Raw genomic sequence first — 109,380 nt, 5'->3', positions numbered from 1 at the left:
GCTGCGCGCCGCGATCGAGCAAGGCGTGACGCTGTTCGACACGGCGGCCCTGTACGGCTTCGGGAAGAACGAGGAACTGGTGGGCCGCGTGCTGAAGCCGCACCGCAGCCGGATCACCCTTTGCAGCAAGGGCGGGCTGGCCGGCGTGCCGGACGAGAACGGCGTGCTCAAGCGCGTGATCGACGGCCGCCCCGGAACGATCCGCCGCAACTGCGAGGACAGCCTGCGGCGCCTGCAGACCGACGTGATCGATCTGTACTACCTGCACCGGTGGGACAAGAAGGTCCCGGTCGAGGACAGCGTGGGCGCGATGAGCCGCCTGGTGGAAGAAGGCAAGGTCCGCACCATCGGCCTGTCGGAGGTGTCGGCCGCGACCTTGCGGCGCGCCCATGCCGTGCATCCGGTCACGGCGGTGCAGAACGAGTACTCGCTGTGGACGCGCAATCCCGAGATCGCGATGCGCGCTGCCTGCCGCGAACTGGGCGTCGCGCTGGTGGCGTTCAGTCCCGTCGCGCGCGGCTTCCTGTGCGATGCGGTGCCCGACGTGAGTACCCTGGAGGCGAAGGACATCCGCCGGACCATGCCGCGCTTCGATGCGGAGCACCACGCGCGCAACCTGAAGCTGCTGCCCGCGTACCGGGAACTCGCGCGCGAGGCGGGCTGCACGCCCGCGCAGCTCGCGCTCGCCTGGCTGCTGCACCGCGGCGAGGACGTCATCCCCATTCCGGGCACCACGAACGTGGAGCACCTGAAGGAAGACCTGGCCGCGGCCGACGTCCGGCTGGAGGTCGACCTCATCCGCCGGCTGGAGGCACTGGTCAACGAGAAGACCGTGAGCGGCAACCGCTACGGCGAACAGGCGAACCGCGAGGTGGATACCGAAACGTTCTAGTCGATCCATCACGGATCGGTGATGCAGGTCCGAACCTAAGGAAACCCCCATCCCGGTTGGCATGCCACCCCACCTAGAGTGGGCCGCTGGAGACAACGCGGCCCCGCCGCTGGGAGCAGTGCATGAACCGGTACCTCACCAAATGGATCCTGGCCGGCGCAGCGCTGGCCGCCTTGGCCGCGGCGCCCGTGCGCGCGCAGCAGATGCAGCCCTGGGAAAAGGAGCTGTACGAGGCCGCGAAGAAGGAAAAGCCCGTCACCGTCTACACGGCGCACTACAACACCGATGAAGCCGCGGCCCTGTGCGCCGGCTTCGAGAAGAAATACGCGGGCCTCAAGTGCAACTTCGTGCGCACGACGGCGCAGGTGGCGTTCCAGCGCTTGCAGCAGGACATCCAGGCCAACGCGCCGGTCGCCTCGGTCTTCAGCAGCACGGACGTGAGCCACTACCCCGAGCTGAAGAAGAAGAGCCTGCTGCTCGATTACAAGCCGCACAACGCGGCAAACATGGTCGATTCGCTCAAGTCGTACAACGACAAGGACGGCCAGTACTGGGTCACGGCGGCGGCGCTGATGCTGCTGACCTACAACACCAGCGAAGTCGCCGCGAAGGACGCGCCGAAGAACTGGCCCGACCTGCTCGATCCGAAGTGGAAGGGCAAGGTCTCCATTGGCCACCCTGCCTACAGCGGCTACGTCGGCACGTGGGTGGTGCTGATGCAGAAGCTCTATGGCTGGGACTACTTCCAGAAACTGGAGAAGAACCAGCCGCAGATCGGCCGCTCGGTCAACGACACCGTCACGATGCTGAACTCGAAGGAGCGCGTCGTCGCCGCCGGCCCCGAGGCGACCACGCTGCTGTCCAAGGACAAGGGCAACCCGCTGGCCGTGGTCTATCCCACCGACGGCGCGCTGCTGATGGTCTCGCCCAGCGCGATCCCGAAGAACGCGCCCTCGCCCAATGCCGGCAAGCTCTACATGGAATACCTGCTGTCGAAGGAAGCCGGCGAGATCCAGGTCAAGACGCACTCGCTCTCGGTGGTGAAGGGCGTGGCGCCGGCGCCGGGCGCCAAGCCGCTGGAGCAGATCAAGGTGGTGCGGCCGACCGAGGAAGAGATCACCAAGGGCATCCCGGAGGTCAAGGAGAAATTCCGCGACACCTTCGGCGTCTGACCTTCGCCGCGGCAGTCGCATGGCCTACGCCAAGACAACGCTGGACGAGGCGGCGCTGCCGGAGGGCACCGGCCTCGGGCAGCGCTGGCGCCACTGGGACAAGACCTCGATCGTGTGGCTGGTCGCCATCGCGATCCTGGTGCTGCTGGTGGTCAACCCGCTGCTGCGCCTGCTGGTCGTCAGCTTCCAGGACGGCAACGGCGCCTTCACGCTGGCCAACTACATCGGCGCGTACGGCCGCAGCCGGCACATCGAGGCGCTGCTCAACTCGCTGATCCTCGGCGTCTCGGCCGGCACGCTGTGCCTGCTGTTCGGCGTGCCGATGGCCTGGGCGCTCTCGCGCACCGACATGCCGTGCAAGGGTCTGGTCTGGATCGCGATCCTGGGCACCTTCATCATCCCGCCCTACCTGGGCGCGGTCGGCTGGATCCTGCTGGCGGGCCCCAATGCCGGCTGGTTGAACAAGGCCGTGGTGGCGCTCACCGGCGCCGACAAGGGCCCCTTCAACATCTACTCCATGCCCGGGCTGGTGCTGGTGGTGGCCTGCTACAGCTTCCCCTACGTGTTCGTCCTGACGAAGTCGGCGCTCGACCTGGTCTCCTCCGAGATGGAGGACGCCGCCAACATCCTCGGGGCCGGCCACCTGCGCACCACCTTCCTGATCACGCTGCCGCTGGTGCTGCCCGCGATCCTGGGCGCCTTCATCCTGGTGTTCCTGGAGGCGATCGCCCTGTTCGGTTCGCCCGCGCTGCTGGCCTTGCCGGGGCGCTTCCACGTGGTCACCACGCAGCTGTGGCAGTTCTTCGAGTTCCCGCCGCGCGTGGGCCTGGCCGCGGCGTACGCGATGCCGCTGCTCGTGATCACGATCCTGCTGTTCTGGCTGCAGCGGCGCATCACGAACCGCAAGGGCTATGTGTCGCTCACCGGCAAGGGCGGCGAGCGGCGCTCGATCACGCTGGGGCCGTGGAAGTGGGCGATGCTCGCCTGGTGCGTGTTCGTCACCACGTTGTCCTTCTTCATGCCGCTGGTGGTGATCTGCCAGGCCGCCTTCGCCAAGGCCTGGGGCCGCGGCTGGTCGCTCGACAACCTCACCCTGCGCAACGTCTACGCCATCGTGTTCGAAAACGCGCTGACGCGCACGGCCACCTGGCACACCTTCCTCTACGCCGGCACCGCCTCGCTGATCGCCTTGGTGCTGGCGCTGTGCATCGCCTACATCACCAACCGCAACCTGGTGAACCGGCACGTCGGCAGCGCCCTGGGCTTCCTCACCATGGCGCCCTTCGTGGTGCCCGGCATCGTGCTGGCCATCGGCTTCTACGCCGCCTATACGCACCCGCCGCTCTTGCTGTACGGCACGGCCTGGATCCTGATCCTGGCCTTCACCACACGCTTCCTGCCGATCGCCTTCGTCAACAGCAACGCGGCGATCCGCAGCATCAACCCGGAACTCGAAGAGGCCGTGCGCACGCTGGGCGGCTCGCGGCTGACGGCCATTCGCCACGTCGTGCTGCCGGTGCTCAAGCGCAGCATGGCCGGTGCCTTCATCCTGGTGTTCATCCCCGCCACGCGCGAATTGAGCACCGCGATCTTCCTGTATTCGATCAACACCCAGGTCCTCTCGGTGCTGCTGTTCGACAAGAGCGACGAAGGCAATTTCGAGACGCTGGCCTCCATCGGCCTGGTGCTGGTGGTGATCACGGTGGCGCTCATCCTGGCGGGCTTCCGCCTCATGGGCCGCGACTTCATGCTGAGGAGGACGGTGGCGTGAGCCAGCTCGTATTGAGGAACGTGACGAAGACCTTCGGCAAGTCCAGGGTGGTGGACGGCCTGAACCTCACCCTGCGCGACGGCGAACTGGTCTCGCTGCTCGGGCCCTCCGGCTGCGGCAAGACGACCACGCTGCGCATGATCGCCGGCTTCATCAACCCGAGCGACGGCACGATCGAGCTCGATGGCAAGGTGATCTCGTCGGCGCAATCGAGCCTGCCGCCGGAGAAGCGCGGCATGTCGATGATCTTCCAGAGCTACGCGATCTGGCCGAACATGACGGTGGGCGAGAACGTCGCCTTCGGCCTGAAACTGCAGAAGGTACCCGCCGGCGAGATGCAGCGCCGCGTCGACCAGATCCTCGACGTGGTGAAGCTGCGCGCCTTGCGCGACCGCTATCCCGCGGAATTGAGCGGCGGCCAGCAGCAGCGCGTGGCGCTCGCGCGGGCCATCGTCGTCAATCCCAAGGTGCTGCTACTCGACGAGCCGCTGTCCAACCTCGACGCCAACCTGCGCGAGGAGATGCGCTTCGAGATCCGGCGCCTGCACGACGAGTTCAACATGAGCATGGTCTACGTCACGCACGACCAGGCCGAGGCCATGGTGACCTCCGACCGCATCGCCGTGATGAACCAGGGCCGCATCGAGCAGATCGACGCCCCCTTCGAGCTGTACGGCCGGCCGCGCACCCGCTTCGTCGCCGGCTTCATCGGCCGCACCAATTTCCTCAGCGGCGCGCGTCGCGACGACGCCGTCGACTTCGGCGGCTTCCACCTGCCGGCCCGTGCGCTGGCGGCCGACGGGCAGTTGCCGCAGGAGGTGCAGGTCTCGATCCGGCCGCAGGGCATCCAGCTGTCGCGCGACAAGCCGGCGGAGCGCGACGACCGCTGCTGCGTGGAAGCGAGCATCGAGCGCCGCGCCTATCTCGGCGAATCGTGGGACTATCACGTCAGCCTGGCGCCGGCGCTGGAGCCGCTGCGCGTCACGGCGCGGCCGGCCGACGTGTTCGAGGTCGGGCAGCGCATCTACGCCGAGATCGATACTTCGCAGATCACGCTCGTTTCCAACTAGTCATTCAAGCAAGGGATTTCGTTTCATGCCGCTTCCCCTCGAAGGCGTCCGCATTCTCGACCTGACCAACGTAATGGCGGGTCCCTACTGCAGCATGGTGCTGGGCGACCTGGGCGCCGAGGTGATCAAGCTGGAAAGCCTGGAGGGCGACAGCACCCGCAATTTCGAACCCAGGGTCAACGACGAGTCGTACTGCTTCGCTGTCCTGAACCGCAACAAGAAGAGCATCGCGCTCGACCTGAAGTCGCCGGCCGGCAAGGAGATCGTGATGAAGCTGGCCGCCGGCTGCGACGTCATGATGGAGAACTTCCGCCCCGGCGTCGTGAACAAGCTCGGGATCGACTACGAGGCGGTCAAGCAGGTGAACCCGGGCATCATCTACGCGTCGATGTCCGGCTTCGGCCAGACCGGCCCCTATGGCAGGAAGGGCGGCTTCGACATCATCGCCCAGGGGATGTCGGGCGTGATGATGATGACGGGCTACCCGGGCGGGCGGCCCGCCAAGGTGGGCATCGCGATGAACGACATTGCCTGCGGCGTGACCACGCTGTACGGGATCCTGGGCGCCTTCATCGGCAGGCTGCGCCACGGCGAGGGTCAGTACATCGAGACCTCGCTGCTGGAAGCAGGCATGGCCTGGAGCATCTGGGAGTTCGGTGCCTACTTCGGCGGCGGCGAACTGCCGACGGCGACCGGCACGCGCCATCGCCGCTCCGCACCCTACCAGGCCTTCCGCACCCAGGATGGCTACGTGACCATAGGCGCTTCCGGCGACAAGCTCTGGCGCGCCTTCGTCACGCAGGTGGTGGAACAGCCGCACTGGCTGGAGGACCCGCGTTTCGAGCGCAATCCGCTGCGCGTGAAGAACGCCGATGCGCTGGAGGCGCTGATCGAGGAGATCACGACCACCCGTCCGACGGCGCACTGGGTGGAGAAGCTCGACGCAGCCGGCGTGCCCGGCGGTCCGGTCTACACCTACGACCAGACGCTGGCCGACCCGCACGTGAAGCACCGCAGGATGGTCTACGACATCGAGCACCCGGTGATCGGTCCGATGAAGACGCTGGGCCTGCCGGTGAAGTCCACGGGCGATCTGACGCAGATCCGCAAGCCGGCGCCGCTGCACGGGCAGCACACGCAGGAGGTCCTGCGCGGACTCGGCTACACGGAAAGCCAGGTGAGCGGCCTGCTCGCCGAAGGCGTGGTGCGCGCCCACCAGGGAGTGCCGGCATGACGGCCGCTGCCGTGAAGACCACGATCGCCCAGAAGGACGGCGCGATCGGCTGGATCACCTTCGAGAACCAGGCCCGGCGCAATGCGATGTCGCTGGCCATGTGGCAGGGTCTCGCCGATGCCGTGACGGAATTCGCCGCCGACCCCGAGGTGCGCGTGATCGTGCTGAAGGGCGCGGGCGACAAGGCCTTCGTCTCGGGCGCGGACATCTCCGAATTCGAGGAGAAGCGTTCCAGCGCCGAGACCGTGCGCGCCTACGACGAGGTAGCGCATGCTGCCACCGAAGCGCTGAGCGAGGTGAACAAGCCCACCATCGCGATGATCCGCGGCTACTGCGTGGGCGGGGGCGTGTCGATCGCGCTGTCGTGCGACATGCGGATCGCGTCGCAGGGCTCGATCTTCGCCGTGCCCGCGGCCAGGCTGGGGCTGGGCTACGCCTTCGAGGGCGTGCGCAAGCTGGTGGACGTGGTGGGGCCCTCCTTCGCCCGCGAGATTTTCTACACGGCGCGCCAGTTCTCGGGCGAGGAGGCGGTCACGATGGGCCTGCTGAACCGGCTGGTGCCGGCGGACGGCCTGGAGTCGTACGTGCGCGACTACGCGGCGACCATCGCGGCCAATGCGCCGCTGACGGTCGGCTCGATCAAGACGCTGGTGGCGCAGGCGCTGAAAGACGAATCGGAGCGCGATGCGCAGTTGTGCCGGGACGTGGTGGCGCGCTGCTTCGCGAGCGCTGACTACGTGGAAGGACGCACGGCGTTCATGGAGAAGCGCAAGCCGAAGTTCCAGGGGCGTTGATTTCCTGGGCGGCGGGCCACCGGTAGGCTGGCGGTGAGCCGCGAAGCGCGAACCCCAGCGCTTCGCGCATCGCTGGGGTTCCGGCGCTTCGCGCGTCACCGCCAGCCTACGAAACCGCTTCGGCCTGCGGCTCGGGCGCCGGGCGGCGTCCGCCGTGCAGGATGTACAGGCCCGCGGTCACCAGCAGCGCAACGCCGGCCCACGCCAGCGCGTTCGGCACGTCGCCCCACACCAAGTAACCGAGCACCACCGCGAACAGCAGCCCCGTGTAGCGGAAGGGCGCGATCAGGCTCATCTCGCCCGCGCGCATGCTCACCGTCAGCAGGAAGTAGCCGCCACTGAGGAACACGCTGGCCGCGGCCAGCAGGCCGACGTGCTGCCAGGTCGGCGCCTGCCATGGCTGGAAGATGCCCCAGATCGCCGCCAGCAGCGTCACGGAAAGCGCGGTGCTGAACGTGATCAGGATCGAGGGGATGCGGCGGTCGATCAGGCGCGTCATGAGGTCGCGGCTCGCATGCAGCAGCGTGCCGCCGAGGCACAACAGGGCGTACGCGTTGAACGCGGCGCCCGTGGGCTGCACGACCAGCAGCACCCCCGTGAACCCGGTGGCGATCGCCAGCCAGCGGCCGGCGCCGACCCGTTCCCTGAAGGCCACCACTGCGAACAGCGTGATGAACAAGGGCGTGGCCATGTTGATCGCCGTCGCATTCGCGATCGGCAGGTGGAACAGCGAAGTCAGGTAGGTGACCGTCGCAAAGGAATCGAGCAGCGCCCGGACGACGACGCGCCGGTCGGCCAGCGAACGCAGTTGCCGCGTCGCACCCATCGCGTGGGCGACGGCCAGCAGCAGGAGGCTGGCGAACACGCCGCGCAGGAAGATCAGTTCGGAGGAGGGCAGGCTCTGGCTGACGTACTTCACGAGCGTGTCGTTGGCGACGAAGCTGGCCATGCCGCCCGCCATCGCCAGCACGCCTCGCCGGTTGGCGGCGCGCAGCGCCTGGGGGGAATCGGTGGTCATGCGGGCGCGATCTTAAGGGCGGAGCACTTCCCGCATGCGCCGCGCTTGATCTTCATCAAGGAACGCGCCATTCGGCCGGGAAAGACTAACGCGCACCTCTTCGCCATCACCATGAACCAGCGACGCCCCATTCCCGGCACCACCATCTTCGATGGCACGCAGGCCCGCAAGGGCTATGCCCTGAACCGCATGTGCTTTTCCTTCAACGAGGCCGGCAACCGCGCCGCCTTCCAGGCCGACGAGGAGGCCTACATGGGCCGCTTCGCGCTCACCGAGGAGCAGCGCAACGCCATCCGCGTGCGCGACGTGCCCGCCCTGCTGGCGTGCGGCGGCAACGTCTATTACCTGGCGAAGTTCGCCGGCATCCTGGGCCTGGACGTGCAGGACCTCGGCGCGCTGCAGACGGGCCTGAGCAAGGAAGAATTCAAGCGGCGCCTCGTGCGCCAGGGCGATCAACCGGCCGCCTTCGTCGGCTGGCAGGAGTAGCAGGCCATGGCCAGGATCATCGGTGGACTCACCACCTCGCACGTGCCCGCCATCGGCGGCGCCATCGCCAGGGGCTTGCAGCAGCAGGACTACTGGAAGCCCTTCTTCGACGGCTTCCTCCCTGTGCACCAGTGGTTGCAGGACGTGAAGCCGGACGTCGCGGTCGTCTTCTACAACGACCACGGGCTGAACTTCTTCCTCGACAAGATGCCGACCTTCGCGGTCGGCGCCGCGCCGGAGTACCGCAATGCGGACGAGGGCTGGGGCCTGCCCACGCTGCCGCCGTACCGCGGCGAAGCGGACCTGTCGTGGCACCTGATCGAGCACCTGGTCGAACGCGAGTTCGACGTCACGACCTGCCAGGAAATGCTGGTCGACCACGCCTTCACGATCCCGCTGAAGCTGTTCTGGCCCAGGGAGTGCCCGGTCACCACGGTACCGATCTGCATCAACACCGTGCAGTTCCCGCTGCCCACGGCGCGCCGCTGCTACCAGCTGGGACAGGCCGTCGGCGAGGCGATCCATGCCTGGGACAGCGACAAGCGCGTGGTCGTGATCGGCACGGGCGGGCTGTCGCACCAGCTCGATGGCGAGCGCGCCGGCTTCATCAACAAGCCCTTCGACCTCAAGTTCATGGACAGCCTGGTGCACGACCCGGAATGGGCCACCCAGTACAGCATCCACGAACTGGTGGAGAAGACCGGCACGCAGGGCGTCGAGCTGCTGATGTGGCTGGCCACGCGCGGCGCCGTGCCGGGGCATGTGCGCAAGGTGCACACCAATTACCACATCCCGATCTCCAATACGGCCGCCGGCATGATGGCGCTCGAAGCGCTCGATTAAGCAGGGTTCTGGACCGCGACTGCGATGCGTTTTTCGTAGGCTGGTGGTGACGAAGGAACCCCAGCGATGCGCGAGCGCAGCGAAGCTGGGGTTCCGGCGCTGACGCGCGTCACCTCCAGCCTACAGACCGTCTGCCGCAACCCGCAGCCGCGCCGGCCCCAGCATCGCCTCCGTCAACCCGTATTCCGCGATCCGCGCCGGCAGCGGCAGGCCGCGCGCCAGCGCCGCGCAGGCCTCGCCCATCGCCGGCGAGGTCTGGATGCCGTAGCCGCCCTGCGCTGCGACCCAGAAGAAGCCGGGCGCCGCCGGATCGAAGCCGCCGACCAGGTCGCCGTCGGCGACGAAGGAGCGCAGGCCGGCCCAGGTGCGCAGCGGGCGGCGGATCTCCAGGCTGGTCATGCCCGCGATGCGGTCGATCGCGATCGCGATGTCCAGTTCCTCGGGCTGCACGTCGTGCGGCGGCACCGGATCGGCGTTCGCGGGCGAGGCGAGCAGCACGCCCGCATCGGGCTTGAAGTACCAGCTTTCATCGGCGCTGATCACGCAGGGCCAGGCGCGCACGTCCATCCCGGCCGGCGGCGCGAAAGTGAAGGCGGAGCGGCGCTTCGGCTGCAGGCCCAGCGGCGGTACGCCCGCGCGCAACGCGACTTCGTCCACCCAGGCACCCGCCGCGTTGACCAGCACGGGCGCGCGGAACTCGCCCTGCGGCGTGCTGACCTGCCAGTCGCCGCCCACGCGCTCGATGCGTAGGGCCTCTGCGTCGCAGGCGATCGTGCCGCCGGCGCGGCGCACGGCGCGCAGGTAGCCCTGGTGGATCGCATGCACGTCCATGTCGGCGGCGTCGGGTTCCAGCACGGCACCGATCACGCCCTCGGGCCTGAGCGCCGGCACCATGTCCAGGGCTTCCGCAGTCGTTAGCTGCCGCGCGTGCGGCGTCATGGCCCGCAGCAGTTCCCAATGCGCCTCCAGCAACGCCTCCTGGCCCGGGGCGGCGAGGAGCAGGCAACCGCGCGGCGTGACCAGCGGATGCTCGCTGAAACCGGGCGGGGGGGACACCAGGAAGGCGCGGCTTGCCCGCGTCAACGCGCGAACCTGTGGCGTGCCGTAGCTCTCGATGAACATCGCGGCGGAGCGGCCGGTGGAGTGGTAGCCGGGTTGGGACTCGCGCTCCAGCAGCACGACGCGCGCGTGCGGGGCGAGCCAATGGGCGATGGAGGCGCCGGCGATGCCGGCGCCGAGGATGAGGAAGTCAGTGGACGCGACCATGGGGCATTCTAGGAATGCAAAGAGAAAGGGCCCCGTAGGGCCCTCTCTGGGTCCCCGCCTGCGCGGGGATGACGGCTTCGCCGCTTCCGCATCCCCGCCTGCGCGGGGATGACGGCTTCGCCGCCCGCTTCGCGCGGGGACGACGCGATCAGAGCGTGTCGATGAACGAGCGCAGCTTGTCGCTGCGGCTCGGGTGCTTCAGCTTGCGCAGCGCCTTGGCTTCGATCTGGCGGATCCGCTCGCGGGTGACGTCGAACTGCTTGCCGACTTCCTCCAGCGTGTGGTCCGTGCTCATTTCGATGCCGAAGCGCATGCGCAGCACCTTGGCTTCGCGCGGCGTGAGCGAGTCGAGGATGTCCTTGACCACGTCGCGCAGGCCGGCCTGCATGGCGGCTTCGATCGGCGCGGTGTTGCCGGTGTCCTCGATGAAATCGCCCAGGTGGGAATCGTCGTCGTCGCCGATCGGCGTTTCCATGGAGATCGGCTCCTTGGCGATCTTCATGATCTTGCGGATCTTGTCTTCCGGGATCTCCATCTTGGCGGCCAGGATGCTGGCATCCGGCTCGAAACCGAATTCCTGCAGGTGCTGGCGCGAGATGCGGTTCATCTTGTTGATCGTCTCGATCATGTGCACCGGGATGCGGATCGTGCGGGCCTGGTCGGCGATCGAGCGCGTGATGGCCTGGCGGATCCACCACGTGGCGTACGTCGAGAATTTGTAGCCGCGGCGGTACTCGAACTTGTCGACCGCCTTCATCAGGCCGATGTTGCCTTCCTGGATCAGGTCGAGGAACTGCAGGCCGCGGTTGGTGTACTTCTTGGCGATCGAGATCACGAGGCGCAGGTTGGCCTCGATCATCTCCTTCTTCGCTTCGCGCGACGAGGCCTCGCCCTCGTTCATGCGGCGATTGATCTCCTTGAGTTCGTGCAGCGGCACCACCACCTGGCGCTGCAGGTCGATCAGCTTCTGCTGCAGTTCCTGGATGGCCGGAATGTTGCGCTGGATGACGGTGCTCCAGGGCTTGGCGGCGGCGGCCTGCTTCTCGACCCAGCGCAGGTTCAGCAGGTTGGGCGGGAATTCCTTGACGAAGGTTTCCTGCGGCATGCCGCACTTGTCGACGATGATGCGGCGCAGCTCGCGTTCCTTCTTGCGGATGTCGTCCACCTGGCCGCGCACCATGTCGCACAGCTTCTCGATGGTCTTGGCCGTGAAGCGGATGGTCATCAGCTCCTCGGACAACGCGTGCTGGCACTTGGTGTACGCGGGCGAGCCCCAGCCGTCCTTGTCGTAGGCCTTGTGCACCTTCTCGAACAGGCCGGCGATCTTGTCGAACTTCTCGAGCGCGGCGGCCTTGAGTTCTTCCAGCTTGCGGGTGAGCGCCTTGGAGCCGCCGGAGCCGTCGTCGTCGTCGTCGGCGTCGAATTCGTCGAAGTCTTCCTCGGCGACGTAGTCGTCGGCCTCGTTCGGGTTGGAGAAGCCGTCGACGATGGTGGAGATGACGATCTTGCCTTCGCGGATCTCGGCGCCCAGGCGCAGGATCTCGGCGATCGTGGCAGGCGAGGCGGAGATCGCCTCCATCATCGCCATCAGGCCGCCTTCGATGCGCTTGGCGATCTCGATCTCGCCTTCGCGCGTGAGCAGTTCCACCGTGCCCATCTCGCGCATGTACATGCGCACCGGGTCCGTCGTGCGGCCGAACTCGCTGTCCACGGTGGACAGGGCGGCTTCGGCTTCTTCCTCCGCCTCTTCCTCGGTGGCGGCGGTGGGGCCGGTGTTCGTGAGCAGCAGCGTCTCGGCGTCGGGCGTCTGTTCGTAGACGGCTACGCCCATGTCGTTGAGCATCGAGACGACGACTTCCAGCGTCTCGGCGTCGACCAGCTTGTCGGGCAGGTGGTCGGAAATCTCGGCGTGCGTGAGGTAGCCGCGCGTCTTGCCCAGCTTGATCAGCATCTTCAAGCGCTGGCGGCGCTTGAGCATTTCCTCTTCGGTCAGGACGGTTTCGTCGAGGCCGAATTCCTTCATCAAGGCGCGTTCCTTCGCCTTGCTGATCTTCATGCGCAGGGGCTTCGCCTTCTCGGCGACGGCCGCGACTTCCTCGACGACGGGTTCGCTGTCCTCGAAATCGGCTTCGACGTCGCCCAGGTCCTCGACCTCGTCGTCGGCCGCCGCCGCCTTGGCCGGCTCGGCCGCCTTCGGCTTGCGGCCCCGCTTGGCACCCGCGGCGCCCTTGGCGGGGGATTCGGCCTCGGCTGCCGCCTTGGGCGGACGGCCCGGCTTCTTCTTCGCCGGTTCTTCCGCCGCGGGTGCGGCGGCCTTCACGGTCTTCTTCGTTTCTTCCTTGGCGGAGGCCTTTTCGGCCTTGGCGGGCGACTTGGTGGGCACGGGTTGGGCTGCTTTCGTTGCGGACTTGGATTCAGGCTTGGCGTCGCTCTTGACGACTTTCAGCTGGGCCTTGTCGGCGGATGGGGATGTGGGTTTGAGTGGCTTTCGGTCGTCGGGTTTCGCGGCGGGAGCGGGCTTCGCGGACTTTTGAACAGGCATGGGACCTCGAAACAGGCAGCAGGGACGAAAAAAAGCGCCACGAAACCCGGCGCGGGGCGGCATCAGGCCGACGTCGGCCTCTCGGGTGGGCAAGATGGGTGGGCGAACATTTGGGGTGCAGTCCTTGCGGTAGGTTGGCCTGATGCCCGCTTGGGGCGCCCTCGTTCGTGAAGGCTGGCCGGTCCGGAGGTGCTGCTGTCGCTCTTGCCGCTAGCAAACCCTAAATTATACCAATGCCGCGGAATTTCAAGACGTGCTAGGAAATCACCCGGCAGGCGTGCGGCTCATCTGCAACAGGGCCTGGCGGCGCTGGGTCAGTTCCTGCGTTCGCCGGATCACCTCGTAGAGGCGTTCCGTGCGCGACGGATCGGTCGAGGGCAGCTGCACGATCCGCTGCTGCTCCTCGTTCAGCGCATCCAGGTGGATCTCGATCAGCGCCCGCTGCAATTCGGGCTCGCCGAAGTCCTCCACGTCGATGGCCCGGCCGATCGGCTGCATGTTGTCCAGGTCGACCAGCCGGTTGGCCAGCTCGACGAACGGCTGACCTTCCAGGGCCAGCTGCAGCACCGCCCAGGGCTCCCCGCCGTGCTCGTGGAAGCGGGTGTCGAGCCACGAGAACAGGTCGCCGTGGGGCGGCTGCAGCTCGCACAGCAGGTGGTGGTCGTCGTTGCTCAGGGCATGCCAGACCGCGGAGTTCCGCAGCGCGATGCGGGCGACCTGTTCCGCGAACGCCACGGCCTTCGGCTTGATGGCCTGCCTCCGCCCGGCGCCGTAGGCACGCTTGCCGTACGGGGCTTCCCCGCCGCGGCGCTCGCGCGAGCGCGGCCTGGCGGATCCCGGCGCTGCCACGCCCCAGATCTCCAGCAACTCGTGGGAGCCGAGCTGGGCGCGATCGGCCAGTTCGCCCAGCAGCTGGCGCTTGAGGGCGCCGTCCGGCAGCTGCTTCCACAGCGGCCCGGCCTTGCTGACCATCTGGGAGCGGCCCTCCGCTGTTGCAAGGTCGCAATCCTCCGCGGAGGCTTCGACGAGGAAGGTGCTCAGGGGCACGGCCTGCCGCACGAAGCGGGCGAAGGCCTCCTGGCCGTGCTCCCGGATGTAGCTGTCCGGGTCGTGTTCGGGCGGCAGGAACAGGAACTTCACCGTGCGGACGTCGGTGGCATAGGGCAGGGCCCCGTCCAGGGCCTTGCGGGCGGCACGCCGGCCGGCGGCGTCGCCGTCGAAGCTGAAGACCACGTGGTCGGTGAAGCGGAACAGCTTCTGGACGTGGTCGGGCGTGCAGGCGGTGCCTAGCGTCGCCACTGCGTTGGGGAAGCCGAGCTGGGCCAGGGCGACGACGTCCATGTAGCCCTCGGTCACCAGCACGAAACCCTGCTCGTGGATCGCGCTGCGGGCCTCGAACAGGCCATAGAGCTCGCGCCCCTTGCTGAAGACCGGCGTTTCCGGCGAGTTCAGGTATTTGGGCTTGTCGTCTCCCAGCACCCGGCCGCCGAAGCCGATGCACTCCCCCTTGACGTTGCGGATCGGGAACATCACCCGGTCGCGGAAGCGGTCGTAGCGCTTGTCGTCTTCCTCGTTGACGATCACCAGCCCGCTTTCGGCCAGCAGCGGGTCGTCGTAGTTGGGGAACACGCCGGCCAGCGTGCGCCAGCCTTCCGGGGCGTAGCCGAGGCCGAACTGCTTCGCGATCTCGCCCGACACGCCGCGGGCCTTGAAATAGCCGATGGCGCGCGGGGACTGGCGCAGGTGCTTGCGCCAGGCGGCGCCGGCCTTTTCCAGGACGTCGGTGAGGGTCTGCTGCCGTTCGCGCTGCTGCGCGGCGCGGGCGCGGTCTTCGGGCGAGCGCTCGTCGTCCGGGACCTGCATGGCGTACTGGCCCGCCAGGTCCTTGACCGCCTCGACGAAGTTCATCGAGGCGTAGTCCATCAGGAAGCCGATGGCATTGCCGTGCTTGCCGCAGCCGAAGCAGTGATAGAACTGCTTGGACGGGCTGACGGTGAAGGAGGGCGTCTTCTCGCCGTGGAAGGGGCACAGCCCGAGGTAGTTGGCCCCGCCCTTCTTCAACTGCACGTGGCGGCCGACGATCTCCACGATGTCGGCGCGCGAGAGCAGGTCCTGGATGAAGTTCTGGGGGATGGCCATCGGGCTGCGAAGGGTACCGTAGTCGCGGCTACGGATTGGACCGGATCGAAAAAGGGACTAACCTCTGTCGCGACCGGCGCGCCGGCCCACAACAACAGGAGACACAGGTCATGTCCAGCATTTTCGACCAGGACCTGCCGCGCAACGCGGCCAACTTCGCCCCGCTGTCGCCGCTCTCGTTCCTCGAGCGCGCCGCGGACGTCTATCCGCAACGCACGGCGGTCGTGCACGGCTCGCTGCGCCGCACCTGGCTGCAGACCTACGAGCGCTGCCGGCGCCTGGCCAGTGCCCTGCAGCGTGCCGGCCTGGGCAAGGGCGACACGGTGGCCGTGATGCTGCCCAACACGCCGCCGATGGTGGAGGCCCACTTCGGCATCCCGATGGCGGGGGCGGTGCTCAATACGATGAACACGCGGCTCGACCCGGAGGCGATCGCCTTCATGCTGGAGCACGGGGAAGCGCGCGCCGTGATCGTGGACCCGGAATTCGCGCCCGTGATGCGCAAGGCCATCGCGATGCGCAAGGAGGCCCGGCCGCTGCTGGTGATCGATGTGGAGGACGCGCTCTTCACCGGCACGCCGGAACGCATAGGCAGCACCAGCTACGAGGAGTTCCTGGCCGGTGGCGACCCCGCGTTCGCCTGGGAGTTGCCGGGCGACGAATGGGATGCGATCGCGCTGAACTACACCAGCGGCACGACGGGCAATCCCAAGGGGGTGGTCTACCACCACCGGGGCGCAGCGATCAACGCGATCTCCAACATCCTCGAGTGGGACCTGCCCAAGCACCCGGTCTACATGTGGACGCTCCCCATGTTCCACTGCAATGGCTGGTGCTTCCCCTGGACGATCGCGGCGCGCGCCGGCGTCAATGTGTGCCTGCGGCGGGTCGAGGCCAAGGCGATGATCGACGCCATCCGCGAACACGGCGTCACCCACTACTGCGGCGCGCCGATCGTGCACGGCCTGCTGGTGAACGCACCGGCGGAAATGAAGCAGGGGCTGCCGCGCGGCGTGAAGGCGATGGTCGCCGGGGCCGCGCCGCCGGCCTCGCTGATCGAGGGCATGGAGACGCTGGGCTTCGATCTCACGCACGTGTACGGCCTGACGGAGGTCTACGGGCCGGCGACCGCCTGCGCCAAGCACGAGGAATGGGAGCGGCTGGAGATCGGCGAGCGCGCCCGGCTGAACGCGCGCCAGGGCGTGCGCTACCACCTGCAGCGCGCCGCGCGCGTGCTCGATCCGCAGACCCTGGCGCCGGTGCCCTGGGACGGCGAGACCATGGGCGAGATCATGTTCCGCGGCAACATCACCATGAAGGGCTACCTGAAGAACGCCAAGGCGACGCAGGAGGCTTTTGCCGGCGGCTGGTACCACACCGGCGACCTGGCGGTGCAGTACCCGGACGGCTACATCAAGATCAAGGACCGCAGCAAGGACATCATCATTTCCGGCGGCGAGAACATCTCGTCGATCGAGGTGGAGGACGTGCTGTACCGGCACCCGGCGGTGCTGGCCGCAGCCGTGGTGGCCAAGCCCGATGCGAAATGGGGCGAGACGCCGTGTGCCTTCGTCGAGGTCCGGCCGGGGGTCGAAGTCACGCCGGAGGACATCGTCGCGCACTGCAGGAAGCACCTGGCCGGCTTCAAGGTGCCGCGGGCGGTGGTGTTCGGCGAACTGCCGAAGACCTCGACGGGGAAGATCCAGAAGTTCGAACTGCGCAAGCAGGCGCGGTCGGCGGCGGCGATCGACGTCTGAATCCAGGACAGCCGAACGCAAAGGCCGCAAAGGTCTCGCAAAAGCCGCAAAAAAGCATCCAGGAGCTTTTCGATTCCTTTTGCGGCTTTTGCGTCGTCTTTGCGGCTTTAGCGTTCCGCTGTCCGCTTTGGAAGTCCTATCCTCAGGCCTTCATCGCCAGCCCCAGCTTCTCGATGATTTCCTTCTCCTTCACGTACTGCTCGCGGATGAACTTCTCGTAGTCCGCGCTGTTCATGTAGATCACCGACTGGTCGTACCTCTCGAAGGTGGCCAGCACCGCAGGGTCCTCCAGCGCCTTGCGGAAGCCGTCGTGCAGCCGGCGCGTGATGGCGGGGTCCATGCCCCTGGGCCCGCCGATGCCGAAGGGCGAATCGGCCAGCGTCTCGTAACCGAGCTCGTGCAGCGTCGGCACGTTCGGCCAGCGCCGGGTGCGCTTGGAGCCGTAGGTGGCCAGCAGCCGCATCGTGCCGGCATCGACATGCGAGGCCCAGCCGGTCGAGTCGCTGTGCGACATGATGTGCCCGCCCAGCAGCGCCTGCATGCCTTCGGCCACGCCCTTGAACGGCACGTGCTGCATCTTGATGCCGGCGCGAAACGCGAATTCCTCCACCGCCAGGTGCGGCGTGGTGCCGTTGCCCGGCGAGCCGAAGCTGAACTTGCCGGGATTGGCCTTGCACCAGTCGACCAGCTCCTGCACCGTCTTGACCGGCGAGTCCGCGCGCACCACCAGCCCGAAGGTGTAGCCGGTGAGGCAGGCGATGTACGTGAAGTCCTTGAGCGGGTCGAACTGCATCTTCTGCATGTGCGGCAGGCGCGCGATGCCGATGGTGAGCTGCGAGAGGGTGTAGCCATCGGGCCTGGCGCCGACCAGCTCGTTGGGCCCGAGCATGCCGCTCGCACCGGGCTTGTTCTCCACGATCACCTGGCCGCCGAGCGTCTTGCTCGCGCTTTCGGCCAGCGAGCGCATGACGGCGTCCGTCGAGCCGCCGGCAGGCCAGGGGCAGATGAGCCGGATCGGCCGGCTCGGGAAGGCCTGCGCCAGCGCCGGCAGGGCGACGACGGCGGGGGAGGCGAGCGCAGCCTGCAACAGGCGGCGGCGCGTGCGATCGGTTCGGTGCATGAGGGTCTCCTCGGCGGAGGCCCAATCTAGCCCAGCGGCTCCCGCTGCCCATGAGGGAAAGCCTGTAACAGCACGCCCCCGCCGGGGGTGCGCGGCGGCATACTCGCCGCCATGCATGTGCTGAGCCCCGCCGCTGCTTGGGTGGCCGCCCATCCGGGCGTATTCGTCAAGCGTGTCCTCAAGGGCTTCAAGAGCAATCAGGGCCTGCTGCTGGCGGGGGCCGTCGCCTATTACGCGCTGCTGTCGGTGGTGCCGCTGCTGATCCTGACCGTGATCACGCTGTCGCACTACGTGAACCAGGCCGAGCTGATGGCGACGCTGGCCCACTATCTCGAATGGCTGATGCCGGGCCAGTCGAAGACGGTGGTGGCGGAACTCGCCCACTTCGTGGAGCACCGCGAGGTGATGGGCTGGCTGCTGCTGGTCACCATGCTGTTCTTCAGCTCGCTCGGCTTCGCGGTGCTGGAAAAGGCGATGGCGGTGATCTTCCTGCACCGTTTCGCGATCCGGCGCCGGCGCTTCGTCGTCTCGGCGCTGCTGCCTTACGTGTACATCCTGTCGCTCGGTTTCGGCCTGCTGGTCGTCACGCTGGTGGCCGGCAGCATCCAGGCGATGGGCGAGGACCGCGTGGTCTTCCTCGGGCACGACTGGTCGTTGCACGGCCTGTCCGGTGTGCTGCTGTACCTGCTGGGCATCGTGGGCGAGGTCTTCCTGCTCACCTCGATCTACATGGTCATGCCGGTCGGCCGCCTGTGGTGGCGGCACGCGCTGGTAGGCGGCGTGACGGCCACGATCCTGTGGGAGATCACCCGGCGCGTGCTGGTGTGGTACTTCGCCACCCTGTCGCAGGTGAACGTGGTGTACGGCTCGCTCACCACGGCGATCGTGGTGCTTTTCAGCTTCGAGATCGCGGCGACGCTGCTGCTGTTCGGCGCGCAGGTGATTTCGGAATACGAGCGGATCGAGCGCAAGGAGACCGCGGCGCACGAGGCTGACGCGGTCACGCACTAGGCTAATCCCCCATCACGACGCCTTCGCGGCGCGGGTCGGCGCCACCGAACCAGCCGGTGGGCGTACGCTGGATCGCCTGCAGGCCGCTGGTCATGTCCAGCTCGCGCACCTCGTGGCCTCGCGCCTGCAGGGCCTGCACCACGGAGGGCGCGAAACGCCGCTGCTCCAGCAGCGTGGGGCCGTTGGTGGACCCGAAGTTAGGCAGGTCGATCGCCTGCTGCGCGTTCAGGCCCCAGTTCAGCATCCCGTACAGCGTCTTGGCCGTGTAGTGGATGATCAGGGCTCCACCGGGGCTGCCGGCGCTGGCCACGAGCTGGCCCGTGGCCTTGTCGAAGACGAGCGTCGGCGCCATCGAGGAGCGCGGCCGCTTGCCCGGCTGGACGCGGTTCACGATCGGCCGGCCCTGCGCGTCGGCGGGCGCGAAGCTGAAGTCGGTGAGCTCGTTGTTCAAGAGGAAGCCGCGCACCATCTGGCGCGAGCCGAACTGGTCTTCGATGGTCGTGGTCATCGCGATCGCGTTGCCGTAGGCATCGACGATGCTGATGTGCGAGGTGCCGTGCTCCACCTGCTCGGGCGCGGGCGCGTAGCGGCTGGTGCGCTGGCCGGGCGTTCCCGGTTGCGCGGTCTTCATGCTCCGGGCGCCGATCAGGCGGGCGCGCGCCGCCAGGTAAGCCGGATCCAGCAGCGTCATCCAGTCGCCGCCGGGCGGCTGCACGAAGTCGGGGTCGCCGAGGTACTGGCCGCGATCGGCGAAGGCCAGGCGCGCGGCCTCCGTGTACAGGTGCAGCCAGTCGGCCGAGGGCAGGGCGCCCACCAGTGGCAGCGAGCCGGCATTCGTGTTGTTCAGGATGCCGAGGATCTGGCCGATGGCGATCGCCCCCGAACTCGGTGGCGGAAAGCCGCAGACGCGCCAGTCCCGCGCGCTGGCGCGGTAGTCGTGGCAGATCGGGGCGCGCTTCTTCGGCTGGTAGCCGGCCAGGTCCGCGCGCGCGAGCTTGCCGGGGTTGCCGGCGTGCCGCTGCACCTTGTCGACGATCGCCTGCGCGATCTCGCCGTCGTAGAAGGCGCGCGCGCCTTCGTTGGCGACGCGCCGCAGCACCGCGGCGAGTTCGGGGTTGCGCAGCGTGCTGCCGACGGCGACCGGCTCCCCGTTGGCCTGGAAGAAGTACGCGCGCGCCGTGGGATCCTTGGCCAGGTGGGCCTCGGACTTCAGCAGCGTGTTCAGCCGCGGGCTGACGCGGAAGCCCTGGTCCGCCAGCGTGATGGCGGGCTGGAACAGCGCGGCCCAGGGCAGCCTGCCGTATTGCCGGTGCGCCATCTCCAGCACGCGCAGCGTTCCCGGCACGCCGACCGAACGGCCGCCGACGACGGCATCGTAGAAGGCCAGCGGCTTGCCGTCGGCGCCGAGGAACAGGCGTTCGTCGGCCGCGGCGGGCGCGGTCTCGCGGCCATCGAAGGCCTCCACCTCGCGGCCGTTGTAGTGCAGCAGGAAGGTGCCGCCGCCGATCCCGCTGGACTGCGGTTCCACCAGCGCCAGCACCATCTGCACCGCGATGGCGGCGTCGACGGCGGAGCCGCCGGCCTTGAGCACCTGGTAGCCGGCATCGGTGGCGAGTGGGTTGGCGGCGGCCACGGCGAACTTCGTCGTCGCCCAGCCGGGTTTGGCCGTGAGGCCGGAGGCGGCCTCCGGCTGCTGCGCAGCGTTGTAGGTGAAGCTCGAAGGGGGGCTGGCGCAGGCGGCCAACAGGCTGGCAGCAGCCAGCCAGGAAAGGAGGGGGCGGCGCATCCGCGCACTATAGGGATGCGCGCCCCGAACGCGGGTCTTACTTCGGTGCCAGCCGGATCGCCCCGTCGAGGCGGATCACCTCGCCGTTGAGCATGTCGTTCTCGAAGATGTGTTTCGCGAGCTTGGCATAGTCGTCCGGCGTGCCCAGGCGCGAGGGGAAGGGCACGCTGGCGGCCAGCGCGTCCTGCACCTCCTTGGGCATCCCGAACAGCATCGGCGTGCCGAAGATGCCGGGCGCGATCGTCATGTTGCGGATGCCGCTGCGCGCCAGGTCGCGCGCGACGGGCAGCGTCATGCCGACCACGCCGCCCTTGGAGGCGCTGTACGCCGCCTGGCCGATCTGGCCGTCGTATGCCGCCACCGAGGCGGTGGAGATCAGGCACCCGCGCTCGCCCGTGGCTTCGGGTTCGTTCTTCGCCATCGCTTCGGCCGCGAGCCGGATCATGTTGAAGCTGCCCACCAGGTTCACCATGATGGTGCGGGTGAAGACGTCGAACTTGTGGGGGCCGTTCTTGCCGACGGTGCGCTCCGCCGGCGCGATGCCGGCGCAGTTGACCAGGCCCATCAGCTTGCCGAGCGACACGGCCTTGGCGATGACGGCCTGGCCGTCGGCCTCCTGCGTGACGTCGCACTTCACGAAGGTGCCGCCGATCTCGCGCGCCACGGCCTCGCCCCTGTCGACCTGCATGTCGGCCACGACCACCTTGCCGCCGCTGGCCGCCAGCATGCGGGCCGTGCCCTCGCCCAATCCCGATGCGCCGCCGGTGACGACGAAAACCTTGCCCTGGATGTCCATGCGCTCTCCTGTTGACGTTGACGTAAACGTCAATTATCCCCCCAGGGCGGGTGCGCACACCTGACGAAAAAAAGCCCGCCGGGCGGCGGGCTGAATGGGGGCTGATGCCTCCCGCGACAAGGAGGGGGGAAACCGCGGGAGGCTTGCGGCCCCGCCGGCGCGGAGGGGGCACCGGCAGGGATCCTGGATCCCCGCCTGCGCGGGGATGTCGTGCTAGCGCCGGCTCACTTGAAACCGACGCGATCGAGCATCTGTTGCACCTTGACCTGGTGCGCGCCGACGGAGGCGAGCGGGATGGTCTCGGCCTTGAAGTCGCCGCCGCCCATCGCGGCCAGGGCTGGGTTGCTCACCTTCACACCCTTGGCGGTGGGCCATTCGTTGTTGCCGTTGGCGAAGTGGTTCTGCGCTTCGGGGCTGGCGAGGTATTCGAGGAACTTGACGGCCGCGGCCGTGTTCCTGCTGTTCTTCGCGACGGCACCGCCGGCGATGTTCAGGTGCGTGCCCCAGGACGACTGGTTCGGGAACACCACGCCGACCTTCTCCATCAGCGCCTTGTCGGCGGGGTCGGTGGAGCGCATCAGGCGAGCGATGTAGTAGGTGTTGCTCACCGCGACCTGGCACTCGCCCGCGCCGACGGCCTTGATCTGGTCGGTGTCGCCGCCCTTGGGCGCGCGGGCCATGTTCTCGACGATGCCCTTCAGCCAGGCTTCCGCCTTCTGCTCGCCCAGGTGCTCGGTGACTGCGCCGAACAGCGACAGGTTGTACGGGTGCGAACCGGAGCGCAGGCAGACCTTGCCCTTGTTCTTCGGGTCGGCCAGTTCCTCGTAGGTGTCGACGTCCTCGAGCTTGACCTTGGCCTTGTCGTACACCACGACGCGGGCGCGGGTGGAGAAGCCGAACCAGGTGGTGCCTTCGGCGCCGGCCTTCGCGCGGTACTGCGCGGGAATCGCGTCTTCCAGCACCCTGGAGCGGATCGGACGGAACAGGCCGTCGACTTCGCCCTTGTACAGGCGCGCGGCGTCGACCAGCAGGATCACGTCGGCGGGGGAGGCGGCGCCTTCGGCCTTCAGGCGGGCCAGAATACCGGCATCGTCGGCGTCGACGCGGTTGATCTTGATGCCGGTGGCCTTGGTGAAGCCGGCGTACAGCGCCTCGTCCGTCGAGTAGTGGCGGGCGGAGTAGAGGTTGAGCACCTGCTCCTGCGCGAAGGCCGGCGCGGCGGCGACGACGAGCAGCGTGGCGAGACCTGCGGCTTTGGACATCATGGAGGTTTTCCTTTCAGGGGTCGTTCTTGTGACGTTGGCGCGATGATAAGTCAAACGCGAATCATTCTCACTCATTTTGGCAAGAGATTGATCCACGTCAAATGGGCGCTGCTGGCGGTGTTCGTCGCCGGCTGCGCCGTGGCGCCCCAGCCTGCGCCGACCGTTCCGGTGACCCCGGCGCCCGCGCCGCCGCTGGTGCAGAAGGTGCCGCCGCGCATCGGGCTCGCGCTGGGCGGGGGAGCCGCGCGCGGATTCGCGCATGTCGGCGTGATCGAGGTGCTGGAAGAAGCCGGGATCAAGCCGGACCTCGTGGTCGGCACGTCGGCCGGCAGCCTGGTCGCGGCCCTGTACGCGAGCGGCCGCAGCGGGCAACAGCTGCAGGCGACGGCGCTGGCGATGGACGAGGCCGCCTTCGCGGACTGGACGCTGCCGATCTTCAGTCGCGGCGTGCTGCGCGGCGAGGCGCTGGCGCGCTACGTCAACACGCAGGTGGCCCACCGGCTGATCGAGAACATGGCGGTGCCGCTGGGCATCGTGGCGACCGACCTGAACACGGGCCAGGGCGTGCTGTTCCGCCGCGGCGACACGGGCACCGCGGTGCGCGCCTCCAGCGCGGTGCCGGCGGTGTTCCTGCCGGTGAAGATCGGCACCCAGGAGTACGTCGACGGCGGGCTCGTGTCGCCGGTGCCGGTGCGCTACGCGCGCCAGATGGGCGCCGAACTGGTGATCGCGGTGGACATCTCCAGCGCGCCGGAGGGCAACCCGTCGGGCGATCCCCTGCAGATCCTGCTGCAGACCTTCGCGATCATGGGCAAGAGCATCAACACCTGGGAGCTGCGCGATGCAGACGTCGTCGTGCGGCCGGCCTTGCGCGGCATGAGCAGCGCGGACTTCGCCGGCAAGCGGCGCGCCATCGAGGCGGGGCGGGCCGCGATGCAGGCCGCACTGCCGCAGGTGCGGGCGGCACTGGAAGCCAAGGCGCACGCGCCCTGAAGACAGCCGCCGCCATCTGCCCTGCGAGCGCCCATAAAAAAACCCCAGTCTTGCGACCGGGGTCAATGGATCCCTGAACCTGGAAAGGTGTCGAAAGGACCCGAGGAGACAACCTTGAAGAACTTGCGTTCCACCGGATGCGGACACCCGATGAAGTGAATCCTATCGGCAGAGTCCCTGCGGCGAACAGATGCCGTCAGGAACTCCAGCTTTCAAGCTCAGGCGCGCTTGGCCTTGGCGGGGGCCTTGGCGGCGTTCACGGCGGTGTTGGCGACGGCGTTGAAGTTCGCTTCGGCGACGTCGGCAGCCTGCTTGACGGCCTTCTGCACGGACTCGAGGGCGTTGTTGCCGGCGGCAACGGCGCTCTTGAACACGGCGACGGCGGTCTCGGAACCGGCGGGCGCGTTCTTGGCGGCGTTGTCGACCACGGCCAGGAACTTCTTCTGCGCGTCGGCAACCTGGCCTTCGAACGCCTTGCCGAACTCGGCGCCGGCGGAAGACGTGATGTCGTACAGGTGACGGCTGTAGGCGGCGGTCTTCTCGGCCAGGGGCTGGAAGAGGGCGGCTTGCAGGGCCAGCAGTTCCTGGGCGTCCTTGACGTTCAGGACGGATTGGGCGGTGTCGGCGGCTTCGGCCAGGGCGGCACGGGAGGCAGTGACGTTCAGCTCGATGAGCTTCTCGACGCCTTCGAAGGCCTTGGTCGTCAGGCCGAACAGGGTTTCCACGTTGGCTTTCTGGGCGGCCAGCAGTTGCTCAGCGGTCAGCATCATTGTTTCTCCGGGTCAGTGTGGGTTGAGAGGTGCTGCTCTACTTGTTGCAGTGCAGCATGGATAGAAGTATAGGGTTCTCCCGGCCCTTTGCAAGTCTTTTTTGTTGCGCTGCAGCAAAGTAGGGACGCTTCCCTAGACCAGCGGGTCCCGGCGGGTCCCCGGAAAATGGACGGGATGCAGGTTTTCTACACCGACCAGTTCGTCCTGCCCCTGCCCTCAGGGCACCGCTTTCCCATGGGCAAGTACCGGCTGCTGCGCGATCGCCTGGCCGCCGAGCTCCCGGAGATCCGGCTGGTCCCCGCCGAGCCGGCCAGCGAAGGCCAGCTGGCCCTGGTCCATGCGCCCGGGTACATCCAGGCGATCGGCGACGGCTCGGTGGATCCGAAGATCCTGCGCGAGATCGGCTTCCCGTGGAGCCTGGCGATGGCCGAACGGGCCCGCCGCTCGGTCGGCGCGACCATCGCCGCCTGCCGCGCGGCTTTGCGCGAAGGCGTGGCCGCCAACATCGCCGGCGGCACGCACCACGCGTACCCGGACCGCGGCGGCGGCTTCTGCGTCTTCAACGACGCCGCCGTCGCGGCACGACTGATGCAGGCCGAGGCCCGCCGCGGCCTGCGCGTGGCGATCGTCGATCTCGACGTGCACCAGGGCAACGGTACCGCGCACATCTTCCGCGACGATCCGACCGTCTTCACCCTCTCGCTGCACGGACAGAAGAACTTCCCCTTCCGCAAGGAGCCCGGCGACCTCGACGTGGACCTGCCGGACGGGACCGGCGACGAAGCCTACCTGCAGGCGCTGGAGCGCGCCCTCGACGAACTCGGACATCGTTTCGATCCCGGCCTGGTGATCTACCTGGCCGGCGCCGACCCGCACGAGGGCGACCGCCTCGGCCGCCTGAAACTCACCTGGGACGGACTGGAGGCGCGCGACCGCCGCGTGTTCGACTGGGCCTGGCAGCGCGGGCTGCCGCTCGCATTCGCCATGGCGGGCGGCTATGGCCACCGCATCGAGGACACGGTGCAGGTGCAGGTCAACACCTTCGCGGTGGCCCTGGGCTACGCACGCCGCTGGCAGAATCGCCCGCGATGAAAGAAGCCAAGACGCAGCCCCAGCCGGAGGACCGTGCGGCGTACCGGGCGTTCCGCACGATCGGCACCCGCTGGATGGACAACGACGCCTACGGCCACGTGAACAACGTCGTCTACTACAGCTGGTTCGATACCGTCGTCAATGCGCACCTGATCGAGCAGGGCGCGCTCGACATCCATCGCGGCGAGGTCATCGGGCTGGTGGTCGAGACGCAATGCAACTATTTCGCGCCGGTCGAATTCCCGCAGGTCGTGGAAGGCGGCCTGCGCGTGGCCCGCATCGGCAAGTCCAGCGTGCGCTACGAAGTGGGGCTGTTCCTGGCCGGCGAGCCGCTCACGGTCGCCAAGGGCCACTTCGTGCACGTGTACGTGGATCGCGCCACGCGTCGGCCGGCACCGCTGCCGCCGCGGCTGCAGGAAGTGCTGGCCGCGCTGCAACCGGTGCAGTGAAGCTCAGAGCGTGCCGAAGCGCCGCTTCGCGTCTTCCACGCAGTTCTGCCGGCCCTCCGCGGGCAGCGCCTCGCAGCGTTGCCGCGCCTGCGTGAACTGCGCCTGCGCCGCCCGATCGGCCGCTGCCGTGCGTTCGCGCACCGTGTTCTCGGAGCGCAGGGTCTGCGCCACGACTTCCTTCTGCAGCCTGGCTTCGGCCTTCGCCTCTTCGAAGCTCGTCTTCGCATCCTCCCGGCACACGCGCTTCGCCTGGCTGTCGAAATCCCTGCACTTGACCAGCGCCTGCGAGTAGCTGGCGTTCGCCCTGGCCAGCCGCAGCTTCTCGTCGTTATCGGCGGTAGGCGCCACCCGCAGCTGAAGTTCGGCCACCGCGATGTCGCGCTCCCCGCGGGCCTGCTCGTTGCACAGGTCGCGCCCGCTTCCCTGCAACCGTTTGCAGCGCGCCTGCGACTGGTCGTACTGCTCCTCGATGCGTACCTTCTGCGCCTTGACGTCCTCCTGGCTGATCGCCGGGTCGGCCAGGGGCGGCGCGGCATGCACCGCCGCCGCGCAGGTGAGCGCAGCGGCGGCAAGACAGGGGATGCGGAACGGCATGACGGCTCTCTCCTCGGATGCAACTCGTCACATGATCCCGAGGTTCAGCTTGCTGCAAGGGTAGGAGGCGCAGGCCATCTCCCGTAGGTTGCGGCCGACACTCCGGGCGGGAGAGCTGCCGGGGCACCGCCGGGCTGACGCCATAATCGCCGCTTCCATTCCAACAAGAACACTGGAGACGCACAACGTGACCGTGGCCGGCATTCCCCTGGACTTCCTCCTGTTCGCCCTGGTCCTGCTGGGCGTCGCCGTGTTCCACCATCACACCCTGCGGGTGGCGTTCCTGGGCATGGTGACCATCGCGGCCTACAAGATCCTGCTCGGGGACTTCGCCGGCACGCCGGGGGTGGCCGGTTTCGTGCAGATGCTGCACCACGAATGGGTGACGCTCGGCAACCTGCTGGGCCTGCTGCTCGGATTCGCGCTGCTGGCCGACCATTTCGAGCGCAGTCACGCGACGGACATGCTGCCCAGAGTGCTGCCCGACGACTGGAAGGGCGGCTTCTTCCTGCTCGTGATGATCGCCGTGATCTCCAGTTTCCTCGACAACATCGCTGCCGCCATGATCGGCGGGGCCATGGCGCACGTCCTCTACAAGGGCCGGGTGCACGTGGGCTACCTGGCGGCGATCGTGGCGGCGAGCAACGCCGGCGGCGCCGGCAGCGTGGTCGGCGACACCACCACCACCATGCTGTGGATCGCCGGGGTGCGGCCCGGCCAGGTGTTCGAGGCCTATGTCGGCGCCGGCGTCGCCATCCTGTTCTTCGGCATCGTCGCGGCGCGCCAGCAGCAGGCCTTCCAGCCGATCATGAAGGACAACCCGAAGAACGTGCGCCTCGATTACGGCCGCCTCGCCGTGGTGGCCTTCATGCTGCTGGCCGCGATCTCCACCAACGTCTTCCTCAACCTGCGCAACCCGGAGCTGCTCAACGAGTTCCCCCTGATCGGCATCGCGGTATGGGTGGCCTTGCTGCTGACCGTCCCTTTTCGAGCGCCCACGTGGAGCCTGCTGCCCGGCGCCCTGCGCGGCAGCATCTTCCTGCTGTCCCTCGTGATGTGCGCCGCGATGATGCCGGTCAAGGCGCTGCCAGCCGCCTCGTGGCCGACGGCGCTGGGCCTGGGCTTCGTGAGTGCCGTGTTCGACAACATCCCGCTGACCGCGCTGGCGCTGCGCCAGGGCGGCTACGACTGGGGCTTCCTGGCCTATGCGGTCGGCTTCGGCGGCTCGATGATCTGGTTCGGTTCCTCCGCCGGCGTGGCGCTGTGCAACATGTACCCCGAGGGCCGCTCGGTCGGCGCCTGGCTGCGCGGCGGCTGGCACGTCGCCGTCGGCTACGTGCTCGGTTTCGTCGCGCTGCTGGTGCTGGTCGGCTGGAACCCCGAAGGGCACGCCGGCAGCAAGCCCTCGGCGCCCTCGGTCGAATCGCCCGCTCCCGTCCAGTCCCTGCCGTCCCCCAAGCCCTGACACCATGAGCACCAGACCCCGCATCCTCGTCGCCCGCGCCGTCTTCCCGGAGACGCTGCACAAGCTCGAACAGCACTTCGAGGTCGATTCCAACCAGGCCGACACCGTCCTGGGTCCGCAGGAGCTCACCGAGCGCCTGAAGGACAAGGTCGGCGCCTTCACCACCGGCAGCGAGCGCATCGATGCCGGCGTGCTGGCCGCCTGCCCGCAGCTGAAGGTCTGCGCCAACATGGCCGTCGGCTTCAACAACTTCGACGTGCCTGCGATGACGGCGCGCAAGGTGCTGGCCACGAACACGCCCGACGTGCTGACCGAGACGACCGCCGACTTCGGCTTCGCGCTGCTGATGGCCACCGCCCGCCGGATCGCCGAAAGCGAGCATTACCTGCGCGCCGGCCAGTGGACGAAGTGGAGCTTCGACATGTTCGCCGGCTCCGAGGTGCACGGCAGCACGCTGGGCATCCTCGGCATGGGGCGCATCGGCCAGGGCATCGCCAGGCGCGGCGCCCACGGCTTCGGCATGAACGTGATCTACCACAACCGATCGCGCCTCGCGCCCGAGCTGGAAGCGGCCTGCAAGGCCCGCTACGTCGGCAAGGACGAACTCCTGGCGAGCGCGGACCACCTGGTGCTGGTGCTGCCGTATTCGGCCGCCTCGCACCACGCCATCGGCGCGGCGGAGCTCGCGCGGATGAAGCCGACGGCGACCCTCGTGAACATCGCGCGCGGCGGCATCGTCGACGACGCGGCGCTGGCCGCGGCGCTGCGCGAGAAGCGCATCGCCGCCGCCGGCCTCGACGTGTACGAGGGCGAGCCCAAGGTGCACCCCGACCTGCTCACCGTGCCCAACGTGGTCCTCACGCCGCACATCGCCAGCGCCACCGTGCCCACGCGCCGTGCGATGGCCGACCTGGCCGCCGACAACCTGATCGGCTTCCTGGTGCACGGCAAGCCGCTGACGCCGCTCAATCCCGAAGTGCTGAACTAGTGCCATTGCGCAGCGCGCTGCGGCTGGACGGGAACGGCCGATGACCGCAGCTGACGAAGGCATCGGCGGGCGCGAACTCGCCCGCCTGATCACCGGCCACGTGTTCCTGCACGCCACCATGGCGGGCATGCGCATGGCCTCGCCGCTGCTGGCGCTGCGCGAGGGCTACAGCGAAGCCGCGGTGGGCGTGCTGCTGTCGCTGTATGCGCTGACGCAGGTGTTCCTGGCCCTGCCGGCGGGCCGCTATGCCGACCGCCACGGGCTCAAGCGCCCGGTGGGGTGGAGCTGCCTGGCGGCGGCGCTCGGTGGCGGGCTGGCCTTCGCATGGCCGATCTTTCCCGTGCTCTGCGTGAGCGCGCTGCTCACGGGCGGCGCCACCGGCAGCGCGGTCATCGCGATGCAGCGTCACGTCGGCCGCGCCGCGCACACGCCGGCGCAACGCAAGCAGGCCTTCTCCTGGCTGGCCATCGGCCCCGCCTTCTCCAATTTCATGGGGCCGTTCGCGGCCGGCCTGCTGATCGACCACTCGGGCTACCGCGCGGCCTTCCTGATGATCGCGCTGCTGCCGGTGGTGACCTGGGCCTTCGTGCGGCACGCCACCGAGCTGCCGCCGCCGGAAGGGGCGCATGCGGCCCGCGGCGGCCGTGCCTGGGACCTCTGGCGCGAACCCATGTTCCGCCGGCTGATGCTGGTGAACTGGTTCCTGTCCTCGGCCTGGGACGTGCACACCTTCGTGGTGCCGGTCCTGGGGCACGAGCGCGGCCTGTCCGCTTCGGTGATCGGCACCATCCTGGGCGGCTTCGCGATGGCTGCCGCGGTGGTGCGGGTGTTCCTCCCGGTGCTGGCCGCCAGGGTGCACGAATGGGCGCTGATCGTGACGGCGATGGTCGCGGCGGCGCTGATCTACGCGGTGTATCCCTTCATGCACGCGGCCCTCGCGATGGGCATCTGCTCCGCGCTGCTGGGGCTCGCGCTGGGCATGGTGCAGCCCATGGTCATGAGCCTGCTGCACCAGGTCACGCCGGGCCACCGCCACGGCGAGGCGGTGGGCATGCGCTTCCTGGTGATCAACGCCTCCAGCGTGGCGATGCCGCTCTTGTTCGGGGCGGCCGGCAGCGTGGTCGGCGTGGCGGCGGTGTTCTGGACGGTCGCGGTGACCGTGGGCGCCGGTACCCGCGTCGCCTTCGCGCTCAGAGACGATAGAAGGACCGGATGATCTCCCAGGCCGCTTCCGGTTCGTCGGCGAACTGGAACAGGTCCAGGTCGGCCGCCGAGATCACGCCTTCTTCCACCAGCAGCTCGAAGTTGATCAGCCGCTTCCAGTAGTCGGACCCGAACAGCACGATGGGCACCTGGCGCGCCTTGCGCGTCTGCACCAGCGTGATCACTTCGAACAATTCGTCGAGCGTGCCGAAGCCGCCCGGGAACGCGACCAGCGCCTTGGCCCGCATCATGAAGTGCATCTTGCGCAGCGCGAAGTAGTGGAACTTGAAGGAGAGCGCCGGCGTGACGTAGCGGTTGGCGGCCTCCTCCATCGGCAGGGCGATCGCCAGCCCCACGCTGGTGCCGCCGGCGTCGAAGCAGCCGCGGTTGGCGGCTTCCATGATGCCGGGGCCGCCCCCGGTGCAGACGAACAGCTTGTCCCGCGGCTCCTTGGCGCCGCTGTATTCGGCGACCACCCGCCCGAAGGCGCGCGCCTTCTCGTAGTAGTGCGCGTTGCGCGCCAGCGCGCGGGCGCGCCGGGCCACGGCCTCGTCGCCGCCGGCTTCGGCCGCCGCCACCAGTTCGGCGGCCGCTTCCGGGTCGCGAAAGCGCGCGCTGCCGAAGACCACGATGGTGTTCTCGATGCCGTGGGCCTGCTGCTCCAGGTCCGGCTTGAGCAGTTCCAGCTGGATGCGGATGCCGCGCGTCTCGCGGCGCAGCAGGAATTCGGGGTCGGCGAAAGCCAGCCGGCTGGCATCCGGGTCCAGCGGCAGGCCGGCGTTGGAATGCGCCTGCAGCGTGGCCCAGGCATCGGCCAGGCGCCGGTCGTGAATGTTGCGAGTCGAAGACATAAGCGCCCATTGTGGCGTCAATCGCGCCACCGCCGGAGAGCGCGCTGCCGCGCTAGCGCTATCCTTGGGCGAAGACGAGAAGGACCGTCGGTTGGCTGACATTCTTTACCACGTGGTGCTCGATGGCCGCCGGCTGGGGCCGTACGACCGCCGCACCATCGTCGGCATGCGGGTGCGCAAGACGCTGACCAGCCGGCACCAGCTCGAGGCTTCGGACGGCGCCCGCCTCACGGTGGCCGAACTGCTCCACGGCACCTTGCCGCTGACGCCGCCCGCGCCTGCGGAACCCGCAAGCCCGGCCGGCGACCACGGCGGCTCCCCGATGGTGCTGCCCGGGCACGCGGCGGACCTGCTTGACGTGCAGGGACCGGCCTATCCGATGCCGGCGTTCCGCGGCGAGGTGGAAGTGCGGGTGCAGAAGAAGGCGCTGCGCCTGGCGGGCCGCCATCGTGATGCGCTCGCCTGGAAGCAAGACCGTGTCAAGATCCCGCTGCACGACATCATCCATGCCCGCTTGCAGGACAGCGTCGTCGAGCTCGGCGTGCGCGAGCCGTCGGGCGAGGGCGTGCAGCGCCTGCGGCTGGAATTGCGCACGCCGGAAGCGGCACGCGCGCTGGTGGAGGGCCTGCCGCACACGGTGCCGTGGCCGGGCAGCGAGCCGCTCGCCGCGCCCGGTCCACGGGCCAGGCGCAAGGCAGGGCGCGGCTTGTGGATGGCGGCGTTCGCGCTGCTGGCGCTGGCGGTGGCGGTTTGCGCGATCCAGGCGCGGGCGGCCTACAACGCGAGTGCGAGCCCGAACGGCACGAACACCACGGCGAGCGCATTCCCGAGCAGGATCATGGCGGCCACGCGCTCCGGCTCCTGCTGATAGCGCTCCGCCAGCAGGAACTGCATCACGGCCGGGGGCAGCGCGCCGAACAGGATCAGCTGCGCGCGCGCCATGCCGTCGAGGCGCAGCGCCCACGCGAGCGGCACCGCGACGGCCAGCCCGACCAGCGGCCGGGCAAAGGCGCCGAGCAGGCCCCGCGGCACGTCGCGCCGGCGCAGCTGCGTCAGCCGCACGCCGAGCGCGAACAGCATCAGCGGCACCATCGCCTCGCCCAGCAGCTTCATGCCCGTGAACAGCATGTCCGGCGGCCGTACGCCGCTCCACGCACTGGCGAAGCCGAGCGCGCTGGAGAGCATGAGCGGACTGAGCAGCAGTTCGCGCGTGCTCGCCTCGCTGCTGGTGATGCGCGAGCCGAGCGAGAAATGCAGCAGGTTGCTGATGGAAAACAGCGCCACCGCGGCGCCGAAGCCTTCGGGGCCGAACGCGAGCAAGGCCAGCGGCAGGCCCATGTTGCCGCAGTTGCTGAACATCACCACCGGCACCAGCGTGCGCGGCTGCGTGCGGGCCGCCCGCGAGACGATCCAGGCGACCAGCCCGCTGGCGAGGATCACCAAGGCCCCGCCGGCCAGCAGCGCGAGATGCTCGCGCAAGCGGAATTCCTTGCCCGCCAGCGCCGTGTACACCAGCAGGGGGCTGAGCACGTCCAGCACCATGCGGTTGAAGGCGTTCATGTCGGGCTTCTGCCGGCGCGCGTAGACGTAGCCGATGCCCACCACCAGGAACACCGGCACGATGACCTGCGCGATGCGCGCGATCAGTTCCATCGGCGGCTCTCCCGTGCCAGCCAGGCCAGCAGGCGCTCGCGTGCCAGTGCCAGGTTCTTGTAGGCGAGCACGGCATCGCTCATGGAGGCGAGGGCGTCGTGCACCCGCCGCGCCTCTTCCGGCGCCGAAAGGGCCTCGACGAGCGGCTGCAGCATCACGCGGATCGTGAAGACAGCCTGCCCGGGGGCTTCGGCGACGGGAAAGAAGGTCTGGCGTTCGACGCGCAGGAAGCAGCGGTACGCGAATTCCGCCGGGTCGCTGCTCTGCGGCCACGGCGCACGGGGATGCCGCCGCGGATGCTGGTCGAAGCGGCCGCTGGGCGTGACCGTCCAGACGAAGCGCTCGAAGCGTTCACCGCCGGTGACGAGTCGCACCAGCTGCCTGCCGGCGGCCAGCAGCATCTGGTTGTCCGCCACCGGCGCGTGCACGCTGGCAAACGGAAGTCCGAGCTTCTCCTCCGGCGCCCAGTGCGAGGGAACGCAGACGCACAGCCAGGGCAGCGTGCCGCCCGCGCCTTCGAGCACCGCGAAGTCCTCCTCGAACGCGAGTTCCGGCGGCCCTTCGAGCGGCAGGCCTTCACGCCGGGCCTGGCCAGCGATCGCGCGCAGGGCGGGTTGCGGATCGAAACCGAGCACGCACAGGCGGCTGCCACCCGCATCGAGCACCAGCTTCTTCTCCTGCCAGAGCGGCGAACCGGCGGCCAGAGGCGTGAGCTGGCGGGCGCCCGCGGCCAGCCGCTGCAGGCCGGGCTGCATGCGGAAGGGCGCGACGATGCGGGAGAGATCGAAATCCACGGGGACCATCAAAAAAGGCCCCTTGCGGAGCCTTCTTGTCGTCGGGCGAGCCGCCTCAGACGCGGCGGCGGTATTCGCCGGTGCGGGTGTCGATCTCGACCTTGTCGCCCTGGGCGACGAAGATCGGCACGCCGATCTCATAGCCGGTGGCGAGCTTGGCGGGCTTGAGCACCTTGCCCGAGGTGTCGCCCTTGACGGCCGGCTCGGTCCAGGTGATCTCGCGCTCGACGCTGGTCGGGATTTCGACCGAGATCGCCTTGCCTTCGTAGAACACCACTTCGGCGGGCATGCCTTCCTCGAGGTAGTTCAGGGCGTCGCCCATGTTTTCCTTCTCGACCTCGTACTGGTTGTACTCGGCGTCCATCCAGACGTACATCGGATCGGCGAAGTAGGAATAGGTGCAGTCCTTCTTCTCCAGCACGATCTGGTCCATCTTGTCGTCGGCCTTGAACACGGTCTCCGTGCCCTGGTTGTTCAGCAGGGACTTGAGCTTCATGCGCACGGTGGCCGAGTTGCGGCCGCCGCGCGAATATTCGGTCTTCAGCACGACCCACGGCTGGCCGGTGTACATGATCACGTTGCCGGCGCGGATTTCTTGAGCGATTTTCATAACACGTCTCTACGGGTGAGTGCCACCGCACGTCCCGGCTGTTGGCTCAAGACTGCGCGCAAAAAGCTGCGCGTGGGAGGCAAGTTGGGTGCGCGTACGCGCCTTTCGGGCAGCAACGCAAAGCTCTATATTCTACCGCGCTCGCCGGCGAAGCGCACCAGCCCGCTCGCGAGCTCGGGTAATGCTTGCGCCCGGTCAAAGGCTACCCGCGCGGTCGGACGCCAGCGGGGGATGTCGAGGGCGGGCAGGGGTTCGTCGACCACGCCGTTCCAGGTGCGGAAAAAATCACGCAGGTCGTTCGGCGGCTGCAGCCAGTCGAGGAAGGCTTCCAGCTTGGCGTGGTGCGCCTGGTCGTCCTGCGGATAGATCTGCCAGATGGCGGGCACCCCGGCCAGCAGGCCGCGCACGGCGGAATCCTCGCCGCGCACGAAGTTCAGGTCGCACGACCAGAGCAGGTGGTCGTACTCGCGCTGGCTCAGCAAGGGCAGGAAGTGCAGGCGCAAGGCGCCGCGGCCCTGCAGCGCGTGCCGGCGCACGGCCGCCGCCGCGCGCCCGGAAGTCACCAGCAGTTCGGTCGGCGGGGCGGCTTGCGCCAGCTGGTCCAGCAGCTGCGGCAGCGCCGCGGGTTCGTAGCAGAACAGGCTCACCACCCGCGCCTGGGCCGGGGCTATGCCCCAGCGCTGCAGCCACGCCGAGCGGTCGAAGGACGCTTGCCGCGCGGCCAGGTCCTGCTCGCGCAGCAGCCCGCCCGTGCGTGCGGTGAAGCCGGGGTAGAAGAAGCGCTTGACCAGTCCCGCGCCGGGGCCGTGCATCACGGGCGAGGGCAGGCCGTGGCTGCGTTCCACGTAGCGTTCGGCCGAGAGATATTCGAGGTTGAGCCAGGCCGGCGGCGTGGACAGGGCGGCCATGCGCGCGACGAACGCGGCCGGCGGGTCGCAGCCGAAGGCCTCGATCACCACGTCGCCGGGCGCCAGGTCGGGCACCGGATCGCACCAGGGCACCACCTCGACGCCCGGGGCGCCGTCGGGGGCCATCCATGCCAGCATCGCGCTGTCGTCCATCCAGAGCCGCACCGCATGGCCGCGCGCTGCGAGTTCGGCGGCGAGGCGCCAGCACACGCCGGCATCGCCGTGGTTGTCGATGACCTTGCAGAAGATGTCCCAGCGCACGGCCTCGATAATAGGCGGCATGGTCGAAGGGCATTCCGCGGAACTGCTGGCGCAGGTCGCCGCGCTGCCGGCATTGCCCGGCGTCTACCGCTATTACGACGCGGAGGGCGGCGTCCTCTACGTCGGCAAGGCGCGCAACCTGAAGAAGCGGGTTTCGAGCTACTTCCAGAAGAACCACGGCGGCACGCGCATCGGCCACATGGTCGGCAAGATCGCGCGGCTGGAGACGACGGTGGTGCGCTCCGAGGCCGAGGCGCTGCTGCTCGAGAACAACCTGATCAAGACGCTCGCGCCGCGCTACAACATCCTGTTCCGCGACGACAAGAGCTACCCGTACCTGAAGATCACGGGCTCGCCGGACAAGGTGGGCTTCGCCGCCCGGCAGGGCGGTTCGCCCTCCGCCGCGGTGTTCCCGCGCGTGGCGTACTACCGCGGCGCCGTCGACCGCAGGCACCGCTACTTCGGGCCGTACCCGAGCGCGTGGGCCGTCAAGGAATCGATCCAGCTGCTGCAGAAGGTGTTCCGCCTGCGCACCTGCGAGGACACCGTGTTCGGCAACCGCACGCGGCCCTGCCTGCTGTACCAGATCAAGCGCTGCTCCGGGCCGTGCGTGAACCTCGTGGAACCCGAGGCCTATCACCAGGACGTGCTGAACGCCGAGGCGTTCCTGCAGGGCGACACGCAGGCGGTGCTGCAGGGGCTCGAGCAGCGCATGATGGCGCACGCCGAGAAGCTGGAATTCGAGCAGGCCGCCGAACTGCGCAACCAGATGGCGGCCCTGTCGAAGGTGCTGCACCAGCAGTCGGTGGAGACGGCCTCGGACAAGGACGTGGACATCCTGGCCGTGCAGGTGCACGGCGGCAAGGCCTGCGTCAACCTCGCGATGGTGCGCGGCGGCCGCCACCTGGGCGACCGGGCGTACTTCCCGAGCCACATCGAGGATGCGGCGGCGGTGCAGGAATTCGACGACGCGGCCGATGCGGTGCATGCGCAGCCCGTGGAGGTGCAGGTGCTGGAGGCCTTCATCGCGCAGCACTACATCGGTGTTCCGGCGCCCTCCGCCCTCATCACCAGCCACCCGGTCGAGGCGGAACTGGTCGAGGCCCTGGCGCAGCAGGCCGGCGTGCGCATCGCCGCCGTCCACAACCCGCGCGGCCAGCGGCGCCTGTGGCTGGAGATGGCGGAGAAGAATGCCGAACTCCAGCTAGCCCGCCTGCTGGCCGAGGAAGGCTCGCAGCAGGCCCGCACCCGCGCCCTGGTGGAGGCGCTGGACCTGGCGCCCGACAACCTGGACACCTTCCGCATCGAGTGCTTCGACATCTCGCACACCGCGGGGGAGGCCACGCAGGCGTCCTGCGTGGTGTTCCATCACCACCAGATGCAGAACCGCGAGTACCGCCGCTACAACATCGACGACATCACGCCCGGCGACGACTATGCAGCCATGCGGCAGGTGCTGACGCGGCGCTACGCGCGGCTGGCGCAGGCCGGGCGCGATACGCCGGATGCCACGCCGCCCGATGGCGGGGAAGAGGAAGCGCCGGCGCCGCAAGTGCAGGAGCCGGCCCCGGACGCGGAGGCCGCAGAGCAGGGCGCCCCCCGCCGTGCCAAGGCGGGCGGGGGCGGCAGCGCGCAGCGGCTGCCGGACCTGGTGCTGGTCGACGGCGGCCGCGGCCAGGTGAGCATGGCGCGCGAGGTGTTCGCCGAACTGGGGCTGGACCTGTCGGTGATCGTCGGCGTGGAAAAGGGCGAGGGGCGCAAGGTGGGCCTGGAGGAACTGGTGTTCGCCGACGGCCGCGAGAAGGTGTACCTGGGGCGCGAATCGGCGGCGCTGATGCTGGTGGCGCAGATCCGCGACGAGGCCCACCGCTTCGCGATCACCGGCATGCGGGCGCGCCGCGCGCGGGTGCGCGTGGGCGGCAGCCAGCTGGAGGAGATCCCGGGAATCGGTGCGAAGAAGCGGGCCCGCCTGCTGCAACGCTTCGGCGGCGTGCGCGGCGTCGCCGCCGCGAGCGTGGAGGACATCGCGACCGTCGAAGGGATCTCGCGCGAGCTGGCGGAGCAGATCTACCGGGCGCTGCATTGATCCCGGCCGTCACCCCCGCGCAGGCGGGGGCCCAGAGCACGCGCGCAGCGCGTGGCTCCGCAAGCCCTGGATTCCCGCCTCCGCGGGAATGACGCAGACGTCATGCCAGAATCGCGCCCATGTTCTTCACGGTTCCCACCCTCCTGACCTGGACGCGCATCATCGCGATCCCCCTGCTGGTGGGCGTGTTCTACATGGGGCTGGAGCACCGCACGCAGAACCTGATCGCCACCGTGATGTTCATCGTGTTCGCCGCGACCGACTGGCTGGACGGCTTCCTGGCCCGCAAGCTCAATCAGCAGTCCTCCTTCGGCGCCTTCCTCGATCCGGTGGCCGACAAGTTCCTGGTCTGCGCCTCCTTGCTGGTGCTGGTCGACCTGCAGCGGGCCGACGTCTTCGTGGCGCTGATCATCATCGGGCGCGAGATCGCGATCTCCGCCCTGCGCGAGTGGATGGCGCAGATCGGCGCCTCGCGCTCGGTCGCCGTGCACATGATCGGCAAGGTCAAGACCACGGTGCAGATGGTGGCCATCCCCTTCCTGCTTTACGAGGGCAAGGTGCTGGGCACGATCGACACGCTGCAATGGGGCACCTGGCTGATCTGGACCTCGGCGATCCTCACCGTCTGGTCGATGGTCTACTACCTGCAGAAGGCCCTGCCGGAAATCCGCAGCCGGGTGAAGAAGTAGATGACCGCCGCCGTCGCGTCCCGCACGGACGCCATGCTGCGGGCCATGCCCGCGGTGTTCGTCGTGATCTGGAGCACCGGCTTCATCGTGGCGCGCTATGCCATGCCGCATGCGCCGCCGCTGAAGTTCCTGTCGCTGCGCTACGTGCTGTCGGTCGCGGCCTTCCTCGCCTGGGCGCTCGCCGCGCGCGCTGCCTGGCCGCGCGGCAGGGCGCAGTTCGCGCACCTGGCGGTCGCCGGCATCCTGATGCATGCCGGCTACCTGGGCGGCGTGTGGGCCGCCGTCAAGGCCGGCATGGGCGCCGGCCTGTCCTCGCTGCTGGTGGGCCTGCAGCCGGTGCTGACCGCGGTGTGGATCTCGGCCCGCGGCGGCGAAGTGCGCGCCCGCCAGTGGGCGGGCCTCGCGCTGGGGTTGCTCGGGCTCGTGCTCGTCGTCTGGCAGAAGCTGGGGCACGGGGAGGTGAGCGCCGTCAACTTCACGTATGCGGTGATCGCGCTGTTCTCCATCACCGCCGGCACCCTGTACCAGAAGCGCTTCGTGAAGCCCTGCGACGTGCGCACGGCCAACCTCGTGCAGCTCGCGGCGGCCTTCGCGGTGAGCCTGCCGCTGGCTCTCATGGAGGGCGAGGCCATGCGCTGGGTGCTGCCCGATGGAGGGCTGAACCACCAGCTGGTCGGAGCGCTCGCCTGGTCGGTTCTCGGCATGACGCTCGGCGGCAGTTCGCTGCTGTACCTGCTGATCCAGCGCGGGGCGGCGACGACGGTCACCAGCCTCATGTACCTCGTCCCGCCCACGACGGCGCTGATGGCGTGGGTGCTGTTCGACGAGCCGATCACGGTGCTGATCGTGGCCGGCATGGCGCTCACCGCCGTGGGCGTGAGCCTGGTCGTGCGGCCGGCACGGGCGTGAGCTTCCAGGGCTCGCTGCGGAAACGCTCCGCCAGGAAATCGGCCAGCAGCCGGATCCTCTTGGGCGTGCTGGCGCTGTGCGGCGCCAGCCAATGGATGTCGGCGTCCGTCATCGCGTAGCCGGGCAGCACGCGCACCAGCTCGCCGGCCGCCAGCGGCGCCGCGATGTCCCACAGGCTGCGCAGCATGATGCCGTGACCGGCCAGGCACCAGTCGCGAACCAGCTCGCCGGAGTTGGAGGAAAGCGGTCCGCCGACGCGCACCCGCACCTCCCCGCGCTCGCGTTCCCGCTCGCGCTGCAGCCGCCAGACGTCGAAGCGCTCGTTCTCGCGCACCACGAGGCAGTCGTGCGCGGCGAGTTCCTCCACCGTGGCGGGCGTACCGCGCCGGCGCAGGTACTCCGGCGCGGCAACCAGCACGCGCTGGTTGCGCGCCAGGCGCCGGCCGGTCCATTCGCTGGCGCGCGGGCCGCGCAGCTGCCACAACCACACGGCGGCGTCGAAGCCCTCCACCGCCAGGTCGGGCAGTTGCTCGGTGAGCTGCAACTGCACGTGCAACTTCGGGTGGCGCTGCTGGAATTCCGCGATCGCCGGACCGAGCCACAGCCGCCCGAAGCCGAACGTCGCCGCCAGGCGGATGCGGCCGACCGGCTCCTGGTGCCGCTCCTGCAGTTCGGCTTCCATCGCCTGGAAGCCGGCCAGCAGCCCGGTGGCGCGTTCGCACAGCGCCTCGCCTTCCGCGGTGGGCACCACGCGGCGCGTCGTGCGCTGGAACAGCTTGAGGCCCAGCCTCGTTTCCAGGGCGGCGAGCCGCTTCGTGATCACGGACGGCACGACGTCGGCCGCCGACGCGGCGCCCGCCAGGCTGCCGTGCTCGCGGATGGCCAGCAGGAGTTCGAGGTCGGCGCGTTCGAGGTGCGGCTGCATTGCTTCCGTTTCGGCAAGAATCCCTTGCCAGATTATTGCTTGCCGCGGCCCTCGGCGCGGGTCCAGAATGGCGGCCATGCTGGATGGCTTCGAAACCCTGCGGATCGCACGCGAAGGCGTCACGCTGAACGTGCGGCGCGCGGGCCGGGGCAAGCCCCTGCTGCTGCTGCACGGCCATCCGCAGAGCCACGCCATGTGGCACCGCGTCGCGCCGCAGCTCACCGATCGCTTCGAGCTGGTCCTGATGGACCTGCGCGGCTACGGCGATTCCGCGCGGCCGCCGGCCGGCGTCGACTCGGCCGCCTACACCAAGCGCGAGATGGCGAGCGACGCACTGGAAGTCATGCGCCAGCTCGGACACACGCGCTTCCAGGTGCTGGCGCACGACCGCGGCGCGCGCGTGGCGCATCGCCTCGCGCTGGACCACGCCGACAGCGTCGAACGCCTGATGCTGCTGGACATCGCACCCACGCTCGCGATGTACCGCAACACCAGCGAAGCCTTCGCGCGGGCCTACTGGCACTGGTTCTTCCTGATCCAGCCGCCGCCGCTGCCGGAAGCGCTGATCGCATCCGACGCACGCCGCTACGTGCGCAGCGTCATGGGTGCGCGGCATGCGGGTCTGGCTGCGTTCGCGCCCGAGGCGCTGGCGGAATACGAGCGCTGCGCGATGATCGCAGGCACTGCGGAGGCGATCTGCGCCGATTACCGCGCCAGCGCCGGCATCGACCTGGTGCACGACCGGCAGGACCTCGACGCCGGCCGCCGGCTCGCGCAGCCGCTGCGCGTGCTGTGGGGCGAGCATGGCGCGGTGGGCCGCTGCTTCGACGTGCCGGCCCTGTGGCGGCCGTACGCCAGCCAGTTCACCGGCCGCAGCCTGCCCTGCGGCCACTACATCGCGGAAGAGGCGCCGGCCCTTCTGCTGGACGAGATCCTCACCTTCTTCAGGAGCAAGACATGAGCAAGAAACGCATCGCAGTCCTCGCCGGCGACGGCATCGGCAAGGAAGTCATGCCCGAGGGCGTGCGCGTCGTCGACGCCGCCGCGCGCAAGTTCGGCATCGACCTGCAGTTCGACACCTTCGACTGGTCCTCGTGGGATTACTGCGAGAAGCACGGCCAGTACATGCCGGACAACTGGAAGGACCTGGTCGGCGGCCACGACGCCATCTTCTTCGGCGCCGTCGGCTGGCCCGAGAAGATCGCCGACCACACCTCGCTGTGGCAGTCGCTGCTCCTGTTCCGCCGCGACTTCGACCAGTACATCAACCTGCGTCCCGCCCGCCTGATGCCCGGCATCATCGCGCCCGTGGTCCGCCGCGACGGCACGCCGCGCCAGCCGGGCGAGATCGACATGTACATCGTGCGCGAGAACACCGAAGGCGAATACTCCGCCGTCGGCGGCCGCATGTTCAACGGCACCGAGCGCGAGATCGTCATGCAGGAGACGATCATGTCCCGCCACGGCGTGGACCGCGTGCTGAAGTTCGCCTTCGAGCTCGCGCAGAAGCGCGCGAAGAAGCACCTGACCTGCGCCACCAAGTCCAACGGCATCGCGATCACCATGCCGTACTGGGACGAGCGCTTCGCCGAGATGGCCAGGAAGTACCCCGGCATCAAGACGGACAAGTTCCACATCGACATCCTGACCGCGCACTTCGTGCAGCGCCCGGACTTCTTCGACGTGGTGGTGGCGACCAACCTGTTCGGCGACATCCTGTCGGACCTGGGCCCCGCGTGCACCGGCACCATCGGCATCGCGCCGAGCGCGAACATGAACCCGGACCGCACCTTCCCCTCGCTGTTCGAGCCCGTGCACGGCTCGGCGCCGGACATCTACGGCAAGAACATCGCCAACCCGATCGGCCAGATCTGGGCCGGCGCGATGATGCTGGACTTCCTGGGGCACAAGGATGCGCACGACGCGATCCTGTCCACGATCGAGAAGGTGCTGGACCCGAAGTCCGGCGCGCCGAAGACGCCCGACATCGGCGGCAAGGCGAGCACCACCGACCTGGGCAAGGCGATCGCCGCCGCGCTGTAGTCTTCGCGCGGAATGCGGGCGCGCGTGTTGTATTGCCGCATGCCGTATTGACACCGCCTGAGGCGCTGTTTCTAATCGATGCCAGTGGCCGCAAGGCCGCCCGCACTGTCTCCCCTTCCCGCCAATGCGCCTTCGCGACGCCGGGAACGGGAGACAAATTTTTGCGGAAAGTCGTTCAAAAACTCTCATATCCTGGATCCGGAGGGGCATCCCTGTGAACAAGACCGAATTGATCGAGCACATAGCCAAACACGCCGACATCTCCAAGGCCGCCGCCACGCGCGCGCTGGAATCGATGATCGGCGCGGTGAAGACCACGCTGAAGAAAGGCGGCTCGGTCTCGCTCGTCGGATTCGGTACCTTCGCGGTGGGCAAAAGGGCGGCGCGCAGCGGCCGGAATCCCCGCACCGGCGCACAGATTAAAATCAAGGCTGCCAAGGTGCCCAAGTTCCGTCCCGGCAAGGCGCTCAAGGATGCGCTGAACTGATCGGTCCTGACCCGGTGGGGTGCTTAGCTCAGCTGGTAGAGCGGCGCCCTTACAAGGCGTAGGTCGGCGGTTCGATCCCGTCAGCACCCACCAACGAAGAAAGGCGAACCGTGGTTCGCCTTTTTATTTGTCCTAGAACGAGAACCGAACATGTTTGATTTCGTCCGCAAGCACAACAAGTGGATGCAGCTGCTGCTGTTCCTCCTGATCGTGCCGTCCTTCGTCCTGTTCGGCCTCCAGGGCTACAACCGCATGCGGGAGAGGGGTGACACCGTGGCGAAGGTGGACGGCCACGAGATCACGCAGCAGGACTGGGACGAGGCGCACAAGCGCCAGGTGGACCGCCTGCGCCAGCAGATGCCCACCATCGACGCCAAGCTGCTGGATTCGCCGCAGGCGAAGTACGGCACGCTCGAACAGCTGGTGCGCGACCGCGTGCTCGCGGCGGCGGTGGAGCACCAGCGCCTGCTGGTGGGCGACCAGCGCCTGGCGCGCGAGCTGCAGTCGAACGAGCAGCTTGCCGCGCTGCGCGGGCCCGACGGCAAGTTCGACCTGAAGCGCTACGAGCAGCTGCTCGCCGCGCAGGGCATGTCGCCGCAGATGTTCGAGAACCAGGTGCGCAACGACATCGGGATGCGCCAGGTGCTCGGGGCCGTGGGCCAGTCCGCCTTCACGCCGCCGGCGCAGGCCTCCGTGGCGCTGGCGAGCTACTTCGAGCGCCGCGAGGCGCAGGTCGCGCGCTTCAACACCGCGGACTTCAAGGCGAAGGTGCAACCCACCGACGACGAGCTGCAGGCCTTCTACAAGGAGAACCCCCAGCTGTTCCAGTCGCCCGAGCAGGCGAGCGTCGAATACGTCGTGCTCGATCTGGCGTCGGTGCAGAAGGGCATCACCCTCAACGAGGCGGACCTCAAGAGCTACTTCGACCAGAACCAGGGCCGCGTCGGCGGCGGCGCCGAGGAGCGCCGTGCCAGCCACATCCTGATCACCGTTCCCAAGGGCGCGCCGCAGGCGGAGAAGGACAAGGCCAAGGCGAAGGCGGACGAGCTGCTCGCGCAGGTGAAGAAGAACCCGGCCAGCTTCGCCGAGGTGGCGAAGAAGAACTCGCAGGACCCCGGCTCCGCGGCCAACGGCGGCGATCTCGACTTCTTCACCCGCGGCGCGATGACGAAGCCGTTCGAGGACGCCGTCTTCGGCATGAAGGCGAAGGGCGAGATCGTGGGGCCGGTGGAGACCGAGTTCGGCTACCACATCATCGAGCTGACCGACATCAAGGTGCCGAAGCAGCGCACCTACGAAGAGGTGAAGCCGGAACTCGAAGCGGAGCTGCGCAAGCAGCAGGCGCAGAAGAAGTACGCCGAAGCGGCGGAGACCTTCAGCAACACCGTGTACGAGCAGGCCGACTCGCTCAAGCCCGTGGCCGACAAGCTCAAGCTGGAGATCAAGTCCGCGCAGGGCGTGACGCGCAATGCGCAACCCGGCGCCACCGGGCCGCTCGCGAATCCCAAGTTCCTGCAGTCGCTGTTCGCGCCCGACGCGACCGAGCGCAAGCGCAATACCGAGGCGGTGGAATTCGGCCCGAACCAGCTGGTGTCCGGCCGCGTCACGCAGTACGCGCCGGCCCGCACCCGCCCGTTCGAGGAAGTGAAGGCGAGCGTGCGTGACAGCGTGGTGGCGAAGAAGGCGGCGGAACTGGCCCGCAAGGAAGGCGAGGCGAAGCTGGCGGCGTGGAAGGCCGATCCGGCCGCCGCGCAGGTCGGCGACACCGTGACGCTGTCGCGCGTGGACGCCAAGCAGCCGCCCAGGATCGTCGAAGCGGCGCTGCGCGCCGATGCGTCCAAGCTGCCGGCGCTGGCGGGCGTGGACCTCGGCGCCGAAGGCTACGCCATCGTGAAGGTGACCAAGGTGCTGCCGCGCGAAGCGCCGCCGCCGCAGCAGGCGCAGCAGGAACTGCAGCAGTACACGCAGGCGTGGGCGCGCGACGAGGCGCTGGCGTACTACAACGTGCTGAAGGACCGCTACAAGGCCGAGATCCTCGTGCCGAGGCCGCAGGGCTCGCTGCCCACGCAGTGAGCAGCGCAGCCGTCCGGGGCAGGGCAGCAGGCGGCTGACACTGCAATCCGTGCTGGTCCGGCAAGGCCGGGCCAGCACCGGCCCAAGACTGGGGCGCATGTCCGAGTCTCCCTCCCGCGACCCCGCCGGCGACATCGCACGGCGCAACGTGCGTACCGTGCGCGAGCTGGAGGCGCTGGCCGTCGCCGACCCGAGCTTCGCCGACAAGGCGGCGTCCTTCGTCGCGCGCTTTTGCGGCAGCATCTACTTCGTGCTGGCGCATGCGCTCCTGTTCGGCGGCTGGATCGTGTTCAACAGCATCCCGGGCCTGCCGCATTTCGACCCCTTCCCCTTCACGCTGCTGACGATGTTCGGCTCGCTGGAGGCGATCTTCCTGACGTCCTTCATCCTGATCGCGCAGAACTACACGATGCGTGTGAGCGAGCGCCGCTCCCAGCTGGAACTGCAGGTGAACCTGCTGGCGGAGCAGGAAGCGACCAAGACCCTGCAGTTGCTGGAAGAGATCGCGCGGACGGTGGGCGCCTCGAAGGGGCACGACCCCGAGGTCGCGGCGCTGGCGAAGGCGACGCGCCTGGACACGCTGGCGCGCGAGATCGACCAGACGCAGAAGGACGAGGACGCGGCAGAGGCTCCGCGGTGAATGCGCTGCCGCCGGGCGGCAGAAGAAAAGCCCTGAGGCTCGCGCCTTCAGGGCTTCCGGTGTGTTCTGGGGTGGCTGATGGGACTCGAACCCACGACAACAGGAATCACAATCCTGGACTCTACCAACTGAGCTACAGCCACCGTGAGCCGGCCATTATAGCGGGGCCGCAGCCGACTTTCAGTCGTTGACCAGCACCAGCTTGCCTTTCACCTCGCGCGAACCCATGCGCGCATAGGCCGCCTTGAGCTCGGCCATCGGCATCGTGCGGTCGATCACGGGCTTGATCCGGCCCTGGCCGTACCACTTCGCCAGCTCCTGCAGGGTGGCCGCGGCGGTCTGCGGCTCGCGGCGCGCCAGTTCGCCCCAGAATACGCCGACCACCGATGCGCCCTTCAACAGCGGCAGGTTCAGCGGCAGGCTGGGGATGGGGCCGGCCGCGAAGCCGATCACGCAATAGCGGCCGCGCCAGGCGATCGAGCGGAAGGCGGGCTCTGCGAACTCGCCGCCCACGGGGTCGTAGACGACTTCCGGGCCCTTGCCGTTGGTGAGCGCCTTGACCTCGTCGCGAAACGCGTTCGGCACGCCGTGCTGCGTGTAGTTGATCGTCGCGTCAGCCCCGATCGAGCGACACAGTTCGCATTTCTCCTCGCTCGAAGCGGCGGCGATCACGCGCGCGCCGACCGCCTTGGCGATCTGGATCGCGGCGGTGCCCACGCCACCCGCCGCACCGAGCACCAGCACCGTTTCGCCGACCTGCAATGCGGCGCGGTCCACCAATGCGTGGTAAGAGGTCGCATAGGTCATGATGAAGGCGGCGGCGTCCACGAAGGGGAAGCCGGAAGGCAGCGGAACGCAGCGCGCCGCCGGTGCGATGGTGTGCGTGCCGAAGCCGCCGGTGCCGGCCAGGCAGGCCACCGACTGGCCGACCTGCAGTTGCGTCACGCCCGCACCGACGGCCGCCACGACGCCCGCGAACTCCGAGCCGGGCACGAAGGGCAGGGGTGGCTTGTGCTGGTACTTGTTCTGCACGATCAGCAGGTCGGGGAAGTTCAGGCTCGCTGCCTTCACCTGCACCAGCACCTCGCCGGCCTGCGGCTGCGGCGTGGGCAGTTCCTTCCATTGCAGCGCTTCCACGCCGACGGGGTTTTCGCAAAGCCAGGCTTGCATGTACGGGTCTCCTTGGATGGGCGCGATCATAGGGGCGGGGGGCGGGCGCGACATCCCTGCCGCGACTGCGACCCTACAATGCCCGCAACATGAAGATCCTGCTCTCGAACGACGACGGCTACCAGGCGCCGGGCATCGTGGCGCTGTACGAGGCGATCCGCGACCTCGGCGAAGTCGAAGTCGTCGCGCCGGAACACAACAACAGCGCCAAGTCGAACGCGCTCACGCTGCACGCGCCGCTGTACGTGAACGAGGCGGGCAACGGCTTTCGCTACGTGAACGGCACGCCGGCCGACTGCGTGCACATCGCACTCACCGGACTCCTGGGCTACAAGCCGGACCTGGTCGTGAGCGGCATCAACAACGGCGCCAACATGGGCGACGACACCATCTATTCCGGCACCGTCGGTGCGGCGATGGAGGGCTACCTGTTCGGCATTCCCGCGATCGCCTTCTCGCAGACGGAGAAGGGCTGGGCCCACCTGGATGCGGCAGCCCGCAAGGCGCGCGAGCTGGTGCAGTTCCTGTCCGAACACCATCGCACCGACGGTGCGCACTGGCTGCTGAACGTGAACATCCCGAACCGGCCGTACGAGGCGCTGAAGCCCTACAAGGTGTGCCGCCTCGGCCGCCGCCACGCGGCGGAAAAGGTGATCGCGCAGACCAGCCCGCACGGCCAGATCATGTACTGGATCGGCGCGGCCGGCCCGGCCAAGGACGATGCGGAAGGCACCGACTTCCACGCCAACCTGCAGGGCCATCCGACCATCACGCCCCTGAAGGTGGACCTGACCGACCACGACGCGCTGCGCTACTGGGCGCAGGCGGCCACGCAGATTCCGCAGGACGAGGCCAGCGCATGACGCGGCGGCCGGGATTCCCCGCGCGCCTGCCTGCCGTCGCCGCACCCACGCCCACCCAGCGCGGCTCGACGCCCGCAGCGCCGCCGCCGCGCCCTGCGCCGGCCGGCCACGGACTCGATTCGCACGCCGTGCGCGCGCGCATGGTGGCCAGGCTCGCCACGCAGGGCGTGCGCGACGCGCGCGTGCTGGCCGCCATGAATGCGGTGGAGCGCCACCGCTTCGTCGACAGCGCGCTGGTCAACCAAGCCTACGAAGACACGAGCCTGCCCATCGGCTTGGCGCAGACCATCTCCAAGCCCAGCGTGGTGGCGCGCATGATCGAGCTGCTGCTGGCCGGCCGCACCGGCACCGACGGCCGGCTCGGCCGCGTGCTGGAGGTCGGCACCGGTTGCGGCTACCAGGCCGCGGTGCTGAGCCAGGTGGCGCGCGAGGTCTACAGCATCGAGCGCCTGCGCGGCCTGCACGAACGCGCGCGCGACAACCTGCGCCCGCTGCGCCTGGCCAACGTGCACCTGCTGTTCGGCGACGGCATGCAGGGCTACGCCAAGGGCGCACCCTACGCCGGCATCATTGCCGCGGCCGGGGGCGAGGCGGTGCCCGCGCACTGGACCGATCAGCTTGCGGAAGGCGGTCGCATCGTCGCGCCCATGGTGATGCCGCACGGTGCGCAGGCCCTCGTCATCGTGGAGAAGACCGCGGGTCGCCTGAAACAGAGCATTCTTGAGGGCGTTCATTTTGTGCCCCTAAAATCGGGCGTTGCATGAGGAAGACATCGATGGTTTTGCGCGAGCGCGCGTGGCGGGGTGGATGCATGGTGCTGATGTGCGCCGCGGTGGCGGCATGCAAGGCGCCGCCCCGCGTCCCCGCACCGGTCGAGGACCGCGGCGCGCCGCGCCATGTCACGGTCGCCCCCGGAGCGACGCCGCCTGCGCGCGCGACGCCGCTGCCCGGCGCCGAGAACGAGGGCAAGCCCGGCTACCACACGGTGCGGCCCGGCGAGACGCTGATCCGCATCGCCCTGGAGTCCGGCCAGAACTGGCGCGACATCGTGCGCTGGAACAACATCGAGAACCCCAACGTGATCGAAGTCGGCCAGGTGCTGCGCGTCGTGCCGCCGGTGTCCGCGCCGGTGGCGCAGGCCGAAGCGCCCCGTGCCGTGCCGCCCGCGGCGCCGTCGTCCTCGGTGCTGCCGCCGCTGAGCGCGGGCAGCGCACCGCGCGTTGCCGCAACGCCCGCTCCCGCCGCGCCCGCGCCGGCGCCGCTGCCGCAAGCGTCGGCGGACGACGATATTCCCTGGGCCTGGCCGACCTCCGGTGCGGCCGTCGTCCTGGCGGGCTTCGACGAGCAGAAGAACAAGGGCATCGACATCGGCGGCCGCCCCGGGGATCCGGTGCTGGCCGCCGCCGACGGGCGCGTGGTGTATGCGGGTGCCGGCCTGCGCGGCTACGGCAACCTGATCATCCTGAAGCACAACAACACCTACCTCACGGCCTACGCCCACAACCAGTCACTGCTCGTGAAGGAGGACCAGACGGTGCGCAAGGGCCAGAAGATCGCCGAGATGGGCGCGACCGACAGCGATCGCGTGAAGCTGCACTTCGAGATCCGGCGCCAGGGCAAGCCCGTGGATCCGGCGCGCTTCCTTCCGCCGAGGTAGCGATGAAGCGCCGCACCGCGCATGACGCAGCGGCGCCCGGGGGCGGGCGGAACGGCGCCGAAGACCCACTTGCCGACGAGCCGCCCGTGGCCGCCGAGCCGCCGGCGGAAGAGGCGTCCCGCGACCTCCCCGCCGATTTTTCCGGCGAGAGCAGCGACACGCTCACCCTGTACCTGCGCGACGTGCGCAGGACGTCGCTGTTCACCGCGCAGGAGGAATTCGAAGCGGCGACGCGCGCGCGGGCCGGCGACTTCGCGGCGCGGCAGTCGATGATCGAGCACAACCTGCGGCTCGTTGTGAGCATCGCCAAGAGCTATCTCGGGCGCGGGGTGCCGCTGTCGGACCTGATCGAGGAAGGCAACCTCGGCCTCATGCACGCCATCGGCAAGTTCGAGCCGGAGCGGGGCTTCCGCTTCTCCACCTATGCCACCTGGTGGATCCGGCAGGCGGTGGAGCGCGCCGTGATGAACCAGGGGCGCGTGATCCGGCTGCCGGTGCACGTGGTGCGCGAACTGCAGCAGGTGCTGCGTGCCCGCCGCACGCTGGAGAACGATCCCGCCTTCGCGGGCCGCAACGGCAACGAAGCCGAAGGTGTGCGCGTGGAGGACGTGGCCGCACTGCTCGGGCGCGACGTGCAGGAGGTCGCGCAACTGCTCGCGCTGGCCGAGACGCCCCGCTCGCTCGACGCGGCGATCGACCGCAGCGACGACGAACACACGCTGGGCGACTTCATGGCCGACGAACTGGCCGTCGACCCCACCGGCGCCATGCAGAACCGCGAGGTGGAGCAGTTGCTCTCCGGCTGGATCGAGGCGCTCACGCAGCGCGAACGCGAGGTGCTGGAGGGCCGCTTCGGCCTGCACCAGCGCGAGCCGGAAACGCTCGAAGTCCTGAGCGAGCGCCTGGGCCTCACCCGTGAACGCGTGCGGCAGATCCAGAACGAGGCGATGACCAAGCTCAGGCGCCAGATGGTGCGCAAGGGCATCGACCGCGAAGCGCTGTTCTAGTGCCGCTGCTTCCGGCCGCACGGCAGGGTTCGACTGATACAGTCGGACCATGCCGTGGCCTGTCCTCGTTTTTGATATCGAATCGATTCCCGACGTGCAGGGCCTGCGGCTGCTGCGCGAGTTCCCCAAGGACGCGACCGACGCCGAGGTCTACGGCCAGTGGCTGCAGGAGCGCAAGGAGGCCGGCCAGAGCGATTTCATGCCGCTGCACCTGCAGCGGGTGCTCGTGATCAGCTGCGTCTTCCGCAATGCCGAGGGCCTGCGCGTGCATTCCTTCGTCGATCGCGACAACGCCAGCGAAGGGCGCGTGATCCAGAACTTCTTCAATGCGCTCGACAAGCACGTGCCGCAGCTCGTGAGCTGGAACGGCGGCGGCTTCGACCTGCCGGTGCTGCATTACCGCGGGCTGCGCCACGGCGTGACGGCGGACCGCTACTGGTGCCTGGGCGAGGGCGGCGCGGCGGACGACCGCGAGTTCAAGTACAACAACTACATCAACCGCTACCACATGCGGCACATGGACCTGATGGACGTGCTGGCGATGTACCAGCCGCGCGCCAGTGCGCCGCTGGATGCGATGGCCAAGCTGTGCGGCTTCCCCGGCAAGCTGGGCATGGACGGCTCGAAGGTGTACGAGGCCTACCTCGAAGGCAAGCTGGAGGACATCCGCCGCTACTGCGAGACGGACGTGATGAACACCTACCTGCTGTACTGCCGCTTCCAGAAGATGCGCTGCGGCTTCACCGAGGCCGAGTACGACCAGGAGATGGGCCTGGTGAAGGAATCGCTCGCGGCGCTGGTTCCGGGCGAGCCGCACTGGCGCGAGTACCTCGACGCGTGGTTGTGAGCCGCGCATGACCCCGTAGGCTGGCGGTGACGCGCGAAAGCGCCGGAACCCCAGCGCATTCGCGCATCGCTGGGGTTCGCGCGCTGCGCGGCTCACCGCCAGCCTACAAGTTCCGCCCTTGCAGCCTGAGAAAATCCCGCCATGACCGACAAGCAGTTGCCCGCCCCGCACCCCGAGGGCTGGCTGGAAATCGAATCGCTGGACATCGAGGCGCAGGGCGTGGCCCGCCGCCCGGACGGCAAGGTGGTGTTCATCGACGGTGCGCTCCCCGGTGAATGGGTGAGCGCCAACGTGCACCGCAAGAAGAACAACTGGGAGCAGGCCTCGCTGCTGCAGGTGCACCGCGAGTCGGCGCAGCGCGTGCGGCCCCGCTGCCCGCACTTCGGCCTGCACGAGGGCGCCTGCGGCGGCTGCAAGATGCAGCACCTGCACGTGGGCGCGCAGGTTGCCATGAAGCAGCGCGTGCTGGAAGACAACCTCTGGCACCTGGGGAAGGTGCGCGCCGAGACCATGCTGCCCGCGATCGAGGGGCCGGCCTGGGGCTACCGCTGGCGCGCGCGCTTCAGCGTGCGCCACGTGCGCAAGAAGGGGACGGTGCTGGTCGGCTTCCACGAGCGCAAGAGCCGCTACGTGGCCGACATCCGCGAGTGCCACGTGGTGCCGAAGCACGTGAGCGACCTGCTGCTGCCGCTGCGGGCCCTGATCGGCTCCATGGACGCCATCGAGACCTGTCCGCAGATCGAACTGGCCTGCGGCGACCGCGTGACGGCCCTGGTGCTGCGCCACCTGGAGCCGCTGTCCGTCGGCGACCTCGGCAAGCTGCGCGCGTTCGCCACCGCCCATGCGGGCGCGGGCGTCCAGTGGTGGCTGCAACCCAAGGGGCCCGACTCGGCCCACCTGCTCGACGCGGACGGCGAGGAGCTCGCCTACACGCTGCCCGAGTTCGGCATCACCATGCCGTTCCGGCCCACCGACTTCACGCAGGTCAACCCGCACATCAACCGCGTGCTGGTGGACCGCGCCGTGCGCCTGCTGGATGCGCGCCGTGACGAGCGCGTGATCGACTGGTTCTGCGGGCTCGGCAACTTCACCCTGCCGCTGGCCACCCGCGCCGGCGAGGTGCTGGGCATCGAAGGCAGCGAGGCGCTGGTCGCCCGCTCGCGCGAGAACTACGAGCGCAACCAGGCCTCGCGCGCATCGGGCGATAGTCTCGCCACCGCGCGCTTCGAGGCCTGCAACCTGTTCGAGATGACGCCGCAGCAACTCGTCGACCATGGCGTGGCCGACCGCTGGCTGGTCGATCCGCCGCGCGAAGGCGCCTTCGCCCTGGCCAAGGCGGTCGCCGACCTGCACCAGGATCCCTCGCTGCGCCAGGGCTGGACGCCGCCCAGGCGCATCGTCTACGTGAGCTGCAATCCCTCGACGCTCGCCCGCGACGCGGGGCTGCTGGTGCACCAAGGCGGCTATGCCTGCACCGCGGCGGGTGTGGTCAACATGTTCCCGCACACCGCGCACGTGGAATCGATGGCGGTGTTCGACCTGCAATGACGAAGGCCCGCTTGCGCGGGCCTTCCATCATTTCGCTGCGCTTCAGGTCATTTCGTCATCGAGCGCGCAGCGCGAGGTCCTTCCGTCATCAGTCGTCGCCGGCCGTCATCCCCAGCAGCGCCAGCAGGCTCTGGAACACGTTGAACAGGTCCAGGTACAGCGCCAGCGTGGCGGTGATGTAGTTCGTCTCGCCGCCGTCGATGATCTGCTTCAGGTCGTACAGCATGTACAGGCTGAAGACGCCGATCGCCAGGGTGCTGATCACCATCATGCCGACGCCGGAGCCGACGAACACGTTGATGATCGCGCCGACCATGATCACCAGCGCGCCGACGAACAGCCACTTGCCCATGCCGGAGAGATCGCGCTTGATCACCGTGGACAGCGAGGCCATGACGAAGAACACGCCGGCCGTGCCGCCGAAGGCCGTCATGACCAGGCCAGGGCCGTTCTTGAAGCCCAGCACCAGCGCGATCAGCCGCGACAGCATGAGCCCCATGAAGAAGGTGAACGCGAGCAGCACGGCGACGCCGGTGGACGAATCCTTGGTCTTCTGGATCGCGTACATGAAGCCGAACGCGCCGCCGAGGAACACGATCAGCCCGAAGCCGCCGCTGAGCGCGCGGGTGATGCCGGTGGCGACGCCCAGCCAGGCGCCGAGCACCGTGGGAATCAGGCTCAGGGCGAGCAGCCAGTAGGTATTGCGCAGCACCTTGTTGCGCGTTTCCAGCGCCGACGTGGTGCCATAGCCGTAGGACGGGACGGTCCGGATGGGGTCGTTCATTGCAGCACTCCTTGCCTCAACGGCCGTTAGATGGGCTCATTCTAGGCGGGTTCAATGCCGGGCGACCCGGCTATGCTCTGCGCTTCCGAAATCCACGTAGACCGAGCGAACCATGAAAACGAAAGCAGTCCTGGAACTGGCCGAAGTGAAGTCCATCGCCGCCGCCGCCGAAGCGGAAGCCCTCGCCAACCAGTGGGCGGTGAGCATCGCGATCGTCGACGACGGCGGCCACCTGCTCTGGCTGCAGCGGCTCGATGGCGCCGCCCCGATCTCCGCCCAGATCGCGCCGGCGAAAGCCCAGACGGCGGCGCTCGGCCGCCGCGAAAGCCGCATCTACGAGGAGGTGATCAACGGCGGGCGCTATTCGTTCCTGAGCGCCCCCGGCCTGCACGGGCTGCTGGAAGGGGGCGTGCCGATCCTCAAGGACGGCCAGTGCATCGGTGCGGTGGGCGTCAGCGGCGTGAAGTCGACCGAGGACGCGCAGATCGCCCGCGCCGGCATCGGCGCGCTGGCCCAGTAGGGAAGGAGATCCCCGCCTCGCGACGCTGCCGCAGCGCGTCACTTGGTGAGGATCAACTTGCCCTGGCGGGTGGCCTGCAGGCGGTAGATCTCGCCGTTGTGCGCGATCTCCACCAGCCGCTCGCCGCGCAGCAGTTCGACGCTGGAGAGCTGCGTGGGGCGCGGCGCCGCGCGCGGCGCGGGTGCGGCGGGGGCCGCCGCCGGAGCAGGGGTACTGCAGCCGTGGTTCATGGCGTCTTCGGCTCCGTGACGAAGCCGATGCGGCGCAGGCCCGAGCGCTGCGCCGCCGCCAGCGCCTGCGCCACCCGCTCGTAGCGTGCGTCCTTGTCGCCGCGCAGGTGCAACTCGGGTTGCGGCTCGCGCCTGGCCTCGGCCTGCAGGCGCGGCAGCAGCTCGCCCTCGGCGATCGGCTGTTCGTTCCAGTAGTAGCTGCCCTGCGCGTCGACGCTCAGGCGGATCGTTTCCGGCTTCGCATCCTGCGGCGTGCTGGTGGCCCGCGGCAGGTCGATGTTGACGGAGTGCTTCATGACCGGCACGGTGATGATGAAGACGATCAGCAGCACCAGCATGACGTCGACCAGCGGCGTCATGTTGATCTCGTTCATCACCTCGTCGGTGTCGTCCTGGGTGCCGAAGGCCACGGTCAGACGCCTTTCTTCATGGGCACCACCTTGCTGCCGGGACCGGTGGTGACGCGCGCGCCGGTCACGAAGTAGGCGTGCAGGTCGTGCGCGAAGCGATTGAGCTTGTTGAGGACGCCCTTGTTGCCGCGCACCAGCGCGTTGTAGCCCAGCACGGCGGGGATCGCGACGGCGAGGCCCAGCGCGGTCATGACCAGGGCTTCGCCGATGGGGCCGGCCACCTTGTCGATCGTCGCCTGGCCGGCCGCGCTGATGGACAGCAGCGCGTGGTAGATGCCCCAGACGGTCCCGAACAGGCCCACGAAGGGCGCGGTGGAGCCGACGGAAGCCAGCACCGCCAGCCCGCCCTGCAGCCGCGCGGTGGATTCGTCGATGGAGTTGCGCAGCGTGCGCGTGAGCCACTCGCTGGCGTCGAGCGAATCGTGCAGCTGCTGCTGCGAGTGGTGGTGTGCGGCGGCCTCGCGGCCCTCGAGGGCGAGGGCACGGAACGGGTTGGCAGGGTCGGAGCCGAGCTTGTTGAGGCCGTCGGCGAAATCGGCGGCGTGCCAGAAGCTTTCGATCTGGCGGGCCTGGCTGGCGTAGCGGCGCAGGTCCAGCGCCTTCGCGATGATCACCATCCAGGAGGCGAGCGACATGCCGAGCAGCAGCAGCGCCACGGCGCGGGTGACGATGTCGCCCTGGGCCCAGAGGTGCGCGAGGCCGAAGTCGTTGTTCATGTTTTCTTTTCCTTGTACTGGTCAGTCGCCCCAGCGGATCGGGACGTTCACCCACATTTCCTCCGGCACGCCGCCGCGCTTGCCGGGCACGTAGCGCCAGGCCATCGCGGCGGTGACGGAGGCTTCGTCCAGCCGCGTGAAGCCGCTGCTTTGCTTGACCTGGGCGGAACGGGGCCGTCCGTCGGCGCCGATCAGGACGCGCAGGACGACCAGGCCTCTTTCGCCCAGCCGCTGGCTCATGCGCGGCCATTCCGGCGCCGGGTTCTGCAGGTAGTCGGCGTCGCTGATGGGGAGTTCGACCTTGGCCGGCGCGGGAGCGGGCGCGGGCGCGGCAACCGGCGCTGCGGCGACCGGGGCGGCCACCGGCGGCGGGGCGGGCTGCGGCTCCGTCGTGCCGGTGACGGCCGCAGGGGTGGGCGGCGCTTCGGGCACGGCGACCGGTTGCGGCGCCGGGGCCGGTGCGGGCGGCGGCGGGCTCCTGCGCAGCACCGGCCGCGGCTGCGGCACGATGGGTTGGGGTTTGGGCTCCGGCGGTGGTGGAGCAGGTGGTTCGACCCGCGGCGGTGCCGGCGGTGTGGGCAGGCTGGCGGTGAGGATCTCCACCGGCACGACCGTCTCGACCACCCGCCGCAGCAGCCCGCTTTGCAGCGCCCACAGCGCACCCACGTGCAACAGCACGACGCTGCCGGCGATCAGCGCGTTGCGGGAAGCGGGCATGGCTGCGCTAGGGCTCTGCGGCACGAAGAGCATTGTCGGGCGGGAAGGAGGGTGGCGTCAGCGGGTGAAAACCCACCACGCAGCGGCAACGGCGAGGATCAGGCCGCCACCGAGGACGAGTTCGGCCATTCGGCGCTTTCCTTGACCGTGCTGGATTCGCAATGGAGGGCGGCGACGCCGCCGCTGCAGGCGCACTGGGCGTGGACCTCGCGGGCGCAGCTTTCGCACTGGCCGCACTGGGTGGCCACGCCGAGCTCGAACTGGATGTCGTCGAAGCTCATGCCGGCGCGGGCGTGGCGGGCGATTTCGCGGTCCGAGATGCTGCGGCAGACACAGACGATCATGTTGACTTCCAGAACTTCGTGGCTTGAAACTGGGTTCAGTATAAATGCGAATCCTTCGCATTTGCAACTGTTTCGGCCCAAGTGACTTGCGCTAGCGCAATTCAAGTGAAGGTGGAAGCCAGGTTTCTGTCTGTGGCGGCGGTCAGGAGTAAGAAATTCGGCCGCATCGAGCGGCCGGGGAAGGGTTCGGCGTGCCAGAGGCTCAGGAGGAGACTTCGCCCGCGGCGGACTGCAGGTAGTTCTGCAGGCCCATCTTGTTCAGCAGGTCGATCTGGGTCTCGAGCCAGTCGATGTGCTCCTCGGTGTCCTCGAGGATGCGCTCGAGGATCTCGCGCGAGACGTAATCGCGCACGCTCTCGCAATGCGCGACGCCCGCCTTGATGGTGGCCTGCGCGCCGCGTTCGAGCGTCAGGTCGCAGTTTAGGATTTCGGGGACGTCCTCGCCGATCATCAGCTTGCCGAGATCCTGCAGGTTGGGCAGCGCATCGAGCATGAGGATGCGCTCCATCAGCCGGTCCGCGTGCTTCATCTCCCCGATCGACTCCTCGTATTCCTTCTTCGCGAGGCGGTCGAAGCCCCAGTGCTTGAGGATCCGGTAGTGCAGGAAGTACTGGTTGGTGGCCGTCAGCTCGTTCTTCAGTTGGGCCTGGAGATGATGGATGACTTGCGGATCGCCTTGCATGGTTCGGTCCTCGTGTTGGTTCTTGTGCCGGTCATTGTGGCGCAAGAATGCCGGGGGCAAGCGCCGGGGCGATGAACGAAGCCCCCCGGCGCAGACCCTTCACGATCGGATCAGATGATCGAAGGCGCCGAGCGCCGCCTTCGCGCCGTCGCCGGCGGCGATGATGATCTGCTTGAAGGGCACGGTGGTGCAGTCCCCTGCCGCGAACACGCCGGCCAGCGAGGTCTGTCCGCGCGCATCGACGACGATCTCGCCGGACTTCGACAGCTCCAGCGAGCCCTTCAGCCATTCCGTGTTGGGCACGAGCCCGATCTGCACGAACACGCCTTCGACCGCCAGGCGCTTGTCCTCGCCGGAGGCACGGTCCCGGTAGATGAGCGCTTCGAGCTTCTGGCCGTCGCCCACGACTTCGGTCGTCTGCGCGTTGACGATCACGTCCACGTTGGGCAGCGACTTCAGCTTGCGCTGCAGCACCGCGTCGGCGCGCAGTTCGGCGCCGAACTCGATCAGCGTCACGTGCTTGACGATGCCCGCCAGGTCGATCGCCGCCTCGACGCCGGAGTTGCCGCCGCCGACCACCGCCACCGGCTTCCCCTTGAACAGGGGGCCGTCGCAGTGCGGGCAGAAGGTCACGCCCTTGTTGCGGTACTCCTGCTCGCCGGGCACGTTCAGCGTGCGCCAGCGCGCACCGGTGGACAGGATCACCGTCCTGCCCTTGAGCGTGGCGCCGCTTTCGAGGTCGACCTCGACCAGGCTGCCGTTGCGGCGCAGCGCCCTGGCGCGCTGCAGGTTGACGATGTCCACGTCGTAGTGGCGCACGTGTTCCTCCAGCGCCAGCGCGAACTTCGGGCCTTCCGTTTCCTTCACGGAGACGAAGTTCTCGATGCCCAGGGTGTCCAGCACCTGGCCGCCGAAGCGCTCGGAGGCGATGCCGGTGCGGATGCCCTTGCGCGCGGCGTACACGGCTGCTGCAGCGCCCGCCGGCCCGCCGCCGACGATCAGCACGTCGTACGGCTCGCGCGTAGCGAGGGCTTCGGCCTGCCGGGCGGCGCCGGTGCTGTCGATCTTGCCCACGATCTCCTCCAGCGTCATGCGGCCCTGGCCGAATTCGGTGCCGTTGAGGAACACCGTCGGCACGGCCATGACCCTGCGCTCGCTCACTTCGTCCTGGAAGATCGAGCCGTCGATCATCGTGGTGCGGATGCGCGGGTTCTGCACCGCCATCAGGTTCAGGGCCTGCACCACGTCCGGGCAGTTGTGGCAGGACAGCGAGACGTAGATCTCGAATTCGTAGTCGCCCGGCAGCGCGCGCACCTGCTGCAGCACGGCTTCGTCCACCTTGGGCGGATAGCCGCCCACCTGCAGCAGGGCCAGCACCAGCGAGGTGAATTCATGTCCCATGGGCAGGCCGGCAAAGCGCACGCCGGTGTTCTGGCCGGGGCGGGTGACCTGGAACGAGGGCGTGCGGTGCGGGCCGCCCCGGGTCTCGGTGACCGTCACGCGCGGCGAGGCATCCGCGATGTCCTTCAGCAGCGCCCGCATGTCGACCGAAGCTTTCGTCTCGTCGAGCGAGGCGACGATCTCCACCGGCTGCGTCATGCGCTCGAGGTAGGCGGCGAGTTGGGCTTTGAGGTTGGCGTCGAGCATGCGGGTTCCTTTCGAGTTCTTGCTGCGGAAATGAAAAAGCCGGGCGCTGGGCGGCGCCCGGCCCTTCGTCCCGTCATCCCCGCGGAGGCGGGGATGCAGGGCTTTCGGACTCGCCGCTGCGCGGCGAGCTCTGGGTTCCCGCCTGCGCGGGAACGACGGCTATCGCGTCGGAGAGCGACGCCCTTCGGCCTTCGACCTCAGATCTTCCCGACCAGGTCCAGCGAAGGCTTGAGCGTCTGCGCGCCTTCTTCCCACTTCGCCGGGCAGACTTCACCCGGGTGCGAGGCGACGTACTGGGCGGCCTTCAGGCGGCGCAGCGTTTCCTTGGCGTCGCGGCCGATGCCGTTGTCGTGCACCTCGATGGTCTTGATGCGGCCTTCCGGATCGATGATGAAGGTGCCGCGCAGGGCCAGGCCGGTGTCCTCGCCTTCGGTGATCAGCACCTGGAAGAAGCTGGCCAGCTGGTGGCTCGGGTCGCCGACCAGCGGGTACTGCACCTTGCTGATCGTGTCGGAGGTGTCGTGCCAGGCCTTGTGGGTGAAGTGGGTGTCGGTCGACACGCCATACACCTCGGCGCCCAGCTTCTGGAATTCGGCGTAGTTGTCGGCCAGGTCGCCCAGCTCGGTCGGGCACACGAAGGTGAAGTCGGCGGGATAGAACACGACCACGGACCACTTGCCCTTGAAGTTCTGCTCCGTGACCGGCACGAACTTGCCGTTGTGGTACGCGGTGGCGGAGAAAGAAGGGATTTCGGTGTTGATCAAAGACATTTTATTTTCCTCTATCGATTGGCACGCTTCAATGAATGGCGCCTATGAATGATAAGGCCGATCCCGACCCCTTCCCATTGAAAGGGGGCATGACGGCTTTAGGTGTCGGCTATCGGCCCACGCCCGCGGGGGTGGGACGGGATGAAGCTCAGTACTCCAGCCGCTCGGGCCGGATCTCCTGCAGGATCGTGGTCGCGATCTCTTCGATCGACTTGGTGGTGGTGGAGAGCCAGCGGATGCCCTCGCGCCGCATCATCGCCTCGGCCTCGGCGACTTCGTGCCGGCAGCTCTCGAGCGAGGCATAGCGCGAGTTCGGACGCCGCTCGTTGCGGATCTCGCTGAGCCGCTCGGGCTGGATCGTGAGGCCGAAGATCTTCTTGCGGTGCGTACCCAGCGCACCTGGCAGTTGCTTGCGCTCGAAATCCTCCGGGATCAGCGGGTAGTTCGCCGCCTTCAACCCGTGCTGCATGGCGAGATACAAGGAGGTCGGCGTCTTGCCGCTGCGGCTCACGCCGACCAGGATCACGTCCGCCTGTTCGAGGTCGCGGTTCGACTGGCCGTCATCGTGCGCCAGGCTGAAGTTGATCGCCTCGATGCGGTCGTGGTACTCCTTGCTCTTGCTGACGTCGGAGAAGCGGCCCACGCGGTGGCTGGACTTCATCCCCAGTTCGATCTCCAGCGGCCGCACGAAGGTGCCGAACATGTCCAGCACCATGGCCTTGCAGCCTTCCTCGATGACCTGCAGCACCTCCACGTTCACCAGGGTCGTGAAGACGACGGGCCGGCGGCCTTCGAGCTCCGCGGTGTGGTTGACCTGCCGCACCACCTGGTGCGCCTTGTCCACGGAATCGATGAACGGCAGCCGCACGTGCCGGGGCTTGAATTCGAACTGGGTCAGGATGGCGTTGCCGAAGGTTTCGGCGGTGATGCCGGTGCCGTCGGAGACGAAGAATACGGTGCGCGTGTGCAGGGTCGCCATGGAATGCCTCAACTGCAGGCCGGCCGGAACCGCCCGCCCCGCCTACAATGGTCGGCATTATCCGAATTCCAGCGCGCCCATGACCCGCCGTCGCCCATTCGAACAACCAGAAAGCCCATCGGCGGGGCTCCGGGACGCCATGCGCGCAAGCGCGGTGCCGATTTCAACTTCCGGAGTTTTTCCACCATGTCTGCTCGTTTCAACGCGACCGCCCTGGTCGTTCCGTTTGAGAACCTGAGAATGTCCGATGTCGAGGCGGTCGGCGGCAAGAACGCCAGCCTCGGCGAAATGATCTCCCAGCTGCCGCATGGCGTGCGCGTCCCCACCGGGTTCGCCACGACGGCGCACGCCTTCCGCGAGTTCCTCAAGCACGACGGCCTGGCCCAGCGCATCCAGCAGCGCCTGGCCACGCTCGACACCGAGGACGTGCGCGCGCTCGCCGCCGCCGGGGCCGAGATCCGCGGCTGGATCGAGGCGCAGCCCTTCCCGCCGGAGCTGGAGCGCGCGATCCGCGCCGAATTCGAGAAGCTCTCGGCCGGCAATCCCCAGGCCAGCTTCGCCGTGCGTTCCTCGGCGACCGCCGAAGACCTGCCGGATGCCTCCTTCGCCGGCCAGCAGGAAACCTTCCTGAACGTGGTCGGCATCGAGCCGGTGCTGCACAAGATGCGCGAGGTCTTCGCCTCCCTGTACAACGACCGCGCCATCAGCTATCGCGTGCACAAGGGCTTCGCCCATTCCGACGTCGCCCTGTCGGCCGGCGTGCAGCGCATGGTGCGCTCCGACCTCGGCGCCGCTGGTGTGATGTTCACGATCGACACCGAGTCCGGCTTCAAGGACGTGGTCTTCATCACGTCCAGCTACGGCCTGGGCGAGACGGTGGTGCAGGGCGCCGTCAACCCCGACGAGTTCTACGTCCACAAGCCGATGCTCAGGGCCGGCAAGCAGGCCGTGATCCGCCGCAACCTCGGTTCCAAGTTGATCCAGATGGTGTTCGCCAGCGACGCCGGGAAGGCGCAGGGCGGCCGGCTGGTGCAGACGATCGACGTGCCTCTGGAGCAGCGCAACCGCTATTCGCTGAACGACGCCGACGTGCAGGAACTGGCGCGCTACGCCCTCGTCATCGAGGAGCACTACGGACGGCCGATGGACATCGAGTGGGGCAAGGACGGCACCGACGGCCACATCTACATCCTGCAGGCGCGCCCCGAGACGGTGAAGAGCCAGTCCGAGGGCAAGCCCGAGATGCGCTACAAGTTGAAGAGCAAGGGCAGCGTGCTGGCCGAGGGCCGCGCGATCGGCCAGAAGGTCGGCACCGGCCCGGTGCGGCTGGTGCACAGCACCGCCGAAATGGACCGCGTGCAGGCCGGCGACGTGCTCGTCACCGACATGACCGACCCGAACTGGGAGCCGGTGATGAAGCGCGCCAGCGCCATCGTCACCAACCGGGGCGGGCGCACCTGCCACGCGGCGATCATCGCCCGCGAGCTGGGCATCCCCGCGGTGGTCGGCTGCGGCGACGCGACCGAGCGGCTGGCCGACGGCACGCTGGTCACCGTGAGCTGCGCCGAAGGCGACACCGGCTTCATCTACGACGGCCTGCTGGAGACCGAGGTCACCGAGGTGCAGCGCGGCGTGATGCCGCCGATCAAGACCAAGATCACGATGAACGTGGGCAACCCGCAGCTCGCCTTCGACTTCGCGCAGTTGCCCAACGAAGGCGTGGGCCTGGCGCGCCTGGAGTTCATCATCAACAACAACATCGGGGTGCACCCGAAGGCGATCCTCGACTATCCCAACGTCGACGCCGACCTGAAGAAGGCGGTGGAGTCGGTGGCCCGCGGCCATGCCTCGCCGCGTGCCTTCTACGTCGACAAGGTGGCCGAAGGCGTGGCAACGATCGCCGCGGCCTTCTGGCCCAAGCCGGTGATCGTGCGCCTGTCGGACTTCAAGTCCAACGAATACCGCAAGTTGATCGGCGGCAGCCGCTACGAGCCCGAGGAAGAGAACCCGATGCTGGGCTTCCGCGGCGCGGCGCGCTACATCAGCGCGGAATTCCGGGAAGCCTTCTCGATGGAATGCGAGGCGCTGGTGCGCGTGCGCCGCGAGATGGGCCTGACCAACGTGCAGGTGATGGTGCCGTTCGTGCGCACGCTGGGCCAGGCCGATCGCGTGACGAAGCTGCTGGCGGACCAGGGCCTCCAGCGCGGGCAAGACGACCTCAAGCTGATCATGATGTGCGAGATCCCGAGCAACGCGATCCTGGCCGACCAGTTCCTGGAGTACTTCGACGGCTTCTCGATCGGCTCGAACGACCTGACCCAGCTCACGCTGGGCCTGGACCGCGACTCGGGCCTCGAGCTGCTGGCCGCGGACTTCGACGAGCGCGATCCGGCCGTCAAGGCGATGCTTTCGCGCGCCATCCAGGCCTGCGTGAAGCAGGGCAAGTACGTCGGCATCTGCGGCCAGGGCCCCAGCGACCATCCGGACTTCGCGCAGTGGCTGGTGCAGGAAGGCATCACCTCCATCTCTCTGAACCCGGACAGCGTGATCGCCACCTGGGAGAAGCTGGCCGGTTGATCTGCATGGGTCGGCGGTGCGATGATGCCGGCCCATGGATGACCTGCCATCGAATACCTTCCGTGACCGGCGCGTGCTGGCCCTCAAGCTGGGGCTGGCCGCGCTGTGGATCGCGGTGAGCTTCGGCGCCAGCTACTTCGCGCGCCAGCTCGATTTCACCGTGTTCGACTGGCCCCTGGGCTACTGGGTCGCCGCGCAGGGTGCGCTGTTCGCCTTCATCGGCATCGTGGGCTTCCATGCCTGGGCCATGAAGCGACTCGTGCCCGAAGACGCGCTCGGCACGCCGGAAGAGGGCGCCTGAGGCCGTGACGCGCTACGAGCGCCGCATCCGCCGGGTCCTGCTGTCCTTCACCGTCGGCTTCATCCTGTTCCTGCTGCTGCTCACGTTCGCGGAGCAGCGGGGGCTCTCGCGCTTCTGGCTCGGCCCGATCTTCATCTTCTCCACGGTGATGATGTACGCGGTGATCGGCATCCGCAGCCGCACCACCGACCCCGAGGAGTACTACGTCGCGGGCCGGCGCATTCCGCCGATGTACAACGGCATGGCGGCCGCCGCCGACTGGATGAGCGCGGCCTCCTTCATCAGCCTGGCGGGGGGGCTGTACCTGCAAGGCTATGGCGGCAACGACCAGCAGGCGGGCGGCCTGGCCTACGTGCTGGGATGGACGGGCGGCTTCTGCCTGCTGGCGCTGCTGATCGCGCCGCACCTGCGGCGGCTGAACCTCTACACGGTGCCGGAGTACTTCGACGTGCGCTTCGGCGGGCGCGGGCCGCGCATCATCGCGGCGCTGGCCGCGGTGCTGTGCTCCTTCCTGTACGTGGTGGCCCAGATCTACGGCGTCGGCCTGATCGCCTCGCGCCTCACGGGCGTGCAGTTCGAGATCGGCATCCTGCTCGGGATCGGCGGTGTCCTGCTCTGCTCCTTCCTCGGCGGCATGAAGGCCATCACGTGGACGCAGGTGGCGCAGTACGTCGTGATGCTGCTGGCGTTCCTGATCCCGGTTTCCTGGCTGGCGTACAAGCAGCTCGGCGAACCGGCCGCGCCCTTCGTCTACGGCAAGCAACTGCAGAAGATCCGCGCGCTGGAAGACCGCATCGCGCGCGACCCGGCCGAACGCCAGGTCGGCGCGATCTTCCTGGCCCGCGGGCGCGAGTACGAGGCCCTGCTGCACGACCTGCCCGGGTCCTTGTCGCGCGTGCGCTCGGAGGCGCAGGCGAGGGTGCGCCAGTTGAAGCAGCAGAACGCGGACGCGGCGGAGATCCAGCAGGCCTCGCGCGCGCTCACCGCGCTGCCGCGCGACGCCGCCGGCGCCCGCGAGCAGTGGAGCCGCGCGATGGCCGAGAGCTACGAGCGGGCGCGGCCGCTGGGCGGCATCCCGCGCCACAGCCAGCCCTTCGCCGGCGATCCCAAGGGCTCGCCGCAGGAGCGCGAAACCTTCGACCTGTCGCGGCGCAACTTCCTGGCGCTGATGTTCTGCCTGATGCTGGGCACGGCCGGACTGCCGCACCTGCTCACGCGCTACTACACGACGCCCAGCGTGTCGGCCACGCGCTCCTCGGTGGCGTGGTCGCTGTTCTTCATCGCCCTGGTCTACATCAGCGCGCCGGCGCTCGCGGCGCTGGTGAAGTTCGAGGTGATGAACAACCTGGTGGGCAGCAGCTTCGACAGCCTGCCGGCGTGGATCGCGCAGTGGGCGCGGGTCGATCCCACGCTCGTCGCCGTCGCCGACGTGAACGGCGACCGCATCCTGCAGTGGGGCGAGATCCGCCTGGGCGCCGACATCATCATGCTGGCGACGCCGGAACTCGGCGGCCTGCCGTACGTGATCTCCGGGCTGGTGGCCGCCGGCGGGCTGGCCGCGGCGCTGTCCACCGCCGACGGCCTGCTGCTGACGATCAGCAACGCGCTCGTGCGCGACATCTTCTGCCACGACGTGCGGCCCGACCTGCCGGCCGAACAGCGCGTGATCCTCTCCAAGTTCGCGCTGATGGGGGTCGCGCTCGTCGCCGCGGTGGTGGCGACGGCCAAGCCCGCCGAGATCCTGCTGCTGGTGTCGGCGTCCTTCTCGCTTGCGGCGGCCGCGTTCGTGCCGGCGATGGTGCTGGGCATCCTGTGGCGCGGCACCAATCGCGTCGGCGCGGTGTGCGGCATGCTCGCCGGCCTCGGCGTCACGCTGTATTACATGAGCATCAATGCGAGCAACGTGCGCGCGGCGCTGGGCCTGGTCGCGGGGCAGGACCTGTGGTTCGGCATCCAGCCGCTCTCGGCCGGCGTGTTCGGCGTGCCGGTGGGTTTCGGCGTCACCTGGCTCCTGAGCCTCCTCACGCCCAGCGCGGGCCCGCCTAAGGGAATCTCCTAGCGTCGGCCGGCGGCGCGAGTCAGTTTCGCGTCAGAGCGTGTTCGAACACTCCTTGCTCCGGATCAAACAAGCAAGGAGACATTCGATGGCAACAGCATCTTCCGCCGGTGCCGCGCTGGGAAGCACGGCCGCCGCGCCCATGACGCGGGAGGAGAAGAAGGTCATCTTCGCCTCGTCGCTCGGCACGGTGTTCGAGTGGTACGACTTCTATCTGTATGGCTCGCTGGCCGCCATCATCGGCGCGCAGTTCTTCTCGGGGCTGGACCCGACCTCCGCGTACATCTTCGCGCTGCTCGCCTTCGCCGCCGGTTTCCTGGTGCGTCCCTTCGGCGCCATCGTGTTCGGCCGCCTCGGCGACATGATCGGCCGCAAGTACACGTTCCTGGTCACCATCCTGATCATGGGGGCGTCGACCTTCATCGTCGGCCTGCTGCCCGGATACAAGTCGATCGGCATCGCCGCCCCGGTGATCCTGATCGCGCTGCGGCTGCTGCAGGGCCTCGCGCTCGGTGGCGAGTACGGCGGTGCCGCGACCTATGTCGCGGAGCATGCGCCGCATGGCAAGCGCGGTGCGTACACGTCGTGGATCCAGACCACGGCGACGCTGGGCCTGTTCATGTCGCTGCTGGTGATCCTCGGCGTGCGCGAATCGATGGACCCCAAGGCCTGGGCCGACTGGGGCTGGCGCATCCCGTTCCTGGTCTCCATCCTGCTGCTGGCCGTCTCGGTGTGGATCCGCCTGAGCCTCAATGAGTCGCCCGCGTTCCAGAAGATGAAGTCGGAAGGCAAGACCTCCAAGGCGCCGCTCACCGAGTCCTTCGGCCGCTGGATCAACCTCAAGGTCGTGATCCTGGCGCTGCTGGGCCTGACGGCCGGCCAGGCCGTGGTCTGGTACACGGGCCAGTTCTACGCGCTGTTCTTCATGACCACCATCGCGAAGGTGGACGCCACCACGGCCAACCTGCTGATCGCCGCCTCGCTGCTGATCGGCACGCCGTTCTTCATCGTGTTCGGTGCGCTGTCGGACAAGATCGGCCGCAAGCCCATCATCATGGCCGGCTGCCTGATCGCCGCGCTCACCTACTTCGCCGTGTTCCCGATGCTGCTCAAGGCGGCCAACCCGGCGCTCGTCGCGGCGCAGGAAGCCACCAAGGTCACCATCACGGCCGATCCGAAGCAGTGCTCGTTCCAGGGCAGCCCGATCGCCCGCGAGATCGACTTCACTTCGTCCTGCGACGTCGCCAAGCGCGCCCTGACGCAGTCGTACATCCCGTACGAGAACGTCGCCGGCCCCGCCGGATCGGCCGCCACCATCACCATGGGCGGCAAGGTCATGCCGGCGCCCACGCTGACGCTGAACGCCGAGCGCCATGGCTTCTCCACCGAGTCCGCCAAGTCCCTGGCCGACTTCAAGAAGCAGGTGGGCGAGACGGCCAAGGCCGCAGGGCTGACGACGCCGGCCGCCAAGGACAAGATGAACATCGGCATGGTGCTCGCCATCCTGGTGTTCCTCGTGATCCTGGTGACCATGGTGTACGGCCCGATCGCCGCCATGCTGGTCGAGCTGTTCCCGACGCGCATCCGCTACACGTCGATGAGCCTGCCGTACCACATCGGCAACGGCTGGTTCGGCGGGCTGCTGCCCACCACCGCGTTCGCCATGGTGGCGGCCACGGGTGATATCTTCTACGGCCTGTGGTACCCCGTGGTGATCGCTGCCGGGACCTTCGTCATCGGCATGATCTTCATCCGGGAAACCAAGGACGTGGATATCTACGCCCGCGACTGAGTCGTAGCGCGCCGCGAAGAGAAGCCCGCCCGGTGCGGGCTTTTCTGTCGAGGGCGCCGTGTCCGCAGGGGGTTCACATGACGATGGCCAAGACAGAGGCTGGGCTGAAGGTCCTGAAGGACCGGCGCAGCGGCCTGTCGCCCCGGCAGCGTGCGGCCCTGATCCTGATCGACGGGCAACGCAGCCTCGAGGAGGTGCTGAAGGCGACCTCCGCCGGCGGCATCACGCGCGGCGACATCGACCGGCTGCTGGAGCTCGGGCTCATCACGGAGCAGTTCCTGCCGTCGCGGCCGGTGCAGCCCCCGTCGCCCGATTTCACGGATTCGAGCATGGCGGGCTGGGACCAGTACGTGCGTGCCTACGGCATCGCCACGGAACTGGCGGCGCAGCTCGGACGCAAGGACCTCCAGCTCGCCCTCGCCATCGAGGCGGCGGGCACGCTCGCCGAGCTCGACGCGCTGGCGCCGCAGCTGCTGCAGGCCGTCGGCCCCGTGAAGTTCGCACGGCTGGAAGCGGCGCTGCGGATGCGCTGAGCCGTGGCCACCGGGCGCTCGGGCAGCCCTGGTGCATCCGGGCTATAATCATCGGCTTTCCCTTGCTGCACCCCGGTACCGGAGCCGTGACCTTCGGTCTTGCCATCCGGGGGCAGCTATTCATCCGCAAGGAGATTCAATGCGTCACTACGAAATCGTGCTGCTGATCCACCCGGACCAGAGCGAACAGGTTCCGGCCATGCTGGAACGCTACAAGGGCATGATCACCGCCGGCAACGGCAAGGTGCATCGTGTGGAAGACTGGGGCCGCCGCCAGCTGGCCTACCAGATCAACAAGCTCGCCAAGGCGCACTTCCTGTGCATCAACATCGAGGCCGACCAGGCCGTGATGAGCGAGCTCGAGCACGCCTTCCGCTTCAACGACGCCGTGCTGCGTCACCTGACCGTCGTCAAGAAGAAGGCCGATACGGGCCCGTCTTCCATGATGAAGACGGTGGAGCGCGAGGAAGCCCGCAAGGCCCAACAGGCGGAGTTCCAGTCGTAATTCCGCCGGCGAACCGCCGGGTGTGAACCAGACGATCCTGAGCGCGCGTATCGCGGAGGCCAAGGCCCTGCGCTACACCCCCGCCGGACTGCCGGCCCTCGACCTGCTGCTCGAACACGCGTCCGAAGCCCTCGAGGCCGGCGCGACCAGGCAGGTGAAGGTGCAGATCCGCGCGGTGGCGTTCGGGACCGACGCCGAGACGCTTGCCAGGCAGGCGATCGGCAGCGGTTTCCGGTTCACGGGCTTTCTCGCCGCGTTGCGCGGCGGCAGGCATCCGGTGCTGCACATCCAGTCATTCCAGCCAGACCCTATCTGAGGAGCCATTCATGGCCACGTTCAAGAAGTTCAACAAGGACAAGCGTCCGAAGCGCAACACCCAGTCGCTGCTGTTCAAGCGCAAGCGCTTCTGCCGCTTCACCGTCGCCGGCGTCGAAGAGATCGACTACAAGGACATCGACACGCTGCGCGACTTCATCTCCGAGAACGGCAAGATCATCCCGGCGCGCCTGACGGGCACCCGCGCGATCTACCAGCGCCAGCTCAATACCGCCATCAAGCGCGCGCGCTTCCTGGCGATGCTGCCGTACTCCGACCAGCACCGCATCTGAGGAAGCCGCCATGCAAGTCATCCTGCTCGACAAAGTCCTGAACCTGGGCAACCTCGGCGAGATCGTGAAGGTGAAGGACGGCTACGCCCGTAACTTCCTGATCCCGCAGGGCCGTGCCCGCCGCGCGACCGAGGCCAACAAGGCCGAATTCGAAGCCAAGCGCGCCGACCTGGAAAAGCAGGCCGCTTCCAAGCTGACCGAGGCGCAAGCCACGGGCGAGAAGCTGTCCGGCCAGACCGTGAAGCTGACGCAGAAGGCCGGCGTGGACGGCCGCCTGTTCGGCTCGGTCACCAACTCCGACATCGCCGAGGAACTCACGAAGATGGGTTTCCCGGTGGCGAAGGCGCAAGTGCGCATGCCCAACGGCCCGATCAAGACCGTCGGCGACACCCAGGTCTCCGTCGCCCTGCACACGGACGTCGTGGTCGACATCAACGTGACGGTGTACGGCGAGACGGCGTAAGCCTTCTTTCCCGCTCGCGCGTCTGAGCCGCCTTCGGGCGGCTTTTTCATTGCGCCTTCGAAAGCGGACAACCAGAACGCAAAAGCCGCAAAGGTCACGCAAAGCCGCGAAGGAAGGGATTGATAAGAGTCCCTTTGCGGTTTTTGCGTACTTTCGCGGCTTTTGCGTTTTGGATGTCCGTTTTCCAGCGATGCACAGCTTCCAGCACCTTGTCCACAGCAAACGCCCAGAGTTGTCACTGGACATCCTTACAGCATCGGGGACAATCGCACGAGGAGAGAGTGATCGATGGCCGCTGTTCTGAGTCCCGTTGAAGAAGACCTGCCGCGCGAGCGCGACCGGCAGGTGGCGCAGCTGCGCATTCCGCCCCATTCCATCGAGGCGGAATCGAGCGTGCTCGGCGGCCTGCTGATCGACAACAGCGCCTGGGACCGCGTCGGTGACCTGCTCACCGAGAGCGACTTCTACCGCTACGAACACAAGCTGATCTTCACGGCCGTCGGCGGGCTGATCAACGGCAACAAGCCGGCCGACGTCATCACCGTCTACGAGCAGCTGCAGGGCCTGGGCAAGGCCGAGGAAATCGGCGGCCTGCCGTACCTGAACTCGCTGGCGCAGTACGTGCCGAGCGCCGCCAACATCCGCCGCTACGCGGAGATCGTGCGCGAGCGCTCCATCCTGCGCAAGCTGGTGACCGCCAGCGACGAGATCGCCACCGCCGCCTTCAATCCGCAGGGCAAGCCGGTGGAGAAGATCCTCGACGAAGCCGAGCAGAAGATCTTCCACATCGGGGAAGAAGGCTCGCGTTCCAAGCAGGGCTTCCACGACATGAAGAGCCTGGTCGTGCAGCTGATGGACCGCGTGCAGGAGATGGCGGACAACCCGAACGACATCACCGGCGTGCCCACCGGCTTCTACGACTTCGACCGCATGACCTCCGGCATGCAGGCCGGCGACCTGATCATCCTGGCGGCGCGCCCCTCCATGGGCAAGACCTCGCTGGCGATCAACATCGCCGAGCACGTGGCCCTCAACGAAGGCCTTCCGGTCGCCGTGTTCTCGATGGAGATGGGCGCCGCGCAGCTGGCCGTGCGTATCGTCGGCTCCATCGGCCGCATCGACCAGACGCACCTGCGCACCGGCAAGCTCACCGACGACGAATGGCCGCGCCTGACGGAGGCGATCGAGAAGCTGCGCAACATCCAGCTGCACATCGACGAGACGCCCGGCCTGACGGTGAGCGAACTGCGCGCCAACGCCCGCCGGCTGGCCCGGCAGTGCGGCGGCAAGCTGGGGCTGATCGTGGTCGACTACCTGCAGCTCATGAGCACCTCGACCAGCATGAGCGACGAGAACCGCGCCACGGCGGTGGGCGAGATCTCGCGCGGCCTGAAGATGCTCGCCAAGGAGCTCGGCTGCCCGCTGATCGCGCTGTCGCAGCTCTCGCGCGGCGTGGAGTCGCGCACCGACAAGCGCCCCATGATGTCGGACCTGCGCGAGTCCGGCGCCATCGAGCAGGACGCCGACGTGATCATGTTCATCTACCGCGACGACTACTACAACAAGGACTCGAAGGAGCCCGGCGTCTCCGAGGTGATCATCAGCAAGCAGCGCAACGGGCCCACCGGCACCGTGAAGCTCGCCTTCCTCAAGCAGCTGACCAAGTTCGAGAACCTGGCCAGCGGCAGCGAGGATTTCTGAGGCATCGTCGCACGCCGCTTTCCTACGCGCCGCACTGCCGCGGCGCGCGATGCTCTGCTCCAGGAAACCTCCGGAGACGAGCATGGAACAGATCGACCTGACGCCCACCCTGGCCGAAGCCAGCCCGCCCATGCAGGTGGAGCAACTGCCCCCCGAAATCCAGGAAGAGGGCTCCACGCTCGAGAAGATCAAGGCGGCGGACGAGGCGCGCCCCGGCTTCCCCGGCGAGCACTGGCTGGTGCTGGCGCTGGGCGTGGCGGTGTGGCAGTTCACGCGCAAGCACCGCTACTGGGCCGTGCGCACCGCGGGCGGCCTCGCCGCCAGCGCGATGGTGGCGCGCGCCGCCAGCGGCCGGCAGGGCCTGTCGAAGGTGCTGCGCTACACGCCCTTCGGCCGCGGCATCAGCAACTGCCCGCCGTGCGATGTGCAGGCGGAGCAAAAGAAGCAGCAGCGCCAGACCCACCCCTTCCCGACGACGCAGTCGATGGCGGGGCGCTGAGCCCACCTTCGAAGGCATTTCAACGCAGAAGCCGCAAAAGAAACTACAAAAGCCGCAGAACACATCCCTTCAAGGATGTCCTTTTGCGGCTTTTGCGTTACTTCTGCGGCTTCTGCGTTAAATAACCCGAACCCGCACGCCGCCTCAAACCGACGCCTACAGCACCTCGCTCGCGAAATCCGCCAGGCGCGAGCGCTCGCCGCGCGCCAGCGTGATGTGGCCGCTGTGCGGCCAGCCCTTGAACTTGTCGACCGCGAAGGTCAGGCCCGACGAACCCTCGGTGAGGTAGGGCGTGTCGATCTGCGCCAGGTTGCCCATGCAGATGATCTTGGAGCCCGGACCGGCCCGCGTCACCAGGGTCTTCATCTGCTTGGGCGTGAGGTTCTGCGCCTCGTCCAGGATCACGTACTTGTTCAGGAAGGTCCGCCCGCGCATGAAGTTCATGCTCTTGATCTTGATCTTCGAGCGGATCAACTCGTTGGTCGCCGCGCGGCCCCACTCGCCGGCCCCGCCGTCGGTCTTGCCCAGGACCTCCAGGTTGTCGTCCAGCGCGCCCATCCACGGGCCCATCTTCTCTTCTTCGGTCCCGGGCAGGAAGCCGATGTCCTCGCCCACGCTCACGGTGGCGCGGGTCATGATGATCTCGGTGTAGCGGCGCTCGTCGAGCACCTGGGTCAGGCCCGCGGCCAGCGCCATCAGCGTCTTGCCGGTGCCGGCCGTGCCGGTGAGGGTGACGAAGTCCACCTCCGGATCCATCAGCAAGTTCATCGCAAAGTTCTGCTCGCGGTTGCGCGTCGTGACGCCCCAGACCGCGTTCTTCAGGTGGCCGTAGTCCTTCAGCGTCTTGAGCACCGCCGTCTTGCCGCGGATCTCGATCACGCGCGCGTACAGGCTCGGTTCGCCGGGGGCCTCGAAGTACACGAACTGGTTGATGAACAGGGCCGGCACGATCGGGCCGCTGATGCGATAGAAGGTGTGGACGCCTTGCTGCCAGCTCTCCACGGTCTTGCCGTGCTTGGCCCAGAAGTCCGGGGGCAGGGCGAGCGAACCCGAGTACATCAGGTCCAGGTCGTCCAGCGTCTTGTCGTTCTTGTAGTCCTCGGTGACCAGGCCCAGCGCGCGCGCCTTGACGCGCATGTTGATGTCCTTGGACACCAGCACCACCTGCATCGGCGCGTGCTTTTCCTGGAGGGCCTGCACCACGCTCAGGATCTGGTTGTCGGCCTTGCCCGGGGGCAGGCCCATCGGCAGTCCCGAGGGCGACAGCGGCATGGTCTGGAAGAACAGGCAGCCGCCGGCTTCCTTGTGGCCGGTCGTGTCCAGCCGCAGGCCGTGGGCGATGTCGGCCCCCTGCGTGCCGGCGAGCGCGTCGAGCGAACGGCTCGCCTGGCGGGCGTTACGGGCCACTTCGGTCGTGCCCTTCTTGTGGCCGTCGAGCTCCTCCAGCACCACCATGGGCAGGAAGATGTCATGCTCGTCGAAGCGGAACAGGCTCATCGGGTCGTGCATCAGGACGTTGGTGTCCAGCACGAACATCTTCTTCGGGCCGCTGGCCTTCTTCTTCTTGGGCAGCGGCGCGGGGACCGTCACTTCCTTCTTCCTGCCCTTGGCCGCCGGCGCGGCGGGCTCCTCGTCGACCAGGGTCTCGGTGTCGACCTCGCCGTATTCCTCCTGCAGGTCGCCGCCCACGCCCAGGCCGCGCGCCGTCAGGTCGTCGAGCACCTGCGGCCGCTCGGCGACCAGGGCCTCGTCCGCCGCGGGCGCTTCCGTTTTTCGCGTCGCCTTGTGCGAGGAACGGGCCGGGGCATCGAAGGCTTCCGGCGGGAGCATGGCGGCGCGCTTGGACGGTGCGGGGGGCAGGGGCATGAGGAGTACGGCTTCCTGATGAGGTAGTGGCTTAACAAAAAAGCCGCCAGGCAGGCCGGGCGGCTTTTTGGGATCTGTCGATGATGACGCGTCGCGTCCGGGTCAACGGCATGAAATCATTATGCACATCAGCCGTGGCGCAACAATGTCGGACGGTCGCCTGTTGCAACCGTGCGTCAAGCCCGACAGTGACGCAGGGACGCGCCTCGTCAGGCGCAATGGCTCAGGCAGCCTTCTTCAGCAGCTTGACGGCCTTGAGGACCTCGTCGACGTGGCCGGGCACCTTGAGGCCGCGCCATTCCTGCTTGAGGATGCCGTCGGCGCCCACCAGGAAGGTGCTGCGCTCGATGCCCTTGACCTTCTTGCCGTACATGATCTTGTTCTTCACCACGCCGAACATGTGGCACATCTTTTCCTCGGTGTCCGCGATCAGCTCGAACGGCAGTTCCAGCTTGGCCTTGAACTCGTCGTGCGACTTCATGTTGTCGCGCGAGACGCCGAACACCACGGCGCCGGCCTTCACGAAATCCTTGTATTTGTCACGGAACTGCATGGCTTCGGTGGTGCAGCCCGGGGTGTTGTCCTTCGGGTAGAAGTACAGCACCACGATCTGGCCCACGTGCGATGTGTTCGTGACCTTGCTGCCGCCAGTGGCGTTCGCCTCGAATTCTGGAAGGGGTTTGTTGACAACGATCGCCATAGGGTATGTGGTTCTGGTGTGACAGTTCTGCGCGCGGACGGCGGGCTTCGCGCAGGCCCACCGCAACCACCGATTTTACCGTGAAACGCATATGCCCCGCTCGTGCGGGGTTACGCGGATTCGAGCAGCAGGGCCACGGCCACTTCGCGGCCTTCCTGCGCCAGGATGTTGTAGGTGCGGCACGCTGCCGCGGTGTCCATGGTCTCGATGCCGATGCGTGCCTCGGCCAGCGGCGCCAGCCAGGCGGGCTTGGGAAAGCGGATCCGCGCGCCGCTGCCGAAGATCACCACTTCGACCTTGAGTTCCGCGATGGCGGCGAAGTCGGCGGGGCCCAGGTCCTCGTAGCGGCCGGCCCAGGGCAGGCGTTCGCCGTTGGAGGCGATCACGACGTTGTGCGTGATCTTTTCCGTGCCGGCGCCGGTGCCCACGCCCACCCAGCCGGGGCCGTAGCCGGTGATGGTCTGGGCGTCGGAGCGATCGGGCTGGAGCTTCAAGGTGCGGATGCGTGGTCTCGCCGGGCTTGCTGCAGGGCAGCCCTTGCGTTTATGGTCAAATTATAGGTTTCACCTCGTGTCACCGCCCTTGGGAGGGCCTTTGAAGACCGTTCAGAAATCCGCCAAGCTCGCCAACGTGCTGTACGACATCCGCGGCCCCATCATGGATGCCGCCCGCCAGCTGGAGGAAGAAGGTCACAAGATCATCAAGCTGAACATCGGCAACCTCGCCCCGTTCGGCTTCGACGCGCCCGAGGAAATCCAGCAGGACATGATCCGCAACCTGCCGAACTCGGCGGGCTACTCGGACAGCAAGGGGATCTTCGCCGCGCGCAAGGCCGTGATGCACTACACGCAGCAGCAGGGCATCAAGGGCGTCACGCTCGACGACGTGTACCTGGGCAACGGCGCCAGCGAGCTGATCGCGATCGCCACCAACGCGCTGCTGAACGAAGGCGACGAGTTGCTCATCCCCTCGCCGGACTACCCGCTGTGGACGGCCTGCACCGCGCTGGCCGGCGGCACGCCGGTGCACTACATGTGCGACGAGGCCAACGGCTGGATGCCGGACCCCGCGGACATCCGCCGCAAGATCACGCCGGCCACCAAGGGCATCGTGGTGATCAACCCGAACAACCCGACCGGCACCCTGTACTCCGACGAGTTGCTGCGCGAGATCGTCGCCATCGCCCGCGAGCATGGCCTGGTGATCCTCGCCGACGAGGTCTACGACAAGGTCCTGTACGAGGGCGTGAAGCACACCGCGATCGCGAGCCTGTCCGAGGACGTGCTCACGCTCACCTTCAACTCGCTGTCCAAGAGCTACCGCTCCTGCGGCTACCGCGCCGGCTGGCTGGTGGTCTCGGGCGACAAGAAGGCGGGTGCCGACTACATCGAGGGCCTGACCATGCTCTCGAACATGCGCCTGTGCGCCAACGTTCCGGGGCAGTGGGCCATCCAGACGGCGCTGGGCGGCTACCAGAGCATCCACGATCTGGTCGGGCCCGGCGGGCGGCTGCGCCGCCAGCGCGACCTGGCGTACGAGCTGATCACGGCGATCCCCGGCGTCAGCTGTGTCAAGCCGCAGGCGGCGCTGTACATGTTCCCCCGGCTGGACCCGAAGCTGTACCCGATCCAGGACGACCGCCAGTTCTTCCTCGAGCTGCTGCAGCAGACGCGGGTGATGCTGGTGCAGGGCACGGGCTTCAACTGGCCGCAGCCGGACCACTTCCGCATCGTGTTCCTGCCGCACGAGGACGACCTGCGCGAGGCCGTGGGCCGCATCGCCCGCTTCCTCGAGCAGTACCGCCGGCGCCGCAGCGCCTGAACTGCGCTTTCCCCATGGCCGCCCGCCTCGCCCTGCGCATGCTCGCCGTTCTCGCTGCGCTGGCAGCGACGCCTGCGGGGGCCGCCGGCGTGCAGTTCACGCACAAGGACTGGGAACTGGCCTGCGACAACACACGCACCTGCCGGGCCGCCGGCTACCAGGCCGGCGAGGTGCCGCCGGCGGTGTCCGTGCTGCTCACGCGTGAAGCCGGCGCGCGCCGGCCGGTGAGCGCGCAGGTCACCATCGGCACGTACGACGACGGCAAGGCCACGCCGCCACCGGCGCAGGTGGACCTCGTCGTCGGCGGCCGTCCGCGCGGCGCGGTCGCACTGAAGGCGGACGAAGGCGTCGGCACCCTGGACACCTCCCAGACGGCGGCCCTGCTCCAGGGGCTGCTGCGCAGCGAGGAGATCGCCTTCGTGGCCGGCCCGCAGCGCTGGCGCGTTTCCGATGCGGGGGCTGCCGCCGTCCTGCTGCGCATGGACGACGTGCAGGGCCGCGTCGGCACCACGGGTGCGCTGGTGCGCAAGGGGGCGAACGCGGAAGCGGCCGTCCTGCCGGCCCTGCCGAAGCCGGTCGTGCGGGCGGCGGCGATCTCCGGGCCGGCGCCGCGCGAGGCGCTGGCCATCGCGGTGCTGCGCAGCCTGCGCAAGGTGCCGGACGACTGCCCGGACCTGAAGGACACGGCCGAACCGCCGCAGGCGTGGCGGCTCGACGCGCACCGGGTACTGGTGTCGGCGCGCTGCTGGGTGGCGGCGTACAACACCGGCCAGGGCTTCTGGGTGGCGAACGACAAGCCGCCCTACCGCGCCACCGCCGTCACCTACAGCGGCACGGAATTCGAGCCGGAGCGCAGCCGCATCGTGGCGATGCAGAAGGGCCGCGGCCTCGGCGACTGCTTTGCCATGGACCAATGGGTGTGGAACGGGGCGCGCTTCGTCCACACGGAGGAAGCCACCACCGGCATGTGCCGGCTGGTGGCAGCGGGCGGGCCCTGGATGCTCCCCACGCTGGTGAGCGAGGTGGTGCCGCCGGCGGACAAGAGGACCACAGAGGAAAAGAGAAAGTGAAAGCCATTCAAGTCGGCCTGCTGGGCATAGGCACCGTGGGCAGCGGCGTGTTCAACGTCCTGCGTCGCAACCAGGAGGAGATCCAGCGCCGCGCCGGCCGCAGCATCGAGATCACCATGGTGGCGGACCTCGACACCGCCCGCGCCGAGGCCGTGACGGGCGGCGCCGCCCGGGTGGTGAAGGACGCGCGCGAGATCCTCGCCAACCCCGAGATCGACATCGTCGTCGAACTGATCGGCGGCTACGGCATCGCGCGCCAGCTGATGATGGAGGCGATCGAGGCCGGCAAGCACGTGGTCACGGCCAACAAGGCGCTGCTGGCGGTGCACGGCACGGAGATCTTCGCCGCGGCGCACGCCAAGGGCGTGATGGTGGCCTTCGAGGCCGCGGTGGCGGGCGGCATCCCGATCATCAAGGCCCTGCGCGAGGGCCTCACCGCCAACACCATCCAGTGGATCGCCGGGATCATCAACGGCACCACCAACTTCATCCTGTCGGAGATGCGGGACAAGGGCCTGGACTTCGACGTGGTGCTCAAGGAAGCGCAACGCCTGGGTTACGCCGAGGCCGACCCGACCTTCGACATCGAGGGCGTCGACGCCGCGCACAAGGCGACGATCATGAGCGCCATCGCCTTCGGCGTGCCGGTGCAGTTCGACAAGGCCCATGTCGAGGGCATCACCAGGCTGTCCTCCGTCGACATCGAATACGCCGAACACCTGGGCTACCGCATCAAGCTGCTCGGGATCACCAAGCGCACCGACAAGGGCATCGAGCTGCGCGTGCATCCCACGCTGGTGCCCTGCAAGCGGCTGATCGCCAACGTCGAAGGCGCGATGAACGCGGTGGTGGTGCAGGGCGATGCCGTCGGCACCACCCTCTACTACGGCAAGGGCGCCGGCAGCGAGCCGACGGCCAGCGCGGTGATCGCGGACCTGGTCGACGTCACCCGCCTGCACACCGTGGACGCCGCGCACCGCGTGCCGCACCTGGCCTTCCAGCCGGACCAGATGAGCGACGAATCCATCCTGCCCATGAGCGAGGTGGTGACCAGCTACTACCTGCGCCTGCGCGTGGCCGACCAGGCCGGCGTGCTGGCGAAGGTGGCCAGCCTGCTGGCCAACGCCGGCATCAGCATCGACGCGATGCTGCAGCGCGAAGCCGCGGCCGTCGGCGGTGCCGGCTCGACACACACCGACCTCATCCTGCTGACGCACAGCGTGCGCGAAGGCACGATGAACGAGGTGATCGCAGCGATGCAGGGCCTGGCCACCGTGCTGGCGCCGATCGTGCGGATCCGCAAGGAAGAACTGGCCTGACGATGCTGTACCTCTCCACCCGCGGCCACCCGGACCGCAAGCACTTCTGCGAAATCCTGCTGGAGGGCCTGGCGCCCGACGGCGGGCTGTACCTGCCGGAGCACTATCCGCAGGTCGACGCCGCCACGCTCGCGAAATGGCGCAGCCTGCCGTACGCGGACCTCGCCTTCGAGATCCTGTCGCTCTACATCGACGACATCCCGGCCGACGACCTGCGCGCGATCTGCCGCAAGACCTACACCGAGGAGGTGTTCGGCTCGCGCGAGATCGTGCCGCTGAAGAAGCTGGAAGACGGCCTGTACCTGGAGGCGCTGTCCAACGGGCCCACGCTGGCCTTCAAGGACATGGCGATGCAGCTCCTGGGCAACCTGTTCGAGTACGAACTCGGGCGGCGCGGCGAGGAACTGAACATCCTCGGCGCGACCTCCGGCGACACCGGCAGCGCCGCCGAATACGCCATGCGCGGCAAGAAGGGCGTGCGCGTCTTCATGACCTCGCCGAACGGGCGCATGAGCCCCTTCCAGCAGGCGCAGATGTTCAGCCTGTCCGACGCCAACATCCACAACCTGGCGATCGAGGGCGTGTTCGACGACTGCCAGGACATCGTCAAGGCGGTGTCGAACGACCTGGCGTTCAAGCGCAAGTACCGCATCGGCACCGTCAACTCGATCAACTGGGCGCGCCTGGTGGCGCAGGTCGTGTACTACTTCGCAGGTTACTTCCAGGCCACCCGGCGCCCCGACCCCAGCCCTCCCGCGGCGGGGGAGGGAGAACTGCCGAAGGTCAGCTTCAGCGTGCCGTCCGGCAACTTCGGCAACATCTGCGCCGGCCACGTCGCGCGCAGCATGGGCCTGCCGATCGACCGGCTCGTGCTGGCCACGAACGAGAACGACGTGCTCGACGAGTTCTTCCGCACCGGCGTCTACCGCGTGCGCGGCAGCCAGGACACCTTCGAGACCTCCAGCCCCTCGATGGACATCTCCAAGGCCAGCAACTTCGAGCGCTTCGTGTTCGACCTGCTCGCGCGCGACGGCGCCAGGGTGCGCTACCTGTTCGCGGAGGAACTGCCTGCCAAGGGCCGGTTCGACCTTTCCGGCGAGGTCGCGCGGGCGCGCTCGCAGTACGGCTTCGTGTCCGGCAAGAGCACGCATGCCGACCGCGTGGCCACGATCCGCGACACGTACCAGCGCTTCGCCACCATGATCGACACCCACACGGCCGACGGCCTGAAGGTGGCGCGCTCCTTCGCCAGCGCCGGCACGCCGATGATCGTGCTGGAGACGGCGCTGCCGATCAAGTTCGCCGCCACCATCGTGGAGGCCCTCGGGCGCGAACCGGACCGGCCGGCGAAATTCGCCGGCATCGAGGACCTGCCGCGGCGGGTGACCGTGCTGCCGGCCGATGCGGCGGCAGTCCAGCAATTCATCGCGGCGCACTGCGCATGAAGGTCGTCGGATTCGCGGGTTACTCGGGCTCGGGCAAGACCCAGCTCGTCGAGCGGCTGATCCCCGAGCTGAAATTGCGCGGGCTGCGGGTTTCGGTCGTCAAGCACGCCCACCACAAGTTCGACATCGACCATCCCGGCAAGGACACCTATCGCCATCGGGAGGCGGGTGCGTTCGAAGTGGTGGTCGCTTCCGACCGGCGCCTGGCGCTGTTGCGCGAGTTCGAGCAGCCGGCGAAGCTGTCCGTGCACCACCTGATCTCCGAGCTGTGGGAAGGCGTCGACTGGGTGCTGGTGGAAGGCTTCAAGGAAAGCAACCTGCTCAAGATCGAGGTCTGGCGCCCCGAGGCCGGCAAGCAGGCGCGCTACCCGGACGACGACTTCATCGTGGCGATCGCCACCGATGCGGCGGACCAGCTGCCCCAGGCAACCCTGCGGCCGGTGCTGGACCTGAATGACCCTGATGCGGTGGCCGGGTGGCTGGTCGAGAATGGGGACAGGTTCGACTACGACCCGGAGAGATACGCGTGAACTCCCGTCCCGCGCTGCGCCCCCTCGACGACGCCCTGGCGGCCCTGCTGGCGCAGGCGCAGCCGCTCGCCGGCACCGAGGTCGTGGCGACCTTCGACGCCGATGGCCGGGTGCTGGCCGAGGACCTGGTCTCGTCGCTGCAGGTCCCGCCGCAGGACAACAGCTCGATGGACGGCTATGCCGTGCGCCGGGCCGAGATCGCCGACGAAGGCGTGCCGCTGCCGGTCAGCCAGCGCATTCCGGCCGGCGCGGCGCCGCAGCCGCTGCAGTCCGGGAGCATCGCCCGCATCTTCACCGGCGCGCCGGTGCCCGCCGGCGCGGACGCGATCGTGATGCAGGAGGACACCCAGGCTCTCGACGACGGCCGCGTGCGCATCCTGCGCATGCCCGAGGCCGGCCAGTGGATCCGCCGCAGCGGCGAAGACATCACGCGCGGCAGCACGGTGCTCGCGTGCGGCGAACGCCTCACGCCGGCCGCGCAAGGCCTGGCCGCGAGCATCGGCCGCGAGCACCTGCAGGTGGCGCGCCGCCCGCGCGTCGCGCTGTTCTCCACCGGCGACGAACTGGTGATGCCGGGCCAGGTCGCGCCCGAGGCGATGAAGCCCGGCGCGATCTACAACTCCAACCGCTTCTTCCTGCGCAGCCTGCTGCTGCGCCTGGGCTGCGAGGTGCGCGATCTCGGCATCGTGCCGGACCAGCGCGAGGCCACGGTGCAGGCCTTGCGCGATGCCTCGCGCGACAACGATCTGATCCTCACCAGCGGCGGCGTGTCCGTCGGCGAGGAGGACCACATCAAGCCCGCCGTGCAGCAGCTCGGTTCGCTGGACCTGTGGCAGATCGCCATGAAGCCCGGCAAACCCTTCGCCTACGGCAAGGTGGCCGATGCGCATTTCATCGGCCTGCCGGGCAATCCCGTGTCCAGCTTCGTCACCTTCCTGCTGCTGGTGCGCCCGTTCCTGCTGAAGCTGCAGGGCGCCACGCAGCTCACGCCCGTGGCCGTGCAGCTGCCGGCGAACTTCGCCTGGCCGCGGCCCGACAAGCGCCGCGAATTCCTGCGCGCGCGGCGCGATGCGCAAGGCCGGCTGGCGCTGTTCCCGAACCAGAGCTCCGGCGTGCTGACCTCCACGGTCTGGGCCGACGGCCTGATCGACGTCCCGGCGGGCCACACCATCGCGCCGGGCGATCCGGTGCGCTTCCTGCCGCTGGCGGAGTTGCTGGCATGAACCTGAGGATCAAGTACTTCGCCTCCGTGCGCGAGGCGCTGGGGCAGGGCAGCGAGTCGGTGCAGACCCGCAGCGAAACGCTCGGTGCCCTGCGCGACGAACTCGTCGCCCGGGGCGAGCCTTACGCGTCGGCGCTGGGGCGCGGCAAGGCCGTGCGCATGGCGCTGGACCAGGTCATGAGCGACGACGCGGCCGTCCTGCGCGAAGGCTGCGAGGTCGCGTTCTTCCCGCCCGTGACGGGCGGCTGAGGCGGCCATGGCGGCGCGCGTTGCGATCCAGACCGGGGACTTCGACGTCGCGGCGGAGATCGCCGCGCTGCGCGCGGGCGACGCCGGGGTGGGCGCCGTCTGCAGCTTCATCGGCACGGTGCGGGACCGCAGCGAAGGCGCCAACGTCAGCGCGATGGAGCTGGAGCACTACCCGGGCATGACGGAGAAGGCGATCGAGCAGATGATCGACGAGGCCTTCCGCCGCTTCGACATCCGCGCCGCCCGCGTGATCCACCGGGTGGGCCCCTTGCAGGTCGAGGACCAGATCGTCCTGGTCGTGGTCACCTCGGCCCATCGCGGCGAGAGCTTCCAGGCCTGCGAGTTCCTGATGGACTACCTCAAGACCCAGGCGCCGTTCTGGAAGAAGGAACGCACGCCCGAGGGCGAGCGCTGGGTCGACGCCCGCGTGGCCGACGACGAGGCGCTTGCGCGCTGGGGCATCGCGAGCCGCAATACCTGAATGCGGACAGCCGAATGCGGACAGCCGAACGCAGAGGCCGCAAAAGTTACGCAAAAACCGCAGAAAGGGACACCATCATCGAATGGATGTCCTTTTGCGGCTTCTGCGTAACTTTTGCGGCTTCTGCGTTCGGCTGTCCGTATCCCGGCTGTCCTACTTCGCCTGGAAGCCGCTCGCCTTGATGATGCGGTCCCAGGTCTGCGTGTAGCCCTTGACGCGGTTGGCGAACAGGGATTGGGGCTGGTAGCCCACGGTGAGGCCCATCGCCGTCAGGTGCTCTCGCACGTCCGGCATCGCGATCACCTTTGCCAGCGCCTGGTTCATGCGGTCGATCACCTCGTGCGGCGTGCCGGCGGGGGCGAACAGGCCGTAGTAGGGCAGTTCCTCGAGACCAGCGATGCCCAGTTCCTTGAAGGTCGGCACGTCCGGCAGGATGGCCTGCCGCTTGTCGCCGATGACCGCCACGATGCGCAGCTTGCCCGCCTTGTGGTTCTCGATGAAGTCCGGGATCGAGGCCACGCCGGCCTTGATCTGGTTGCCCAGCATGTCCGCCATCATCGGCGCGCTGCCGCGGTAGGGCGCCGCCTGCAGGTCCAGCTTGTACTTGCTCCCCACCATGCCGACCAGGAACTCGGGGATCGACGCCGGCGCGGGCACGCCGATGGTGTCCTTGCCGCCCTGCTGCTGCACGAAGCGCACGTACTCGGGCAGCGACTTGGCCGGCGTGCCGCTGGAAAGCGCCAGCGCGTTGGCGAAGGTGGCGAAGCCGGCGACCGGAATGAAGTCGACGGCCGGATCGAAGCCGGCGTTCTTCGTCACCAGCGGCAGGATCGAGATCGAGTGGTCGTGGCTCAGGAAGAAGGTGCTGCCGTCCGGTGCCGCGCTCTTGAGCGTCTGGGCGGCGATCTGGCCGCCGGCGCCGGCCCGGTTGTCGACGACCACCGGCACGCCGAGCTGGTCCTTCAGCTTCTCCGCCAGCGTGCGCGCGATCGCGTCGGTGCCGCCGCCGGGCGGAAAGCCGACCAGGATGCGCACGGAGCTCGGGCCTTGCGCCTGCACGGCGCCGGCGGCCAGGGTGAACAGGCCCGCCAGCAGCAGGCGGCGCGCGGAGGAAAAGCGGGGCGACAGGGGGGTCATCCGTCGAGGATAAGGGCTCAGGCTTCAAGCGGCCTGACGCGGCGCTGGCGGCGGCACGAAGGCGGCACGGGCCTCGTCCTCCAGCTCGCCCGTCAGCAGCTGCAGCAACTCCAGCAGCTGCTCCTGCTGTTCGCGGTTCAGCGGTGCCATCAACCGGCGGTAGGCCTTCTCCGCCGGTTTCTGCGCGCGCTGCAGCAGCTCGGCGCCTTCCTCGGTGAGCCGCACCGACACGTTGCGGCGGTTGTCCTCCGCCGGCACGCGCTGCACCAGCCCGCGGGCCTGCAGGCCGCGCAGCACGCGCAGCACCGTCACCTTGTCGAAGCCGAGCGCGCGCGCCAGGCTGGACTGCCCGAGCCCGGGGTGCGCCTGCAGCACCGTCAGCACGCCGAACTGCGCCGGCGTGAGCTCGAGGCCGCGGCAGGCGTCCTCGAACACGGCGGCCGAGATCTGGTGCGCGCGGCGCAGCAGGAAGCCCGGGCGGGCATACAGCCGGGCCAGCTGCGGGGGAGGCTTGGACGGGGAGGACACGCTTGTTTCACCTTCTGGGGTATGCGACGATTGTGACGGGCCGAGCGGGGCCCGCATAATCGTTAGCATGCCAACTTGCAAGCACGCAATGCAATGAAGACCCTGATTCGAACAATCCTGGCAGCGATCGCCCTCACCGGGCTGAACGCCTTCGCGCAATCCCCCGCCGCCTCGTCCGGCGTGCCGCTGAAGCTCATCGTGCCGTTCACTGCCGGCACCGGCATCGACATCGTCGCGCGCACGGTCGGGCCGCGCCTGTCGCAGCGGCTGGGCCGTCCGGTCGTGGTCGAGAACCGCACCGGCGCCTCCGGCAACATCGGCACCGAAGCCGTCGTGCGCGCGCCGGCCGACGGCAACACGCTGCTGGTGAGCGTGAACACGCTGGTGATGAACCGCAGCCTCTATGCGCACCTGCCCTTCGATCCGGTGAAGGACCTGGTCCCGGTGTCGCTCACCAGCTGGGGGCAGCTGCTCCTGGTGGCGCCGCCCTCGACCGGTTTCCACAGCGCGGGCGACCTGGTCGCGGCCGCGAAGGCGCGCCCCGGCCGCCTGAACTACGCCAGCCCCGGCGTCGGCACGCCGCACCACATGTCGATGGAGCTGTTCAAGCAGACCGCCGGCGTCTTCCTCACGCACATCCCCTACCGTGGTACCTCGCAGGCGGTGACCGACCTGCTGGGCGGCCAGGTCGATGCGATGTTCCTGCCGATCCACGTCGCGCTGCCGCACGTGAAGACGGGCAAGCTGGTGGCGCTGGGCATCGGCAGCGACAAGCGCCACCCCCTGCTGCCCGCCGTGCCGACGCTCGCCGAGGCGAAGGCCGGCAACGTGAACGTCGCCATGTGGTACGGCATCTTCGCGCCGCCCGGCACGCCCGCCGACCAGGTGGCGAAGCTCAATCACGAGCTGAAGGACATCCTCGCCTCGCCCGAGGTCCGCACCAGTTTCCAGACGCAGGGCATGGACCCGGCCTGGAGCTCGGCGGAGGACTTCCGCCACCTCGTCGCGCGCGATGCCGAACGCTGGGCCGGCGTGGTGAGCACGGCCCACATCAAGGCCGAGTGATGCGCGTCGCGATCGTCGGGGGCGGCATAGGCGGGCTGGCGCTGGCCCTGGGCCTGAGCGAGCGGGGCATCCCGTGCGACGTGTACGAGGCCGCGCCCGAGATCAAGGAACTCGGCGTGGGCATCACGCTGCTGCCGCACGCGATGCGCGAGCTCGCGGCGCTGGGCCTGCAGCCGAGGCTCGAGCCGCTGGGCATCGAGAACCTCGAGAGCGTCTTCTTCAACCGCTGGGGCCAGTTCATCTACCGGGAGCCGCGCGGCCGGCATGCCGGCTATTCGGTGCCCGAGCTAGGCATGCACCGCGGCAAGCTGCACGGCGTGATGTACGAGGCGGCGCGCGAACGCCTGGGCGACGCGCGCATCCACCTGGACCACCGCTGCACCGGCATCCAGCAGGACGCGCAGCAGGTCACGCTGACCTTCAACGGCGTGCGCGGGCAACCGCAGCCCACCGTGCAGGCGGACATCGTGATCGCCTGCGACGGCGTGAATTCGGCGGTGCGCCGCCAGTTCTATCCGCAGGAGCAGGTCGCCTTCGGCGGCATCAACACCTGGCGCGGCGTCACGGTGCACAAGCCGATCCTCACCGGCAAGAGCTACCTGCGCATCGGCACGATCGATACCGGCAAGCTGGTGATCTACCCCATCGTCGACAACGTCGACCGCCACGGCAGCCAGTTGATCAACTGGGTGGCGGAGATCCGCCAGGCCGAGATGGGCATGAACGACTGGAACCGGCCCGGCCGCTTCGAGGATTTCCTGCCCTTCTTCCAGGACTGGAACTTCGAGTGGCTCGACGTGCCCAGCCTGCTGCTGCACGCGCGGGAGGTGCTCGAGTACCCGATGGTCGACAAGGACCCGGTGCCGCGCTGGACCTTCCAGCGCGTGACGCTGCTGGGCGACGCGGCGCACCCGATGTATCCGCGCGGCTCCAACGGCAGCGCGCAGGCACTGATCGATGCGCGCACCCTGGCGGACCTGCTGGCGCGCGGCGGCGACCCGGTGCAGGCCCTGCAGGAGTACGAGGCGCTGCGCCTGCCGGCCACGGCGAATGTGGTGGAGACCAACCGCACGGTGCCGCCTGACTTCATCATCATGAAGGCCGACGAGCTCAGTGGCGGCAAGCCCCTGCCGGGCCGCATCGAAGACCTGATCCCGGCGGAGGAGTTCCGGCGGATCTCGGACGACTACAAGCGGGTCGCAGGATTTGCGCTGGACAAGAACGAGTAGCGACGCGGGATGCGGTTCCCGCAGGCTGGCGGTGGAGCGAAGCGAAACCCCAGCGATGCGCGGGAGCGCTGGAGGCGGGAAACCGGGGCACGCGCACAGCGCGTCATCGGGAGCCCGGGATTCCCGCCTTCGCGGGAATGACGGCGAAGGTCAATTCGGGCGGGAACGACGGCCAGGTCAATTCAGATACCGCGGCCGGTTCCCATCGCCCTCGTCGTGCGGCGGCTCGCTGCCCACCACGGGATGGAACGGCTCCTTCCACTGGGACTGCAGCAGCGCCTGGTCCAGCAGGTGCATCAGCCCCTGCATCAGCTTGGGCTGCATCTCCATCTGGAAGCTGCGCGGCTTGCTCGCGCCGTTGGGCGGACGCTCGTTGAAATTCAGGCGCAGCGGGCCGTTGGCCAGCGGCGTCGCATCGACGTCGGTCACCAGCAGCGGGTCCTCGCCGAGGGGATGGCGACCTTGCTGCTCCTGGTAGGGCGTGTCGAAGTCGGCGTGCTGCAGGAACTCTTCCTTCCGGAACTCCGCCAGCATCTTCTTGAGTTCCGGATTCGCGCCCGCAAGTGAGGCTCCGGCGGACTCCAGTTTGAGCAGGTGCTCGGTCAGCAGCTTGGACAGCAGCGGCCACAGGCCCACCATCAGCCGCCGGGTGAGCCACATGCGCATCTCCTCGCCTTCGGTCGTGTTGACGCGCATGAGGATGCGGTCCTGCTCCGGCAGGTAGGTGACCGACATCTGGTGGATCTGCATGAACTTGATTCTAGTCACCCTCGTGCATGCCTACGGGCCTAGAGTCCGCACTTGAAAAGGCGGCAGTCAAGCTTATCTGGCGTGTAACGGAGCATTTCAATGCGACTCGACAAACTCACGACCAAGTTCCAGGAAGCCCTCGCGGACGCGCAAAGCCTCGCGCTGGCCAACGACCATGCCTACATCGAACCGGCGCACCTGCTGGTGGCGATGCTGCGGCAGGAAGACGGGCCGCGCGCACTGCTGCAGCGCGCGGGCGTCAACGTGCAGGGCCTGCTGGCCAGCGCCGAGGGCGCGATGCACAAGCTGCCGCAGGTGCAGGGCCAGGAGCAGATCCAGGTCGGGCGCGACCTCGCGGTGCTGCTGCAGGCCAGCGAGAAGGAAGCGCTCAAACGCAACGACCAGTTCATCGCCAGCGAGAACTTCCTGCTGGCGGTGGCCGAGACCAAGCAGGACATCGGACGCATCGCCCGCGAGAACGGGCTGGTGCGCAAGTCGCTCGAAGCCGCCGTCGACGCGGTCCGGGGAGGACAGAACGTGGATTCCGCCGAAGCCGAAGGCCAGCGCGAAGCGCTGAAGAAGTACACCCTCGACCTCACCGAGCGCGCCCGCCTGGGCAAGCTCGATCCCGTGATCGGCCGCGACGAGGAAATCCGCCGCGCCATCCAGGTGCTGCAGCGGCGCACCAAGAACAACCCGGTGCTGATCGGCGAACCCGGCGTCGGCAAGACCGCGATCGTCGAGGGCCTGGCGCAACGCATCATCGCCGGCGAAGTGCCGGAGACGCTGAAGAACAAGCGCGTGCTGTCGCTCGACATGGCGGCCCTGCTCGCCGGCGCCAAGTACCGCGGCGAGTTCGAGGAGCGCCTGAAGAACGTGCTCAAGGAGCTGGCGCAGGACGAAGGCTCCACCATCGTCTTCATCGACGAACTGCACACCATGGTCGGCGCCGGCAAGGCCGAGGGCGCGATGGACGCCGGCAACATGCTCAAGCCGGCGCTGGCGCGCGGCGAGCTGCACTGCGTGGGCGCCACCACGCTGGACGAATACCGCAAGTACATCGAGAAGGACGCCGCGCTGGAGCGCCGCTTCCAGAAGATCCTCGTCGGCGAGCCGACGGTGGAGGCGACCATCGCCATCCTGCGTGGCCTGCAGGAGAAGTACGAGGTGCACCACGGCGTGGAGATCACCGACCCCGCCATCGTGGCCGCGGCCGAGCTCTCGCACCGCTACATCACCGACCGCTTCCTGCCGGACAAGGCGATCGACCTGATCGACGAAGCCGCCTCCAAGATCAAGATCGAGATCGACTCTAAGCCGGAAGCGATCGACCGGCTGGACCGCCGCATGATCCAGTTGCAGATCGAGCGCGAGGCCATGAAGAAGGAAAAGGACGAAGCCTCGCAGAAGCGCCTGGGCCTCATCGACGAGGAGATCGCACGCCTGGCCAAGGAGATCTCGGACCTGGAGGAGATCTGGAAGTCCGAGAAGGCCACCGCCATGGGCTCGGCCAACGTGAAGGAGGAGATCGACCGCCTGCGGCGCGAGATCGAGGACTTCACGCGCAAGGGCGACTTCAACAAGGTTGCGGAACTGCAGTACGGCAAGCTGCCGGCGCTGGAAAAGCAGCTCAAGGAAGCGCAGGCCGCCGAGACCTCCAAGGGCAAGAGCGGCAAGCCGCAACTGCTGCGCACGCAGGTGGGCGCCGAGGAGATCGCGGAAGTGGTGGCGCGCGCCACCGGCATCCCGGTGTCCAAGCTGATGCAGGGCGAGCGCGAGAAGCTGCTGCTGATGGAAGACCGGCTGCACGAGCGCGTGGTCGGCCAGGACGAGGCGATCAGCGCCGTCGCGAATGCGATCCGGCGTTCGCGCTCGGGCCTGTCGGACCCGAACCGGCCCACCGGCTCCTTCCTGTTCCTCGGCCCCACCGGCGTCGGCAAGACGGAGCTGTGCAAGGCGCTGGCGACCTTCCTGTTCGACAGCGAGGAGCACCTGATCCGCGTCGACATGAGCGAGTTCATGGAGAAGCACTCGGTGGCGCGCCTGATCGGGGCGCCTCCGGGCTACGTGGGCTACGAGGAGGGCGGCTACCTCACCGAAGCCGTGCGCCGCAAGCCGTACAGCGTGATCCTGCTCGACGAGGTCGAGAAGGCGCACCACGACGTCTTCAACGTGCTGCTGCAGGTGCTCGACGACGGCCGCCTGACGGATGGACAGGGCCGCACCGTGGACTTCAAGAACACGGTGATCGTGATGACCTCCAACATCGGCTCGCACATGATCCAGCACATGGTCGGCAAGCCGTACGAGGAGGTGAAGGACGCGGTGTGGGACGAACTGAAGAACCACTTCCGCCCCGAGTTCCTGAACCGCATCGACGAGACGGTGGTGTTCCACGGCCTCAGTGCCGAACACATCGGCCGCATCGCGAAGATCCAGTTGCGGGTGCTCGAGCAGCGGCTCGCCAAGATGGACCTGCACCTGCAGGTCTCGCCGGCGGCGCTGGAGGAACTCGCGAAGGTGGGCTTCGACCCGGTGTTCGGGGCGCGGCCGCTCAAGCGGGCGATCCAGCAGCGCATCGAGAATCCGCTGTCCCGGCTGATCCTCGAAGGGCGCTTCCCGCCCAAGTCCACCATCCCGGTGGAAGTGGATCCGGTGCGCGAGCCCGGCGTGTTCCACTTCGGCGAGACGCGGCCGGCTTCGCGCGAAACGCAGGCGGCCTGAGCCCCCGCTGGCTGGCTGCCCCACGCTGGCTGGGCTCGCCCGCAGGGCGACCCCAGCTTCCCCCTCTCCAGTGCCGGGGTGCGCGCGCGCAGCCCGGCCTCCCAACCCCAGCTCCGGCAGAATCCATCTGGTGCAACTTCTCTTCAGCCTCGTCGTTCGCCTGGTCCTCCTCGCAGCCGGCCTGCTGGCCGCTGCCCTGATGGCCGTCGTCCTCACCGTGTTGCTGGCCTCCTGGTTGCTGCGGGCGGCTTGGGCCCTGCTCACGGGCCGCCCCATCCGGCCCTTCGTGATGCGCATGGGCCCGCGCCACGCTTTCGAGGAAATGATGCGGCGGGCCGCCCCGCCGCGCCCCGAGAGCCGCACGCCCCGCGCGGATGCCGCGGCCGGCGCGCGGCGGCGGCTGGCCGACGTGACCGACGTCGACCCGAAATAGGCCGGCTCGCCTGTCCCTGCCGGCGTGAGGGTCAGGAATCCAAAGAACGCCTACCTTTCTGTAGGAACATGACTACGGGACGGATTCACGCGCAGTCTCCTAATGGCTCCCATGGGCCAGCCGGCCCGGGAGGCAGCAAGAGCCGTGAAGCAGCATCGCTTCGGCGAACCCGAGCACACCGGGGCTCCGGCACCGGCGACGCTGGTCGCGCGCACCGTGCGCGTGGGAATCGCTGACGATCATCCGATCACCCGCAGCGCGCTGCGCTCGTATCTGGAGGAGCAGGAGGGGATCCGCGTGGTGGCCGAGGCCTGTTCTGGCCGGGAGGCGATCGACCTCGTGCGCACCCAGGCGCTCGACGTGCTGCTGCTGGATCTCGACATGCCGGGCCAGAGCGGCATCGATGCGCTGACCATGATCCGGGCCAAGGCGGAGCACGTGGCGGTGCTGATCCTGTCCGGCTATCCGGAGCACCAGTACGCCGTGCCGCTGATCCGCAACGGCGCCAGCGGCTACCTGAACAAGGCCTGCGAGCCGACGGAGATCGTCTCGGCGATCCGCCGCGTCTCGCAGGGGGCGCGCTACATCACGCCGGCGGTGGCCGAACTGCTGGCCACGCAGGTGATGACGCCGTCCCCCGGCGGCTTGCACGAGCAGCTCTCGGCGCGGGAGCTGCAGGTGTTCCTGAAGCTGGCGCAGGGCTGCAGCGCAGGGCAGGTGGCTGCGGAACTGTCGCTCAGCGCGAAGACGGTGAGTACCTACCGGGCGCGGCTGATGCGCAAGCTGGAGGCGCGGTCGAACAGCGACCTGACGTACTACGCGTTGAAGCATCGGTTGCTGGATTAGGAGCGGGAGCGCTGGGGTTCGCGCTGGCGCGGCTCACCACCAGCCTACGGGCCATCCCCGATGAAGACAGGCGGATGCACCCGTAGACTGGGCCGCTCTTCCACTTGGCCTGTCGGATGTCAACGCAGCAACTCACGCCCGGCGTCCGCATCCAGGGCTCCGAGGTCTTCGACCTCGCGAACTCCTGGCGCGGCTATCGCATCAACAAGATGTGCAACGCGCTGTCGCAGGCGGCCCAGCGCGAGGCGTTCCAGCGCGACGAGGAAGCCTTCATGGCGGCGCACCACCTGGCCGAGGAAGAAAAGCAGCTGGTGCGCGCGCGCGATTTCACCGGCCTGCTGGCCGCCGGCGGCAACATCTACTTCCTGCTCAAGCTGGGCGCGGTCACCGGCAACGGCCTCTACAAGATGGGCGCCAGGATGCGCGGCGAAAGCTACGAGCAGTTCCTGGCCACCCGCAACGACCCGGGAGCGACCTGATGGCCCGCATCGTCGCCGGCATCGGCACCTCCCATGTCCCCTCCATCGGCGGCGCGTACGACCGCGGCAAGACGGCCACGCCGGCCTGGAAGCCGCTCTTCGACGCCTTCGTCCCGGTGCGCGAGTGGCTGCGCGGCGTGCGGTCCGATGTCTGCATCATGGTCTACAACGACCACGGCGCCGACTTCTTCTTCGACAAGTACCCCACCTTCGCCGTCGGCTGCGCGGACCGCTATGCGATCGCCGACGAAGGCTTCGGCGTGCGGCCGCTGCCCCCCATCCGCGGGGAACTCGCGTTCTCGCAGCACTTGTGCCGCTCGCTCGTGTACGACGAGTTCGACCTGACGATCTGCCAGGAACTGGCGGTGGAGCACGGCTTCCTGGTGCCCATGCACCTGTGCTTCGATCCGCTCGAAGGCGGCTGGCCGGTCGCCTCGGTGCCGCTGGAAGTGAACGTGCTGCAGCATCCGCTGCCGACGGCGCGGCGCTGCCATCGCCTGGGCCAGGCGATCCGGCGCGCGGTCGAGAGCTATCCGCAGGACCTGCGCGTGGCCATCATCGGCACCGGTGGCATGTCGCACCAGCTGACCGGCCCGCACTTCGGCGCGATGAACCCGCAGGAGGACCAGGCCTTCCTCGACGCGCTGGAGCGCGACCCCGACAGCCTCGCCGCCATGACGCACCAGACCATGATGGAGAAGTACGGAGTCGAGGGCATCGAGCTGATCATGTGGCTGGTGATGCGCGGGGCGCTGTCGCCGCAAGCCAGGCGGGTGCACCGCAACTACTACGCGCCCATGACCACCGGCATGGGCCTGATCACCTTCGAGGAGCCGGCGTGATGCGCACCCAGGTGGGCATCGTCGGCGCCGGGCCGGCGGGGCTGATGCTGGCGCAGATGCTGCACCTGCAGGGCATCGAATCCGTCATCGTGGAGCGCGCCAGCCAGGAGCACGTGCGCACGCGGCTGCGCGCCGGCGTGCTGGAGCAGGGCACGGTGGAGATGATGCGCGAGGCGGGTGTCGGCGAGCGGGTGGACAAGCTGGGGCTCAAGCAGCGCGCGATCGATTTCCGCTTCGGCGGCGCATCGCACCCGATCGACTTCGAGGCGGTCTGCGGCCGCAACACCTGGGTGTACCCGCAGCACGAGGTGGTGACGGACCTGATGGCGGCGCGGGAACGCAGCGGGCAGCCGGTGCTCTACGACGCCCCCGTCACGCGCATCGAAGGCCTCGAGCGCGAGCGTCCCGTGATCCACTACGAGCGCGAGGGCGAGCCGCTGCAGCTCGAATGCGATTACGTCGCCGGTTGCGACGGCTTCCGCGGCATCTGCCGCGCGGCGATCCCGGCCGAGCGGCTGACGGTCTACGACCGCATCTATCCCTTCGGCTGGCTCGGCATCCTGGCCGAGGCCAGGCCCGCGATCGAGCACGTCACCTGGGGCTGCCACGAGGACGGCTTCGCGATGATGAGCATCCGCTCGCCGACCGTCACGCGCCTGTACCTGCAGTGCGATCCCGGCGACGACCCCGACAACTGGTCGGACGATCGCATCTGGTCCGAGCTGCACCAGCGCCTGGACGTCCCCGGCCTGCCCCCGATCAACGAAGGCACCATCACCCAGAAGGGCGTGACGGCCATGCGCAGCTTCCTCGCCGAGCCGATGCGCTATGGGCGCCTGTTCCTCGCCGGCGACGCCGCGCACATCGTGCCGCCCACCGGTGCCAAGGGGCTCAATTCGGCGCTGGCCGACGTGAAGGTGCTGGCCCGCGCACTCGCCGAGCGCTACGCCACGGGGCGCGACGACGCGCTGGACCGCTACTCCGACGTCTGCCTGCAGCGCATGTGGCTGGTGCAGCGCTTTTCCGCCGGCCTCTGCACGAGGGTGCACCAGTTCCCCGGCGAGAACGCGTTCGTGCGCCGCCTGCAGCGCGCGGACCTGGAATACATGACCACCACCGTTCCCGGCCGGCTGGAGTTCTCGGAAAACTTCACCGGCCTGCCGGTGCATGCCTAAGGAGCCGCAGATGAATGCATCCCCGATCCGGCACGGCCGCCGCAGCTTTCTCGCGCAGGCGGCCGGTGCGCTGGCTTCCGGTCTCGCCTTGCCCGGCACGGGCTTCGCGCAAGGGGAGGCGTACCCGGCGCGTCCGGTCAAGGTGGTGTGCAACTTCCCCGCCGGCAGTTCGCCCGACGCGCTGGTGCGGGCGATCGCGCTGCCGATGCAGCAGGCGCTGGGGCAGCCGGTGGTGATCGACAATCGCGCCGGCGCCAGCGGCATGATCGGTGCCGAACTGGTGGCCAAGGCGCCGCCGGACGGCTACACGCTGCTGATGACGGCCGGCAGCACGATCACGACCAATCCGCACGTGTTCGCGAAGATGCCTTTCGATGCGGCGCGCGACCTCGTGCCCGTGGCCGCAGTGGCGCGCCTGAACCTGTTCCTGGTCACGCGCGGCGACTTCCCGGCCGGCAACGTGCGCGAATTCCTCGCCTACCTCAAGGCGCATCCGGGCAAGGTGACCTACGGCTCGGCCGGCAATGCCACCGGGCTGCACCTCGCGGGCGAGATGCTCAAGGGCCAGGCCGGCGTGTTCGCCGTGCACGTGCCGTACCGCGGCGCTTCGCTGGCGCTGCAGGACCTGCTGGCCGGCCAGATCGACTTCTACTTCGATCCCGGCATCGCGCTGCAGCAGGTCAAGGCGGGCAAGCTCAAGCTGCTCGCCGTCGGGGCGCCGCAGCGCTCGCCGCTCTATCCGGACGTGCCGACGCTGTCGGAGGCCGGGCTCAAGGGCTTCGATGCCGGCACCACGCACGGCCTCTATGCACCGGCGGGCACGCCGGCGGCCGTCATCGAGCGGCTCAATCGCGAGGTGAACGCGGCATTGGTACAGCCGAACGTGAAGGCGCAGATCGCCACCCTGGCGGCGGAGCCCACGCCGATGACGCCGGCGCAGTTCGAGACCGTGATGCGCGAAGACAGCCGCCGCTACGGCGCCGTGATCCGCGAGCGCCACATCACCGCCACGTAGGCTCGCGGCGCTTGACGCAGCGCAAGACGAGGGTTGACGCAGCGCAAGGCGGCGCCGGGGTGCGGTCCACAGAATGGATCGCATGTCGCAGCATCCTTCCTCCCCCGGCATCCGCAGGCGCAGCCTGCTGCTTTCCGCCACCGCGGCACTCGCGCCGCTGGGGGCCTGGGCCGACGGCGTGTGCACGCCGCGCGACCTGGCGCGGCGTTACGCGGCGCTGGTGGACCGGCAACTGCACGTGCCCGGCAACGAGGTCCTGATCTACGGCGGCCTGGCGGAAAGCGAACTGGCGGGCTTCCGCGATCTGCCGTCGGGGCCGCAGTACATGCTGGTGGTCGACGCCTGTCCGGCGGTGCAGACGGCTTTCCTGTTCTGGCGCCTGCTGCCGGGGCGCTATGAGCTGATCGGCGCGTCGCCGGCCTCCACCGGCGACCCCGAGCAGGCCGGCTGCGTGCAGACGCCGCAGGGCGTGTTCGCCCAGAAGCAGGTCGAGTACGGCCGGCGGATGACCTCGCGCGTGTACGACTTCGGCCGCCAGCGCACGCGCACCGGCCGCCCGGGCGCATTCACCGACTTGCGGCTGCAGGCGCGCGCGGCCACGGGGCGCACCGGGGCGCTGCTCGGGCAGGTGCAATCCGACGGCTGCGTGCTGCTGCCGCCGGGGCTGGTCGCCTTCCTGGACCAGTTCGGCGTCCTCGACGCGGGCCGCAAGGACGGCGTGACGCCCACGGGCGAGGCGCTGCCCTTCGCGGGCCGTTACCTGGTCGTGATCGACAGCGAGCGCGACGAGCGGCCGGAGTGGGCCGCCGCGGGCCATCCGTTGACGGCTTCCTAGGCTTTCGCGGCCGCGTCGGCGGGGCGCAGCGGGTCGAGCCCCTCGCGCTCCCAGCCTTCGCCGAAGGTCTCGATGGGGTGCTGGGTGCGCTCGGTGCCGTTGCCGCAGATCATCTGGTCGGCGGCGCAGTAACGATCACAGCCCCAGCAGGTGCGTTCCGGGTGGGCGGGCCGGATCGGGAATATCTTGGCCATGCGCCCATTCTGGGAAGCCGAGGGCGGTAGGGGATTGCGCTGGGTCAATCGGCCCCCGGCCGGGCAGCGGCGGCGGATACTGCGGCTCCCCCTCCGTGGAGCCCGCCCCATGCAATACATCCAGCACCTCGGCCCCGTCGCAGCGCTGATCGCCGGCGTCCTGATCCTGATCATGCCCAAGCTGCTGAACTACATCATCGCCCTGTACCTGATCATCACGGGGCTCGCCGGTCTGTTGGGGCGTTAGGACTGCTGCATGTGCTGGGCGTACAGCTTCTGCATGCCGCCCAGCCAGCGGTCGTAGTCCTGCGCCTTGGCCAGGAAGTACTGCGCGACTTCGGGGTGGGGCAGGGCGAGGAAGCGTTCCTCGCGCAGGGTCTGCACCACCACCTCGGCCACCTGTTCCGGCAAGAGCACGCCATTCACCGCGGCCGATCCGGTGCCGTCGCGCGTCATGTCGGTCTGCACGGATTGCGGGCACAGGCAGGACACGCGGATGCCCTTGCGCCCGTAGGCGATGCGCAGCCACTCGGCGAAGGCCACCGCGGCGTGCTTGGTCACGCCATAGGCCGGCGTCTCGACGATGTTCAGGAGCCCGGCGGCCGACGCGGTAACCAGGAAGTAGCCCTCGCCGCGTTCCAGCATTTCGGGGATCACCGCGCGCGCGGCCCAGACGTGCGCCATGCCGTGCACCTGCCACATCTTGTCCCACAGCGCGTCTTCCAGCTCGATGCCGCCGATGCGCCCGAGGATGCCGGCATTGGAGCAATACACGTCGATGCGGCCGAAGCGCTCGCGCGCCAGCTGCACCAGCGCCTGGATGTCGGCCTCCCGGCTCACGTCGCAGTGCGCCGCGACGGCCATCGGCCCGATGGCCCGCGCCACGCCCTGCGCGCGTTCGAGGTTCACGTCCGCCACCACGACGCCGCGCGCGCCCTCGCGCGCGAAGCGTTGGGCCAGCCCGGCGCCGATGCCGCTGGCGCCGCCCGTCACCACCACCACCTTGTCGCTGATTTCCATGCGTGCCTCCGATGAGGCGAGGAGTATCGGCGCTGGCGCGACCGGCGCAAAGCGCAGGGGCGACATGACTCAGCGCAATGGCCGGCGTCGCGCGGCTGGCCGGGGGCGCCGCCTGCACGGTGCGGGTGCGCGTTCCGACAGCAGCGCGAACAGCCTGTCCTACGCGGCCGGGCAGCCGGCTTCGCGATCATCCTTTCCAGCAGCAAATCACGGAGAGGGCCATGACCGCCACGATGCAAGACGAATGGAAAGAACAGGCAGACGAGCCGGAGATCCGCATCGACGGGCTCGTCGATCCGCAGCGCGAGGACGCGCACTGGCAGCAGGCCTACTGGGCCGAGCCGTACTACCGGGCCGAATGCAGCTATGACGACTACGCCCCGGCCTACTGCGTCGGCTACATCGGCTACGCGCAGTACGGCGGCCGCTTCGAGGAGGCGGAGAAGTCGCTGTGCGCCAACTGGGTGCGCATCAAGGGCGATTCCTGCCTGAGCGTGGAAGAGGCGATGCAGGCCATCCGCGCTGCCTGGGACCATGCCAGCCGCAGAGAGTCCATCGTCGCAGTGGAAGAGGAAGAGGACGATCTGCTGGTCGAGCCTGCGCTGGTCGCCACCCCGGCGCGCCAGCCCGCCTACGCCGCGGCCTGACCTTCGCGCTTGTGCGGCAGCGCCCGTGTGCCTGCCGCCTGCGTCCTACAGGTCGCAGCGCAGGCAAGGGCGACCATCGTGTCATGCCGCAAGCCTTCACTGTCGAAGACCTGTACCTCCACCAGAAGGTGACCGAGCTGGACGCCGCGGCCGATGGCCGGTGCGTCGCCTGCACGGTGCGCTCGGTGGACCGCGAGAACGACGACTACCTGTCCTGCATCTGGGCGGTTCCCCTGGACGGGGGGCCGCCGCGCCAGCTCACGCGCGGACCCGGCAAGGACAACACGCCGCGCTGGTCGCCCGACGGCGCGCAGCTCGCTTTCATCTCCAGCCGCGGCGGCGCGCCGCGGCTCCACCTGCTGCCGCGTGAAGGCGGCGAGGCAGCGCCGCTCGGCCAGCTGCCGGGGCCGCCTTCCGACCTGCGCTGGTTCCCCGACGGCAAGGCCCTGCTCGTCGCCGCCCCGGTCACGGTCGATCCCGACTGGCGCGGCGCCCGCCCGCAAGGCCGCAAGCCGAAGGAGCGCCAGGTGCAGCCGGAGGTGGCCTGGAAGCTGCCGTACAAGAGCGACGGCATGGGCTACATGCTCAGGCGCGAGATCCACCTGTTCCACCTCGACGTGCGCAGCGGCGAACATCGGCAGCTCACCGATGGCCCGTTCGACGTGCTTGCCTTCGCCGTCTCTCCCAACGGCCGCCACCTCGCCTACGCCCGCACCCGCGAGGGCCGCTTCGCGCACCGCACGGACCTCTGGGTGGCCGACGCCGACGGCAGCCGGGCGCGCCAGCTCACGCAGGAGTTCGCCACCGTGATGAGCCCGGCGTGGTCGCCCGACGGCCGCTGGATCGCCTTCAGCGCCACCGCGGACGAGGGCGACGCGCAGACCAATCTCTGGGTGCTGGAATTCGCCAGCGGCAAGATCCGGCGCGTCGGCGACGCCGACCTGCAGGTCGCCGATCCCACGTCCGTGCGCTGGAGCGCGGACGGCAACAGCGTGCTGTTCATCCGCGCGCACCGCGGCCGGCACCACGTCGTGCGCGTCCCGGTGCCGGACGGGCAGGTCGAGGTGCTGGTCGCGGGGCACCGCCAGCTCGGGGCCTTCGTTGCCGCGGGGGACACCCTGGTCTACACCGTCGACCATCCCTCGCAGCCCAGCGAGGTGCATGCGTGTCCCGCCGACGGCAGCGAGCGCCAGCTGAGCGACTTCAACCCGTGGTGGAAGGACCGCACGCCCATCCTGGCGGAAACCTGGGAGTTCCAGGTGCCGGACGGCCGCGGCGGCACGGAGAAGATCGAGGGCTGGCTGCTGCGCGCCGAAGGCAGCGCCGGCCCGCTGCCACTGCTCAACGACGTGCACGGCGGACCGGCGAGCTATGCCCTGCTGGGTTTCGACACCAACATCTACTGGCAGGTGCTGTGCGCGCGCGGCTGGGCGGTGCTGGCACTCAATGCCGTGGGCTCGGCCAGCTACGGGCGCGAGTTCTGCGACCGCCTGGCCGGCCACTGGGGCGAGTACGACCTGCCGCAGCACCTGGCCGCGGTGCGGCAACTGCGTGACGAGGGCGTGTGCGACGAGCGCCTGGCCATCGCCGGCAAATCGTACGGCGGCTATCTCAGCGCCTGGGCGATCGGGCAGACGGCGCAGTTCCGCGCCGCGGTGGTGATGGCGCCGGTGGGCAACATCGAGACGCACTACGGCACCTCCGATGGCGGCTACTACGCGGATCCCTACTACATGGGCAGCGGCGAGCGCTTCGACCGGAAACTCGCGAAGGCGCTGTCGCCGATGGCGCACGTGGAGAGGGCGACCACCCCCACCCTGTTCATGCAGGGCGCCAGCGACGAGCGCTGCCCGAAGTGCCAGTCGGAGGAACTGTTCGTGAGCCTCATGCGCGCGGGCAGCACGGAGGCCGAACTCGTGCTTTACCCGGGCGAGGACCACCACTTCCTCGGCGAGGGCGCGCCTTCGGTGCGGCAGGACGCCGCCGAGCGGATCATCGACTGGATCACGCAGCACACGCAGGCGCCGCCGCCGGTGGCGGAGCAGCACGACGCGGCCGAGTCCGCGCAGGACAGCCGCGCCTGAGCGGCGTCAGGCCGGCGTGGCGGGCAGCGCGCCGGTGGGTTGAGCGCCCAGCGTCTGCAGGAGCGCATCGACGAAAGGGGCCTGCCCGGCGATGAGCTTCTGCCGCGCCTCCCCGGGCGCGAACCAGCGCACGCGGTCGATCTCGGGGAAGGCCTGCATGCGGCCCGAGCGCGGCGGCCACTCCATCTCGAACAGGTTGCTCACGAGCAGCGACGGATCGGCATCGCCTTCGAACGCCCACGCGGTGATGCGCTTGCCGCTCTTCTGCCGCAGTTCACCCAGGGGCAGGAAGGGCGGGGTGCTCTCGAAGCCGGTTTCCTCCCGGAACTCGCGCTGGGCGGCGGCGAGCGGATCCTCGTCGAGGCCGATCTCGCCCTTGGGCAGGGTCCAGGAGGCGATGTCCCGGCGGACCCAGAACGGCCCGCCGGGATGGGCGAGCAGGACCTCCACCGCGCCGGCACGGCGTCGGAACATCAGCAAGCCGGCGCTTCGGATGGTGGCCACGGCGCGAAGTGTAGAGCCTGTGTCCGGTGGCGGGCTGCGGCCTTGCAGCCGGCCACGCGCATGGCGCCGCTGGCGTTCGCCGCAGCGCCTCGCCTTCGCCTGACGCACGTCAGTCGGCGGGGGTTGCCCCCCACGACACTGTTACATGGCCGAGTTATCCTAGGCGCATGTACGCCGCGTATTTCGGGCTGAAGCAGGAGCCGTTCTCCATCGCGCCGGATCCGCGCCTGCTGTTCATGAGCGAACAGCACCGGGAAGCCCTCGCGCACCTGCTGTATGGCGTCCAGGGCGGCGGCGGCTTCGTGCTGCTCACCGGCGAGATCGGCACCGGCAAGACCACGGTGTGCCGCTCCTTCCTCGAGCAGGTGCCGCCGCACGTCAACCTCGCCTACATCTTCAATCCCAAGCTGACCGTGATCGAGCTGCTCGAGACGGTCTGCCACGAGTTCGGCGTCGCGGTGACGCCGCCGCCGCAGCGCGCCGCGACCGTCAAGGACTACCTCGATCCCCTCAATGCCTTCCTGCTGCACTCGCATGCCGCCGGCCGCAACAACGTGCTCGTGATCGACGAGGCGCAGAACCTGGCGCCCGAGGTGCTGGAGCAGCTGCGGCTGCTGACCAATCTGGAGACCAGCGAGCGCAAGCTGCTGCAGATCATCCTGATCGGCCAGCCCGAGCTGCGCGACATGCTGGCCCGGCCGGAGCTCGAACAGCTCGCGCAGCGCGTGATCGCGCGCTACCACCTGCGCGCGCTGGGCGAGGCGGAAAGCGCGCAGTACGTGCGCCACCGGCTCGAGATGTGCGGCCTGCAGCGGCCGCTGCCCTTCGACCGCGCGGCGCTGCGCAGCATCCATCGCGCCACCGGGGGCGTGCCGCGCCGCATCAACCTGCTGTGCGACCGCGCGCTCCTGGGCGCCTATGCCAACGGGCAGGGCCAGGTCACGCGGCGGGTGGTGGCCGAGGCGGCGGAGGAAGTCTTCCCGCGCGCCGGCGGGCCGCTGCGTCCGTGGCCGCGGGCCGCGCTGGCCGGCGTGCTGGGGCTGGTGGCGGGCGCCGGCCTGCTCGCCGCCGCCACGCGGGTCGCCGACGAGGTGTCGATGCCGATGCTGCCCGGGACGTTCACGCTGGCGCCCAAGGCGAGCGGGCCGGCGGCGCTGGCGGTGCGGAGTGCGCCGCCAGAGCCCGTGTGGGTCGCCGCCACCGGGCCGGCAGCCACCGAGTCGGCGTCGGCCGCACCGGTCACGCCGCCCGCAGCGGCCGCATCGGCCGCATCCGTCGCGGTCGCCGCAGTCGCCACGCCCTCCGCGCCAGTCACCGCCGCCGCGCCTGTGCCGCCGACGCTGCTGCGCGACGAGCAGCAGGCCTGGCGCGAGCTGGCGCAGGGCTGGCAGATCCCGGTGGAGGAGGGCGACGCCTGCACGGCACTGGCGCGCCGCCAGGTGCAGTGCTTCAACCGCACCATGAGCCTGGCGATGATCCGCCAGCTCGGTCGGCCGGGCATCGTCACCCTGGACCGCGACACCGGCCAGCCCTCCTATGCGATCCTCGCCGGACTCACGGACCGCACCGCCACCTTGCGCGCCGCCGGCACCGAGCAGACGGTCACGCTGGCGGCGCTGGCGCAGCGCTGGCACGGCGAGTTCGGCACGCTGTGGCGCGTTCCTCCCGGCTACGGCGAGAAGTTGCGCCAGGGCCAGGCCGACCCCACCATGGAGTGGACCGCCAGCCGGCTCGCCCTGGCCCGCGGCGCTCCGGCGCCGACGCGCCCGGCGGTCTTCGATGCCGCGCTCGCCGCCGACGTGCGCTCGTTCCAGCTCGCGCAGGGCCTGCCGCCGGACGGCCGCCCCGGTCCGCTCACCTACATGCAATTGAACCGGGCCAGCGGCGTCGACGAACCGCGCCTGCGCACCGAACCCTGAGGAAGAACCGAGCGCATGTCCTACATCCTCGATGCCCTGCGCCGTGCCGACGCCGAACGCGAGCGCGACCCCGGCCGCGGCATCCATGCCCATCCCGTGCCGCTGCCGGCGGAGACGGCGCGCCGGGTCCCGGTCTGGGTCGTTGCGGCGCTCGCCGCCGTGGCGGTGCTGGTCGCCGTCGCCCTGCTGCTGCGGCCGGCGCCGCGCGTCTCGCTCGATCTCGGCATGCCGCCGCCGAACGCCCCGGTGGCCAAGCCCGTGGCGGTGTTGCCGCCGCCGGCCGTGCCCGTCGCCACCGAGGTGAGCCCGCCGGCACCGCCGCCGTTGCCGCCGGCGGAGCGCCCCCTGGACCGCCCGGTCGTGAAAGCGCCGGCGCCCGTCGTGGCCCCGGAAGCGCCGGCCGCGCCCGCCGTGTCACGCGCGCCATCCGCACCCGCCGCTGTCGCCGCGGACCGCGTGCTGGCGCCCTCCGAACTGCCGTCCGACGTGCAACGCGAGCTGCCGAAGCTGCAGGTCTCCGGTGGCGTGTACTCGGAGAACCCGGGACAGCGGATGCTGATCGTCGGCGGGCAGGTCGTGGGCGAGGGCGCCGAGGCGGCGCCGGGCGTGCTCGTGGAGCAGATCCGCGCGCGGTCCGCCGTCCTCAAGTTCCGCGGCTACCGCTACAGCGTGCAGTACTGAGCGCGCTCACTGCGCGATCAGCCAGCGGGTGGCGGCGCCGAGCAGGAGCGAGACGGCCGGCACCACGGCCAGCAGCCAGCGGCTCCACTGCGGCCAGGGGCGCAAGCCGGCCAGCACGCCGGCCGTCGCCAGCGCGGTCGGATCCGGCATGAAGCCGGCCACCTCCGCCTCGCTCCAGGCGTGCCCCGTGAGTGGCGCCAGCAGCGGGTAGCACAGGGCGGCGGCGAGCAGGATCCAGCACGGCGCGCCCGGTGCCGGCAGCACACCGGATTTCACCGGCATCGCCGCGGCTGCCAGGAGCAGCAGGGCCTCCACCGCGCAGGCGCCCGCCAGCCACGGTGCGGCCAGGAAGATCTCCGCATACAGGCGCCAGTAGAAGGCCCATGCAACCCAGGCCCAGGCGAGGGCGAGAAGCGCCAGGGCACGGCGCCCGCCCGTGACGGAGCCGCCGCGCAGCAACAACGCCAAGGCCAGCATGCCCGCGACGGCCAGCCCCTGCGCCGGCCACCAGGCTGCGTTGTAGCGGGCCACCAGCCGCCAGTACACCGGCGGCGAGAACATCAGGAAGTCGGAGAGCCCATAGGTCCACCACTCCGGCATCAGGAACACCTGCAGGCTGCGACGCTCACAGCCCGGCGACGTAGGCGGCCATGCGCTGGCGGGTCGCGGCGTCGGGCCAGGACCCCCGGGCGACGGCCATGTTCTCGCGCACGTGGTCGACGCGGCGGGTGGCCGGGATCGCGCAGGTCACCGCCGGATGGCTGATCACGAACTTGAGCGCGAACTGCGCCCAGCTCGTGCAGCCGATCTCGCCCGCCCACGGTGGCAGCGGGAAGCGCTGCAGCCGCCGCAGCAGATCGCCCTCCTGGAACGGGCGGTTGATTAGCACGGCGAGGCCGCGCTCCGCCGCCAGCGGCAGCAGGCGCTGCTCGGCTTCGCGGTCCAGCAGGTTGTACGTGAACTGCACGAAATCGAGCCGCTGCTGGCGCATGACCTGCTCGAACTCGCGGTGCCGGCGCCCCTCCGAGGTGGTGATGCCGACGTAGCGCAGCCGGCCTGCGTCCTTCATCTTCTGCAGCAGGGGCAGCTGCTTTTCCCAGGCGAGCAGGTTGTGCACCTGCAGCAGGTCGAAGCGCGGCACTTGCCACAGCCCGAGCGAGGTCTCGAGCTGCGCGGCGCCGTCGGAGCCGGTCCAGACCTTGTCGGCGGCGAAGACGCGCTGCTGCGCGCCCAGCGAGCGCAGGCCCTCGCCGACCACGCCCTGCGACGAGCCGTACATGGGCGAGGAATCGATCAGGCGGCCGCCGGCCTCGAAGAAGGCCCGCATGACCTGCGCGCAATGGGCGCGCGCCGGCGGGTCGTTGCCGACGTTGAAGGTGATCCAGGTGCCCAGGCCGACCCGCGGGATCGGCTCACCGGAGGAGGGGATGGCGCGGGTGGACGGGCCCGGCTGCGCGGCGGCCATCCCGGGCGCGGCCAGCGCGGCCCACTGCAGCAGCGTGCGGCGCTTCATGCGGCCAGCGTAGCATGCGGGTCCGTCCACCGCACCATGGAGATTCCCATGCGCTCGACGCTGCTGCGAAGCCTGCTGGTCCTTTGTGCGCTCGCGCCCGCCCTGGGGCACGCCGACGATGCGCTGTGGTCCCTGCTGCGTGCGGGCGGCCAGGTCGTGCTGCTGCGGCATGACAGCACGGAGCCCGGCGTGGGCGACCCGGCCGGCATGAAGCTGGACGACTGCAGCACCCAGCGCAACCTGAGCGAGCCGGGCCGCGCCCACGCCCGGCGCCTCGGCGACGTCCTGCGCAGCCGCGCCATCCCGGTGGCCGGCCTGCAGGCGAGCCCCTGGTGCCGCTGCCTGGAAACGGCGCGCCTGGTGTTCGGCCGCAGCGGCGAAGTGGAGCCTGCGCTGGGCAACCTGTTCGGTCGCCACGCGCAGGAAGCGCCCCAGGTCGCGCGCCTGCGCCAGGTCGTGCAACGCGCGCCGGAGCGCGGCAACCTGTTCCTGGTCACGCACGGATCGACGGTGCTGGCGCTGACCGGCGTCTCCCCCGCGATGGGAGAGATGGTGGTGCTGACGCCGCAGCCCGCGGGCGGCTTCCGCGTCGCCGGGCGCCTGGCGACGCCTTAATCGCCGGGCGGCTGCGGCGGCTGGAACACCGACCAGCGTCCGTCCTTGAACAGGTACAGGCCGGAGGAGATCCGCGCCGTATCGTTGCTCGCGAACAGGGCGGCGGCGCTGAAACGCAGGCTGGCGACGGCGGAGTCGTCGTCGGCGCGCGCGAACACCAGGCCGCCGCGGCCCGGGACGGCCGCCACGATGCCCGATGGCGATCGCCGCAGCTGCTCTTCCCAGAACTCGCGGTCCAGGAAGTAGCTGCTGTCCAACTCGGGGGCGTTGCCGTGGACCTGCATCAGCCCGCCGCTCCAGGGCTGGGCAACGGGTTCGCCGTAGCGGCGGCGCAGGTTGTCCACGGCCTGCGCGAGGGCTTCCTCCGGGCTCAGGCGCAAGCGCTGCAGGTCGTCGGGGGAGGCGCTCTGCACGCGCCGCTCGCCGTCGAATACCAGCCGCAGGTGCATGTCGCCGAGGTACTGGAACCAGCTCGCCTCGAATTCGAACTCGCGGCCATCGGCCGCCCTGGCGCTGATCTTGCCGAACGGGGTGAGCGTCTCGTCCTGCTTGTTGGCGCCGGGCGACTCGCGCAGCACCACCAGCAGGTTGGAGGCGCTGACCTCGAATTCGCGTGGCGTCTCCGCCCGCGCGAAACCCATCGTGGCGGCCAGCAGGCTCGCGGCCGTCGCCCATCGCACCCAGTGCTTCATCGCGATTCCCTCCATCCTCACCCACATGGTGAGGGGAGAGGCGCTGCCGCGCAAGGCACCTTCGGGCGGGGTTTGCCCAATGGCGCGCACGCGCGTCGGCCGGGCGCAACGCCATTCGTTACCCTTCTTGCGCCACCCGTCGCACATGTAATGGATGTGGTGCCTAGGATCACGGGTCTTCTCTCTCCTATTTCATCGATTCAGAGGAACGCTTCATGGCATTGCAGTCCCCCTTCTTCAACAACAACAACAAGCGCGAGGACACCTATCCGCGCACCGGAGCGAACCCCAACGCCGCCGCCGTGGCCGGCGCCCAGCAGCCTGCCCCCGCCACCCCGGCGCAGCCCGCCTCCGCCCCGGTCGTGAAGGAAGGCGAAAGCAAGCTGACCGTCGGCCCGAACATCAAGCTCAAGGGAGTGGAGATCACCGACTGCGACACCCTGGTGGTGGAAGGCTCGGTGGAAGCCACGATGGACTCGCGCGTGATCCAGATCTCCGAACGCGGTGCCTTCAAGGGTTCCGCCGAGATCGACGTGGCGGAGATCCGCGGCCTGTTCGAGGGCAACCTCACCGTGCGCCAGAAGCTGGTGATCTATTCGACCGGCAAGGTCACGGGCAAGGTCCGCTACGGCAAGGTGGTGATCGAGGAGGGCGGCCAGCTCTCCGGCGAGATCGAAGCCGGCATCGGCCCGAAGAGCGCACAGGCGTCACCGGTGCGGGCGCCGCTGCAGCAGGTGCAGTAGGAGGTAAGGCCGTCACCCCCGCGCAGGTGGGGGGCCGGAACGCGCGCTGCGCGCGCTCCAGGAAGCCCTGGATCCCCGCCTTCGCGGGGATGACGAGACATCCCTTTGCGCGGATGACGGAGGGAGTCACCCCCTTCCGCCGCCTACACCGCCGTCCTGTGCCGCGCGATGCAGGTGTCCAGCACCTCCGCGTGCGGCCGCTGCCACCAGTTGCCGGTGGAGAAGATCTCCACCTCGCTGAAGCCGGCGAAGCCCTGCGCCTCCACCCAGCCGCGGATGCGCGGGATGTCGATCACGCCGTCGCCCATCATGCCGCGGTCGTTCAGCAGGTCCGTCGTCGGCGTGAGCCAGTCGCAGACATGGAACGCCAGCAGGCGGCTGCGGCCCGCGCGCCGGATCTGCTGCTCCAGCTTCGGGTCCCACCAGACGTGGTACACGTCCACGGCCACGCCCAGGCTGCCGGACCGATACGGGTCGAGCTCGTCGCAGACGTCCAGCGCCTGCTCCAGCGTGTTGATGCAGGCCCGGTCGGCCGCATACATCGGGTGCAGCGGCTCGATCGCCAGCGGCAGGTTGGCGGTGCGGGCATATTCCAGCAGCTCGCCGATGCCGTCCCGGACCTGGTTGCGCGCCAGCGCGATGTCCTTGTGCGCGGGCTGGCCCTGCAAGGCGCCGGGCAGGCCGCCCACCACCAGCACGAGGCAGGCGGCGCCCAGCTGCGCGGCTTCATCCACGGCGCGCCGGTTGTCCTCGCGAGCCGCCTTCAGGCCCTGCGCGTCGGTGGCCGGGAACATGCCGCCACGGCAGTAGCCGGAAAGCTTCAGGCCGTGGTCCCGCACCAGCTTCGCGACCTTGGTGATGCCGGCCGCCTGCACCTGGTCGCGCCAGGGCGAGATCGCCCGGATGCCGCGCTCCACGCAGGCCTCGACGATCCGCGGCAGCGGAAGGTCCTCGCCGCCCGACTTGCGCACCGTGGCCGTGTTGACCGAGAGCCAGCGGTGGTCCTGCGAAAAATCCCGCATCGTCACGCGACCCCGTGCAGCGCCAGCATCGTCCTCATGCGCCGGCTGGCCAGCTCCGGCTGCTCCAGCAGGTTGGCCGCATCCGCCAGGCGGAAGAGCTCCGCCAGGTGCGGCAGGCTGCGCGTACTCTGCTGGCCGCCCACCATGGTGAAGTGGGACTGGTGGCCATTGAGCCAGGCCATGAACACCACGCCGGTCTTGTAGAAGCGGGTGGGCGCCGCGAAGATGTGGCGCGACAGCGGCACCGTCGGGCCCAGGATGGCGTGGAAGCGCATCACGTTGCCCGCGGCGAGCTCGCCCAGGGCGGCGCTCGCCGCCGGCGCGATGGCGTCGAAGATCCCGAGCAGGGCGTCGCTGCGGCCCTGCACCGGGTCGCTTCCATGGCCGTCGCCGGCGATCAGCTCGGCGTAGTTGAAGTCGTCGCCCGTGTACATGCGCACGCCCGCGGGCAGGCGCCGGCGCATGGCGATTTCCTTGTGCTTGTCCAGCAGCGAGATCTTGATCCCGTCGACCTTGGACGCGCGGGCGTGGATGATGCCCAGCGCCGTGTCCATCGCTTCGTCGACGTTGCGCGTGCCCCAGTAGCCTGCGAGTGCCGGATCGAACATGTCGCCCAGCCAGTGCAGGATCACCGGCTGTTTCGCCTGTGACAGGATGCGCCCGTAGACCTTCTCGTAGTCGGCCGGGCCCGTCGCCACCCGGGCCAGGGCCCGGCTCGCCATCACGATCAGGCGGCCACCGAGCTTCTCGATGGCTTCCATCTGCTCCTCGTAGGCGCGGATCACGTCGTCGATCGAATGGGCCTCCGCGGCAGCGAGGTGGTCGGTGCCGCAGCCGCAAGCCACCAACGCACCGGGGACGTCGCGGGCTGCGTCCAGCGAGCGGCGGATCAGCTCCAGGGAAGTGGGCCAGTCCAGGCCCATGCCGCGCTGCGCGGTGTCCATGGCTTCGGCCACGCCCAGGCCCAGCGACCAGAGGCGCTGGCGGTAGGCGATGGTGGCGTCCCAGTCGACGGCCGACTCGATCCAGGGATCCACGGCCGCCAGCGGGTCGGCCACCACGTGGGCGGCGGAATAGGCGATGCGGTCGAACTTGACGCCGCGCTCGGGCTGCACCGGAGCGCTGCCGCTCAGGGTGTAGTCCTCCAGGGTGCCGTCGCGGGTGGGCAGCTTCAGGGTGATGGCCATGGCGCGGTGCTCAGATCGACAGGGGCGGGACATCGACGAAGCGACGTTCCTTCCAGCTTTGCAGGGCCGCCTCTACCAGTTGCACGCCCTTGGCGCCTTCCGGCAGCGTCCAGCGGTAGGGCGCGTCCTCCACGACGTGGCGGATGAAGTGCTCCCACTGGATCTTGAAGCCGTTGTCGTAGGCCTGGCTGTCGGGGATCTCCTGCCACTGGTCGAAGAAGTTCATGGTCTGCTTCACGTCCGGGTTCCACACCGGGCGCGGCGTGGCCACGCGGCTCTGGGCGCGGCACTCCTGCAGGCCGGCGACGGCGGAACCGTGCGTGCCGTCGACGTGGAAGGTCACCAGGTCGTCGCGGCGCACGCGCGTGGCCCAGGACATGTTCAGCTGCGCGATCACCGGCTCGCCGTTGTGGCCGACGAGTTCGGCGATGGCATAGGCGGCGTCGTCGGCGGTGGCCTGGTACTTGGTGCCGTTCTCGTCCCAGCGCTCGGGGATGTGGGTGGCGCCCAGGCAGGAGATGGACTTCACCTGGCCGAACAGGTTGTCCAGCACGTAGCGCCAGTGGCACATCATGTCCAGGATCATCCCGCCGCCGTCCTCGGCGCGGTAGTTCCAGCTCGGACGCTGGATCGGCTGCAGGTCGCCCTCGAACACCCAGTAGCCGAACTCCAGCCGCAGCGACAGCATGCGGCCGAAGAAGCCGGCGCGGCGCAGCATGTCCAGCTTGCGCAGGCCGGGCAGGAACAGCTTGTCCTGCACGGCGCCGTGCTTGAGGCCCGACTTCTCGGCCATCTTCGCGATCTCCACCGCCTCGCCCAGCGTGGTGGCGATGGGCTTTTCGCAGTACACGTGCTTGCCGGCACGCAGCGCCCTGGCCAGCAGCTGCGGGCGCATCTGGGTGGTGCCGGCGTCGAAGAACACCGTGTCTTCCTTGTCGGCCAGCGCCGCGTCGAGGTCCGTGCCCCAGCGGGCGATGCCCTGCGAGCGCGCGAGCGCCTCGATCTTGCCGGCGTTGCGGCCGATCAGGATCGGGTCGGGCATCACCGTGTCGCCGTTCGACAGCGCGACGCCGCCCTGGTTGCGGATGGCGACGATGGAGCGGATCAGGTGCTGGTTCATGCCCATGCGTCCGGTGACGCCGTGCATGATGATTCCGAGACGTTGGGTGGCCATGGGTGGACTCTCCGGGGCTTTAATTCACTAACTGGTGAATTATGGGGCGGGTCGGGGCGACTTGGCAAGGGCGGGGGTCCGGCTGGTTCGTCATTCCCGCGAAGGCGGGAACCCCGTCATTCCCGCGGAGGCGCACTGGTGTCCGGAAACCGTTCGGCTCACCCGAATAGCCCCGGCTGAAGGGCATCGAAGTCGGCTTGGCGGTGTCGACATCGTCGCCACCGGCAGCTTTCTTCCTGGTCGCGCAGGAACA

Annotated in this window: 110 protein-coding genes and 2 tRNA genes (1 of these 112 only partly in view); 69 read left to right on the top strand and 43 right to left on the bottom strand. The window is 68.8% G+C overall.

Annotation, left to right across the window (positions count from 1 at the left end; translation table 11 throughout):
- The 6 genes from JI746_RS23595 to JI746_RS23570 form a co-directional block, all read left to right on the top strand.
- Positions 1 to 892: the 3' portion of an aldo/keto reductase gene (locus tag JI746_RS23595; protein WP_201692736.1), read on the top strand. Its footprint begins 110 nt before the window's first position; the window shows 892 of its 1,002 coding nt (coding positions 111-1,002); its start codon lies beyond the left edge, outside the window; it ends in the stop codon at positions 890 to 892.
- A gap of 122 nt (positions 893 to 1,014) precedes the next feature.
- Positions 1,015 to 2,064: an ABC transporter substrate-binding protein gene (locus tag JI746_RS23590; protein WP_201692735.1), complete on the top strand. Its 1,050-nt coding sequence runs from the start codon at positions 1,015 to 1,017 to the stop codon at positions 2,062 to 2,064.
- 19 nt (positions 2,065 to 2,083) lie between these two features.
- Complete coding sequence (locus tag JI746_RS23585) at positions 2,084 to 3,835, top strand: ABC transporter permease (protein WP_201692734.1); 1,752 nt, start codon at positions 2,084 to 2,086, stop codon at positions 3,833 to 3,835.
- On the top strand, positions 3,832 to 4,905 hold the full coding sequence (locus tag JI746_RS23580; RefSeq protein ID WP_201692733.1) for an ABC transporter ATP-binding protein: 1,074 nt from the start codon (positions 3,832 to 3,834) through the stop codon (positions 4,903 to 4,905). Before JI746_RS23585 ends, JI746_RS23580 begins: the two co-directional genes overlap by 4 nt.
- Positions 4,906 to 4,930: 25 nt before the next feature.
- The gene (locus JI746_RS23575) at positions 4,931 to 6,139 is read left to right on the top strand and encodes a CaiB/BaiF CoA transferase family protein (protein ID WP_201692732.1); all 1,209 of its coding nucleotides are present in this window, start codon (positions 4,931 to 4,933) and stop codon (positions 6,137 to 6,139) included.
- On the top strand, positions 6,136 to 6,933 hold the full coding sequence (locus JI746_RS23570; RefSeq protein WP_201692731.1) for an enoyl-CoA hydratase: 798 nt from the start codon (positions 6,136 to 6,138) through the stop codon (positions 6,931 to 6,933). The genes JI746_RS23575 and JI746_RS23570 overlap by 4 nt, the downstream gene beginning before the upstream one ends.
- A 106-nt stretch (positions 6,934 to 7,039) precedes the next feature.
- Here JI746_RS23570 and JI746_RS23565 read toward each other — a convergent pair whose 3' ends face one another.
- Complete coding sequence (locus JI746_RS23565; RefSeq protein WP_201692730.1) at positions 7,040 to 7,951, bottom strand: DMT family transporter; 912 nt, start codon at positions 7,949 to 7,951, stop codon at positions 7,040 to 7,042.
- A gap of 111 nt (positions 7,952 to 8,062) precedes the next feature.
- Here JI746_RS23565 and JI746_RS23560 point away from each other — a divergent pair, with 111 nt between their 5' ends.
- Together JI746_RS23560 and JI746_RS23555 are read left to right on the top strand one after the other, a co-directional pair.
- The gene (locus JI746_RS23560) at positions 8,063 to 8,437 is read left to right on the top strand and encodes a protocatechuate 4,5-dioxygenase subunit alpha (protein ID WP_201692729.1); all 375 of its coding nucleotides are present in this window, start codon (positions 8,063 to 8,065) and stop codon (positions 8,435 to 8,437) included.
- A gap of 6 nt (positions 8,438 to 8,443) precedes the next feature.
- Entirely contained in the window at positions 8,444 to 9,280 is an 837-nt protein-coding gene (locus tag JI746_RS23555) for a class III extradiol dioxygenase family protein (RefSeq protein ID WP_201692728.1), read from the top strand.
- A 120-nt stretch (positions 9,281 to 9,400) separates the two neighbouring features.
- On the opposite strand, the gene JI746_RS23550 is transcribed toward JI746_RS23555, so the two are convergent.
- The 3 genes from JI746_RS23550 to dnaG all read right to left on the bottom strand — a co-directional run bounded on the left by JI746_RS23550 (position 9,401) and on the right by dnaG (position 15,227).
- Positions 9,401 to 10,546, bottom strand: coding sequence for an NAD(P)/FAD-dependent oxidoreductase (locus tag JI746_RS23550; protein ID WP_201692727.1), 1,146 nt, complete (start codon positions 10,544 to 10,546; stop codon positions 9,401 to 9,403).
- 148 nt (positions 10,547 to 10,694) lie between these two features.
- Complete coding sequence (rpoD, locus tag JI746_RS23545; RefSeq protein ID WP_201692726.1) at positions 10,695 to 13,088, bottom strand: RNA polymerase sigma factor RpoD; 2,394 nt, start codon at positions 13,086 to 13,088, stop codon at positions 10,695 to 10,697.
- A 264-nt stretch (positions 13,089 to 13,352) separates the two neighbouring features.
- Entirely contained in the window at positions 13,353 to 15,227 is a 1,875-nt protein-coding gene (gene dnaG, locus JI746_RS23540) for a DNA primase (protein ID WP_201692725.1), read from the bottom strand.
- 110 nt (positions 15,228 to 15,337) lie between these two features.
- On the opposite strand from dnaG, the gene JI746_RS23535 reads away from it, so the two are divergent.
- Complete coding sequence (locus JI746_RS23535) at positions 15,338 to 16,984, top strand: acyl-CoA synthetase (protein WP_201692724.1); 1,647 nt, start codon at positions 15,338 to 15,340, stop codon at positions 16,982 to 16,984.
- A gap of 142 nt (positions 16,985 to 17,126) precedes the next feature.
- On the opposite strand, the gene JI746_RS23530 is transcribed toward JI746_RS23535, so the two are convergent.
- Positions 17,127 to 18,104 (bottom strand): Bug family tripartite tricarboxylate transporter substrate binding protein, encoded by a 978-nt coding sequence (locus JI746_RS23530; RefSeq protein ID WP_201692723.1) that lies wholly within the window; start codon positions 18,102 to 18,104, stop codon positions 17,127 to 17,129.
- Between the two features lie 111 nt (positions 18,105 to 18,215).
- Here JI746_RS23530 and JI746_RS23525 point away from each other — a divergent pair, with 111 nt between their 5' ends.
- Positions 18,216 to 19,115, top strand: coding sequence for a YihY/virulence factor BrkB family protein (locus tag JI746_RS23525; RefSeq protein ID WP_201692722.1), 900 nt, complete (start codon positions 18,216 to 18,218; stop codon positions 19,113 to 19,115).
- A gap of 1 nt (position 19,116) precedes the next feature.
- On the opposite strand, the gene ggt is transcribed toward JI746_RS23525, so the two are convergent.
- The 3 genes from ggt to JI746_RS23510 form a co-directional block, all read right to left on the bottom strand.
- The gene (gene ggt / locus JI746_RS23520; protein ID WP_201692721.1) at positions 19,117 to 20,901 is read right to left on the bottom strand and encodes a gamma-glutamyltransferase; all 1,785 of its coding nucleotides are present in this window, start codon (positions 20,899 to 20,901) and stop codon (positions 19,117 to 19,119) included.
- Between the two features lie 37 nt (positions 20,902 to 20,938).
- Positions 20,939 to 21,697 carry a 3-hydroxyacyl-CoA dehydrogenase gene (locus tag JI746_RS23515; protein WP_201692720.1) on the bottom strand — a complete coding sequence of 253 codons (759 nt, stop codon included), beginning with the start codon at positions 21,695 to 21,697 and terminating at the stop codon, positions 20,939 to 20,941.
- A 224-nt stretch (positions 21,698 to 21,921) separates the two neighbouring features.
- On the bottom strand, positions 21,922 to 22,962 hold the full coding sequence (locus JI746_RS23510; RefSeq protein WP_408004123.1) for an extracellular solute-binding protein: 1,041 nt from the start codon (positions 22,960 to 22,962) through the stop codon (positions 21,922 to 21,924).
- A gap of 90 nt (positions 22,963 to 23,052) precedes the next feature.
- On the opposite strand from JI746_RS23510, the gene JI746_RS23505 reads away from it, so the two are divergent.
- Complete coding sequence (locus JI746_RS23505; protein ID WP_330893065.1) at positions 23,053 to 23,955, top strand: patatin-like phospholipase family protein; 903 nt, start codon at positions 23,053 to 23,055, stop codon at positions 23,953 to 23,955.
- 218 nt (positions 23,956 to 24,173) lie between these two features.
- On the opposite strand, the gene JI746_RS23500 is transcribed toward JI746_RS23505, so the two are convergent.
- A complete protein-coding gene (locus tag JI746_RS23500) occupies positions 24,174 to 24,725 on the bottom strand; it encodes a phasin family protein (protein ID WP_201692718.1) in 552 nt (183 codons plus the stop codon).
- Positions 24,726 to 24,899: 174 nt separating this feature from the next.
- On the opposite strand from JI746_RS23500, the gene JI746_RS23495 reads away from it, so the two are divergent.
- Positions 24,900 to 25,817: a histone deacetylase family protein gene (locus JI746_RS23495; protein WP_201692717.1), complete on the top strand. Its 918-nt coding sequence runs from the start codon at positions 24,900 to 24,902 to the stop codon at positions 25,815 to 25,817.
- Positions 25,814 to 26,266: an acyl-CoA thioesterase gene (locus JI746_RS23490; protein ID WP_201692716.1), complete on the top strand. Its 453-nt coding sequence runs from the start codon at positions 25,814 to 25,816 to the stop codon at positions 26,264 to 26,266. The genes JI746_RS23495 and JI746_RS23490 overlap by 4 nt, the downstream gene beginning before the upstream one ends.
- A gap of 3 nt (positions 26,267 to 26,269) precedes the next feature.
- Here JI746_RS23490 and JI746_RS23485 read toward each other — a convergent pair whose 3' ends face one another.
- Positions 26,270 to 26,860: a hypothetical protein gene (locus tag JI746_RS23485; RefSeq protein WP_201692715.1), complete on the bottom strand. Its 591-nt coding sequence runs from the start codon at positions 26,858 to 26,860 to the stop codon at positions 26,270 to 26,272.
- Positions 26,861 to 27,053: 193 nt separating this feature from the next.
- On the opposite strand from JI746_RS23485, the gene JI746_RS23480 reads away from it, so the two are divergent.
- From JI746_RS23480 to JI746_RS23470, 3 genes are read left to right on the top strand one after another with little or no spacing between them, the layout of a single operon-like run.
- Complete coding sequence (locus JI746_RS23480) at positions 27,054 to 28,325, top strand: SLC13 family permease (protein WP_201692714.1); 1,272 nt, start codon at positions 27,054 to 27,056, stop codon at positions 28,323 to 28,325.
- A 4-nt stretch (positions 28,326 to 28,329) separates the two neighbouring features.
- A complete protein-coding gene (locus JI746_RS23475; RefSeq protein ID WP_201692713.1) occupies positions 28,330 to 29,313 on the top strand; it encodes a 2-hydroxyacid dehydrogenase in 984 nt (327 codons plus the stop codon).
- A 40-nt stretch (positions 29,314 to 29,353) separates the two neighbouring features.
- Entirely contained in the window at positions 29,354 to 30,529 is a 1,176-nt protein-coding gene (locus JI746_RS23470) for an MFS transporter (RefSeq protein ID WP_201692712.1), read from the top strand.
- Here the strand turns inward: JI746_RS23470 and JI746_RS23465 are convergent.
- Positions 30,504 to 31,367, bottom strand: coding sequence for an LOG family protein (locus JI746_RS23465; RefSeq protein ID WP_201692711.1), 864 nt, complete (start codon positions 31,365 to 31,367; stop codon positions 30,504 to 30,506). The genes JI746_RS23470 and JI746_RS23465 overlap by 26 nt on opposite strands.
- A 91-nt stretch (positions 31,368 to 31,458) precedes the next feature.
- Between JI746_RS23465 and JI746_RS23460 the strand changes: the two genes are divergently transcribed.
- On the top strand, positions 31,459 to 32,235 hold the full coding sequence (locus tag JI746_RS23460; RefSeq protein ID WP_201692710.1) for a hypothetical protein: 777 nt from the start codon (positions 31,459 to 31,461) through the stop codon (positions 32,233 to 32,235).
- Here the strand turns inward: JI746_RS23460 and JI746_RS23455 are convergent.
- The 4 genes from JI746_RS23455 to earP form a co-directional block, all read right to left on the bottom strand.
- A complete protein-coding gene (locus tag JI746_RS23455) occupies positions 32,142 to 33,020 on the bottom strand; it encodes an AEC family transporter (protein ID WP_201692709.1) in 879 nt (292 codons plus the stop codon). The genes JI746_RS23460 and JI746_RS23455 overlap by 94 nt on opposite strands.
- Complete coding sequence (locus tag JI746_RS23450) at positions 33,011 to 33,823, bottom strand: heme-dependent oxidative N-demethylase subunit alpha family protein (RefSeq protein ID WP_201692708.1); 813 nt, start codon at positions 33,821 to 33,823, stop codon at positions 33,011 to 33,013. The genes JI746_RS23455 and JI746_RS23450 overlap by 10 nt, the downstream gene beginning before the upstream one ends.
- A 46-nt stretch (positions 33,824 to 33,869) precedes the next feature.
- Positions 33,870 to 34,424: an elongation factor P gene (gene efp, locus JI746_RS23445; RefSeq protein ID WP_201692707.1), complete on the bottom strand. Its 555-nt coding sequence runs from the start codon at positions 34,422 to 34,424 to the stop codon at positions 33,870 to 33,872.
- 125 nt (positions 34,425 to 34,549) lie between these two features.
- Positions 34,550 to 35,614: an elongation factor P maturation arginine rhamnosyltransferase EarP gene (earP, locus tag JI746_RS23440; RefSeq protein WP_201692706.1), complete on the bottom strand. Its 1,065-nt coding sequence runs from the start codon at positions 35,612 to 35,614 to the stop codon at positions 34,550 to 34,552.
- Between earP and uvrC the strand changes: the two genes are divergently transcribed.
- From uvrC to JI746_RS23425, 3 genes are all read left to right on the top strand, one after another.
- Entirely contained in the window at positions 35,613 to 37,679 is a 2,067-nt protein-coding gene (gene uvrC, locus JI746_RS23435) for an excinuclease ABC subunit UvrC (RefSeq protein ID WP_201692777.1), read from the top strand. The genes earP and uvrC overlap by 2 nt on opposite strands.
- A gap of 119 nt (positions 37,680 to 37,798) precedes the next feature.
- Positions 37,799 to 38,368 (top strand): CDP-diacylglycerol--glycerol-3-phosphate 3-phosphatidyltransferase, encoded by a 570-nt coding sequence (pgsA, locus tag JI746_RS23430; protein ID WP_201692705.1) that lies wholly within the window; start codon positions 37,799 to 37,801, stop codon positions 38,366 to 38,368.
- On the top strand, positions 38,369 to 39,277 hold the full coding sequence (locus JI746_RS23425) for a DMT family transporter (RefSeq protein ID WP_236600071.1): 909 nt from the start codon (positions 38,369 to 38,371) through the stop codon (positions 39,275 to 39,277).
- On the opposite strand, the gene JI746_RS23420 is transcribed toward JI746_RS23425, so the two are convergent.
- Positions 39,231 to 40,202, bottom strand: coding sequence for a LysR substrate-binding domain-containing protein (locus tag JI746_RS23420; RefSeq protein ID WP_201692704.1), 972 nt, complete (start codon positions 40,200 to 40,202; stop codon positions 39,231 to 39,233). The genes JI746_RS23425 and JI746_RS23420 overlap by 47 nt on opposite strands.
- Positions 40,203 to 40,269: 67 nt before the next feature.
- Between JI746_RS23420 and JI746_RS23415 the strand changes: the two genes are divergently transcribed.
- The 6 genes from JI746_RS23415 (at position 40,270) to JI746_RS23390 (ending at position 45,445) form a co-directional block, all read left to right on the top strand.
- Positions 40,270 to 41,163: an alpha/beta fold hydrolase gene (locus JI746_RS23415; protein ID WP_408004122.1), complete on the top strand. Its 894-nt coding sequence runs from the start codon at positions 40,270 to 40,272 to the stop codon at positions 41,161 to 41,163.
- Positions 41,160 to 42,245 (top strand): tartrate dehydrogenase, encoded by a 1,086-nt coding sequence (locus tag JI746_RS23410; RefSeq protein ID WP_201692702.1) that lies wholly within the window; start codon positions 41,160 to 41,162, stop codon positions 42,243 to 42,245. The genes JI746_RS23415 and JI746_RS23410 overlap by 4 nt, the downstream gene beginning before the upstream one ends.
- Positions 42,246 to 42,369: 124 nt before the next feature.
- Positions 42,370 to 42,732, top strand: a complete 363-nt coding sequence (locus JI746_RS23405) for an HU family DNA-binding protein (protein WP_236600070.1) — start codon at positions 42,370 to 42,372, stop codon at positions 42,730 to 42,732.
- 17 nt (positions 42,733 to 42,749) lie between these two features.
- A tRNA-Val gene (locus tag JI746_RS23400) sits at positions 42,750 to 42,825 on the top strand.
- Positions 42,826 to 42,882: 57 nt separating this feature from the next.
- The gene (locus JI746_RS23395; RefSeq protein WP_201692701.1) at positions 42,883 to 44,805 is read left to right on the top strand and encodes a SurA N-terminal domain-containing protein; all 1,923 of its coding nucleotides are present in this window, start codon (positions 42,883 to 42,885) and stop codon (positions 44,803 to 44,805) included.
- Between the two features lie 97 nt (positions 44,806 to 44,902).
- Positions 44,903 to 45,445 (top strand): DUF1003 domain-containing protein, encoded by a 543-nt coding sequence (locus JI746_RS23390; protein ID WP_201692700.1) that lies wholly within the window; start codon positions 44,903 to 44,905, stop codon positions 45,443 to 45,445.
- A 67-nt stretch (positions 45,446 to 45,512) separates the two neighbouring features.
- Here JI746_RS23390 and JI746_RS23385 read toward each other — a convergent pair.
- Positions 45,513 to 45,588: transfer RNA gene (locus JI746_RS23385), tRNA-His, on the bottom strand.
- A gap of 37 nt (positions 45,589 to 45,625) precedes the next feature.
- Positions 45,626 to 46,615, bottom strand: coding sequence for an NADPH:quinone oxidoreductase family protein (locus tag JI746_RS23380; protein WP_201692699.1), 990 nt, complete (start codon positions 46,613 to 46,615; stop codon positions 45,626 to 45,628).
- 89 nt (positions 46,616 to 46,704) lie between these two features.
- On the opposite strand from JI746_RS23380, the gene surE reads away from it, so the two are divergent.
- From surE to rlmD, 6 genes are all read left to right on the top strand, one after another.
- On the top strand, positions 46,705 to 47,478 hold the full coding sequence (surE, locus tag JI746_RS23375) for a 5'/3'-nucleotidase SurE (RefSeq protein ID WP_201692698.1): 774 nt from the start codon (positions 46,705 to 46,707) through the stop codon (positions 47,476 to 47,478).
- Positions 47,475 to 48,242, top strand: coding sequence for a protein-L-isoaspartate(D-aspartate) O-methyltransferase (locus tag JI746_RS23370; protein WP_201692697.1), 768 nt, complete (start codon positions 47,475 to 47,477; stop codon positions 48,240 to 48,242). Before surE ends, JI746_RS23370 begins: the two co-directional genes overlap by 4 nt.
- The gene (locus JI746_RS23365; protein WP_408004121.1) at positions 48,239 to 49,135 is read left to right on the top strand and encodes a peptidoglycan DD-metalloendopeptidase family protein; all 897 of its coding nucleotides are present in this window, start codon (positions 48,239 to 48,241) and stop codon (positions 49,133 to 49,135) included. The genes JI746_RS23370 and JI746_RS23365 overlap by 4 nt, the downstream gene beginning before the upstream one ends.
- Before the next feature lie 2 nt (positions 49,136 to 49,137).
- Positions 49,138 to 50,142 (top strand): RNA polymerase sigma factor RpoS, encoded by a 1,005-nt coding sequence (gene rpoS / locus JI746_RS23360; RefSeq protein WP_201692696.1) that lies wholly within the window; start codon positions 49,138 to 49,140, stop codon positions 50,140 to 50,142.
- 49 nt (positions 50,143 to 50,191) lie between these two features.
- A complete protein-coding gene (locus tag JI746_RS23355) occupies positions 50,192 to 50,989 on the top strand; it encodes a 3'-5' exonuclease (RefSeq protein WP_201692695.1) in 798 nt (265 codons plus the stop codon).
- Positions 50,990 to 51,130: 141 nt separating this feature from the next.
- Positions 51,131 to 52,537 (top strand): 23S rRNA (uracil(1939)-C(5))-methyltransferase RlmD, encoded by a 1,407-nt coding sequence (gene rlmD, locus JI746_RS23350; protein ID WP_201692694.1) that lies wholly within the window; start codon positions 51,131 to 51,133, stop codon positions 52,535 to 52,537.
- Positions 52,538 to 52,625: 88 nt separating this feature from the next.
- Here rlmD and JI746_RS23345 read toward each other — a convergent pair whose 3' ends face one another.
- A complete protein-coding gene (locus JI746_RS23345) occupies positions 52,626 to 53,321 on the bottom strand; it encodes a Bax inhibitor-1 family protein (RefSeq protein WP_201692693.1) in 696 nt (231 codons plus the stop codon).
- A gap of 112 nt (positions 53,322 to 53,433) precedes the next feature.
- On the opposite strand from JI746_RS23345, the gene JI746_RS23340 reads away from it, so the two are divergent.
- A complete protein-coding gene (locus JI746_RS23340) occupies positions 53,434 to 53,841 on the top strand; it encodes a GlcG/HbpS family heme-binding protein (RefSeq protein WP_201692692.1) in 408 nt (135 codons plus the stop codon).
- 38 nt (positions 53,842 to 53,879) lie between these two features.
- On the opposite strand, the gene hemP is transcribed toward JI746_RS23340, so the two are convergent.
- From hemP to ppsR, 9 genes are all read right to left on the bottom strand, one after another.
- Positions 53,880 to 54,071: a hemin uptake protein HemP gene (gene hemP / locus JI746_RS23335; RefSeq protein WP_201692691.1), complete on the bottom strand. Its 192-nt coding sequence runs from the start codon at positions 54,069 to 54,071 to the stop codon at positions 53,880 to 53,882.
- Positions 54,068 to 54,481, bottom strand: coding sequence for an ExbD/TolR family protein (locus JI746_RS23330; protein WP_201692690.1), 414 nt, complete (start codon positions 54,479 to 54,481; stop codon positions 54,068 to 54,070). Before JI746_RS23330 ends, hemP begins: the two co-directional genes overlap by 4 nt.
- A 2-nt stretch (positions 54,482 to 54,483) precedes the next feature.
- Positions 54,484 to 55,197, bottom strand: a complete 714-nt coding sequence (locus tag JI746_RS23325; RefSeq protein ID WP_201692689.1) for a MotA/TolQ/ExbB proton channel family protein — start codon at positions 55,195 to 55,197, stop codon at positions 54,484 to 54,486.
- A 21-nt stretch (positions 55,198 to 55,218) separates the two neighbouring features.
- Positions 55,219 to 55,947 (bottom strand): energy transducer TonB, encoded by a 729-nt coding sequence (locus tag JI746_RS23320; protein ID WP_456239079.1) that lies wholly within the window; start codon positions 55,945 to 55,947, stop codon positions 55,219 to 55,221.
- A 65-nt stretch (positions 55,948 to 56,012) separates the two neighbouring features.
- On the bottom strand, positions 56,013 to 56,258 hold the full coding sequence (locus JI746_RS23315; RefSeq protein ID WP_201692688.1) for a (2Fe-2S)-binding protein: 246 nt from the start codon (positions 56,256 to 56,258) through the stop codon (positions 56,013 to 56,015).
- A gap of 202 nt (positions 56,259 to 56,460) precedes the next feature.
- Entirely contained in the window at positions 56,461 to 56,940 is a 480-nt protein-coding gene (gene bfr, locus JI746_RS23310; protein ID WP_201692687.1) for a bacterioferritin, read from the bottom strand.
- A 99-nt stretch (positions 56,941 to 57,039) separates the two neighbouring features.
- Positions 57,040 to 58,587 (bottom strand): alkyl hydroperoxide reductase subunit F, encoded by a 1,548-nt coding sequence (gene ahpF, locus JI746_RS23305; RefSeq protein WP_201692686.1) that lies wholly within the window; start codon positions 58,585 to 58,587, stop codon positions 57,040 to 57,042.
- Positions 58,588 to 58,784: 197 nt separating this feature from the next.
- Entirely contained in the window at positions 58,785 to 59,357 is a 573-nt protein-coding gene (ahpC, locus tag JI746_RS23300) for an alkyl hydroperoxide reductase subunit C (protein ID WP_201692685.1), read from the bottom strand.
- 148 nt (positions 59,358 to 59,505) lie between these two features.
- Entirely contained in the window at positions 59,506 to 60,327 is an 822-nt protein-coding gene (gene ppsR / locus JI746_RS23295; RefSeq protein ID WP_201692772.1) for a posphoenolpyruvate synthetase regulatory kinase/phosphorylase PpsR, read from the bottom strand.
- A 195-nt stretch (positions 60,328 to 60,522) separates the two neighbouring features.
- Between ppsR and ppsA the strand changes: the two genes are divergently transcribed.
- The 11 genes from ppsA to JI746_RS23240 all read left to right on the top strand — a co-directional run bounded on the left by ppsA (position 60,523) and on the right by JI746_RS23240 (position 71,371).
- The gene (gene ppsA, locus JI746_RS23290; protein ID WP_201692684.1) at positions 60,523 to 62,913 is read left to right on the top strand and encodes a phosphoenolpyruvate synthase; all 2,391 of its coding nucleotides are present in this window, start codon (positions 60,523 to 60,525) and stop codon (positions 62,911 to 62,913) included.
- Positions 62,914 to 62,947: 34 nt separating this feature from the next.
- A complete protein-coding gene (locus JI746_RS23285; protein ID WP_201692683.1) occupies positions 62,948 to 63,214 on the top strand; it encodes a DUF4212 domain-containing protein in 267 nt (88 codons plus the stop codon).
- Positions 63,215 to 63,218: 4 nt separating this feature from the next.
- Entirely contained in the window at positions 63,219 to 65,273 is a 2,055-nt protein-coding gene (locus tag JI746_RS23280) for a VC_2705 family sodium/solute symporter (RefSeq protein WP_201692682.1), read from the top strand.
- 85 nt (positions 65,274 to 65,358) lie between these two features.
- Positions 65,359 to 67,062: an MFS transporter gene (locus tag JI746_RS23275; RefSeq protein WP_201692681.1), complete on the top strand. Its 1,704-nt coding sequence runs from the start codon at positions 65,359 to 65,361 to the stop codon at positions 67,060 to 67,062.
- A 77-nt stretch (positions 67,063 to 67,139) separates the two neighbouring features.
- Positions 67,140 to 67,595, top strand: a complete 456-nt coding sequence (locus JI746_RS23270) for a hypothetical protein (protein WP_201692680.1) — start codon at positions 67,140 to 67,142, stop codon at positions 67,593 to 67,595.
- A gap of 139 nt (positions 67,596 to 67,734) precedes the next feature.
- Positions 67,735 to 68,100 carry a 30S ribosomal protein S6 gene (gene rpsF / locus JI746_RS23265; RefSeq protein WP_171557074.1) on the top strand — a complete coding sequence of 122 codons (366 nt, stop codon included), beginning with the start codon at positions 67,735 to 67,737 and terminating at the stop codon, positions 68,098 to 68,100.
- A gap of 22 nt (positions 68,101 to 68,122) precedes the next feature.
- On the top strand, positions 68,123 to 68,416 hold the full coding sequence (gene priB, locus JI746_RS23260; protein ID WP_201692679.1) for a primosomal replication protein N: 294 nt from the start codon (positions 68,123 to 68,125) through the stop codon (positions 68,414 to 68,416).
- 10 nt (positions 68,417 to 68,426) lie between these two features.
- Positions 68,427 to 68,708: a 30S ribosomal protein S18 gene (gene rpsR, locus JI746_RS23255; RefSeq protein ID WP_201692678.1), complete on the top strand. Its 282-nt coding sequence runs from the start codon at positions 68,427 to 68,429 to the stop codon at positions 68,706 to 68,708.
- Positions 68,709 to 68,718: 10 nt separating this feature from the next.
- On the top strand, positions 68,719 to 69,171 hold the full coding sequence (gene rplI / locus JI746_RS23250) for a 50S ribosomal protein L9 (protein WP_201692677.1): 453 nt from the start codon (positions 68,719 to 68,721) through the stop codon (positions 69,169 to 69,171).
- A 288-nt stretch (positions 69,172 to 69,459) separates the two neighbouring features.
- On the top strand, positions 69,460 to 70,872 hold the full coding sequence (gene dnaB / locus JI746_RS23245; protein ID WP_201692676.1) for a replicative DNA helicase: 1,413 nt from the start codon (positions 69,460 to 69,462) through the stop codon (positions 70,870 to 70,872).
- An 82-nt stretch (positions 70,873 to 70,954) separates the two neighbouring features.
- Positions 70,955 to 71,371 carry a hypothetical protein gene (locus JI746_RS23240; RefSeq protein WP_201692675.1) on the top strand — a complete coding sequence of 139 codons (417 nt, stop codon included), beginning with the start codon at positions 70,955 to 70,957 and terminating at the stop codon, positions 71,369 to 71,371.
- A 156-nt stretch (positions 71,372 to 71,527) separates the two neighbouring features.
- On the opposite strand, the gene JI746_RS23235 is transcribed toward JI746_RS23240, so the two are convergent.
- The 3 genes from JI746_RS23235 to JI746_RS23225 all read right to left on the bottom strand — a co-directional run bounded on the left by JI746_RS23235 (position 71,528) and on the right by JI746_RS23225 (position 74,431).
- Positions 71,528 to 73,237, bottom strand: coding sequence for a PhoH family protein (locus tag JI746_RS23235; protein ID WP_201692674.1), 1,710 nt, complete (start codon positions 73,235 to 73,237; stop codon positions 71,528 to 71,530).
- Positions 73,238 to 73,460: 223 nt separating this feature from the next.
- The gene (locus JI746_RS23230; RefSeq protein ID WP_201692673.1) at positions 73,461 to 73,937 is read right to left on the bottom strand and encodes a peroxiredoxin; all 477 of its coding nucleotides are present in this window, start codon (positions 73,935 to 73,937) and stop codon (positions 73,461 to 73,463) included.
- Between the two features lie 110 nt (positions 73,938 to 74,047).
- Positions 74,048 to 74,431, bottom strand: a complete 384-nt coding sequence (locus JI746_RS23225; protein ID WP_201692672.1) for an Mth938-like domain-containing protein — start codon at positions 74,429 to 74,431, stop codon at positions 74,048 to 74,050.
- 100 nt (positions 74,432 to 74,531) lie between these two features.
- Here JI746_RS23225 and JI746_RS23220 point away from each other — a divergent pair, with 100 nt between their 5' ends.
- From JI746_RS23220 to JI746_RS23185, 8 genes are read left to right on the top strand one after another with little or no spacing between them, the layout of a single operon-like run.
- Complete coding sequence (locus JI746_RS23220; RefSeq protein ID WP_201692671.1) at positions 74,532 to 75,758, top strand: pyridoxal phosphate-dependent aminotransferase; 1,227 nt, start codon at positions 74,532 to 74,534, stop codon at positions 75,756 to 75,758.
- A gap of 14 nt (positions 75,759 to 75,772) precedes the next feature.
- Positions 75,773 to 76,828, top strand: a complete 1,056-nt coding sequence (locus JI746_RS23215) for a DUF1176 domain-containing protein (protein WP_201692670.1) — start codon at positions 75,773 to 75,775, stop codon at positions 76,826 to 76,828.
- Positions 76,825 to 78,147: a homoserine dehydrogenase gene (locus JI746_RS23210; RefSeq protein ID WP_201692669.1), complete on the top strand. Its 1,323-nt coding sequence runs from the start codon at positions 76,825 to 76,827 to the stop codon at positions 78,145 to 78,147. The genes JI746_RS23215 and JI746_RS23210 overlap by 4 nt, the downstream gene beginning before the upstream one ends.
- A gap of 2 nt (positions 78,148 to 78,149) precedes the next feature.
- Positions 78,150 to 79,592 carry a threonine synthase gene (gene thrC / locus JI746_RS23205; RefSeq protein WP_201692668.1) on the top strand — a complete coding sequence of 481 codons (1,443 nt, stop codon included), beginning with the start codon at positions 78,150 to 78,152 and terminating at the stop codon, positions 79,590 to 79,592.
- The gene (gene mobB / locus JI746_RS23200) at positions 79,589 to 80,122 is read left to right on the top strand and encodes a molybdopterin-guanine dinucleotide biosynthesis protein B (RefSeq protein WP_201692667.1); all 534 of its coding nucleotides are present in this window, start codon (positions 79,589 to 79,591) and stop codon (positions 80,120 to 80,122) included. The genes thrC and mobB overlap by 4 nt, the downstream gene beginning before the upstream one ends.
- Positions 80,119 to 81,345: a molybdopterin molybdotransferase MoeA gene (locus JI746_RS23195; RefSeq protein ID WP_408004120.1), complete on the top strand. Its 1,227-nt coding sequence runs from the start codon at positions 80,119 to 80,121 to the stop codon at positions 81,343 to 81,345. The genes mobB and JI746_RS23195 overlap by 4 nt, the downstream gene beginning before the upstream one ends.
- Positions 81,342 to 81,593 (top strand): molybdopterin converting factor subunit 1, encoded by a 252-nt coding sequence (moaD, locus tag JI746_RS23190; protein ID WP_201692666.1) that lies wholly within the window; start codon positions 81,342 to 81,344, stop codon positions 81,591 to 81,593. The genes JI746_RS23195 and moaD overlap by 4 nt, the downstream gene beginning before the upstream one ends.
- Positions 81,594 to 81,600: 7 nt before the next feature.
- Positions 81,601 to 82,074, top strand: a complete 474-nt coding sequence (locus JI746_RS23185) for a molybdenum cofactor biosynthesis protein MoaE (RefSeq protein WP_201692665.1) — start codon at positions 81,601 to 81,603, stop codon at positions 82,072 to 82,074.
- Between the two features lie 153 nt (positions 82,075 to 82,227).
- On the opposite strand, the gene JI746_RS23180 is transcribed toward JI746_RS23185, so the two are convergent.
- Positions 82,228 to 83,211: a Bug family tripartite tricarboxylate transporter substrate binding protein gene (locus JI746_RS23180; protein ID WP_201692664.1), complete on the bottom strand. Its 984-nt coding sequence runs from the start codon at positions 83,209 to 83,211 to the stop codon at positions 82,228 to 82,230.
- A 24-nt stretch (positions 83,212 to 83,235) separates the two neighbouring features.
- Complete coding sequence (locus tag JI746_RS23175; RefSeq protein ID WP_330893062.1) at positions 83,236 to 83,739, bottom strand: MarR family winged helix-turn-helix transcriptional regulator; 504 nt, start codon at positions 83,737 to 83,739, stop codon at positions 83,236 to 83,238.
- Between the two features lie 93 nt (positions 83,740 to 83,832).
- Here JI746_RS23175 and JI746_RS23170 point away from each other — a divergent pair, with 93 nt between their 5' ends.
- Complete coding sequence (locus tag JI746_RS23170) at positions 83,833 to 84,804, top strand: tripartite tricarboxylate transporter substrate binding protein (RefSeq protein WP_201692662.1); 972 nt, start codon at positions 83,833 to 83,835, stop codon at positions 84,802 to 84,804.
- The gene (locus tag JI746_RS23165) at positions 84,804 to 86,033 is read left to right on the top strand and encodes a flavin-dependent oxidoreductase (RefSeq protein WP_201692661.1); all 1,230 of its coding nucleotides are present in this window, start codon (positions 84,804 to 84,806) and stop codon (positions 86,031 to 86,033) included. The genes JI746_RS23170 and JI746_RS23165 overlap by 1 nt, the downstream gene beginning before the upstream one ends.
- A 177-nt stretch (positions 86,034 to 86,210) precedes the next feature.
- On the opposite strand, the gene JI746_RS23160 is transcribed toward JI746_RS23165, so the two are convergent.
- Positions 86,211 to 86,783 (bottom strand): hypothetical protein, encoded by a 573-nt coding sequence (locus tag JI746_RS23160; protein WP_201692660.1) that lies wholly within the window; start codon positions 86,781 to 86,783, stop codon positions 86,211 to 86,213.
- Positions 86,784 to 86,882: 99 nt separating this feature from the next.
- Here JI746_RS23160 and clpB point away from each other — a divergent pair, with 99 nt between their 5' ends.
- The 8 genes from clpB to JI746_RS23120 all read left to right on the top strand — a co-directional run bounded on the left by clpB (position 86,883) and on the right by JI746_RS23120 (position 95,132).
- The gene (gene clpB / locus JI746_RS23155) at positions 86,883 to 89,507 is read left to right on the top strand and encodes an ATP-dependent chaperone ClpB (RefSeq protein WP_201692659.1); all 2,625 of its coding nucleotides are present in this window, start codon (positions 86,883 to 86,885) and stop codon (positions 89,505 to 89,507) included.
- A gap of 130 nt (positions 89,508 to 89,637) precedes the next feature.
- Complete coding sequence (locus JI746_RS23150; protein ID WP_201692658.1) at positions 89,638 to 89,940, top strand: hypothetical protein; 303 nt, start codon at positions 89,638 to 89,640, stop codon at positions 89,938 to 89,940.
- 216 nt (positions 89,941 to 90,156) lie between these two features.
- Entirely contained in the window at positions 90,157 to 90,786 is a 630-nt protein-coding gene (locus tag JI746_RS23145; RefSeq protein WP_330893064.1) for a response regulator transcription factor, read from the top strand.
- 116 nt (positions 90,787 to 90,902) lie between these two features.
- Positions 90,903 to 91,265 (top strand): protocatechuate 3,4-dioxygenase, encoded by a 363-nt coding sequence (locus JI746_RS23140; RefSeq protein WP_201692656.1) that lies wholly within the window; start codon positions 90,903 to 90,905, stop codon positions 91,263 to 91,265.
- Positions 91,265 to 92,107, top strand: coding sequence for a class III extradiol dioxygenase family protein (locus JI746_RS23135; protein ID WP_201692655.1), 843 nt, complete (start codon positions 91,265 to 91,267; stop codon positions 92,105 to 92,107). Before JI746_RS23140 ends, JI746_RS23135 begins: the two co-directional genes overlap by 1 nt.
- A complete protein-coding gene (locus JI746_RS23130; RefSeq protein ID WP_201692770.1) occupies positions 92,107 to 93,282 on the top strand; it encodes a 4-hydroxybenzoate 3-monooxygenase in 1,176 nt (391 codons plus the stop codon). The genes JI746_RS23135 and JI746_RS23130 overlap by 1 nt, the downstream gene beginning before the upstream one ends.
- Before the next feature lie 10 nt (positions 93,283 to 93,292).
- Positions 93,293 to 94,297 carry a Bug family tripartite tricarboxylate transporter substrate binding protein gene (locus JI746_RS23125; RefSeq protein WP_201692654.1) on the top strand — a complete coding sequence of 335 codons (1,005 nt, stop codon included), beginning with the start codon at positions 93,293 to 93,295 and terminating at the stop codon, positions 94,295 to 94,297.
- A gap of 82 nt (positions 94,298 to 94,379) precedes the next feature.
- Positions 94,380 to 95,132: a hypothetical protein gene (locus JI746_RS23120; RefSeq protein ID WP_201692653.1), complete on the top strand. Its 753-nt coding sequence runs from the start codon at positions 94,380 to 94,382 to the stop codon at positions 95,130 to 95,132.
- Here JI746_RS23120 and JI746_RS23115 read toward each other — a convergent pair.
- A complete protein-coding gene (locus tag JI746_RS23115; protein ID WP_201692652.1) occupies positions 95,129 to 95,326 on the bottom strand; it encodes a DUF3079 domain-containing protein in 198 nt (65 codons plus the stop codon). The two genes, JI746_RS23120 and JI746_RS23115, sit on opposite strands and share 4 nt — an antisense overlap.
- Positions 95,327 to 95,435: 109 nt before the next feature.
- On the opposite strand from JI746_RS23115, the gene JI746_RS23110 reads away from it, so the two are divergent.
- On the top strand, positions 95,436 to 95,573 hold the full coding sequence (locus tag JI746_RS23110; protein WP_201692651.1) for a DUF3096 domain-containing protein: 138 nt from the start codon (positions 95,436 to 95,438) through the stop codon (positions 95,571 to 95,573).
- Here JI746_RS23110 and JI746_RS23105 read toward each other — a convergent pair.
- On the bottom strand, positions 95,570 to 96,346 hold the full coding sequence (locus JI746_RS23105; RefSeq protein WP_201692650.1) for an SDR family oxidoreductase: 777 nt from the start codon (positions 96,344 to 96,346) through the stop codon (positions 95,570 to 95,572). The genes JI746_RS23110 and JI746_RS23105 overlap by 4 nt on opposite strands.
- Before the next feature lie 221 nt (positions 96,347 to 96,567).
- Here JI746_RS23105 and JI746_RS23100 point away from each other — a divergent pair, with 221 nt between their 5' ends.
- Complete coding sequence (locus tag JI746_RS23100; protein WP_201692649.1) at positions 96,568 to 96,993, top strand: hypothetical protein; 426 nt, start codon at positions 96,568 to 96,570, stop codon at positions 96,991 to 96,993.
- An 83-nt stretch (positions 96,994 to 97,076) separates the two neighbouring features.
- Positions 97,077 to 99,077 (top strand): S9 family peptidase, encoded by a 2,001-nt coding sequence (locus JI746_RS23095; protein ID WP_201692648.1) that lies wholly within the window; start codon positions 97,077 to 97,079, stop codon positions 99,075 to 99,077.
- Between the two features lie 6 nt (positions 99,078 to 99,083).
- Here JI746_RS23095 and JI746_RS23090 read toward each other — a convergent pair whose 3' ends face one another.
- Positions 99,084 to 99,581, bottom strand: a complete 498-nt coding sequence (locus JI746_RS23090; protein ID WP_201692647.1) for an NUDIX domain-containing protein — start codon at positions 99,579 to 99,581, stop codon at positions 99,084 to 99,086.
- 167 nt (positions 99,582 to 99,748) lie between these two features.
- Here JI746_RS23090 and JI746_RS23085 point away from each other — a divergent pair, with 167 nt between their 5' ends.
- Together JI746_RS23085 and JI746_RS28085 are read left to right on the top strand one after the other, a co-directional pair.
- Positions 99,749 to 101,500 carry an ExeA family protein gene (locus JI746_RS23085; protein ID WP_201692646.1) on the top strand — a complete coding sequence of 584 codons (1,752 nt, stop codon included), beginning with the start codon at positions 99,749 to 99,751 and terminating at the stop codon, positions 101,498 to 101,500.
- A gap of 15 nt (positions 101,501 to 101,515) precedes the next feature.
- Positions 101,516 to 102,181 carry a general secretion pathway protein GspB gene (locus JI746_RS28085; protein WP_201692645.1) on the top strand — a complete coding sequence of 222 codons (666 nt, stop codon included), beginning with the start codon at positions 101,516 to 101,518 and terminating at the stop codon, positions 102,179 to 102,181.
- Between the two features lie 6 nt (positions 102,182 to 102,187).
- Here JI746_RS28085 and JI746_RS23075 read toward each other — a convergent pair whose 3' ends face one another.
- Positions 102,188 to 102,781: a DUF6064 family protein gene (locus JI746_RS23075; protein ID WP_201692644.1), complete on the bottom strand. Its 594-nt coding sequence runs from the start codon at positions 102,779 to 102,781 to the stop codon at positions 102,188 to 102,190.
- Between the two features lie 25 nt (positions 102,782 to 102,806).
- The gene (locus tag JI746_RS23070) at positions 102,807 to 103,694 is read right to left on the bottom strand and encodes an aldo/keto reductase (RefSeq protein ID WP_201692643.1); all 888 of its coding nucleotides are present in this window, start codon (positions 103,692 to 103,694) and stop codon (positions 102,807 to 102,809) included.
- A gap of 48 nt (positions 103,695 to 103,742) precedes the next feature.
- On the opposite strand from JI746_RS23070, the gene JI746_RS23065 reads away from it, so the two are divergent.
- Entirely contained in the window at positions 103,743 to 104,309 is a 567-nt protein-coding gene (locus JI746_RS23065; protein WP_236600069.1) for a histidine phosphatase family protein, read from the top strand.
- On the opposite strand, the gene JI746_RS23060 is transcribed toward JI746_RS23065, so the two are convergent.
- Positions 104,306 to 105,001, bottom strand: coding sequence for a hypothetical protein (locus JI746_RS23060; RefSeq protein WP_201692641.1), 696 nt, complete (start codon positions 104,999 to 105,001; stop codon positions 104,306 to 104,308). The two genes, JI746_RS23065 and JI746_RS23060, sit on opposite strands and share 4 nt — an antisense overlap.
- A 215-nt stretch (positions 105,002 to 105,216) precedes the next feature.
- Here JI746_RS23060 and JI746_RS23055 point away from each other — a divergent pair, with 215 nt between their 5' ends.
- Positions 105,217 to 105,744 (top strand): bactofilin family protein, encoded by a 528-nt coding sequence (locus JI746_RS23055; protein WP_201692640.1) that lies wholly within the window; start codon positions 105,217 to 105,219, stop codon positions 105,742 to 105,744.
- Positions 105,745 to 105,887: 143 nt separating this feature from the next.
- Here the strand turns inward: JI746_RS23055 and JI746_RS23050 are convergent, their stop codons facing one another.
- Genes JI746_RS23050 through JI746_RS23040 form a run of 3 tightly spaced genes read right to left on the bottom strand, consistent with a single transcriptional unit; the run spans position 105,888 to position 109,127 of the window.
- Positions 105,888 to 106,766: a sugar phosphate isomerase/epimerase family protein gene (locus JI746_RS23050; protein ID WP_201692639.1), complete on the bottom strand. Its 879-nt coding sequence runs from the start codon at positions 106,764 to 106,766 to the stop codon at positions 105,888 to 105,890.
- A 2-nt stretch (positions 106,767 to 106,768) separates the two neighbouring features.
- On the bottom strand, positions 106,769 to 107,953 hold the full coding sequence (locus JI746_RS23045; RefSeq protein WP_201692638.1) for a dihydrodipicolinate synthase family protein: 1,185 nt from the start codon (positions 107,951 to 107,953) through the stop codon (positions 106,769 to 106,771).
- A gap of 10 nt (positions 107,954 to 107,963) precedes the next feature.
- Positions 107,964 to 109,127: a Gfo/Idh/MocA family protein gene (locus JI746_RS23040; protein WP_201692637.1), complete on the bottom strand. Its 1,164-nt coding sequence runs from the start codon at positions 109,125 to 109,127 to the stop codon at positions 107,964 to 107,966.
- Positions 109,128 to 109,380 lie beyond the last annotated feature (253 nt).

Origin of the sequence: Ramlibacter alkalitolerans, assembly GCF_016722765.1 — a bacterium.
Lineage (GTDB): Bacteria > Pseudomonadota > Gammaproteobacteria > Burkholderiales > Burkholderiaceae_C > Ramlibacter > Ramlibacter alkalitolerans.
The sequence above is the reverse complement of the archived record's forward strand: the minus strand, read 5'-3'. Positions and strand labels throughout refer to the sequence as shown.

What these genes read in the sequence shown, in the direction of transcription:
- JI746_RS23475 (WP_201692713.1), top strand. Translation starts at nt 28,330, where the DNA reads ATGAGCACCAGACCCCGCATCCTCGTCGCCCGCGCCGTCTTCCCGGAG.
- JI746_RS23340 (WP_201692692.1), top strand. Translation starts at nt 53,434, where the DNA reads ATGAAAACGAAAGCAGTCCTGGAACTGGCCGAAGTGAAGTCCATCGCC.
- JI746_RS23425 (WP_236600071.1), top strand. Translation starts at nt 38,369, where the DNA reads ATGACCGCCGCCGTCGCGTCCCGCACGGACGCCATGCTGCGGGCCATG.
- JI746_RS23110 (WP_201692651.1), top strand. Translation starts at nt 95,436, where the DNA reads ATGCAATACATCCAGCACCTCGGCCCCGTCGCAGCGCTGATCGCCGGC.
- JI746_RS23045 (WP_201692638.1), bottom strand. Translation starts at nt 107,953, where the DNA reads ATGGCCATCACCCTGAAGCTGCCCACCCGCGACGGCACCCTGGAGGAC.
- rpsR (WP_201692678.1), top strand. Translation starts at nt 68,427, where the DNA reads ATGGCCACGTTCAAGAAGTTCAACAAGGACAAGCGTCCGAAGCGCAAC.
- JI746_RS23070 (WP_201692643.1), bottom strand. Translation starts at nt 103,694, where the DNA reads ATGAAGCGCCGCACGCTGCTGCAGTGGGCCGCGCTGGCCGCGCCCGGG.
- rpsF (WP_171557074.1), top strand. Translation starts at nt 67,735, where the DNA reads ATGCGTCACTACGAAATCGTGCTGCTGATCCACCCGGACCAGAGCGAA.
- JI746_RS23485 (WP_201692715.1), bottom strand. Translation starts at nt 26,860, where the DNA reads ATGCCGTTCCGCATCCCCTGTCTTGCCGCCGCTGCGCTCACCTGCGCG.
- JI746_RS23165 (WP_201692661.1), top strand. Translation starts at nt 84,804, where the DNA reads ATGCGCGTCGCGATCGTCGGGGGCGGCATAGGCGGGCTGGCGCTGGCC.
- JI746_RS23270 (WP_201692680.1), top strand. Translation starts at nt 67,140, where the DNA reads ATGACGATGGCCAAGACAGAGGCTGGGCTGAAGGTCCTGAAGGACCGG.
- JI746_RS23285 (WP_201692683.1), top strand. Translation starts at nt 62,948, where the DNA reads ATGGATGACCTGCCATCGAATACCTTCCGTGACCGGCGCGTGCTGGCC.
- JI746_RS23060 (WP_201692641.1), bottom strand. Translation starts at nt 105,001, where the DNA reads ATGAAGCACTGGGTGCGATGGGCGACGGCCGCGAGCCTGCTGGCCGCC.
- ahpF (WP_201692686.1), bottom strand. Translation starts at nt 58,587, where the DNA reads ATGCTCGACGCCAACCTCAAAGCCCAACTCGCCGCCTACCTCGAGCGC.
- JI746_RS23450 (WP_201692708.1), bottom strand. Translation starts at nt 33,823, where the DNA reads ATGGTCCCCGTGGATTTCGATCTCTCCCGCATCGTCGCGCCCTTCCGC.
- JI746_RS23465 (WP_201692711.1), bottom strand. Translation starts at nt 31,367, where the DNA reads ATGTCTTCGACTCGCAACATTCACGACCGGCGCCTGGCCGATGCCTGG.
- JI746_RS23085 (WP_201692646.1), top strand. Translation starts at nt 99,749, where the DNA reads ATGTACGCCGCGTATTTCGGGCTGAAGCAGGAGCCGTTCTCCATCGCG.
- dnaB (WP_201692676.1), top strand. Translation starts at nt 69,460, where the DNA reads ATGGCCGCTGTTCTGAGTCCCGTTGAAGAAGACCTGCCGCGCGAGCGC.
- JI746_RS23410 (WP_201692702.1), top strand. Translation starts at nt 41,160, where the DNA reads ATGAGCAAGAAACGCATCGCAGTCCTCGCCGGCGACGGCATCGGCAAG.
- JI746_RS23575 (WP_201692732.1), top strand. Translation starts at nt 4,931, where the DNA reads ATGCCGCTTCCCCTCGAAGGCGTCCGCATTCTCGACCTGACCAACGTA.
- JI746_RS23590 (WP_201692735.1), top strand. Translation starts at nt 1,015, where the DNA reads ATGAACCGGTACCTCACCAAATGGATCCTGGCCGGCGCAGCGCTGGCC.
- clpB (WP_201692659.1), top strand. Translation starts at nt 86,883, where the DNA reads ATGCGACTCGACAAACTCACGACCAAGTTCCAGGAAGCCCTCGCGGAC.
- rpoD (WP_201692726.1), bottom strand. Translation starts at nt 13,088, where the DNA reads ATGCCTGTTCAAAAGTCCGCGAAGCCCGCTCCCGCCGCGAAACCCGAC.
- thrC (WP_201692668.1), top strand. Translation starts at nt 78,150, where the DNA reads ATGCTGTACCTCTCCACCCGCGGCCACCCGGACCGCAAGCACTTCTGC.
- JI746_RS23240 (WP_201692675.1), top strand. Translation starts at nt 70,955, where the DNA reads ATGGAACAGATCGACCTGACGCCCACCCTGGCCGAAGCCAGCCCGCCC.
- JI746_RS23120 (WP_201692653.1), top strand. Translation starts at nt 94,380, where the DNA reads ATGTCGCAGCATCCTTCCTCCCCCGGCATCCGCAGGCGCAGCCTGCTG.
- ahpC (WP_201692685.1), bottom strand. Translation starts at nt 59,357, where the DNA reads ATGTCTTTGATCAACACCGAAATCCCTTCTTTCTCCGCCACCGCGTAC.
- JI746_RS23515 (WP_201692720.1), bottom strand. Translation starts at nt 21,697, where the DNA reads ATGGACATCCAGGGCAAGGTTTTCGTCGTCACCGGCGGCGCATCGGGA.
- surE (WP_201692698.1), top strand. Translation starts at nt 46,705, where the DNA reads ATGAAGATCCTGCTCTCGAACGACGACGGCTACCAGGCGCCGGGCATC.
- JI746_RS23140 (WP_201692656.1), top strand. Translation starts at nt 90,903, where the DNA reads ATGTCAACGCAGCAACTCACGCCCGGCGTCCGCATCCAGGGCTCCGAG.
- ppsA (WP_201692684.1), top strand. Translation starts at nt 60,523, where the DNA reads ATGTCTGCTCGTTTCAACGCGACCGCCCTGGTCGTTCCGTTTGAGAAC.
- JI746_RS23500 (WP_201692718.1), bottom strand. Translation starts at nt 24,725, where the DNA reads ATGATGCTGACCGCTGAGCAACTGCTGGCCGCCCAGAAAGCCAACGTG.
- JI746_RS23395 (WP_201692701.1), top strand. Translation starts at nt 42,883, where the DNA reads ATGTTTGATTTCGTCCGCAAGCACAACAAGTGGATGCAGCTGCTGCTG.
- uvrC (WP_201692777.1), top strand. Translation starts at nt 35,613, where the DNA reads ATGGTCGAAGGGCATTCCGCGGAACTGCTGGCGCAGGTCGCCGCGCTG.
- JI746_RS23055 (WP_201692640.1), top strand. Translation starts at nt 105,217, where the DNA reads ATGGCATTGCAGTCCCCCTTCTTCAACAACAACAACAAGCGCGAGGAC.
- JI746_RS23135 (WP_201692655.1), top strand. Translation starts at nt 91,265, where the DNA reads ATGGCCCGCATCGTCGCCGGCATCGGCACCTCCCATGTCCCCTCCATC.
- JI746_RS23470 (WP_201692712.1), top strand. Translation starts at nt 29,354, where the DNA reads ATGACCGCAGCTGACGAAGGCATCGGCGGGCGCGAACTCGCCCGCCTG.
- JI746_RS23490 (WP_201692716.1), top strand. Translation starts at nt 25,814, where the DNA reads ATGAAAGAAGCCAAGACGCAGCCCCAGCCGGAGGACCGTGCGGCGTAC.
- JI746_RS23315 (WP_201692688.1), bottom strand. Translation starts at nt 56,258, where the DNA reads ATGATCGTCTGTGTCTGCCGCAGCATCTCGGACCGCGAAATCGCCCGC.
- rlmD (WP_201692694.1), top strand. Translation starts at nt 51,131, where the DNA reads ATGACCGACAAGCAGTTGCCCGCCCCGCACCCCGAGGGCTGGCTGGAA.
- hemP (WP_201692691.1), bottom strand. Translation starts at nt 54,071, where the DNA reads ATGAACCACGGCTGCAGTACCCCTGCTCCGGCGGCGGCCCCCGCCGCA.
- JI746_RS23040 (WP_201692637.1), bottom strand. Translation starts at nt 109,127, where the DNA reads ATGGCCACCCAACGTCTCGGAATCATCATGCACGGCGTCACCGGACGC.
- JI746_RS23495 (WP_201692717.1), top strand. Translation starts at nt 24,900, where the DNA reads ATGCAGGTTTTCTACACCGACCAGTTCGTCCTGCCCCTGCCCTCAGGG.
- JI746_RS23570 (WP_201692731.1), top strand. Translation starts at nt 6,136, where the DNA reads ATGACGGCCGCTGCCGTGAAGACCACGATCGCCCAGAAGGACGGCGCG.
- JI746_RS23075 (WP_201692644.1), bottom strand. Translation starts at nt 102,781, where the DNA reads ATGCCGGAGTGGTGGACCTATGGGCTCTCCGACTTCCTGATGTTCTCG.
- JI746_RS23065 (WP_236600069.1), top strand. Translation starts at nt 103,743, where the DNA reads ATGCGCTCGACGCTGCTGCGAAGCCTGCTGGTCCTTTGTGCGCTCGCG.
- JI746_RS23370 (WP_201692697.1), top strand. Translation starts at nt 47,475, where the DNA reads ATGACGCGGCGGCCGGGATTCCCCGCGCGCCTGCCTGCCGTCGCCGCA.
- JI746_RS23275 (WP_201692681.1), top strand. Translation starts at nt 65,359, where the DNA reads ATGGCAACAGCATCTTCCGCCGGTGCCGCGCTGGGAAGCACGGCCGCC.
- JI746_RS23550 (WP_201692727.1), bottom strand. Translation starts at nt 10,546, where the DNA reads ATGGTCGCGTCCACTGACTTCCTCATCCTCGGCGCCGGCATCGCCGGC.
- rpoS (WP_201692696.1), top strand. Translation starts at nt 49,138, where the DNA reads ATGAAGCGCCGCACCGCGCATGACGCAGCGGCGCCCGGGGGCGGGCGG.
- JI746_RS23345 (WP_201692693.1), bottom strand. Translation starts at nt 53,321, where the DNA reads ATGAACGACCCCATCCGGACCGTCCCGTCCTACGGCTATGGCACCACG.
- JI746_RS23510 (WP_408004123.1), bottom strand. Translation starts at nt 22,962, where the DNA reads ATGATGTCCAAAGCCGCAGGTCTCGCCACGCTGCTCGTCGTCGCCGCC.
- JI746_RS23125 (WP_201692654.1), top strand. Translation starts at nt 93,293, where the DNA reads ATGAATGCATCCCCGATCCGGCACGGCCGCCGCAGCTTTCTCGCGCAG.
- mobB (WP_201692667.1), top strand. Translation starts at nt 79,589, where the DNA reads ATGAAGGTCGTCGGATTCGCGGGTTACTCGGGCTCGGGCAAGACCCAG.
- JI746_RS28085 (WP_201692645.1), top strand. Translation starts at nt 101,516, where the DNA reads ATGTCCTACATCCTCGATGCCCTGCGCCGTGCCGACGCCGAACGCGAG.
- bfr (WP_201692687.1), bottom strand. Translation starts at nt 56,940, where the DNA reads ATGCAAGGCGATCCGCAAGTCATCCATCATCTCCAGGCCCAACTGAAG.
- pgsA (WP_201692705.1), top strand. Translation starts at nt 37,799, where the DNA reads ATGTTCTTCACGGTTCCCACCCTCCTGACCTGGACGCGCATCATCGCG.
- JI746_RS23095 (WP_201692648.1), top strand. Translation starts at nt 97,077, where the DNA reads ATGCCGCAAGCCTTCACTGTCGAAGACCTGTACCTCCACCAGAAGGTG.
- JI746_RS23405 (WP_236600070.1), top strand. Translation starts at nt 42,370, where the DNA reads ATGCGCCTTCGCGACGCCGGGAACGGGAGACAAATTTTTGCGGAAAGT.
- JI746_RS23185 (WP_201692665.1), top strand. Translation starts at nt 81,601, where the DNA reads ATGGCGGCGCGCGTTGCGATCCAGACCGGGGACTTCGACGTCGCGGCG.
- JI746_RS23105 (WP_201692650.1), bottom strand. Translation starts at nt 96,346, where the DNA reads ATGGAAATCAGCGACAAGGTGGTGGTGGTGACGGGCGGCGCCAGCGGC.
- JI746_RS23585 (WP_201692734.1), top strand. Translation starts at nt 2,084, where the DNA reads ATGGCCTACGCCAAGACAACGCTGGACGAGGCGGCGCTGCCGGAGGGC.
- JI746_RS23050 (WP_201692639.1), bottom strand. Translation starts at nt 106,766, where the DNA reads ATGCGGGATTTTTCGCAGGACCACCGCTGGCTCTCGGTCAACACGGCC.
- JI746_RS23420 (WP_201692704.1), bottom strand. Translation starts at nt 40,202, where the DNA reads ATGCAGCCGCACCTCGAACGCGCCGACCTCGAACTCCTGCTGGCCATC.
- JI746_RS23115 (WP_201692652.1), bottom strand. Translation starts at nt 95,326, where the DNA reads ATGGCCAAGATATTCCCGATCCGGCCCGCCCACCCGGAACGCACCTGC.
- JI746_RS23365 (WP_408004121.1), top strand. Translation starts at nt 48,239, where the DNA reads ATGAGGAAGACATCGATGGTTTTGCGCGAGCGCGCGTGGCGGGGTGGA.
- JI746_RS23320 (WP_456239079.1), bottom strand. Translation starts at nt 55,947, where the DNA reads ATGCTCTTCGTGCCGCAGAGCCCTAGCGCAGCCATGCCCGCTTCCCGC.
- JI746_RS23230 (WP_201692673.1), bottom strand. Translation starts at nt 73,937, where the DNA reads ATGGCGATCGTTGTCAACAAACCCCTTCCAGAATTCGAGGCGAACGCC.
- JI746_RS23560 (WP_201692729.1), top strand. Translation starts at nt 8,063, where the DNA reads ATGAACCAGCGACGCCCCATTCCCGGCACCACCATCTTCGATGGCACG.
- JI746_RS23530 (WP_201692723.1), bottom strand. Translation starts at nt 18,104, where the DNA reads ATGCACCGAACCGATCGCACGCGCCGCCGCCTGTTGCAGGCTGCGCTC.
- JI746_RS23390 (WP_201692700.1), top strand. Translation starts at nt 44,903, where the DNA reads ATGTCCGAGTCTCCCTCCCGCGACCCCGCCGGCGACATCGCACGGCGC.
- JI746_RS23160 (WP_201692660.1), bottom strand. Translation starts at nt 86,783, where the DNA reads ATGCAGATCCACCAGATGTCGGTCACCTACCTGCCGGAGCAGGACCGC.
- JI746_RS23380 (WP_201692699.1), bottom strand. Translation starts at nt 46,615, where the DNA reads ATGCAAGCCTGGCTTTGCGAAAACCCCGTCGGCGTGGAAGCGCTGCAA.
- JI746_RS23325 (WP_201692689.1), bottom strand. Translation starts at nt 55,197, where the DNA reads ATGAACAACGACTTCGGCCTCGCGCACCTCTGGGCCCAGGGCGACATC.
- JI746_RS23355 (WP_201692695.1), top strand. Translation starts at nt 50,192, where the DNA reads ATGCCGTGGCCTGTCCTCGTTTTTGATATCGAATCGATTCCCGACGTG.
- JI746_RS23455 (WP_201692709.1), bottom strand. Translation starts at nt 33,020, where the DNA reads ATGGAACTGATCGCGCGCATCGCGCAGGTCATCGTGCCGGTGTTCCTG.
- moaD (WP_201692666.1), top strand. Translation starts at nt 81,342, where the DNA reads ATGAACCTGAGGATCAAGTACTTCGCCTCCGTGCGCGAGGCGCTGGGG.
- JI746_RS23100 (WP_201692649.1), top strand. Translation starts at nt 96,568, where the DNA reads ATGACCGCCACGATGCAAGACGAATGGAAAGAACAGGCAGACGAGCCG.
- JI746_RS23525 (WP_201692722.1), top strand. Translation starts at nt 18,216, where the DNA reads ATGCATGTGCTGAGCCCCGCCGCTGCTTGGGTGGCCGCCCATCCGGGC.
- JI746_RS23235 (WP_201692674.1), bottom strand. Translation starts at nt 73,237, where the DNA reads ATGCCCCTGCCCCCCGCACCGTCCAAGCGCGCCGCCATGCTCCCGCCG.
- JI746_RS23555 (WP_201692728.1), top strand. Translation starts at nt 8,444, where the DNA reads ATGGCCAGGATCATCGGTGGACTCACCACCTCGCACGTGCCCGCCATC.
- rplI (WP_201692677.1), top strand. Translation starts at nt 68,719, where the DNA reads ATGCAAGTCATCCTGCTCGACAAAGTCCTGAACCTGGGCAACCTCGGC.
- ggt (WP_201692721.1), bottom strand. Translation starts at nt 20,901, where the DNA reads ATGCGCCGCCCCCTCCTTTCCTGGCTGGCTGCTGCCAGCCTGTTGGCC.
- JI746_RS23180 (WP_201692664.1), bottom strand. Translation starts at nt 83,211, where the DNA reads ATGACCCCCCTGTCGCCCCGCTTTTCCTCCGCGCGCCGCCTGCTGCTG.
- JI746_RS23170 (WP_201692662.1), top strand. Translation starts at nt 83,833, where the DNA reads ATGAAGACCCTGATTCGAACAATCCTGGCAGCGATCGCCCTCACCGGG.
- JI746_RS23130 (WP_201692770.1), top strand. Translation starts at nt 92,107, where the DNA reads ATGCGCACCCAGGTGGGCATCGTCGGCGCCGGGCCGGCGGGGCTGATG.
- JI746_RS23535 (WP_201692724.1), top strand. Translation starts at nt 15,338, where the DNA reads ATGTCCAGCATTTTCGACCAGGACCTGCCGCGCAACGCGGCCAACTTC.
- earP (WP_201692706.1), bottom strand. Translation starts at nt 35,614, where the DNA reads ATGCCGCCTATTATCGAGGCCGTGCGCTGGGACATCTTCTGCAAGGTC.
- dnaG (WP_201692725.1), bottom strand. Translation starts at nt 15,227, where the DNA reads ATGGCCATCCCCCAGAACTTCATCCAGGACCTGCTCTCGCGCGCCGAC.
- efp (WP_201692707.1), bottom strand. Translation starts at nt 34,424, where the DNA reads ATGAAAATCGCTCAAGAAATCCGCGCCGGCAACGTGATCATGTACACC.
- JI746_RS23415 (WP_408004122.1), top strand. Translation starts at nt 40,270, where the DNA reads ATGGCGGCCATGCTGGATGGCTTCGAAACCCTGCGGATCGCACGCGAA.
- JI746_RS23565 (WP_201692730.1), bottom strand. Translation starts at nt 7,951, where the DNA reads ATGACCACCGATTCCCCCCAGGCGCTGCGCGCCGCCAACCGGCGAGGC.
- JI746_RS23215 (WP_201692670.1), top strand. Translation starts at nt 75,773, where the DNA reads ATGGCCGCCCGCCTCGCCCTGCGCATGCTCGCCGTTCTCGCTGCGCTG.